Here is an 84,619-nt window from a genome sequence, read left to right on the forward strand (position 1 = left end):
GGGGTGGGCGACGCCGGTGGCGTCGCCCACCCCTCGCGGGTGAGACTTCCCGGAATATCACCCCCGGGAGGGCCGGATCAGCTGCCGACAGGCGCCAGCTTGTCCTCCAGGCCCGGATTGGCGTCGAGCCACTTGCGGGCCGACTGCTTCTCCTTGCCCGCGCCGCCGTCCTGGATGGCGACCTCCAGGGAGTTGAGCTTGTCCTCGCTGAGCTTGAACTTCTTCAGCCAGCCGTTCAGCTCGGGCAGGTCCTTGCCGAAGTCCTTGCGGGCGACGGTGTGGATCGAGTCGCTCTTGCCCCAGGCACCCTTCGGGTCCTTGAGCTTCGTCAGGTCGTACTTGCCGTACGCCCAGTGCGGCGACCACAGCACCACCACGACCGGCTCCTTCTTCTGAATGGAGCGGTTCAGCTGAGCCAGCATCGACGACGTACTCGACGACACCACCTTGTACTCACCCTGCAGCCCGTAAGCCTTCAGGACCTTCTTGTTCAGCAGACCCATCTCACCGGCACTCGACTCAATACCGATGATCTTCCCGTTGAACTCCTTGCCCTTGCCCTTCAGATCCGCCAGGGACTTCACACCCTTGACATACGAAGGCACGGAGAGTTCGAGCGACGTCGGGCCGTACCAGGAGCCCACATCGGTGAGCTGGTTCTTGTATCTGTCCCAGTACTGCTTGTGCGTCGTCGGCAGCCAGGAGTCGAACTGCACATCCTCCTGGCCCTGGGCGAGCGCGGTGTACAGCGGCCCCGGGTCGAGCTGCTTGACGTTGGGCTTGTAGCCGCGGTCCTCCAGGATGTTCTGCCAGAGGTACGTCGAGGCGATGGCCTCGTCCCACGGGAAGAAGCCCAGGTTGACGCTCTTGCCCGCGTCCTTGCCCTTCTGCGGGGCGCCGGCGCCCTTCGGGACCGGCGCGAGCTTCGCGGCGATGCCCGGGTTCTTCTTCAGCCAGGCGCGCACACCGTCCTGCTCATGGCCCTCACCGGCGCCCTGGACGGAGTTCTCCAGGCTGGTCAGCTGGTCCTCGGAGAGCTTGAAGTCCTTGAGCCACTTCGCGACCGTCGGGTCCTTCTTGTCGAAGCCCTTGTGCGCGACGGTGTGGATCGAGTCGCTCTTGCCCCAGGCACCCTTCGGGTCCTTGAGCTTCGTCAGGTCGTACTTGCCGTACGCCCAGTGCGGCGACCACAGCACCACCACGACCGGCTCCTTCTTCTGAATGGAGCGGTTCAGCTGAGCCAGCATCGACGACGTACTCGACGACACCACCTTGTACTCACCCTGCAGCCCGTAAGCCTTCAGGACCTTCTTGTTCAGCAGACCCATCTCACCGGCACTCGACTCAATACCGATGATCTTCCCGTTGAACTCCTTGCCCTTGCCCTTCAGATCCGCCAGGGACTTCACACCCTTGACATACGAAGGCACGGTCAGTTCGAGCGACGTCGGGCCGTACCACGTGCCCATGTCCTCAAGCTGGGACTTGTACTTGTCCCAGTAGTCCTTGTGGGTCGTCGGCAGCCAGGAGTCGGTCTGGAAGTCGATGTCACCGCGGGCCACACCGGAGTAGAGGGGGCCGGCGTCGAGCTGCTTGACGTCCGGCTTGTAGCCGCGCTCCTCCAGGAGCTCCTTCCACAGGTACGTGGAGGCGATGCCCTCGTCCCAGGGGATGTACCCCATGTTGATCTGCTTGCCGTGGCCGACGTCCGAGCCCGCCTGCGACGAGCCGCTGCTGTCGGAGGCCGAGCCGAGGTTCATACCGCCCGCGACGAGCCCGAGGATCACGACGCCGATCACGGCGACGGTGGTGCCCGGACGGTAGTGCGTGAAGCTCCACTTCTGGGCCAGGGCTGCCGCCTTCGCGGCGGCGCGGCGGCCGAGCGGGGAGACCCGCTGGTTGAGGGCGCCGGTCATCCGGTCCAGATAGATGGCGAGGATGACCACGGCCACACCGCTCTCGGCGGCGAGACCGACCTGGAGCTGGGTGATGGCCGCGTAGACCTTCTCACCGAGGCCACCCGCACCGGCCATACCGCCGATGACGACCATGGAGAGCGCGAGCATGATGACCTGGTTGACACCGGCCATGATCGTCGGCAGTGCCAGGGGCAGCTGCACCCGGCGCAGGATGTTGCGCGGCGAGGTGCCGAACGCCTCCGCGGCCTCGACCAGTTCGCTGTCCACCTGCCGGATGCCGAGCTCGGTCATACGGACGCCCGGGGGCATCGCGAAGACGATCGTGGCGATCACACCGGGGGTCACCCCGACGCCGAAGAACATGACGCCCGGGATCAGGTAGACGAAGGCGGGCATCGTCTGCATGACGTCGAGCACCGGGCGCACCGCGGCGCCGACCTTGGCGCTGCGCGCCGCCCAGATGCCCAGCGGCACCGCGATCACGATGGTGATGGCGGCGGCGACGATCACCAGCGACAGCGTGTCCATTCCCTCGTCCCAGAGGGCGAGGGAGTCGATCAGGGCGAAGCCGACGAAGGTCAGTACCGCCGGTACGAGTCCGCGCAGCCAGAAGGCGAGGACAGCGAAGATGCCCGCCATCAGCAGCGGCTCACCGCCGCCGAGGACGGCGTCGACACCGTTGTACATGTGCGTGAGAACGCTGTTGATCGCGTCGAAGAGCCAGCCGACGTGGTTCTGCAACCACTTGACTATGTCTTCGACCCAGTCGCCGAAATGGAACCTAGGCACTGGCGACCGCCTTGTTCTTGGGCGCAGCGTCGCAGGCCAGCGGGGCCTCGGCGTACTCGCCGAGGAATCCTATGAGCCGGGACTGCGGGACGACACCGACCACCTTGCCCTGGGCGTTCTTCACGGCCACGGGGTGCGGGACACGCGCGCTCACGCCGCACAGGTCGGCGAAGGTGGTGTCGGGGGTGACGGTCTCGCAGCCGCAGTCGCCCGCGTCGGGGCGGTGGACGTCGGTCATCAGCGCCGCAGCGGTGAGGACGCGGGTACGGTCCACGTCCTTGGTGAAGGAGGCGACGTAGTCGTTGGCCGGCGTGATGAGGATGTCCTCGGCGGTGCCGAGCTGGACTATCTCACCGTCGCGCATGACCGCGATGCTGTCGCCGAGGCGCATGGCCTCGTTGAGGTCGTGGGTGATGAAGACGATGGTCTTCTTCAGACGCTTCTGCAGTTCCAGCAGTTGGTCCTGCATGTCGCGGCGGATCAGCGGGTCGAGCGCGCTGAAGGACTCGTCCATCAGCAGCAGGTCCGCGTCGGTGGCGAGCGCGCGGGCCAGGCCCACCCGCTGCTGCATACCGCCGGACAGCTCGTCGGGCCAGGACTTCTCCCAGCCCTTGAGACCCGTCAGCTCCAGGGCCTCGGCCGCCCGCTTCTCGCGCTCCGCGCGGGGCACGCCCTGGACCTCCAGGCCGTAGGCCGCGTTCTCCAGGACGCTGCGGTGGGGGAAGAGCGCGAAGTGCTGGAAGACCATGCTGATCTTCTTCGAGCGGACCTCGCGGAGCTCGGTGTCGCTGAGAGCGGTCAGATCCTGCCCGTCGAAGAGCACCCGGCCCGACGTCGGGTCGAGGAGCCCGTTGAGCATGCGCAGCAGCGTGGACTTGCCGGATCCCGAGAGACCCATGACCACGAAGATGTTGCCCGGCTCGACGGTGAAGGATGCGTCGATGACCGCAGCAGTCGTCCCCTCACCGCGCAGCTCATCGCGGCCGGTGCCGTTCTCGAGTTTCTGCACGGCTTCATCGGGTCGTCTGCCGAACACTTTGTACAAGCGGTCGGCTTGCAGCCTGGACACATACACCTCACGCGTTGAAACGAAAACGACCCGTCACCCCCGTGTCGACGGGTCGTGGAGCGGCGCGGGATCGGTCCGCTTCACCCTCGCAATACTTGAATCTGCTACTGGTTCCGCTCCGTGGCGGCGCCTGCCCGCGTTTACAGAACCCAAACAGAAGAGTGACCCAGGTCACTTTGTTCGGCTGTCAGTGGCGTACGGCATGATCGGTGTGTGACGCGACGCCTGATGCTCCTCGACACCGCTTCCCTCTACTACCGGGCCTATTTCGGGGTCCCCGACACGGTACGGGCTCCGGACGGCACCCCGGTCAACGCGGTGCGCGGACTGCTCGACTTCATCGCCAGGCTGGTGCAGGACCACCGCCCGGACTCCCTGGTCGCCTGTATGGACGCCGACTGGCGCCCCCAGTGGCGGGTCGATCTGATCCCCTCGTACAAGGCGCACCGGGTGGCGGTGGAGACGGAGCAGGGGCCCGACGAGGAGGAGACCCCCGACACACTGGCCCCGCAGGTGCCGATGATCGAGCAGGTGCTCGACGCCCTGGGCATCGCCCGGGTCGGCGTCGAGGGGTACGAGGCGGACGACGTGATCGGGACGCTCACCGGACGGGCCACCGGGCCGGTCGACATCGTCACCGGGGACCGCGACCTCTATCAGCTGGTGGACGACGCGCGGGGCGTGCGGGTGCTGTATCCGCTGAAGGGCGTGGGGAACCTCCAGCTCACCGATGAGGCGCTGCTGCGCGAGAAGTACGGGGTGACCGGCCAGGGATATGTGGACCTGGCACTGCTGCGGGGGGACCCGAGCGACGGTCTGCCCGGGGTCCCGGGGATCGGCGAGAAGACCGCGGCGAAGCTGCTGGACGCGTTCGGTGATCTGGCCGGGATCATGGCCGCGGTCGACGACCCGGCATCCGGGCTCACCCCGTCGCAGCGCAGGAAGCTGGACGAGGCGCGCGCCTATGTGGCGGTGGCGCCGAAGGTGGTGCGGGTCGCGTCGGATGTGCCGCTGCCGTCGTTCGACCCGGCCCTCCCCGCCGAGCCGCGCGACCCGGCGACCCTGGAGCAGCAGAGCGCCCTCTGGGGGCTGGGCGGATCGCTCCAGCGGCTGCTCTCCACTCTTCAGGGCTGAGATGCTAACTTAGGCGAGCCTAACCATATTGACCGAGCCATATCGACCGAGCCATATCGTTCAGGGGAGCCGTCCGTGGCGGAAGCACCGGCCCGTAAAGCACCGCAGGCCCACGAGGCACAGGTGATCCGTACCGAGCGGATCACCCCGCACATGGTCCGTCTTGTCCTCGGCGGTGAGGGGCTGGACGCGTTCGACGCATCGGAGTTCACCGACCACTACATCAAGGTCCTCTTCGCACCCGATGGCGTGAGCTATCCGGAGCCGTTCGACATGGCCCGGATCCGCGAGGAGTTTCCGCGCGAACAGTGGCCGGTCACCCGGACGTACACGGTGCGGTCCTGGGATCCGGCGCTGCGTGAGCTGGCCGTCGACTTCGTCGTGCACGGCACCGAAGGTCTGGCCGGCCCGTGGGCGGCGGGCGCCCGCCCCGGCGACACCATGCGCTTCCTCGGCCCCGGCGGCGGGTACGCACCGGACCCGGCGGCCGGCTGGCACCTGCTGGCGGGCGACGAGAGCGCGCTGCCCGCGATCGCGGCCGCGGTCGAGGCGATGCCCGCGGGCGCCGTGGTCCACGCCTTCGTCGAGGTCTCGGGACCGGACGAGGAGCAGAAGATCGAGGCGCCGGACGGCGTCGCGGTGCAGTGGCTGCACCGCGGCGCACGCCCGGCGGGCGAGGCGCTGACCGAGGCGGTGCAGGCACTCGACTTCCCGGCGGGCGAGGTCAGCGCCTTCGTGCACGGCGAGGCGGGCTGCGTGAAGGAGCTGCGGCGCCATCTGCGGCTGGACCGGGGCATCCCCCGCGAGCAGCTGTCCATCTCGGGCTACTGGCGGCTGGGACAGGACGACGAGTCCTGGCGCGCGGTGAAGCGCGAGTGGAACGCCCAGGTGGAGGCCGAACAGGAGCAGGCACAGCCGCAGGCGGGCTGACCTCCTCCGGTACGGCTTGCGCTTAGCGCCTGCCGTAATGCCTCTCCGTAACGCCCGGGAAGCCCCCGGCAGCGAGCACCCGCTCGCCGCCGGGGGCTTCCCGCTGCGCGGCCCGGCAGCTGAGGCCGCGGGCGGCGGCAGGAGCGGGGCGAGAACCCGTGGAACCATGCCCACGTCCGACCAATCCACCGCCGCACCCGCTCCGAATGTCCAGCGAGAAGCCGTACATTCCCTGCCCGCCCTGCGAAGGAACGCCGCGTGAAAGAAGCCGTACACATCAGCGGAGCCGCCTCGGCGGGACCTGATCTGCAGCAATTGCTCGCCCTGGTCGCCCGCGGCGACCAAGACGCCTTCTCGCGTCTGTACGACTCCGTGTGCGGCCCCGTTCTCGGACTGGTGCGCGCGGTGCTGCGCGATCCCGCACAGTCGGAGGAGGTGGCCCAGGAGGTGCTCCTTGAGGTGTGGCGCAGTGCGGCACGCTTCCAGCCCGACCGCGGATCGGCGATGAACTGGGTCCTGATGCTCGCCCACCGCCGGGCGGTGGACCGGGTCCGCTCGGCCCAGGCCGCATCCGACCGTGAGCAGCGGGCCGCCCTGCTCGACCGGACACCGGCCTTCGACGAGGTCGTCGAGCAGGTCGAGTCCCGGCTCGAACGCGAACAGGTGCGCCGCTGTCTGGGTTCTCTGACAGAGGTGCAACGCGAGTCGGTGACGCTCGCGTACTACCGGGGCCTCGCCTACCGGGAAGTGGCCGAGCTGCTCTCCGTACCGCTCGGCACCATCAAGACTCGACTGCGCGACGGACTCATCCGGATGCGCGACTGCCTGGGGGTCAGCGCATGATGACAGCGGATCTGCACACACTGACCGGCGCCTACGCACTGCACGCCCTGGAGCCGGACGAGCGCGCCGAGTTCGAACAGCACCTCCAGGCGTGCCCCGCCTGTGCCCAGGAGGTCCGTGAGCTGGTGGCGACCGCGGGGCGGCTGGCGCTCGCTGTCGCCGTGACCCCGCCCCCCGCCCTCAAGCAGGAGGTCCTGCGGCGGATCGCCACCGAGCGCCAGGAGGCACCGCTGCTGCCGCAGCAGCACCGCGGCGGTGGCACCGTACGCGGAGGCCGCGCCCTCTCCCGCTTCGCGCTGGCGGCCTGTCTGGCCGCGGCCGTCGGACTCGGCGGGGTCGCGGTGTGGCAGCACCAGGAGGCGGGGGACGCCCGGAACTCCGCCGCCCAGGCGCAGCAGCACGCACGTGCGCTGGCCTCGGTGCTCGCCGCGCCGGACGCCAAGGTCACGACGGGCAGGCTGAAGGGCGGGGCGACCGGCACGGTGGTCGTCTCGCACACCAGGGACAAGGCGGCCTTCCTCGCCTCCGGACTGGCGAAACCGCCGAGAGGCAAGGTCTACGAGCTCTGGTACGACGACAATGGGACGATGCGCCCCGCGGGTCTGCTGAATCCTTCATCCTCGTCGGAGAGCGTGCTCATGGAGGGCTCGGTGAACGGTGCGGCCGCCATGGGGATCACGGTCGAGCCGGCCGGCGGGTCCAAGGCGCCGACGAGCGGTCCGCTCGCCCTGATGCGCTTCGCGACCTGACGCGGGCGGCGGCGGAGCGTACGTGAGAGGGGGCCCGGACATCCGGGCCCCCTTCCACGTTTCGCGCTCCGCCGCTCCGGGTGGCCCGGGTCAGCTCCGCTTCGGTGGCAGCGGGAAGAACCCACTGGTCCGCCGGGCGTAATCGGCGAAGCCCGGCCGGTCGGCCATATGCCGCTCCAGCAGCCGCTTCCCGCTCCCGCCGATCAGCAGGAAGCTCATCACCAGCGGGCTGACGACGGTGGCAGCGGCGACGACCGGATCGTCGCAGACGAGCAGGAAGAGCCCCCACCAGACGCAGAAGTCACCGAAGTAGTTCGGGTGCCTGGTCCAGGACCAGAGGCCGCGGTCCATGATCTGCCCCCGGTGGGCCGGGTCCGCCTTGAAACGCGCCAGCTGCCGGTCCCCCACCGCCTCGAAGACCAGACCGACCAGCCAGACCGCACAGCCCACGTACCCGGCGGGCCCCATCGTCCCGGGCAGATACTGCGCCGCCTGGACGGGCAGCGAGATGAGCACCACCAGCACGCCCTGCAGCAGATAGACCATGCGCAGCGCATACAGATTCCGGTTGCCCGGCGCCTTGGCGAGCATCGACTCGTAGCGGGCGTCCTCGCCGTGGCCACGCCCGCGCAGCGCGATGTGGATGCCGAGCCGCAGCCCCCAGACGACGGTCAGCGCGGTGATCACGAGCCGCCGCACCCCGTCGCCCCCCTCCCCCGCCGCGACGGCGTACGAGACGAGCGCGACCACGCCGAACGCCGGCCCCCAGGCGATGTCGACGATCCGGTGCAGCCCCCTGGCGACGGCGACGGCGAAGGTGAGGAGCATGACGGCGAGCGCCGCGACGGCCGCCGCACCGACGCCCTGTCCGAACGCGCCCCATGGGTAGCCGCTCACCTGACGGCGTCCGCGGCGTACCAGTCGTGCGGGGTGGCGGGCATCGCGCTGTCTCCCGTGTCGTCGGGCCTTACGGCCAGGATCTGGTCCACGCCCATCCGCCGCTCCTCGAACGCGAGCCGCCCGCCCGCCAGATAGAGCCGCCAGACCCGTGCGGTCTCCTCACCGGCCAGCGCGCAGAACTCCTCCCACCGTTCCTCAAGGGTCCGCTCCCAGGCGGCGACCGTCCAGCCGTAGTGCTCCCGCAGTGACTCCACGGCCCGCACCTCAAGACCCGCGCCCTCCAGGAGCGAGACCGTCTCGCCCAGGGGACGCATATGCATGTCGGGTGCGATGTACGCCTCGATGAAGGCCCCGCCGCCCGGGGCGACGGCGCCACGGGACATCTGCTGGACCAGTACCCGCCCGGCCGGGCGGACCATCCCGTGCAGCAGGGCGGTGAAGCCGGGGTACTGCGCGTCGCCGACGTGCTCGCCCATCTCGATGGTGGAGACCGCGTCGTAGTCGCCGCCCGTGAGGTCGCGGTAGTCCGAGAGCCGGACCTCCACCAGACCGGTCAGTCCGCGCTCCACCACCTGGCGCCGCACGTAATCCGCCTGCTCGGCCGCGAGGGTGACCGCAGTGACCTTCGCCTTGTACTCCTGGGCCGCGTACAGGGTGAGCGATCCCCAGCCGCAGCCGATGTCGAGCAGCCGGGCGCCGGGGGTCAGTGCGAGCTTGCGGCAGATCAGTTCCAGCTTGTCGCGCTGGGCGTCGGCCACCCCGTACTCCGGCTTGTCGCTGGTCCAGTAGCCGCAGGAGTACGCCATGGTCTCGTCGAGCAGCAGGGCGTAGAAGTCGTTGGAGAGGTCGTAGTGGTGGCTGATCGCGGCCCGATCCCTGGCCCTGCTGTGCAGGGCGCCGCGCAGCCTGGCCTGGGAGGCCGGCGGAGCGGGGCGGGGGCCGACCGCGCCGAGGCGCAGCGCGGTGCGCGCCGCGCGGGCCCGGTCGGCGACGGTGAGCCGCGGCGGGCGCAGGGCCCGGCCCCGGACGGCGCTCCACACCGTACGCAGTCCTTCCGCGAGGTCGCCCTCCACGTCCAGTTCGCCGGTGATGTACGCCTGGGCCAGGCCGAGTTCGTCGGGCTGCCAGAGCAGTCTGCGCAGGGCGCGGCGTGAGCGCAGGACCACGACGGGCGCGCCTTCCGGGCCTGCGACGGAGCCGTCCCAGGCCCGCAGGCGCAGCGGAAGACGGCCGCCGATGAACTGTTCGACCAGCGGGAACAGCTGTGGGGCGGCGCCCGTACGGGGCTGAGGGCGCGTCATCGGTGGGTCTCCTCCTTGGAGAGCAGCAGTTGCTGCACATCGAGGTAGCCGGAGCGGAATCCCGCCTCGGAGTAGGCCAGATAGAAGGTCCATAGCCGCCGGAAGGTCCGGTCGAAGCCGAGTGCGGCGACCTGGTCGGCCCGCTCCTCGAAGCGTTCGCGCCAGAGCCTGAGGGTCTCGGCGTAGTGCGGTCCGAACTCCTCGCGCCGCCGGACCCGCAGCGCCGTGTGCTCGGTGGTGATCTGCTCGATCGCCTCGGTCGAGGGCAGCAGCCCGCCGGGGAAGATGTACTTCTGGATCCAGGTGAAGGTGTCCTTGCTGGCCAGCATCCGCTCGTGCGGCATGGTGATCGCCTGGAGCGCGATCCTCCCGCCGGGCTCCAGGAGCCGGTCGAGGGTCGTGAAGTACTCGGGCCAGAACTCCGCGCCGACCGCCTCGATCATCTCGACGCTCACGATGGCGTCGTAACGGCCCTCCACCCGGCGGTAGTCGAGGATCTCCACCGAGACGCTGTCCTGGTACCCCGCGGCACGGATGCGCTCGACGGCCAGCTCACGCTGTTCCCTGGAGAGCGTCACCGTGCGCACCCGGGCGCCGCGCGCCGCGGCCCGGACGGCCAGTTCGCCCCAGCCGGTGCCGATTTCGAGGAGCCGGGTGCCGGGGCCGACGCCGGCCTCGTCGAGCAGCCGGTCGATCTTGCGGTGCTGGGCCGCGGCCAGCAGCGACCGGTCGGCGGGGAAGCCGCGGAAGAGCGCCGACGAGTACGAGAGCGTCTCGTCCAGGAAGAGCGCGAACAGATCGTTGGAGAGGTCGTAGTGGTGGCTGATGTTCTCGCGTGAGCCCTCGGGCGTGTTGCGCTGGGCCGTCGGCTGCTTGCCGGCCCACAACGCCCGCAGCCGCTGCAGCGGCGCGGGGATCAGGCTCGCGGCGCGCTCGGCCAGCACGGTCAGGACGGCGACCAGGTCGGGGGCCTCCCATTCGCCCGCCATCCAGGACTCACCGAAGCCGATCAGGCCGCCCGCGCCGATCCGGCGGAAGAACGCCCCCGGGTCGCGCACATCGAGCAGCGGCCCCCCGACCCCGAGCGTCTCGGTGCCGGCGAGCCGGACCCGTAGCGGAAGTCCGGCGAGCGCCCGGCGGACGATGCGCTCCGCGATGGCGGTACGCAGCCAGGACGCGTCCGGCAGCCGGGCCACGTCCGGCCAGCGCTCGGCGTCGACCCCGGTACGGGGCAAAGCTGTTGAGGGGGTGGCGGGCCCGGGGGATCCTGCGGATCCGGGAGACGCCGGGGACACGGACGACACACTCACTTGACGCCCTCCTGGGGCAGATGGCGGGGACGGGGCTGGACGGGCAGCCCGCGCAGATACAGCCAGATCCCATGTACCCGGATCCCGAGGGAGACGGCCATGGTCGACCACGGATGGCGCAGCGCCGACCGCAGCAGGACGGCCGGGGTGGCGGCCCGGCGCTCCCCCCGTACGGTCGCGGTGAACGGACGCGCGCCGCCGCGCTCCAGATGCACCGCAAGATTCAGCCGCTCGCCCGGTTCGGGCAGCCGCATCCGGTAGTCGCCGTCCACGGGGAAGAACGGCGATACGTAGAACTCCTTCCGCACCACGTCCCGGCCCGCCGGGTCGGGGCGCAGCAGATAGCAGTGCCGCTCGCCGTAGGTGTTGTGCACCTCGGCGACGGCACACAGCGGGCTCCCCTGCGCGTCGCGGCACCAGTAGACGGTCAGCGGGTTGAAGACATGGCCGAACACCCGGGCGTGGGTGAGCATCTGTACGGTGCCGGCGCCCAGGTCGATACCCCGGGCGGTCAGGAACCTCTCCAGGCCCTCGCGGACGGTCGTGCTCTCCCCGCCGAAGTGGTCGCGGCCGTCGAACCGGGCGAGCGGGCGCAGCGCGCGCGGCAGCCGGGGCGGACTGTCGGGGTCGATCAGCCACATATACGTGTGGTGGTGCAGGGTGTGCCGCTTCGGTGCGGTCCGCACATGCGTGATCGTGCACGGGTAGACGGCGTTCACCAGGTCACCCCCAGCGCCTGGGCCGCCGCGACCCCCGAACGGCAGCCGTCCTCGTGGAAACCCGAGCCGTGGTAGGCGCCCGCGTAGGCGGTGACCGGGCCGCTGAGACCGGGCAGCCGGCGCTGGGCCGCCATCGACTCCACGCTGAACACCGGGTGTTCGTACACCATGCGGTCGAGCACCCGGTCGTCGTCGATCCGGTCCGCGCCGTTCAGGGTGACGACGTAGGTCTCCGGCGCGTCGAGGCGCTGGAGGCGGTTCATGTCATAGCTGACCCGGACGCTGCCGGCCCCGGCGGCGCACCCCGGCATCAGGTAGTTCCAGGAGGCGCGGGCGCGCGGGCTGCGCGGCAGGATCGTGGTGTCCGTGTGCAGCACGGTGGGGTTGCGGGTGTAGCGGAAGGCGCCGAGGACGCTGCTCTCCTGCTCGGTCGGGTCGGCCAGCAGGGCGAGCGCCTGGTCGGGGTGGACGGCGATGACCACCGAGTCGTACCGCTCGCTCGCGCCGTCGTCCGTGGTGATCTCGACACCGCCGGAGGTACGCCGGACAGCGCGGACCGGGGTCGAGGTGTGCAGCGCGGTGAGCTGTTTGCCGACCCGTTCGACGTACGTACGTGAACCGCCGGTCACCGTGCGCCAGGTCGGGGAGCCGGTCACCGAGAGCAGACCGTGGTGTTCCAGGAAGCGGAAGAGCGGCCCGGCGGGGTGGCCGAGGGCGGTCACCGGGTCGCAGGACCACACCGCCGAGACCAGCGGAGTCATGAAGTGCGCGGTGAAGTACGGCGAGAAGCCGCCGCGGCCGAGGAACTCGCCCAGGGTCAGCGCCTGCACGCCCGGCCCTGCCGCCAGCATTTTCCGGGCGAGGCGGTGGAAGCGGGGCACCTCGGCGAGCATCCGCAGATAGCGGCCGCGGAAGGCGTTGCCCGGCTGGGCGAGGAGTCCGGACAGGCCGCGCGCACCGGCGTATTCGAGACCGCACCCCTCGCACCGCACCGACATGCTCATCTCCGACTCCTGTGTCTCCACGCCCAGTTCGGCGAAGAGCCGCAGCAGCTGCGGGTAGGTGCGCCGGTTGTGGACGATGAACCCGGAGTCGACGGCGTGCACCCGGCCGTCGGCGGACGGTATGTCATGGGTGTGGGCATGGCCGCCGAGCCGGTCGTCCGCCTCGTACAGCGAGACCTCATGCGCGCGCTGGAGGACATGCGCGGCGGTGAGCCCCGCGATCCCGCTCCCCACCACTGCCGTCCGACGCCTCTGGTCCGCCATGCCGCTCCCTCCGGTAAGTCATGCGGGCACCGCCGCTCACCAGGCATTCGCAGCCGGAGTCCACTCGGATTGGTCCATCACACGATCGGATGACAGACCGATCCGGACCAATCCGCGGCCGTCCTGGGCCCGAATAGCCGACGTGAGTGCACTTCGGAGAGGTACGGCCGCACCGGGTTCCGGACGGAACACCCGCTGCGCGACGCGCTGTGCGGCGGCGCCTCACTCCGCATGTGCCCCATCCCTTACAGACGTTCCGCGAATCCCCTTCCCCTAGGAGAACCCCATGCGCACCACCCGCTTCCCCCGTGTCACCCTCGCCGTCGTCGGCGCGGTCGCTCTTCCGCTGGCGCTCTCCGCCTGCTCGTCGAACGACTCGAAGGGCGACTCGAAGGCCTCGGACAAGAAGCCTTCGGCCGCGGCCACCAAGTCGGACACCATGGACACCAGCAAGCCGTTCGGCCCCGGCTGTGCCACGGTCCCGAAGAACGGTGCGGGCAGCTTCAACGGCATGGCGAAGGACCCGGTCGCCACCGCCGCTTCGAACAACCCGGCGCTGTCCACCCTGGTGACCGCGGTGAAGAAGGCCGGCCTGGTCGACACCCTGAACAACGCCAAGAACATCACCGTGTTCGCCCCGACCAACGACGCCTTCAACAAGATCCCGAAGGCCCAGCTGGACAAGGTCCTCAACGACAAGGCGATGCTCACCAAGATCCTCACGTACCACGTCGTCGGCCAGAAGCTCACGCCGAAGATGCTGGAGAACGGCAGCTACCCGACGCTGGAGAAGAGCAAGCTCACCACCTCGGGTTCCGGCGTCTCGTACAAGGTCAACGACGCCTCGAACGTGGTCTGCGGCAACGTCCCGACGGCCAACGCCACGGTGTACATCGTCGACTCCGTGCTGATGCCGAAGTAATCGCACCGCTGTAGTCACCCCGTCGTAGTGACACGGTCGTAGTGACACGGTCGTCCTCGCACGGCCGCGGTCACATCGGCGCTGTTGCACCGGCGTCGTCACACGGTCTCCGTCACGGTCGCGGCCGCATCGGCGCAGTCGCGTCGGCGCCGGTACGCGTACCGCTTCAAGCGTCCCACGGCGCGGGCCGCCGCACATCCGCTGTGCGGCGGCCCGCGCCGTTCCGCGGGAGACGGCGGACCCCCGCCCCGCTCCGGCCCCGGACGGTTCGCCCTGCGGGCCGTCGCTCGTACCCTTGAGCCACGATGAGACGCAAGACCGCCCGGCTCCCGGGCCCCCTGCCCCAGCGCGAAGGCATCGACGCGGTGCGACTGCGCCTTCCCGTGGACGGCTCGTGGGCCACGATCGGGGAGCACCTTGCGGAGCGGCTGCCGGGTGGCGCCGCCGAGGTCGACGCCATGCTGCGCAGGGGCGCGTTCGTCGGCGTGGACGGGCCGGTCCTGGCCGACACCCCTTATCTGCCCGGGGGTTCGGTCTGGTTCCACCGGGACTTCCCCGCCGAGGTGCGCGTGCCGTTCGCCATCGGTGTGCGCTACCGCGACGAGCACATCGTCGTCGCCGACAAACCGCACTTCCTGGCCACCACCCCGCGGGGCCGGCACATCACCCAGACCGCGCTGGCCCGGCTGCGCACCGAGCTGGAGCTGCCCGCGCTGAGCCCCGCCCACCGGCTGGACCGGCTGACCGCGGGTCTGGTGCTCTTCTCCGTACGGCCCGGGGAGCGCGGCGCGTACCAGACGCTGTTCCGGGACCGGAAGGTGCACAAGGAGTACGAGGCCGTCGCCCCCTACCGGTCCGGCCTCGGCCTGCCGCGCGTCTCCCGTAGCCGCATCGAGAAGGTGCCGGGGATCGTCGCCGCTTTCGAGACACCCGGTGAGCCGAACAGCGAGACCCGCATCGAGCGGACCGGCCGCAAGGGGGATCTCGCCCGCTACCGGCTCACCCCCGTCACCGGCCGCACGCACCAGCTGCGGGTCCATATGAACGCGCTGGGCGTACCGCTGCTCGGCGACCCGTTCTTCCCTGTCGTCACCGACCCGGCCCCGGACGACTTCCGCAGGCCGCTGCAACTGCTGGCCCGCGTCCTGGAGTTCACCGACCCGGTCACCGGCGCCGAGCACCGCTTCGAGAGCGGCCGCTCGCTCCTGGCCTGGACGTCGTACGACACCTGGGCGGCGGACGGCTGAGCGCGTACGTACGGGCCCCCGCCCGTCCCCGCCGGAGCAGTCCGGCGGAGGCCCCTACCGCGCTTCGCGCGCCCGGTCAGCCGACTGAGCTGTACGCCACCACGCCGCGCCGCACCGCGTCGACCGCCTTGCGGGCGTTGCGCGAGACCGTGCTGTTCTCGCCGGGGGCCGCCGCCGCGATCTGGCCCAGTACGTCGATGACCTGCTTGCACCAGCGCACGAAGTCACCGGCCGGCATCTCGGCGTCGCGCAGCACCTCGTCCAGGCCCCGTCCGGAGGCCCACTGGTACGCCGCCCAGGCGAAGCCGAGATCGGGCTCGCGCTGGCCGACGCCCTCCGTCTGGTTGATCTTGAAGTCCTCCTCCAGGGCGTCCAGCCTGCCCCAGATCCGGACCATCTCGCCCAGCGCGGTCTTCGCCGCACCCGAGGGGACCTTGGGTGTGACCGCGTCGTCGGCCTGTCGTGCCTCGAAGACCAGCGCGGAGACGCACGCCGCCAGTTCGGCCGGGTTGAGCCCCTCCCAGACGCCCTCGCGCAGACACTCCGACGCCAGCAGGTCCAGCTCGCCGTAGAGCCGGGCGAGCCGCTTGCCGTGCACGGTCGACTCGTCGCCCCGCAGATAGTCCAGCTCGGTCAGCAGGGCGTAGATCCGGTCGAAGGTGCGGGCGATGGTGTTGGTCCGGCCCTCGATCCGGCGCTCCAGCTGGCGGGTGTCACGCTGCAGCCGGTAGTAGCGCTCGGCCCAGCGGGCGTGGTCCTCGCGCTCGTCGCAGCCGTGGCAGGGGTGGGCGCGCAGCTCGGTGCGCAGCCGGGCGATCTCCCGGTCGTCGGCGGCGGCCGCACGGGGCTTGCGGTGCCGTTCGGGCACGATGTGCCCGGCCTTGCTCCGCAGCGCTGAGGCCAGATCACGCCGGGACTGCGGCGACTTCGCGTTGAACGACTTCGGGATCCGCATCCGGTCCAGCGCCTCGACAGGCACCGGGAAGTCGATCGAGGCGAGCCGCTTGACCTGCCGCTCGGCGGTGAGCACCAGCGGCCGGGGGCCGTCGTACGCCTCGAAACCCCGGTGCCCGTTGGCCCGGCCCGCGGGCAGCCCCGGGTCGATGACCAGGGCCAGACCCGCGAACTTGCCGGTCGGCACATGGATGACATCGCCGGGCCTGAGCTTCTCCAGGGCGTCGGCGGCAGCGGCCCGCCGCTGCACGGCCCCCTGCTTGGCCAGCTCGGTCTCACGGTCCTTGAGGTCGCGGCGCAGCCGCGCGTACTCCTCGAAGTCCCCGAGGTGACAGGTCATCCCCTCGCGGTAACCGGCGATGCCCTCCTCGTTCTTCTGCACCTGCTTGGAGATCCCGACGACCGACTTGTCCGCCTGGAACTGCGCGAAGGACGTTTCGAGCAGCTCACGTGAGCGGTGCCGGCCGAACTGCTGCACCAGGTTCACGGCCATGTTGTACGAGGGCCGGAAGCTGGAGCGCAGCGGATAGGTACGGGTACCGGCGAGACCGGCGAGCGCGCCCGGGTCCATGGCACGCTGCCAGAGCACCACGGCGTGGCCCTCGACGTCGATACCGCGCCGCCCGGCCCGGCCGGTCAGCTGGGTGTACTCGCCGGGGGTGATGTCGGCGTGCTGCTCGCCGTTCCACTTGACGAGCTTCTCCAGGACCACCGAGCGGGCGGGCATGTTGATGCCGAGTGCCAGGGTCTCGGTCGCGAACACGGCCTTCACGAGGCCGCGTACGAAGAGCTCCTCGACGACCTCCTTGAAGGTCGGCAGCATCCCCGCGTGGTGCGCGGCGATACCGCGCTCCAGACCTTCCAGCCACTCGTAGTAACCGAGGACGTGCAGATCCTCGCGCGGGATGGACGCGGTGCGCTCCTCGACGATCTCGCGCACCGTCTGACGGGCCTCTTCGGAGTTGAGCCGCAGCCCCGCGTAGAGACACTGCTGGACCGCGGCCTCGCAGCCGGCCCTGCTGAAGATGAAGGTGATGGCGGGCAGCAGCCCCTCGGCGTCGAGCCGGGCGATGACCTCGGCCCTGCTGGGCGTCCAGATCCGGCTGCGGGAGCGCCGCTCGCGCTCGCGGTCCGCCTCGCGCACCATCCTGCCGCGGCGGCGGTCGCGCGGGTTGTACGTGCGCTGGTTCTCCTGGCGGGCCATCCGCAGCAGGTCGGGGTTGACCTCGCGCTTGGCGCCGCCGCGGCCGCCGTGGTCCGTCGACTCCTCGAAGAGGTCGTACATCCGGCGCCCGGCGAGCACGTGCTGCCAGAGCGGGACGGGCCGGTGCTCGGAGACGATCACCTCGGTGTCGCCGCGGACGGTGTCCAGCCAGTCACCGAACTCCTCCGCGTTGGACACGGTCGCCGAGAGCGACACCAGGGTCACCGATTCCGGCAGATGGATGATCACCTCCTCCCACACGGCGCCGCGGAAGCGGTCGGAGAGGTAGTGCACCTCGTCCATGACCACATAGCCGAGCCCGAGGAGCGCCTGCGAGCCCGCGTACAGCATGTTCCGCAGGACCTCGGTGGTCATGACGACCACCGGGGCGTCCGCGTTCACACTGTTGTCGCCGGTGAGCAGGCCGACCTTGTCCGCCCCGTAACGCTTGGCGAGATCGGCGTACTTCTGGTTCGAGAGCGCCTTGATCGGGGTGGTGTAGAAGCATTTGCGGCCCTGCGCCAGGGCCAGGTGCACGGCGAACTCGCCGACGATCGTCTTGCCCGAGCCGGTGGGCGCCGCGACGAGCACACCCTTGCCCGCCTCCAGGGCCCGGCACGCCTCGATCTGGAACGGATCGAGAGCGAAGTCGTACATGCGGCGGAAGGGGGCCAGCGCGGTGGCCTCTTCGACAGCGCGGGTGCGGGCGGCTGCATAACGCTCAGCGGGCGAAAGGTCCTCGGTCATCTTGTCTTCGAGCCTACCCGCCGCCTCCGACAGTCAGCGCGATCTTTATTTCAGCATTTCAACAGCCGATGACCCGGACCGCGCGCTCCACGCACTCGGCGGTCAGCGGCAGCGGGCCCAGCGGTTCGCCGTCCGCGTACCCCGTGACCCCGGCGGCCGTCAGCTCGACCCGGCGCGCCCGGTACGAGGTGACGGCGGGGTGGCCGAGGTGGGTGCCCCGGTAGACCTTGGGGAAGACCCTGACCAGGGTGGTACGGGAGCAGGCGCCGACCACCGTGATGTCGAGGAGGCCGTCGTCCAGCTCGGCGTCCGCGCAGATCCGCATGCCCCCGCCGTACGACGGCCCGTTGCCGACGGCGACGAGTGTCGCCTCGATCTCGCGCGCCGGTCCCCCGTCCAGCGCCAGCCGGTACGGGACCGGACGGAAGGCGGCCAGTTCGGCGACCATCGCCAGGTCGTACTTCAGCCGGCCGGACGGCCAGCGCATCCGGTTGCCGCGGTCATTGACCCGCGAGTCGAATCCGGCGGCGAGCACGCTCCCGAACCAGCGTTCCGCGGGCCGCACGGGTGCGGCGCCGCCCGGGTCCGCGCCGCCGGGCGCGTGCGCCCCGCCGGCCGTTCCGGCACCCGGCCCCGGCACGACCCGGCCCAGGTCGATCTCCCTGATGTCCCCGCTCTTGAGCGCTCCGGCCACCGAGCGGCCCGCGGCGGCCGGGTCCCGTACCGGCAGCCCCAGCCCGCGCGCGAAGTCGTTGCCGGTGCCGACGGCCACCACCCCCAGCGGGGTGGGCGTACCGGCGACAGCCTGGAGGGCGAGGCTGATCATGCCGTCCCCGCCGACGGCTATGAGCGCGCCCGTCCCGCCCCGGACGGCATCCCGGGCCCGGCGCAGCGCGTCGGGCGCGTCGCTGCCGAGCACCGTGCGTACGGAGAAACCTGCGTCCCGCAACGCGGAGGCGGCCGGCTGCGCGGCGTGCGCGCCCCGGCCGCGTCCGGCGGTGGGATTGACGAAGAGGGTGATCTCGCTGGTCACCCGCCGGACCCTACCGGTCAGGTCACATCGTCGTAACCGCCGAGACCACTGGGCCTCGACCCGTCCGTCTCGCCGCCCGTCTGCTCCGGAACCCTGGACGCGGGCACGGTCTCGACCTCCCCTATGGCCTCCGGGGTGAGGTCGATGTCGGACGCCTCGTCGTCGTCCGGGCCGGCTGCGGCGCGCTGCGCCTTGCGGCGGTCGTTCATCAGCGAGATGACGGTGGCGAAGCCGTACAGCACCCAGATCGGTCCGGCGAGGGCCAGCATGCTCAGCGGGTCGGTGCTGGGCGTGGCGACCGCGGCGAAGACCGTGATGCCCATGATCATGCCGCGCCACCAGCCGGCCATCCGCTTGCCGGTGATGATCCCGACGAAGTTCAGCATGACGAGCAGCAGCGGCAGCTCGAAGGAGAGCCCGAAGACGACCACCATCCGGGTGATCAGATCGAGCAGGTCGTCGAGAGGCAGCTGGTTGTCGATGTGGCTCGGGGAGAGCTGGAGCAGAACCTTCGCCATCGTGGGGAGCGTCTCGTACGCGAAGAAGGCGCCCGCCAGGAAGAGCGGGAAGCCCGCAGCCACGAAGCCGACGGTGTACTTGCGCTCGTGCTTGTGCAGCCCCGGCGCGATGAAGGCCCACAGCTGGTAGAGCCAGATCGGCGAGGAGAGCACCACACCGGCCATCAGGGAGACCTTGAGGGCGAGGGTGAACGGCGTGAGCAGACCGTTCAGAACGATCCGGGCGCAGGTCCCGTCCCGCTGGTGGGCGAGTTCCGCGAAGCTCGTCTCGCACCCCACCGCGTGCAGCACCGGGTTGGTGAAGAATTCAATGATGTCTCGGTAGAAGAAGGCAGCCGCGATCGTGACGACGACGATCCCCAGCAGCCCTTTCGCCAGCCGGTTGCGCAGCTCACGCAGATGCTCCACGAGGGGCATGCGCCCGTCGGGATCCTTCTCCACTTTGCGGGCAGACACGAGCAACCCACGTCCTCATCTGTGCGGCGGGCAGCCGCTCACCGCGGTGCCCGCTCCGGCCCGGTTGTCAGCGCTTGGTCGAGTCCGAAGGCTCGGTCACGGGACGGGCGCTGGTCACGTCTCCCGGAGCGGCCTGGATCGTGCGCGGGACGTCGGCCTGGGGGTCCTGCGGCGGGTCTGCCGGAGCGGTCTGCTGACCCTCCGACTTCATCGCCTTGGCCTCGCTCTTGAGGATGCGGGCGGACTTGCCCAGCGAACGGGCCATGTCCGGAAGCTTCTTCGCGCCGAACAGCAGGACGATGACGACGAGGATCAGGATGATCTCGGGGGCGCCGAGCCTTCCGAACATAAGCTGTACCTTCTCACCGAGGCGGCTGGGGTGGGGCTGCCCGAGCGATCGGACAGGCGTCCGGTCGTCGTGCTGGCAGCGATCGTAACCCGCGGGGGTAAACGCAGGGCAATGCCTGTGCAGACTCACGCTTGCGGCCCGCGCCTCGCTCCCGGGCCCGCGATCAGCAGCGTACCGCCCGAAACGGCCCGGCAGCAGAGCCGAGCGCCTCTAGCGCAAACTTTCACCGCTCCGTGCGAGCCCGGTGGCCGCGCGCTCCAAGCCCTCCGCGGCCTGGCCGATCTGCTGTGTGGCGCGCGCCACTTGGCTGCCGAGGCGCTGCGCCTCGACAAAAACCCTGAGGGCGAGCACACCGAGTACGACGATTCCGATGAACCCCAGAACGATCGCGGTCATCGGCCAGAACATGGGGACCCCTGGACGGTGGAGTGGAGGCGCAGCGTCCGGACGCCGCCGCCGGTGAGGAGTTCGACAATCCGCTCACCGGCCGGTTTGCGGACCGGCACACCGCAGTCGGGGCAGGTGAAGGAGTAGAAGGTGGTACGCCGACTGGCCCCTATCGCCAGCCGGAGCGCACCGGCGGCCAGCTCGAACCGGCTGCGGCAGTCCGGGCACGCGGCCCGGAAGACGACCGGGCCCATATGCGCCGAGAATCCGGACATCACCGACATACCACTCAACCCCTCTCCTCCTGTACGTCGTAGGCGGCGAGCGCCTCCCGGGCCGCGAGCCGTGCGCTGTCCGCCAGATCGTCCGGCGAGACGATCCGCCCGTCCCGGCCGAGCCGCAGGGCGAGCCTGCGCAGCGAGGCCGGGTCGGGGGTGCGCAGCGTGATGCGCAGCCCGCCATCGGCCAGTTCCTCCGCGCTGTCGTGCGGGTAGTACTCGGCGACCCAGCGGCCACCGGGACCGACCTCCACCACCACCTCCGGGTCCTCGGCCGCCGGCTGGACGAGCCCCGCCGACAGGTCACGCAGCTCCAGCTCCGGCGGCGCGGACGGCTCGTCCAGCAGCCGGATCTCGGCGACCCGGTCCAGCCGGAAGGTGCGCCGGGCCTCGGAGAGGTAGCACCAGGCCTCCATGTACGTGTGACCGACCGCGAACAGCCGGATCGGGTCGACCTCACGCTCGGTCAGCTCGTCGCGCGCCGGTGAGTAGTACCGCAGCCAGAGCCTGCGCCGCTCCGAGATGGCCCGGTCGGCGTCGGCGAAGACCCCGCCCTCGGACTCGAAGGTCACCGAGAGCCGGGAGCTGGCTCCCGCCGCCTCACCGGCCGCGGCCTCCAGCTTCGCGGTGGCCCGCAGCAGCGCCTGCCGGTCGCCCTCACGGAGCCCCGGCAGGGTCGCCACGGCGCGCGCGGCCACCAGCAGGGCCGTGGCCTCGTCGGCGGCGAGCCGCAGCGGCGCTGCGACGTCATCGGCGTTGTGCCACCAGATGGACTCGCCGTCGGTGTCGATGTCCAGCAGGTCGCCGCCGCGGAAGCTCGTCCCGCACATGGGCAGCACATCCAGGTCCGAGATCAGCTCGTCCTCGGTGATACCGAAGGCGCGCGCCACATCCCCGACACGGGCGCCGGGACGCTCGCGGAGATACGTCACGAGGGACAGCATCCGGCGGGTCTGGTCGATCGCGTTCGTCGCCACGTGCTCCTCAGTCCTTGGCCACGGCGCGCAGCCGGTCCACCACATCGGCCCGCAGGTCCGCGGGGTCCAGCACGATCACGTCGGGGCCGAACTCCACCAGCCAGGCGTCCAGCCCGTGTCCGTACGGAATCTCCAACTCGTCCCACCCGTCGCCGAGTTCCCGTACGGCGGTGGCGCGTGAGCGCAGCGGGTATCCGGCGCCCGAGCGCAGCCGGATCCGGGCGCTGCGGGTCGCGGTCTCACCGGCCCAGGTCTCCACGGTCTCGCGTACGGTCACCACGTCCGGCACCGGGGCCGTGAACGCACCGGTCCTGGAACGGACCCGGCCGGTGATGCGGGAGAGCCGGAACACCCGCTCGGCGCCGCGCTCACGGTCCCAGCCCGCGAGGTACCAGTGGCCGTGCCAGCACTCCAGCGTCCAGGGCTCGACCTGACGGGCCTCCGGGCGGGCCGCGTTGGCCTTGCGGTAGTCGAAGACGACGGGCCTGCGGTCACGGCAGGCCAGCATCAGCGGCTCGAAGGCGGCCTCGTGCACCGGGATGCGCGGTTCCAGCGCGCCGTACGGCTCCTCGGCCTCGGGCATGCCGGCGGCCCGCAGCTTCTGCAGCGCACCACTGGCGGCGCCTGCCAGCCGGGCCTGCTGCCAGACCTTGGCGGCCAGCCCGAGCGCCGCTGCCTCCTCGGCGTCGAGAGCGACCGGCGGAAGCCTGTTGCTGTCTCGGCGGGCGAGATATCCGGCGTCCCCGTCGAGGCTCTCGACCGTCTCGATGACCAGGCCGAGTTCCCGCAGATCGTCCTTGTCCCGCTCGAACATCCGGTTGAAGGACTCGTCCGAACCCGCTTCCAGATACGCCTCGATGGACCCCCGCAGTTCTCGCTTGCTCAGGGGCCGCCTGGTTCCGAGCAGGCACAGTGCCAGATTCATGAGCCGCTCGGCCTTGGCAATCGCCATCGACGCCCTCTCTGGAGTCCGGGAGTGTCCGCCGGGGGCGGTCCCCCGGGAAGAACACAGCACGGGGAACGCGGGACGTTCCACGACCGCCGACCGTACCGCTCCGCGGTCCCGGGTCAAAAGCCGAGGGTCCATGCCGGCTGGCATGGACCCTCGGAAACGATCACTTCCGGTCAGACAGCGACCAGGTCACAGACGAAGATCAGCGTCTCGCCCGGCTTGATACGGCCACCGGCGCCGCGGTCGCCGTACGCGAGGTGCGCCGGGATGGTCAGCTGGCGGCGTCCGCCGACCTTCATGCCCTGGACACCCTGGTCCCAGCCGGAAATAACCTGGCCGACGCCGAGCTGGAACTCCAGCGGGGTGCCGCGGTTCCAGCTCGCGTCGAACTCCTCACCGGTGGAGAAGGCCACACCCACGTAGTGGACCTTGACCTTGTCCCCGGCCTTGGCGACGGCGCCGTCGCCCTCCCAGATCTCCTTGATCTCCAGGTCGGCCGGCGGCTCGCCGCCCGGGAAGTCGATCTCGGGCTTGTCGATGCTCACGTAACTGCTCCTACTTCTTGGTGCTGGGCAACCGGGACAGTCTTACATTGCCGCCAGAATGTCGACGACGAAGACCAGGGTCGACTTGGCCGGCAGGGTGGCGCCCTGGGCCTTGTCGCCGTACGCCAGCTCCGGCGGGATCACCAGCATGACCCGGCTGCCGACCTTCTTGCCGACGAGTCCCTGGTCCCAGCCCTTGATGACCGCGCCCTGGCCGATGGCCGTCTGGAACGGCGTGCCGGTCTTCCATGACGAGTCGAACAGAGTCGCGGACGCCTTGCCCTCATTGGGCTTCCAGGCGGCACCGCTGTACTGCATGTAGACGGTCTGGCCCTTCTTGACCGTGGCGCCCTTGCCCTGGATCAGCACCTTGTCGACCAGCTTCTTCGGCGGGTCGCTCTTCGGTACGGAGATGGTGGCCGGCGCTTCCTTGTCCGCCTTGATCTGCGGCAGGTCGGACGAGGTGGGGGCCTGGGTGCCCTCGACCTTCTTCGGGATCACCTTCTTGATGTCGAGGGCGAAGATCAGGGTGTCCTTGCCGGTGACGCCGAGCTGCTGCTGGCCCTGGCTGCCGAAGGCCGCGTTGGGCGGGGCGACGACCAGGACGCGGCTGCCGATCTTCTTGCCGGTGACGGCGTCGGCGAAGGCCGGGATGATCGTCTTGGAGCCGGCGGTGATGAGCTGCGGGGCGCCGCCCTTGTCGAACGAGCTGCCGATGTCCTTGCCGCTCTTCCAGACCTTGCCGGTGAAGTCGGCCATCACCAGGTCGTTCTTCTTGACCACGGGGCCGCTGCCATCGGAGAGGGTGTGGATGACGAACTTGCCGCTCGGATCCTTCTTGGGGACCGTGATGGACGCCTTCTTGCCGGTGCCGCCCGCGACCGTCGGCATGGGGGACGCCGAATCGACGGGCTTGGGCACGGCCGTCGACGCGGCCTTGTCGGGCGATGATGAGGACGAGGCGTCCGACTTCTTGGAATCCTCACCTCCGCAGGCGGTCAGCACCAGGGCCGGCACGATGAGCAAGGCAGCAAAACGGCGTCGCACAGTGGTCCTCGGGGTAGTGGGGGTGTCAGTGGCCGCCACTCTAGACTCCTCGTCCCCCATGTGGGCCTACGGCATGCGCGAGGGCCCCGCGCGCTGCTGTGCGCGGGGCCCTCGTGCGACCGGGGTGAGGACCGGTCACATCCCGGCGATCAGCTTCTCCACCCGGTCGTCGACCGACCGGAAGGGGTCCTTGCAGAGCACGGTGCGCTGCGCCTGGTCGTTGAGCTTGAGATGGACCCAGTCGACGGTGAAGTCCCTGCGCTGTTCCTGCGCGCGGCGGATGAAGTCGCCGCGCAGCCGCGCCCTGGTGGTCTGCGGGGGCACCGACTTGCCCTCGAAGATCCGCAGGTCGTCGCAGACGCGTGCGGCCTGTCCGCGCTTCTCCAGCAGGTAGTAGAGACCGCGCCTGCGGTGGATGTCGTGGTAGGCGAGGTCTATCTGGGCGACCCGCGGATTCGACATGGTCATGTTGTGCTTGTCCCGGTACCGCTCGATGAGCTTGTACTTCATCACCCAGTCGATCTCGGTGTCGATCCTGTCGAGGTCCTCCTCCTCGATGGCGTCGAGGGTGCGGCCCCAGAGCTCCAGAACCCTTTCGACCTGGCCGGTACGGATACCGCGGCGGTCCACGAAGTCCACGGCCTTCTCGTAGTACTCGCGCTGTACTTCGAGCGCCGAAGCCTCCCGCCCGCTGGCGAGACGCACCTTGCGCTGGCCCGTCGTGTCGTGGCTGACCTCGCGGATGGCCCTGATCGGGTTCTCCAGCGTCAGATCACGCATCACCGTGCCCGCTTCGATCATGCGCAGGACGAGGTCGGTCGCGCCGACCTTGAGCAGCATGGTCGTCTCGGACATGTTCGAGTCACCGACGATGACATGCAGTCTGCGGTAGCGCTCGGCGTCCGCGTGCGGCTCGTCGCGGGTGTTGATGATGGGACGGGAACGGGTGGTCGCGGAGCTGACGCCCTCCCAGATGTGCTCGGCCCGCTGGCTCACGCAGAAGACCGCTCCGCGCGGGGTCTGCAGCACCTTTCCGGCGCCACAGAGCAATTGGCGGGTGACGAGGAAGGGGATGAGAATGTCCGCGAGCCGCGAGAACTCCCCGTGGCGGGCGACGAGATAGTTCTCGTGGCAGCCGTAGGAGTTTCCCGCCGAATCGGTGTTGTTCTTGAAGAGATAGACGTCGCCCGCGATTCCCTCCTCGTGCAGGCGGCGTTCGGCGTCGACGAGCAGGCCTTCGAGAATGCGCTCGCCCGCCTTGTCGTGCGTGACCAGTTCGGTCACGTTGTCGCACTCGGGGGTTGCGTATTCCGGATGCGATCCCACGTCGAGGTAGAGGCGGGCGCCGTTCCGCAGGAAGACGTTGCTGCTGCGGCCCCATGACACAACACGGCGGAAGAGGTAGCGCGCCACTTCGTCAGGGGACAGACGGCGCTGTCCTCTGAATGTGCACGTGACGCCGTACTCGTTCTCCAGCCCGAAAATGCGGCGGTCCATGACTGAACATTACGCCTGATGGCCTGTCCTGAAACCGGGTTCGACGGCCCCGTTCCGATCATTTTCGGAACCGGCCACGACGGAACCGGTACCGCCGGGAGCTGCGAGGACCCGCTGAGTGGCCAGCAGGACGAGCAGCGCGGCGATCCCCCCGCCCGCCGCGGCGGCGAACCCGGCGGGTGCGCCGCCCGCCTCGACGGCCGGTCCCGCGACGGCGGTGCCCAGCGCCGCGCCGACACCGAAGGTCGTCACCAGCCAGGAGAACGCCTCGGTGACCGTGCCGCGCGGGGCGTGCCGGTCGACGACGATGAAGGCGCAGGCGATGGCCGGGGCGAGGAAGACACCGGCCACCGTCGTCAGCACGGACATCGCGGCCACGCCCGGCACCAGCATCAGCGGCAGATAACAGAGGGCCAGGGCGCCGACGATGACGCGCAGCCGCCGCTCGGCGGCGCCCTGCCACTGCCGTGCGCCGTAGACCAGCCCGCCGACCAGCGCGCCGAGGCCGATCGCCGCCATCAGTACGCCGTACGTCGGGTCGCCGCCGTGCCCGTCGGAGTAGGCGATCGCGGCGACGGTGATCGAGCCGAGCGCCAGGCCGACGAAGAAGAAGGCCCCGAGGAGGGCGAGCAGTCCGGGCGAGCGCAGCGCGCCCAGCCAGTGGGCCTCCCGGGGCGCGGACCGCCAGCTGCGCGAGGGCTCCGACACGGCGACGGAGAGGGCCCCGAGCACCCCGAGGGCGTTGACGGCCACCAGCGCGGTCGCCGCCGACCACAGCGAGACCGCCAGGGTGACGAGCAGCGGGCCGACCGTGAACATGACCTCCTGGGCCACCGCATCCATCGCGTACGCGGCGTGCACCCGGTCCTCGCGCTCCAGGACGCTGGGCCACAGGGCGCGCAGCCCGCCCTCCAGGGGCGGTGTGAAGAGGCCGGCGACGAGCATCGCGATGACGGCGAGAGCGAGCGGACCGGTGCCGACGACGGCGAAGAGCACCATGCCGAGGGCCGACACCAGGGCCGAAGGCAGCATCACCCTGGGCTGTCCGTACAGGTCGACGGCGCGGCCGAGCAGCGGCTGGCCGACCGCGGTGGCCAGTCCGTAGACGGCGGAGAGCGCCCCGGCGAGTGAGTAGCTGCCGCCTTCGGCGCGGACGAAGAGCACGACGGCGATGGCGGCTGTCGCGTTCGGCAGCCGGCCCACCAGTGTGCCGGTGAGCAGCCGCTTCACATGCCTGGTGCCGAAGAGTTCCGCGTATCCCGCGGCCATGTCCGCCCCTTGTCTTCCGGTCCCGGGCCTTCCGGCCCCGGCCCGAGTGTTACGTATAACGTGCCGGGTCATACGTACCATGTGCGCAGACCGCGAGTCCAGATGGCCGCGGCCGGGAGCAGGCCGGACGGAGGCCCGAGTGGACACCCGAGCGACGAGCCAGGAACCAGCGGTTCCGGCCCGCCCCACCAGCCGTGATGTGGCGCGCGCGGCAGGTGTCTCGCAGGCCACCGTGTCGCTGGTGCTCGGCGAAAAGTGGCGCGGGCGGGTCTCCGAGCGCACCGCCGGTCTGGTCCGCGAGGCGGCCCGCCGGCTCGGCTACCGGCCGAACCTCGCCGCCCGCGATCTGCGGCTGGGCAGGACCAGGACCGTGCTGCTGGTCGTGCCCGCGCTGACCACCGAGTTCTTCGCCCGCGTCTACACGGGCGCCGCGGCGGAGGCCGCCGAGCACGGTTTCGGGGTGGTGCTCTACCCCTCCCCCGAAGGCGTGGGGCCGGCCCGCGATCCCTTCGGGTCCGCGCGGACCGCGCTGGACGGGGTCATCGCCTCATCGATGGCTGTCGGGGCGCTCGCCGCGATCCAGGAGTCCGGTCTGCCGCTGGTGATGCTGGACAGCGATCCGGACCAGCCGGGGGCGGCGGCCCATGTGAACCTGGACATCGCGGACGGGATGCGTCAGGTGACGGGCCATCTGCTGGCGCTGGGCCACCGCAGCTTCGTCCATCTCGCACCGGCGGTCGACTCCTGGACCTTCGACGTCCGGGCCGCCGCCCTCCGCTCCGCCCTGCACGGGGCGGAGGTGCGCACGGTCACCGCCCCGCTCGCGGTGGACGCCGCACGGCGGGCGGCGGAAGAGGCGCTCAGCGGTCCCGGTCCCCGGCCGACCGCGGTGATCTGCGACGACGACATCCTGGCCGCGGGGGCCTGCAAGGCGGCCCGGCGGCTCGGACTGCGGGTGCCCGAGGACCTCTCGGTCACCGGCTTCGACGATCTGGCCCTCGCGACCGCGATCGAACCCGAGCTGACGACCGTGGCCCTGCCGGCCGAGCAGATCGGGCAGCGCGGTATGGCGGCCCTGCTCGCCGTCCTCGACGGCCGCCGCCCGGAGGGCGGTGATCTGCCGGTGAACCTGCTCGTACGCGGCTCGACGGGCCGGGCGGCAGACCCGGCCTGACTGCTCCGGGCTGACCGGACCGGGCTGACACGACCCGGACTGACGGCTCTGGATCGACCGGACCCGCCCGCCCAACCCCACCCTGCGCCACGCGGCTCCCCGCATGTGTGCCCCGGGCCGCACAGACGGCGGTCCGGGGCACGGACGGAACGGGTGGCGGGCGGGGTTACTCGTCCTCGTCCGACGGTGCGTCGTCCGTCTCGGCGGCCGATGCGCCGTCCTCGTCGAGCAGCCTGGCGAGCCGGCGGCCGACGATGCGCTTGAACTTGCGCTGCTGCGGCCGGGTCCGGTCAAGGACCGCCACCTCAAGACGTTCGGCGGGGATCTCCCGCTCGCCGCCGTTGGTGTCGCGGGAGAGCGCCTGCACGGCCAGCTTCAGCGCTTCGGCGAGTGTCATCCCCTCGCGGTGCTGCTGGTCCAGGAAGGTGCTGATCGTCTCGGCGTTTCCGCCGACCGCGACCGAACCGTGCTCGTCGACGATCGATCCGTCGTGCGGCAGCCGGTAGATCTGGTCGCCGTCCGGCTCGGTCCCGACCTCGGCGACGACCAGCTCCACCTCGTACGGCTTCTCGGCCGCACTGGAGAAGATCGTGCCAAGCGTCTGCGCGTAGACATTCGCCAGACCACGGGCCGTCACATCGTCACGGTCGTAGGTGTAGCCGCGCAGATCCGCGTAGCGCACACCGCCGATCCGCAGATTCTCGTATTCGTTGTACTTGCCGGCGGCCGCGAAGCCGATCCGGTCGTAGATCTCGCTGAACTTGTGCAGCGCGCGGGACGGGTTCTCGCCGACGAAGACGATGCCGTCGGCGTATTGCAGCACGACCAGGCTGCGACCACGGGCGATGCCCTTCCGGGCGTACTCCGCCCGGTCGGCCATCGCCTGCTGGGGTGAGACATAGAACGGGGTCGACACCGGCTATCCGTCCCTTTCTGTCAGTGACGAGTGCATCGGAAGGGCCTCAGAGCAGCTCGGCGCGCGGGCCGTCGGGCTGTTCGAGACGCCGCGCCAGAATCGAACGGGCGAGCTCGGAGCCCTCCTCATCGGTCAGCCTGCGGCAGCCCTCGTCCGTGATGACGGTGACGATCGGATAGATCCGGCGGCCCACGTCGGGTCCGCCGGTGGCCGAGTCGTCGTCGGCCGCGTCGTACAGGGCCTGTACGACCAGGGTGGTGGCCTGCTGCTCCGTCAGGTCGTCGCGGTAGAGCTTCTTCATCGAGCCCCGGGCGAAGATCGAGCCGGAGCCCGTGGAGGCGTACCCCTGCTCCTCGGAGCGGCCGCCCGTGACGTCGTAGGAGAAGATGCGGCCCTTCTCGCGGTCGACGTCGTAGCCGGCGAAGAGCGGGACCACGGCGAGGCCCTGCATGGCCATGGAGAGATTGCCGCGGATCATCGTGGAGAGCCGGTTGGCCTTGCCCTCCAGGGAGAGGGTGGTGCCCTCGACCTTCTCGAAGTGCTCCAGTTCGAGCTGGAACAGCTTCACCATCTCGACGGCGAGGCCGGCCGTCCCGGCGATCCCGACCGCCGAGTACTCATCGGCAGGGAAGACCTTTTCGATGTCGCGCTGGGCGATCATGTTCCCCATGGTCGCGCGCCGGTCCCCGGCGAGCACGACCCCGCCGGGGAAGGTCACGGCGACGATGGTCGTCCCGTGCGGCGCCTCGACCGGCCCCTGGGTGGGCGGCAGCGACCGCCTGCCCGGCAGGATTTCCGGCGAGTGGTCGGACAGGAAGTCCATGAACGAGGAGGATCCCGGCGTCAGGAAAGCGGCCGGCAGACGCCCGGTGCTACGAGGGTTGGCTTCCACGCGTTTCCTTCCGGATGGGCGGCGGCCCGCCTTCTGGAGGCCGGGCCGATCTTGCGGACTGTGAACGGACCTTACCCGTGCCCGCGCCGGTCATCCGTCCCGGTGCGGACGGCTTCCGCCGACCGCACCGATCACGGACAACAGGGGCTACTCGCCGCCCTTTTGGACGAATGACCGAACGAAGTCCTCGGCGTTCTCCTCCAGTACGTCGTCGATCTCGTCCAGAACGGAGTCGACGTCGTCCGAGAGCTTCTCCTGGCGCTCCTTGAGGTCCTCGGATTCCTGCGCCTCGGGCGCCTGCTCCTCGGTCTCCTCGGTGGAGCGCGTCGCCTTCTGCTGCCCGCCGCCGGTGTCCTTGGTCGCCATCTACCTCACCCCGCTCGGTTCGATGTTGCTGAGGTTGAAACGTTGAAACAGAAACAGCTGTGCCGACCGGAACGGACTGGATCGGACCGGTCCGGTCCGGTCAGAAGCGGATCGGACCCGCTTGATCAGACACTACAAGCGGGGTCCGACATTGGCCCCGCACTTTCCTCAACGTCCGGGACCTACTCCGATGATTCCCACCAGCGGGGCTTTTCAGCCGCCCTGCAACACCCGGACCAGGTCTTCCGCCGTACGGCACCGGTCGAGCAGTTCCTTGACGTGGTCACGGGTCCCGCGCAGCGGCTCAAGTGTGGGCACCCGCTGCAGTGAGTCGTGGCCCGGCAGGTCGAAGATCACGGAGTCCCAGGAGGCCGCGGCGACGTCGTCCGCGTACTGTTCGAGACAGCGGCCGCGGAAATAGGCCCTGGTGTCCTCCGGCGGGTTCCCCGCGGCCCGTACGACATCGGCCTCGTCCAGCAGCCGCTTCATCTTCCCGCGGGCCGCCAGACGGTTGTACAGCCCCTTGTCGGGCCGTACGTCCGCGTACTGCAGATCCACCAGATGGAGCCTGGCCGCGTCCCAGTCGACGCCGTCCCGGCGGCGGTAGCCCTCCAGGATCTCCTTCTTCGTGATCCAGTCGAGCTCCCCCGACAGGCTCATCGGGTTGTTCTCCAGCCGGTTCAGCACATCCTCCCAGCGGCCCAGGACATCCCTGGTCTGCTCGTCGGCATCGACGCCGTACCGCTCCTCCACATATTTGCGGGCCAGCTCGAAGTACTCCATCTGGAGCTGTACGGCCGTGAGGGTGCGGCCGCTGCGCAGCGTGATCAGCTGCTGGAGCCCCGGGTCGTGCGAGACCTGGTGGAGCGTGCGCACCGGCTGGTCGACGGCGAGGTCCACATTGATGAACCCGTCCTCGATCATCGCGAGCACCAGGGATGTCGTACCCAGCTTGAGGTAGGTCGAGATCTCCGAGAGGTTGGCATCGCCGATGATCACATGCAGGCGGCGGTACTTCTCGGCGTCCGAGTGGGGTTCGTCCCGGGTGTTGATGATCGGGCGCTTGAGCGTGGTCTCCAGGCCGACCTCGACCTCGAAGTAGTCCGCGCGCTGGCTGATCTGGAAGCCGTGCTCATGGCCGTCCTGGCCGATCCCGACCCGGCCGGCCCCGGTCACCACCTGGCGGGAGACGAAGAAGGGGGTCAGATGGCGCACGATGTCCGCGAAGGGGGTCTCCCGCTTCATCAGGTAGTTCTCGTGCGTCCCGTACGAGGCGCCCTTGTTGTCGGTGTTGTTCTTGTACAGGAGGATCGGCTGCGCGCCCGGGATCTCGGCCGCCCGCTCGGCGGCCTCCGCCATGATCCGCTCGCCCGCCTTGTCCCAGAGGACGGCATCGCGCGGACTGGTGATCTCCGGGGAGCTGTACTCGGGGTGGGCGTGGTCGACGTAGAGGCGTGCCCCGTTGGTGAGGATCACATTGGCCAGGCCGATGTCCTCGTCGGTCAGCTGGCTGGTGTCCGCGGTCTCCCGGGCGAGGTCGAAGCCTCGCGCGTCCCGCAGCGGGTTCTCCTCCTCGAAGTCCCAGCGGGCGCGGCGCGCCCGGTGCATCGCCGCCGCGTAGGCGTTGACGATCTGGGACGAGGTGAGCATGGCATTGGCGTTCGGGTGGCCCGGGACGGAGATGCCGTACTCCGTCTCGATGCCCATTACCCGCCGTACGGTCATGCGGCCCTCCTTGCCCGGCAGCGCCCCTCGGGGGAACGCCGCTCAAGTACCGCTGCTTCTCCGGCGCGAGCGCGGTCGCCCTTCCCGGCACTGCGCGAATCGGTGATACCGAAGAGCCTAGAACGCCGTGGCGCCGCTGGGGAGATCATTACAGGCATTGCTGTCCTTGCGGCCGAAGGCCGGAAAACACGGCGGCTGCGGGTGCCCGCCGGGGGACCCGCAGCCGCCCTGTCCTTTACAGGTACTGACCGGTGTTCGCCACCGTGTCGATCGACCGCCCGGTGTCCGCGCCCTGCTTTCCGGTGACGAGGGTGCGGATGAACACGATCCGCTCGCCCTTCTTGCCGGAGATACGGGCCCAGTCGTCCGGGTTGGTGGTGTTCGGCAGGTCCTCGTTCTCCTTGAACTCGTCCACGCACGCCTGGAGGAGGTGGGAGACCCGCAGACCCTTCTGTCCCTGGTCGAGGAAGGCCTTGATGGCCATCTTCTTGGCCCGGTCGACGATGTTCTGGATCATCGCGCCGGAGTTGAAGTCCTTGAAGTACAGGACTTCCTTGTCACCGTTGGCGTACGTGACTTCGAGGAAGCGGTTCTCCTCGGACTCGGTGTACATCCGCTCCACGACGGACTGGATCATGGCACTGACCGCGGCGTCGGGGTTCTCCCGGTGCTCGGCCAGGTCGTCCGTGTGCAGCGGCAGCGACGACCGCAGGTACTTGGCGAAGATGTCCTTCGCCGCCTCCGCGTCCGGACGCTCGATCTTGATCTTGACGTCGAGCCGGCCCGGCCGCAGGATCGCCGGGTCGATCATGTCCTCGCGGTTGGAGGCACCAATGACGATGACGTTCTCCAGGCCCTCCACACCGTCGATCTCGGCGAGCAACTGCGGGACGATGGTGTTCTCCACGTCCGAGCTGACGCCCGATCCACGGGTGCGGAAGAGGGATTCCATCTCGTCGAAGAAGACGATGACGGGGGTGCCCTCGCTCGCCTTCTCCCGGGCGCGCTGGAAGACCAGACGGATGTGCCGCTCGGTCTCACCGACGTACTTGTTGAGGAGCTCGGGACCCTTGATGTTGAGGAAGTAGCTCTTCCCCGCGGGCCGGCCGGTGACCTCGGCGACCTTCTTGGCAAGGGAGTTGGCTACCGCCTTGGCAATGAGGGTCTTGCCGCAGCCGGGCGGGCCGTAGAGCAGGATGCCCTTCGGCGGCCGCAGCTCGTGCTCCTTGAAGAGGTCGGGGTGGAGGTACGGGAGCTCGACCGCGTCGCGGATCAGCTCGATCTGGTCGCCCAGGCCGCCGATCTTGTCGTAGTCGATGTCCGGGACCTCTTCGAGGACGAGCTCCTCGACCTCGCTCTTCGGCACCACTTCATAGACGTAACCGGACCGGGAGTCGAGCAGCAGGGCGTCGCCGGGGCGGATGGTGATGTCCAGGAGAGGCTCGGCGAGCCGCACCACCCGCTCCTCGTCGGTGTGCCCGATCACCAGGGCGCGCTCGCCGTCCTCAAGGATCTCCTTGAGGGTGACGATGTCCCCGGCGCGCTCGAATTCCATGGCCTCGACCACGTTCAGCGCTTCGTTGAGCATGACTTCCTGGCCGCGCCTGAGCTCTTCGAGCTCGACGCTGGGACTCACGTTCACCCGGAGCTTGCGGCCCCCGGTGAAGATGTCGCAGGTCCCGTCCTCGTTGGCCTGCAGGAAGACGCCGAAGCCGGCCGGCGGCTGTGCGAGCCGGTCGACCTCCTCCTTGAGAGCCACGATCTGGTCGCGGGCCTCACGGAGTGTGTTGGCGAGCCGCTCGTTCTGCGCGGACACGCCTGCCAGGTTGGTCTGCAGCTCGACGATCCGCTCTTCGAGAATCCTCGTATGACGCGGAGAGTCGGCGAGCTTGCGGCGCAGGACGGCGATCTCCTGCTCAAGATAGGCAACCTGGCCGGCGGGGTCCTCTGACCCTCGCGCGGGCCGGGTGCCGCGGTTGATGTCGTCGTCGTGGGCTGCCACGGTCCTCACCTCCTCCAAGGGGAGCTGGACGCTTCCTGACCCTACCTGGGCGGCTGGTGATTGAAACCCCTAGATCACAAAGACCGTCGGGGTGTGTCTGATCTTCACCCTTGCGTACTCCCTCACGGCTTGGGAATACCCACCCAACAACATCGGAAAGCAGCCGGTTGTATCGTCGAAGTGTTCAACACCCGTCAGGGCTGGCTTCAATTGGTTCAACCGCGCAGGATCGGCAGGAGAAATGACCGTGCAGGACGAGGCTCCCACCAGCGACGGCGCACAGGCGCTGGAGGTCTGGATCGACCAGGATCTCTGCACCGGGGACGGCATCTGCGCCCAGTACGCGCCCGAGGTCTTCGAGCTGGACATCGACGGGCTGGCGTATGTGAAGAGCGCCGACGACGAACTGCTCCAGTCGGTCGGCGCCACAACGCCCGTGCCGCTGCCGCTCCTCCAGGACGTGGTGGACTCGGCGAAGGAGTGCCCGGGCGACTGCATCCACGTACGGCGTGTCTCGGACAGCGTCGAGGTCTACGGCCCGGACGCCGAGTAACACGTCACTCCCCCGGGCGTCCGCGGCCGGAATCCGCCGTCATACGCTCCGCGCCTGGGACGGCACCGAGCGTATGAACTTGCCGCCCTGCCAGCGCCACTTGGCCTGCTGGCGCACATCCGGCTGCCAGCGCGGTACATCGGGCGACGAGTACCCGAGGAGGGTCGCGGTCACCGCGCCGTCCCGTACGGCGAGGGCGTCCACGCTCTGCTGGCGCGCCGGGTCGACCAGGGTCGCGACAACCCGGGGCCTGCCGTTACCGCTGCCGGCCCGGGTGAGTACGTAGATCCCGCTGGGCGGCGTGCCCGACCCGGCGTCGCACCGCACCGCGGCCACTGTTTCGGGGCTGCCGTCCCCGTCGAGATCGCCGGACGCCTTCCTCGTGACCGTGGTCCCGGTCCCTCCGCACTTCAGCGGGAAGGTGACGGCGGCCGGGTCGGGGGCGGCCACCCGGGTGCGGGCCGGTGCGCCGCCGGGCTGGGACGCCGTGGCCGGACCGGGCGTGAGGAGGCCCGCCAGGGCGACGACGCCGGCCATCGCGGTGGCCGTGGCCAGCCAGTGGACCGGGTTGGTCCTGGTGTGCGCGAGGTCCGGGAGTACGAGGTCCGGGAGCGCGGAGGGCTGCACGCGAGAGGTCTCCTGTGGGGCTGTGCCGACGAAGGGGTGGCCAGAATAGTGCCATACGTCACAGGGGATCGGAACGCCGGGGTCCGTAAGTTCAACGTAAAGACGCCACCGCGGAGTTCCCCGATGTGCTGGGGGAACTCCGCGGTGGCGCCGGTGCGTTGAGGGGTCAGACGGTCTCGTCGGGCCCGGTGGAGGGGTCGGAGGCGGCTCCGGCGGAGTCGGTCTCGGTCGCGGCCTTCGGCTGGGCGCTCTTCCCGGGACCGCTGTAGTCCTCGCCGTACGCGCCCTTGGAGGGACGGCGGCGGCGCATCGGGGCCTCCACACCGTCGGCGAGGCGGCGGGCGGTGACGAGGAAGCCGGTGTGGCCGATCATCCGGTGGTCGGGGCGGACGGCCAGGCCCTCGACGTGCCAGTTGCGCACCATGGACTCCCAGGGCTGCGGCTCGGCGAAGCAGCCGATCTCCCTGATCGACTCGACGGTGCGCGAGAGCTGGGTGGTGGTGGCCACGTAGCAGCAGAGGATCCCGCCGGGGACGAGTGCCTTGGAGACGGCGTCCAGGCACTCCCAGGGAGCGAGCATGTCCAGCACCACACGGTCGACGTCCGTGTCGGAGAGGTTGTCCTGGAGGTCGCCGACGGTGAGCTGCCAGGCGGGGTGCGGTCCGCCGAAGTAGCGCTCCACGTTCTGTGTGGCGATCTCCGCGAAGTCCTCACGGCGCTCGTACGAGTGCAGCATCCCCTGCTCGCCGATGGCGCGCAGCAGGAAGCTGCTGAGCGCGCCGGACCCCACACCTGCCTCGACGACGCGGGCGCCGGGGAAGATGTCCCCGAAGGCCAGGATCTGACCCGCGTCCTTGGGGTAGACCACGGCTGCGCCGCGGGGCATGGACAGGACGAAGTCGGGGAGCAGGGGGCGCAGCGCGAGGTAGGCGACGTTCCCCGTGGTACGGACAACACTGCCCTCGGGGGCACCGATCAGCTCGTCGTGCGGGAAAGAACCCTTGTGGGTGTGGAAGTTCTTCCCTGCTTCGAGCGTGAAGGTGTGGTGGCGTCCCTTGGGGTCGGTGAGCTGGACCTGGTCCCCGACTTTGAAGGGCCCACGTCGGCGGGCGGCACCGGTCGGTTCGGACATACGAGCAGACTACCGGCCTCAGGAACCGGGTCGCGCCATGGCCTGGACGAATGCCCGTTCGACGTCGGCGGTGGAGAGGACTCCGTAGATCGCGCCGCTCTCCTCGACCACCAGGTACTCGGTGGCCGGGCTGGCCCGCAGCTTGTCGAGGAGCGCCTCGCCCGCCAGCTCGGCGGGGACCCGCATCCCCTCGGTGAGGTCCTGGGCGAGGCCGCTCACCGCGACCCAGGGGCGCCGGTGCTCCGGAACCCCGACGATGGCGGCCTCCCTGACCAGGGCGGTCGGGTCGCCCTGGCTGTCCACGACGACCAGGGCGCGGGCGCCGGCGTCGTTGGCCCTGCGCAGCGCCTCGGAGAGCGGTGTCGTGGTCTCCACGGGGACGGCCCGCCGGGTGAGCGTACGGGCCCTCAGCTCCGGGAGGTGTTCGCGCAGTCTGGCCATCCGCAGGCTGTTGCCCGCGCCGGTCCAGATGATCGCGGCGAGGATCGCGGCGAGCAGGGCGTCCATGACCGTCTCCATGCCGCCCACGTCGGCGTCGGAGCCGGTGTGGGTGAGCAGCGGGAGCCCGATCAGGACCGAGACGGCGAGCGCCCGGCCGAACCAGGCAGCGGCGACGGTGCCGCTCATCGGGCTGCCGGTGATCTTCCAGACGACCGCGCGGAGCATCCGGCCGCCGTCCAGCGGCAGGCCGGGCAGCAGGTTGAAGACCGCCACGATCAGGTTGGAGATCATCAGTCCGGCCAGCAGGACTCCGGGGACCGTCCCGGGCTCCACGGCCTTCATCCCGAGGTAGAAGACGCCGGCGAGGACCAGCGAGAGCAGCGGGCCGACGAAGGCCAGGACGAACTCGCGCCCCGGGGTCTCGGACTCCTTCTCGATCTCCGAGACACCGCCGAAGAACTGGAGCTGGATACGGCGCACCGGGAGCTTGAACCGCAGCGCGGCCACCGTGTGGGCCAGCTCGTGCACGAGTACGGAGGCGTAGAAGGCGACCGCGAAGAAGAGGGAGACCAGATACCGGGCGTTGCCCAGCTCGGGGAGGATCCGGTCGAGCTGGCCGCCGAAGACCCAGGTGATGAGCGCTGCCACCAGGAACCAGCTGGGGGCGACATACACCGGCACACCGAAGGGGCGGCCCATCAGGATGCCGCCGCCCGGTGCGTCCCGGCGCCGCGGCTTGCCGCCATCGGGCGGGGGGCCGGAGTCCGGCCCGTCCGCGCCGGGCTGCGGGCGCCCGCTGTCGCCGCTCTTGTCCACGGTGTCCCTTCGTATCGTCTCGTATCGTCCGGAAGCCTGACGTCCGGAAGTCCGACGTCCGGACGCGTGCCGTTCGGGTGCGCGTCCCGCACCGCTGGTCTTCACCGCTTTCGGCGATGTCCTGATCATGCAGTGTGAGGTGGTCTGCCGTCGATGGTATGCGGCTCGGTGTCAGTGGCGGGCCGTAGGGTCTGGGACATGACTACCGCCCAGCAGCCCACTTCACTCTCTCCCTCGCGGGCGAGCGACTTCATGCAGTGTCCGCTGCTGTACAGGTTCCGGGTGATCGACAAGCTGCCGGAGAAGCCGAGCCCGGCGGCGACGCGCGGCACCCTGGTCCATGCGGTGCTTGAGCGGATGTTCGACGACCCGGCTGCGGAGCGGACGGTTCCGCGTGCCCGTGCGATGGTTCCCGGCCAGTGGGACAGGCTGCTCTCGTCCAGGCCGGAGCTGGGTGAGCTGTTCGCGGACGACCCGGGGGGCGAGCAGCTGGCGCAGTGGCTCTCGGAGGCCGAGTCGTTGGTGGAGCGGTGGTTCACGCTGGAGGATCCGACCCGTCTCGAACCGGCCGAGAGGGAGCTGTTCATCGAGACGGAGCTGGCGTCGGGGCTGCGGCTGCGCGGGATCATCGACCGGGTGGACGTGGCGCCGACGGGCGAGGTCAGGATCGTCGACTACAAGACCGGCAAGGCGCCCCGCCCGCAGTTCGCCGAAGGCGCCCTCTTCCAGATGAAGTTCTACGCGCTGGTCGTGTGGCGGCTGAAGGGCATCGTGCCGCGCCGGCTCCAGCTGGTGTATCTGGGCAGCGGCGAGGTCGTGACGTACGACCCGGTCGAGGGTGACCTGGAGCGGGTCGAGCGCAAGCTGCTCGCGCTGTGGGACGCGATCAGGAAGGCCACCGAGAGCGGTGACTGGCAGCCGCGGCCGACGAAGCTCTGCGGCTGGTGCGACCATCAGGCGGTCTGCCCCGAGTTCGGGGGCACCCCGCCGGTGTATCCCCTGGAGGTGGTGCGCGCGCCCGGGGCCGGAGTGTCCGGCGGGGCCGTGCTGGGGTGAGATCCGGCCGGTCCGGGGCTCGCCGCGCCTGATCCGTCCCGGACTCCCCCGGTACGCCCCACGACGTCCCGGTGGGCCGGTCAGGGCAGAATGGGGCCGGTCTAGCAAAGGAGTTCCCGTGGCGATCCGCGTCCTACTGGTCGACGACCAGCCGCTGCTGCGCACCGGTTTCCGGATGATTCTGGAGGCCGAGCAGGACCTCGCGGTGGTCGGTGAGGCCGGGGACGGCCTCCAGGCCCTCGACCAGGTCCGGGCGCTGCAGCCCGATGTGGTGCTGATGGACATCCGGATGCCCCGGATGGACGGCGTCGAGGCGACCCGCCAGATCACCGGTCCTGGCCGGGACGGTCCGGCGAAGGTCCTGGTGCTGACCACCTTCGACCTGGACGAGTACGTCGTGGAGGCCCTGCGGGCCGGCGCGAGCGGCTTCCTGCTCAAGGACGCGCCCGCCAATGAGCTGGTCCAGGCGATCCGGGTGGTGGCGGGCGGCGAGGCGATGCTGGCGCCGAGCATCACGCGCCGGCTGCTCGACAAGTACGCGGACCATCTGCCGTCCGGCGAGGAACCGGTCCCCGACACGCTGCACACGCTGACCGAGCGTGAGGTGGAGGTCCTCAAGCTGGTCGCACGGGGCCTGTCGAACGCGGAGATCGCCGCCGACCTGTTCGTCAGCGAGACCACGGTCAAGACGCATGTGGGCCACGTACTGACCAAGCTGGGGCTGCGCGACCGGGTGCAGGCCGCGGTCTACGCGTACGAGAGCGGCCTGGTACGTCCGGGGGCCCAGCCTTAGTTCCCGGGGGCCGGCCTCCGGGCCTGCCGGGGCCTCCGGGGCGCGGAGGTTCCGGACCGCGGAAGTTCCGGACCGCCGCCGATTCCGGACCGCGGAGGTTCCGGACCGCCGCCGGTTCCCGTGTCCCGGCGTCCGCCGGGGCGACTCCGGGCGGCAGCACAGCCGCCCGGCGCCGGGGCGCCCGCCGTGCGCTGCCGCCGGCCGGTCAGCTGACGCCGCGTCCGAGCTCCCAGATCTGCAGGGCTGACGAGTTGCTGAGCGCCCACTCCACGCCCGTCAGGTCGTCCCGGGCCGCCACATACTGCTTGCCCTGCCAGAGCGGCAGCACGGGGACGTCGTCCGCGACGATGTCCTGGATCTTCTGCAGCGGGACCATCGCCGTGGTGCGGTCGGCCGCACGCCGGGAGTCCGGGATGTACTTGTCGCGGATGGTGCTGTTCGCGTAAGGCAGGTCGAGGAAGTTGCCCTTGCTGAGGAACGGCGAGATGAAGTTGTCCGCGTCGGGGAAGTCCGGGAACCAGCCCATGCCGTAGACCGCGTAGTCGCCCTTCAGCTCCTGGGGGCGGAACTGCGCCCACTCGTGGCCCTTGACCGACACGTCGAAGAGCCCGGAGGCGTTCAGCTGCTGCTTGAGCAGCGCGAACTCCTTTGCTGTGTTCGGCCCGTAGTGGTCGTTCGTGTAATGCAGCGTCAGCCGGATCTTGTCGTTGATCCCGGCCGAGTGCAGGATCTGGGCGGCTTCGCTCTTGCTCGGGTCGCCGTACTTGTTGAAGAACGAATTCGTGTGTCCGCCGATGCCGGTGGGGATCAGCGAGTAGAGCGGCTCGGAGGTCGCGCCGTACACCTTGCTGGCGATCTGGCCCCGGTCGACAAGTGCGGCGATCGCCTGGCGGACCGCCTTGTTCTTCACCGACGGGTCATTGGTGTTGAAGCCGAGGTAGCGGATCTCCAGGCCGGGGCTCTCGACGAAGTTGATGTTCTGCGACGCTCCGCTGGAGAACTTGGAGATCTGCTGCGGCGACATGGTGCGGCCCATCATGTCGATCTTCCCGGACTTCAGCGCGGCGCCCATGGCGTCGGCGTCGGGGAAGGAATCGATCTCGACCTTGTCGTTCTCCAGCTTCAGCGCCCCCTTGTAGTGGGGGTTCTTGGTGAAGACCGCCTTCTGCAGGCGGTCGTTGCTGACCTCCGCCTTGAAGGTGTACGGGCCGGAGCCGTCGACCACGAAGCCCTTGCGCAGCTTGTTCGGCGCGTACGTGCTCTTCTCCACGATGCCCGCGGCCGGGGTGGCCAGCTTGTACGGGAAGGTGGCGTCGGGCGTCTTGAGGTGGAAGACCAGCTCGTGACTGCTCACGGGCTCGATGGTGTCGATGTTCTCCAGCAGACCGGCCGGCCCGTTCGGGTCGTGGATGCGGGTGACCCGGTCGATGGAGTACTTCACGTCGGCCGCCGTCAGGGGGTGGCCGTTGGCGAACTCCAGCCCGCTGCGGAGCTTGCAGCGGTAGCTCTCGTTCTCGGTGTCCGTGAAGCGGCAGTCGCTGGCGGCGTCGGGCACCGGCAGGCCGCCACCACGCGGCATCTGCATCAGGGACTGGAGGGTGGGGCGCAGGAAGTTCCAGATACCGGTGTCGTAGGTGTAGGCGGGGTCCAGAGGAGCCGGCGCCTTGCTGCCGCCCTCGATGAAGTCCGTCGTACCCACGACGATGGGCTTGCCGCCGCCGTCGCCGCTGTCTGTGCCGCCGCACGCGGCGAGTACCGGAGTGAGCAGGCACGCTATCGCCGGCAGCACCAGAGTCTTGCGGTTCATTCGGGACGTTCTCCTCATCCGGCACTGGGATACAGCGATGTACAGACACTCCGCCGCTGCCGCCCGATCGGGGCGGGGCGATCGGGCCGGGTACAGAGCGATCAGTCCAGTGATCCCGGCCGCCTGGTGGGCACCGGAGGCACAGAAGTGTACGGCGAAGTTCTCGTCATGAGATTAGTGGGGAACGTCAGGAAACCTGGACCGGGGGCGACTTGGGCGGGATCCACATCATCTTCACGAATAGCGGAGCGTCAATATCCGACCACCGAAGAGATTCGTACACCGCTTCACCAATCGGGACACATGGGCATGTGCGGAACAGTGGCGGGCCGTTCGCAGCACGCACCGGGGTTCCTGTCGATGATTCACCAGGTGATGAACGTCACTCCTGGCTCATCTTTCGGGTAATGCGCGAAGCCCACTCTTCATGCTCACGTAAATACATACGGATGACGCGCACCGATTCCTTTCAAATCGAAAGGAACACGTTCCGTATCCGGCTCAGTGCATTCCGTTGACCAGGGCTCTGAGAAAGCCCAGATCGACTTCTTCCAGGGATCCGACGACCACCCGGCCGTCCCCGGCGGCGATCGGTGCCACCGAGGGCACGGCCACCACCCGGCAGCCCGCCGCCTCCGCCGCGGCCACTCCGGTCGCGGTGTCCTCGATGACCGCGCAGCGCGCAGGGTCGGCTTCGAGGCCCGCCGCTGCGGCGAGATAGGGCTCAGGATGCGGCTTCGTCCGCGCCACCTCGTCGCCCGCGACCGTCAGGGCGAAGTTGGCCGCGCCGAGCGAGGTGAGGACCCGGTCGATGATCCGCCGGTGGGAGGCGGAGACCAGGGCCGTGGGCACCCCGTGGGCAGCCAGTTCGGTGAGCAGCCGCAGCGCTCCGGGCATCAGCGGCACCCCGCCCGAGATCCGCGCCTCGAACCGGTCGTTGAGCAGCGTGGTCACCTCGGGGAGCGTGATGTCGGCGCCGGTGACCTCGATGAGATATCCGGCGCTGCGGGTCATGGGCCCGCCCACCACGGTGTCCCGCCAGCGTTCGTCGAGCCGGTGGCCGAGTGCGCCGAAGACGTCCACCTCGGCCTCCCACCAGATGCCCTCGGTGTCCACCAGCGTGCCGTCCATGTCGAGCAGGACGGCCTGCAGGGCTGCACCTTCGGCCATACGGGTGTTGAGCGCGGCGACCGTACTGGTCATACGGGGACACCTCCTGGAGGGACACGAAGGCCGGTCACCCTCCCTGCTGGGAAGGCAACCGGCCTGCACCGGACCGACCAGTGTACGTCGGTGCGGTCCGGTGCGCGCTGTGATGCGCCGCATGCGCATCCGGGGGCGGTGTCGGGCTGTCGGGCTACCGGGCGTTGAAGTACTTGGCCTCGGGGTGGTGGATGACGATCGCGTCGGTGGACTGCTCGGGGTGGAGCTGGAACTCCTCCGAGAGCTGGACCCCGATCCGCTCCGGCTGGAGCAGCTCGGCGATCTTCGCCCGGTCCTCCAGATCGGGGCAGGCGCCGTAGCCCAGGGAGAAGCGCGCGCCGCGGTACTTGAGCGCGAACATGTCCTGGACCTCGGTGGGGTCCTCGCCCGCGTAACCGAGCTCGGAGCGGACCCGGGCGTGCCAGTACTCCGCGAGGGCCTCGGCCAACTGGACGGAAAGCCCGTGCAGTTCGAGGTAGTCCCGGTAGGAGTTCGCCTCGAAGAGCTCGGCGGTGGCCTCACCGATCTTCGAGCCGACGGTGACGACCTGGAGGCCGAGCACATCCGTCTCGCCCGAGTCCTCGGGGCGGAAGAAGTCCGCCAGGCACAGCCGGCGGCCGCGGCGCTGGCGGGGGAAGGTGAAGCGGGTGCGCTCGCTGCCGTCGTCGTTGAGGACGATCAGGTCCTCGCCCTTGGAGACGCAGGGGAAGTAGCCGTAGACGACGGCGGCTTCCAGCATGTTCTTGGTGTGCAGCTGGTCCAGCCAGCCGCGCAGGTGCGGGCGGCCCTCGGTCTCGACCAGCTCCTCGTAGGTGGGCCCTTCGCCCTTGCGGGACTCCTTGAGCCCCCACTGGCCCTTGAAGAGGGCCCCCTCGTCCAGCCAGGACGCGTACTCCTTGAGCTGGACGCCCTTGACCACGCGGGTGCCCCAGAAGGGCGGCTCGGGCACCGGATTGTCCACGGCCACGTCCGAGCGTACGGAACCCTCGGGCTCGTCCGTCTCCGGGACCGCGGCCGTGTCCCGCTTGGGCACCCGGCGCTGTTTCAGCTCGGGCAGTACGGCACCCGGGACACCCCGCTTGACGCCGATCAGGGCATCCATCAGGCGCAGGCCCTCGAACGCGTCCCGGGCGTAGCGGACTTCGCCCTCGTAGATCTCGTGCAGGTCCTGCTCGACATAGGCCCGGGTGAGGGCCGCGCCGCCGAGGATGACGGGGAAGTCCGCCGCCATCTCGCGCTGGTTGAGCTCCTGCAGGTTCTCCTTCATGATCACGGTGGACTTGACGAGGAGGCCGGACATGCCGATGACGTCGGCCTTGTGCTCCTCGGCTGCTTCCAGGATCGCGGAGACGGGCTGCTTGATCCCGAGGTTGACGACGTTGTAGCCGTTGTTGGTGAGGATGATGTCGACGAGGTTCTTGCCGATGTCGTGGACGTCGCCGCGGACGGTGGCGAGCACGATGGTGCCCTTGCCGTCGTCGTCGGTCTTCTCCATGTGCGGCTCCAGATGGGCCACCGCGCTCTTCATGACCTCGGCGGACTGGAGCACGAACGGCAGCTGCATCTGGCCGGAGCCGAAGAGCTCTCCGACGACCTTCATGCCTTCCAGGAGGGTGGCGTTGACGATGTCCAGGGCGGGGCGCTCCTGGAGAGCTTCGTCGAGGTCGGCCTCCAGGCCGTTCCGCTCGCCGTCGATGATGCGGCGCTGCAGGCGCTCGTCCAGCGGGAGCGCCATGAGCTCCTCGGCCCTGCCCTGCTTCATCGACTTCATGTTGACGCCCTCGAAGAGCTCCATGAGCTTCTGCAGGGGGTCGTAGCCCTCGGACCGGCGGTCGTGGATCAGGTCGAGCGCGACCTTGACCTGCTCCTCCTCAAGCCGGGCGATCGGCAGGATCTTCGAGGCGTGCACGATCGCCGAGTCGAGCCCGGCCTTGACGCACTCGTCGAGGAAGACCGAGTTCAGCACCACCCGGGCGGCCGGATTCAGGCCGAAGGAGATGTTGGACAGGCCCAGGGTGGTCTGGACGTCCGGATGACGGCGCTTCAGCTCGCGGATCGCCTCGATGGTGGCGATACCGTCGCCCCGTGACTCCTCCTGGCCGGTGCAGATGGTGAAGGTCAGGGTGTCGATGAGGAGGTCCTGCTCGCGCATGCCCCAGTTGCCGGTCAGGTCCTCGATCAGCCGCTCGGCGACGGCGACCTTGTGCTCGGCGGTACGGGCCTGGCCCTCTTCGTCGATGGTCAGCGCGATCAGCGCGGCGCCGTGCTCGACGGCCAGTTCGGTGACCTTGGCGAAGCGGGACTCGGGGCCGTCGCCGTCCTCGTAGTTGACCGAGTTCAGTACGGCACGGCCGCCCAGCTTCTCCAGTCCGGCGCGCAGGACGGGCAGTTCGGTGGAGTCGAGGACGATCGGCAGGGTGGAGGCGGTGGCGAAGCGGCCGGCCAGCTCGGTCATGTCGGCCACGCCGTCACGGCCGACGTAGTCGACGCAGAGGTCGAGCATGTGGGCGCCCTCGCGGATCTGGTCGCGGGCCATCTCCACACAGTCGTCCCAGCGCGCCTCCAGCATCGCCTCACGGAACTTCTTCGACCCGTTCGCGTTCGTCCGCTCACCGATCGCCATGTACGCCGTGTCCTGGCGGAACGGCACACTCTGGTAGAGGGACGCGGCGCCGGGCTCGGGTCGCGGGTCGCGGGTGGCGGGGGTGAGGGTACGGGCCCGCTCGACGACCTGCCGCAGATGCTCGGGTGTCGTACCGCAGCAGCCGCCGATCAGGGACAGGCCGTAGTCGCTGACGAACGTCTCCTGCGCGTCCGCGAGGCCCTCGGGGCCGAGCGGGAAGTGCGCGCCGTCCTTGGTCAGGACGGGCAGGCCGGCGTTGGGCATGCACATCAGCGGCGTACGCGAGTGGCGTGCGAGATAACGCAGGTGCTCGCTCATCTCGGCGGGGCCGGTGGAGCAGTTCAGCCCGATCAGGTCGATACCCAGCGGCTCCAGAGCGGTCAGCGCGGCGCCGATCTCGGAGCCCAGCAGCATGACGCCGGTCGTCTCGAAGGCGAGCGAGCAGATCAGCGGGACCTGGAAGCCCAGGGCGTCCATCGCACGGCGGGCGCCGATGAGGCTCGACTTGGTCTGCAGCAGGTCCTGTGTGGTCTCCACGATCAGGGCGTCGGCGCCGCCGGCGAGCAGGCCCTCGGCGTTCTGCTGGTAGCCGTCGCGGATCACGTCGTACGTGGTGTGCCCCAGCGACGGCAGCTTGGTGCCGGGGCCGATCGAGCCGAGGACCCAGCGCTGGCGGCCGTCCTTGGCGCCGAACTCGTCGGCGACCTCGCGGGCGATACGGGCGCCCGCCTCCGACAGCTCGCCGATCCGGCCGGCGATCTCGTACTCGTTCGCCGCCGAGTGGTTCGCGCCGAAGGTGTTCGTCTCCACGCAGTCCACGCCGACAGCGAAGTACTCCTCGTGCACCGAGCGGACGATGTCCGGCCTGGTCACGTTCAGGATCTCGTTGCAGCCTTCGAGCTGCTGGAAGTCGTCGAGGGTGGGATCCTGCGCCTGCAGCATCGTGCCCATGGCACCGTCGGCCACCACCACTCGGGTGGCCAGTGCCTCACGGAGGGCGTCAGCTCGGGTCCGGCTGTCAGCGGAAGGGGTAGGCGACGAGGCCATGGAATGTGCTCCCTGGGATGCGACGGCTGTCGGCTTTGCGCCTTCCGGCAGGATGGCGCACCTGGCCAGGGTAACGGGGACGGCGCCGGTCGGGGTCGGCGTTCCAGGGGGCGGACGCTCCCGGAAGCGCGGCGGCGCGGCTGGTTCCGGTACCACCCGGCCGCACTCCGCGTGACACTGAGTCGACATGGACCGATAGTGTTCAGCATTGCCGAACAGTGTGGAGGGTGGCCCAGCGATGGCGAAGAACATTCAGTCCCTGGAGCGGGCGGCTGCGATGCTGAGGCTCCTCGCGGGCGGCGAGCGACGGCTCGGCCTCTCCGACATCGCCTCCTCCCTCGACCTGGCCAAGGGCACCGCCCACGGCATTCTGCGCACCCTCCAGCAGGAGGGGTTCGTGGAACAGGACCCGGCGTCCGGGCGCTATCAGCTGGGGGCCGAGCTGCTGCGCCTGGGCAACAGCTATCTGGATGTGCACGAGCTGCGGGCGCGCGCCCTCGTCTGGACCGACGACCTGGCACGCTCCAGCGGTGAGAGCGTCTATCTGGGCGTGCTGCACCAGCGGGGCGTCCTCATCGTCCACCATGTCTTCCGCCCCGACGACAGCCGGCAGGTGCTGGAGGTCGGAGCCATGCAGCCGCTGCACTCCAGCGCCCTCGGCAAGGTGCTGTCGGCCTACGACCCGGTGGCGCACAGCGAGGCGCTGGAGACCGAGCGGGAGAGTTTCACCCCCCGCACGGTCACCGGCCCCGGGCAGTTCGAGTCCGTACTGGATCTCACCAGGGCGCGGGGCTGGGGCTCCGACATCGAGGAGACCTGGGAGGGCGTGGCATCGGTGGCCGCCCCCATCCACGACCGGCGGCGGATGCCGCTGGGCGCCATCGCGGTGACCGGCGCGGTCGAGCGGGTCTGCGTGGACGGGGAGCTGCGCCCCGAGCTGGTGGCCTCGGTGCGCGACTGCGCCCGCTCGGTCTCGCGCGACCTGGGGGCCGGCCGCTTCTGAGGCGGCCGGCGAGGGGGCGGGGCGGACGCGTTTCCGGGCGGTTTCCGACCACGCCTCCGAGGTTACCGGGGGTGCGCGGCGTATTCCTGGTCGAGTTTCACGTCACAGCCTCTTGACGTTTACCAACCACAGGACAAAACTGCCGTTCATCGGTCGGCATTGTCGAACACTTACCGGAAATACGCGTTAAGGTGTGACAGTGCCAAAGGGCCGGCAACGCCCTCACCTGAGGGCGCGGACGACCGGAGGAAACCGGTGTCCGGCTTCCCCTGGACGAAGGACAAAGGAGTCGCGGGTGTCCAGCTCCGACATCTTCATCGGCGAGACCATCGGGACCGCCGTACTCGTACTGCTCGGCGCCGGCGTGTGCGCCGCCGTCACCCTCAAGCGCTCCAAGGCCAAGGACGCGGGCTGGCTGGCCGTCACGTTCGGCTGGGGCTTCGCCGTACTGACCGCCGCCTATATCTCCACCGGCGTATCGGGCGCACATCTGAACCCCGCGGTGACCATAGGTCTGGCCGTCAAGGGCGACACCCCGTGGAGCGACGTACCGCTGTACCTCGGCTCGCAGTTGCTCGGCGCCATGATCGGCGCCGCGCTCGTCTGGGTCGCGTACTACGGCCACTTCCAGGCCCATCTCAGGGACCCGGAGATCGCCGCCCTGGAGAAGACCACCCCGAAGGACGAGCCCGGCCCCGGCCCGGTGGGCGGTGTCTTCTTCACCGCGCCCGAGATCCGCAACGTCGCGCAGAACCTGGCCACCGAGATCATCGGCACCCTGGTCCTCGTCCTGGCGATCCTGACGCAGGGGCTCAGCGCCGACGGCAAGGGCCTGAGCATCCTCGGCGCGCTGATCACCTCCCTGGTCGTCGTCTCCATCGGACTCTCGCTCGGCGGCCCGACCGGTTACGCCATCAACCCGGTCCGCGACCTCGGCCCGCGTATCGTCCACTCCCTGCTGCGGCTCCCCCACAAGGGCAGCTCGGACTGGAGCTACGCGTGGATACCCGTGGCGGGCCCCCTGATAGGCGGCGCTCTCGCAGGCGGTCTGTACAACCTCGCCTTCGCGTGAGCACCCGGCACCGTCGACCAATCCTTCAGACTTTCGGAGCACACCGTGACCACTGACGCTCACACCACCGGGCCGTTCATCGCGGCCATCGACCAGGGCACCACCTCCAGCCGCTGCATCGTCTTCGACCGGGACGGACGGATCGTCGCCGTCGACCAGAAGGAGCACGAGCAGATCTTCCCCAAGCCGGGCTGGGTCGAGCACGACGCCGCGGAGATCTGGACCAACGTCCAGGACGTCGTGGCGGGCGCGGTCGAGAAGGCCGGCATCACGGCCGACGACGTCAAGGCCATCGGCATCACCAACCAGCGCGAGACCACGCTGCTCTGGGACAAGAACACCGGTGAGCCCGTCCACAACGCCATCGTCTGGCAGGACACCCGCACCGACGCGGTCTGCCGCGAGCTCGGCCGCAATGTCGGCCAGGACCGCTTCCGCCGTGAGACCGGACTCCCGCTGGCCTCGTACTTCGCAGGACCGAAGATCCGCTGGCTGCTCGACAACGTCGAGGGGCTGCGCGAGCGCGCCGAGGCCGGCGACATCCTCTTCGGCACCATGGACTCCTGGGTCATCTGGAACCTGACGGGCGGGGTGAACGGCGGTGTCCACGTCACGGACGTCACCAACGCGTCCCGCACGCTGCTGATGAACCTCCACACGATGAAGTGGGACCCGAAGATCCTCGGCTCCATCGAGATCCCGGCGGCCGTGCTGCCGGAGATCCGCTCGTCGTCCGAGGTGTACGGCACGGCCGCGTCCGGCGTCCTGGCAGGTGTCCCGGTGGCTTCCGCGCTCGGCGACCAGCAGGCGGCCCTGTTCGGCCAGACCTGTTTCGCCGAGGGCGAGGCCAAGTCGACGTACGGCACCGGCACCTTCATGCTGATCAACACCGGTGGCACGCCGGTCAACTCGTACAACGGCCTGCTGACGACCGTCGGCTACCAGATCGGCGACCAGAAGCCGGTGTACGCCCTGGAGGGGTCGATCGCCGTCACGGGGTCGCTCGTCCAGTGGCTGCGCGACCAGATGGGCATGATCAACAGTGCCGCCGAGGTCGAGACGCTGGCCTCTTCGGTCGACGACAACGGCGGCGCGTACTTCGTGCCGGCCTTCTCCGGCCTGTTCGCCCCGTACTGGCGTCCCGACGCGCGCGGTGTGATCGCCGGTCTGACCCGCTACGTCACCAAGGCGCACATCGCCCGTGCCGTGCTCGAAGCCACCGCCTGGCAGACGCGTGAGATCAGCGACGCCATGACCAAGGACTCCGGCGTCGAGCTGACCTCGCTCAAGGTCGACGGCGGTATGACCTCCAACAACCTGCTGATGCAGACGCTCTCCGACTTCCTGGACGCACCGGTCGTGCGCCCGATGGTGGCCGAGACGACCTGCCTCGGCGCTGCCTATGCCGCCGGTCTCGCCGTCGGCTTCTGGCCGGACACCGACGCGCTGCGCGCCAACTGGCGCCGGGCCGCCGAGTGGACACCCCGGATGGACGCGGCCGTCCGTGACCGCGAGTACAAGAACTGGCTCAAGGCCGTACAGCGGACCATGGGCTGGCTCGAAAACGAGGAGTAACCAATATGACCACCCTGCAGAGCGTCCCGGCCCTCGGGACGCACCCGGCCTCCGGCTCCCTTCCGAGCCGCGCCGAGACTCGGGAGCAGCTTTCCAAGGCGACGTACGACCTCCTGGTGATCGGCGGCGGAATCCTGGGCATCTCCACCGCCTGGCACGCCGCGCAGTCCGGGCTGCGGGTGGCCCTGGTGGACGCCGGCGACTTCGCCGGCGCCACCTCGTCCGCATCCTCCAAGCTTCTGCACGGCGGCCTCCGCTACCTCCAGACGGGGGCCGTGAAGCTGGTCGCGGAGAACCACTTCGAGCGCCGCGCCGTCTCCCGTGACGTGGCCCCGCACCTGGCCAACCCGCTGACGTTCTATCTGCCGGTGTACAAGGGCGGCCCGCACGGCGCGGCCAAGCTCGGTGCGGGCGTCTTCGCCTACTCCGCGCTCTCCGCCTTCGGCGACGGTGTCGGCCATGTCATCTCCCCGGCGAAGGCGCAGCGCGATGTGCCGGAGCTGCGGACGGACAACCTCAAGGCCGTCGCGGTCTACGGCGACGACCAGATGAACGACTCCCGTATGGCCCTGATGACCGTGCGCGCCGCCGTCGAGTCCGGGGCCACCGTGCTCAACCACGCGGAGGTCACCGGGCTGCGCTTCACGCAGGGCCGGGTGACCGGCGCGGAGCTCAAGGACCGGCTCGACGGCAGCGAGTTCGGCGTCAGCGCCCGGCTCGTCCTGAACGCGACCGGACCCTGGGTCGACCACCTGCGCAAGCTGGAGGACCCGAACGCGGCGCCCTCCATCCGGCTCTCCAAGGGCGCACACCTGGTCCTGAAGCGCACCGCGCCCTGGCGTGCCGCGCTGGCGACGCCGATCGACAAGTACCGGATCACCTTCGCCCTCCCCTGGGAGGACCAGTTGCTGCTCGGGACCACCGACGAGGAGTACGAGGGCGACCCGGCCGATGTCTCGGTCAACGAGAAGGACATCGCCCAGATCCTGGACGAGGCCGCCTTCTCGGTTCGGGACCAGCAGCTCTCGCGCGATCTGATCACGTACTCCTTCGCCGGCCTCCGGGTGCTGCCCGGCGGCCCCGGTGACACCTCGAAGGCCAAGCGCGAGACGGTCGTCACCGAGGGACGCGGCGGGATGCTGTCGGTGGCGGGCGGCAAGTGGACGACCTTCCGGCACATAGGCCGTACGGTCATGAACAAGCTGGCCGCACTGCCCGGCCACCCGCTCGGCGACGACATGGAGCCGATCTCGCACCTGCCGAAGAAGCAGCCCCTGCCCGGCATCGCCAATCCGCACGCCGTCGCGCACCGGCTCCTTGTGGACGGCGGGACGCCGGGGCCGCGCATGGCGGCGGACACGGCCCGCCATCTGGCCACGCACTACGGCTCGCTCGCGTTCGACATCGCCCGGCTCGCGAACGAGGACCCGGCGCTGGGCGAGCGGGTCCACCCCGACGCCCCGGAGATCTGGGCGCAGGTCGTCTACGCACGCGACCACGAGTGGGCCGAGACGGCGGACGACGTGCTGCGCCGCCGTACGACGCTGACCATACGGGGCCTGGCCACGGACGAGGTCCGGGCGAAGGTCGAGGACGTACTCGGCAAGAAGTAGGCACCAGGAAGTAGGCACAGTGTGGTGAGGGGCGGTCCTGCGGGGCCGCCCCTCACCTGTGTCCGGCGGCGGGGGCGCCGGTCCGGCCGCCCGTCACCCGTGTCCGCGGCAGGGCGGCGGTGCCGGTCCGCGGTCGTGCCACACGGCTGCCACAGTGCCGCAATATGCGGCACTCAGAGTGGCACCATGAAGTTTCAGGTGCTCTCCCTCATCAGCCACGCTCCGCATCCGCTGACCGGTGAACTGCCTTCCGCCGCCGACCGGTTGGCCGAGGTCGTCGATGCCGGGGCGGCGGTGGAGCGGCTCGGGTTCGACGCGTTCGCCGTCGGCGAGCGGCACGCCGGCCCCTTCCTGTCGTCGAGCCCGACCGTGGTGCTGGGCGCCCTCGCCGCGCGTACCTCCCGGATCAGACTGCTCACCGGCGTCACGGTGCTGGCGATCCTCGATCCGGTCCGGGTCGCGGAGGACTACGCGACCCTGGACCAGCTGTCGCGCGGCCGTGTCGAGCTGGTCGTCGGCAAGGGCGCCGAGGCCGGGCACTTCTCGCTCTTCGGGCTCGAAGAGGAGCGGCAGTGGGACCTGCAGAAGGAGAAGTACGAGCTGCTGCGCAGGCTCTGGAGCGAGGAGGAGGTCGACTGGGAGGGCGAGTTCAGGCCCGCGCTGCACGGGGTGACGACCCTTCCGCGCCCCTACGGCGGGCCCCCGCGCGTCTGGCACGGGTCGGCGACCAGCCTCAACTCCCCCGAACTGGCGGCACGTCACGGCGATCCCCTCTTCACGGCCAACGCCATCCAGCCGCGTGAGGCGTACGCGGAGCTGATCGCCCACTACCGCGAGAAGTTCGAGGAGTACGGCCACGACCCGGCGCGGGCCCATGTCGCCGCCGGGTCGGGCGGTCTGCTGATCGCCGACAGCTCACAGCAGGCGGTGGAGCGCTTCAAGGGGCTGTACGAGGCGAAGGTGGCCCAGACCTTCAAGCCGCAACTGGCGGGCCGGGCCGGATACAACACCCCGTTCCGCACCATCGAGGACGCCATGGGGAGCGGGCCGCAGCTCATCGGGTCACCGCAGCAGATCATCGACAAGATCCTCGGATACCACGAGGTCTACCGGCACGATCTCCAGTCCGTCAGTGTCGACGGATTCGGCCTGGCGCGCGGCGAACAGCTGGAGACGCTCCAGCGGTTCGCCGAGGAGATCGCCCCGGTGGTCCGCAAGGAGGCGCCTTCGGCACTCTGGGAGTGACACCGGGGCGGACGGGCCGGCCGGGAGCGGAACCACCGGGCGGGCAACCTGGGCGGGTCGGCCGGGAGCGGAACCTCGTGGATGGGCCGGCCTGGAGCGGATCCACCGGGGCGGACCGGCCAGGACGGATCCGCACGGTCGCTCAGGCGCAGCGCCGCCCGCCCGGCTCAGGACGAGATCAGGGCGCGATCAGGGCGAGACCTCCTCCAGGCGCCGCCCCGCCGTCTCCTCGGCGCCGAGCACCGCGACCACGGCGCCCGCCAGGGCCACCGCTCCCAGCACCACGAAGACCGGGGAGACATGTCCTCCGGCGTACACCATGCCGACGGCGATGGGCCCGAGGATCACACCGAGCCGGTTCATCGCTCCGCCCACACTGCTGCCCAGCGCCCGCATCCGGGTCGGGAAGAGCTCGGGTGTGTAGAGGTAGAGGCAGATGTTGGAGCCGAAGAAGAAGACGGCGGCGAGCGAGGTCCACACCAGCACCTGGAGCGGGGTCCGGGCGCCGAGGTGGGCGAGGACGAAGAGCAGTACGGCGGCTCCCGCGAGGCAGACCGTGATGACGCGCCTGCGGCCGGCACGGTCCACGGTGAGCGCGGCGGCGAGACAGCCCACGAGTCCGGCGCAGGCCGTCACGGTCGAGTAGAGCAGGGCGTCGGAGAGCGAGAGCCCGTAGCGGTTCTGGTAGATCGTCGGCAGCCATGAGGTGATGCCGTAGTTGACGAAGTAGCCGGTGAACCAGAGGGCGCCGATCACCAGGGTGCGGCGGCGGTAGCGGCCGGTGAACAGCCCGCGCAGACCGCTGGCCCCGGACTCCGGAGCCGCCCCGGACTCCGGAACCGGTCCGGACTCCGGAACCGGTCCGGGCGCTGTCACCTCCTCGTCCGGCGCCGGGTCGGTGACGGGCGGCAGCGGCTTCCCAGTGGCGCGGGCGACCTCGGCCTCGATCCGGGCCATCACATCGGACGCCTCCTGGACCCTGCCGTGTTCCGCGAGCCAGCGCGGGGACTCCGGTACGGCGCGCTGCACCAGGACGCAGAGCACCCCCGGCACCGCGGCCAGCACATACATCCAGCGCCAGCCGAGCAGCGGCACCACCCAGGCGGCGACCAGGGCGCCCACGGTGAGTCCGGCCGGGAAGACCAGCTCGTAGAGGAGTACGAAGCGCCCGCGCCGGTGGCTGCGGGTGATCTCGGCGATGAAGGTGGCCGCCACCGGGACCTCGCCGCCGATGGCCAGCCCCTGGATGAAGCGCACCACCATGAAGGAGCCGGGGGACGGGGTCGCGGCCAGGACGAGGTTGGCGGCGCTGGAGACGGCCACGCACAGGGCGATGACCCTGACCCGGCCGATCCGGTCGGCGAGCCGGCCGGAGAGCACCGCGCCGATGAGCATCCCGACGGAGCCGACGGTGAGCAGCCAGGTGGCGGCGGAGTCGGCCAGATGCCACTCACCGCGCAGTTGGGGCATCGCGTAGGCGATCAGGAGCTGGTCGAATGCCTCGAAGAAGGTGACGGCGCCCACGATGAGCCGGACGGTGACATGCCAGCGGCTCATCGGGAGCCGTTCGAAACGGGCGGCGACGGCCGCCCGGACGGCTCGGTCCGCTGAAGCGTCGATCGTCATATGCGGGGTCCTCCGACTCCACGGCTGAGGGGCGAGGGCGAGGCGAGGCGCGAGGGCGGAAGAAACGCGGTGTCCCAAGGGGGTTGTCCGCAACCCGGGCCGCGAAGCGCGTTAGGTCAAAGTTTCTTAGCGCTTAAGTTGTATCGCCCGCACACCGGACGACGTCAAGGGTCTGCACAGGTAAATCACCAAGTAATTGGGGGTTGCGTCGAAATATTTAAGCCCTTAGATTTCTAGCCCTCAGCCAACCAAGCTCCCCATCAACCCCGTTCAGCCAGGAGGCTCCCGTATGCCCCGGTCCCCTGCTGCCGACGTACCCGACGAAGCGCTCGTGGCCGGTGTGTGGCGCCGCGGCGCCGGTGCCCCGGCCGAGACCACCGACCCGGCCACCGGCCGGGTGCTCGCCACCGTGCACGCCGTGACCCCGGCGGAGGTCGACGAGGCCGCCGAAGGCGCGGCCCGCGCCGCCGCCGACCCGGTCTGGCGTGCGCTCCTTCCCCACCAGCGGGCCCGGCTGCTGCACCGGATCGCCGAGCTGACCGAGGACGCGGCGGAACACCTCGCCGCGCTCCAGACCGCCGACACCGGCAAGGCCCTCACCGAGACCCGCGCCCTGGTGGCCAGTGCGGCCGGGACCTTCCGGTACACGGCCGCCGCCCTGGAGACCGCCGAGGAGGCGGTCACCCCGGCGCGCGGCGACTACCTCACGATGAGCACCTACGAACCCATCGGCGTGGTGGGCGCGATCAACCCCTGGAACTCCCCGGTGGCCAGTGACGCGCAGAAGCTCGCGCCCGCGCTGGCCGGCGGCAACGCGGTCCTGCTGAAGCCGGCCGAGTGGACCCCGCTGGTCTCCCTCGCGCTGGGCCGGCTGATCACCCGTGCCCTCGGTGAACTCGCGCTGCCTGCCGGGCTGTTGTCGGTGCTCCCCGGGCGCGGCAGCGTCGTGGGCGACGCTATCGTGCGCCATCCCCGTACCGGGAAGGTCAGCTTCACCGGCGGTACGGAGACCGGGCGGAGCATCGCGCACGCCGCGGCCGAGAAGATCATGCCGGTCTCACTGGAGCTGGGCGGCAAGTCACCGACGATCGTCCTTGCCGACGCCGACATCGAACAGGCCCTGGCCGGGGTCATGTTCGGGGTCTTCTCCTCCAGCGGCCAGTCGTGTATCGCCGGTTCGCGGCTCTTCGTGGCGCGGGAGATCTACGACGCGTTCGTCGGGGAACTCGTCGCGCGCACCGGGAGACTGCGGGTCGGACCCGGCACCGCGCCGGACACCCAGGTCGGCCCACTGGTGCACCACAGCCACCGGGACTCCGTCGCGGCCCGCGTCGATCTGGCGCGCGCCGAGGGGGCCCGGGTGCTCTGCGGCGGGTCGGTGCCGCCGGGCGACGGCTACCGGGACGGGGCCTACTACCTGCCGACCGTCCTGGACGGCCTGGACAACTCCTCGCGCACCTGCCAGGAGGAGATCTTCGGACCGGTCGTCGCCGCACTGCCCTTCGACGACGAGGGCGACCTGGTCAGGCGGGCCAACACCTCGGTGTACGGGCTTGCCTGCGGCATCTGGACCCGGGACCACCGGGCCGCCTGGCGGATCGCCCGCCGGATCGAGGCCGGCACCGTCTGGATCAACACCTACAAGCAGTTCAGCATCGCCACCCCCTTCGGCGGCCTCAAGGACAGCGGGCTCGGGCGGGAGAAGGGCCGCGACTCCATCCGCGCCTACCAGCGTCAGAAGTCCCTGTACTGGGGCACATCGGACGCCCCTCTGCCCTGGGCCGCTCTGTAGTCCTGTCCGGCTGGGCCCCGTCCGGCCGCTCGTCACAGCCCGTCTGGAGACAGTCATGCCCCTACCCCCCATCGCCCGGCTGCGGTCACTGCGCAGTGTCGAGCTGTTCACCCCCGCCTTCACCGAGACCGCCGACTTCTACCAGGAGGTCTGGGGCCTGGAGAGCGTCGAGTCCGGCCCCGGTGCGCGCTGGCTGCGCGGCACCGGCGCCGAGCACCATGTGCTGCACCTCACCCGCGCCGACCGCACGGGCCTCGGCAGGATCGCCTTCGCCGTGGCCGCACCGGCCGATGTGGACGAGGCCGCCCGACGGCTGCTCGCCCGCGGCATCACACCGGTCGCGGGCCCCGGGCCGCTCGACCAGGTGGGCGGCGGCTACGGGCTGCGCTTCACCGACCCCGAGCACCGGCTCATCGAGATCAGCGCCGAGGTCGAGGCGGTCGCGCCGCGCGGCCGGGACGGCTCGGTGCCGGTCGGCGTCACCCACACCGTGCTCAACACGGCCGACATCGACGCCTCGGTCGCCTTCTACCGCGACGTACTCGGCCTGCGGGTCTCCGACTGGTCCGAGCACCAGATGGCGTTCCTGCGTTGCAACACCGACCACCACTGCATCGCCTTCAACCAGGCCGAGTGGGCCTCGCTGAACCACGTGGCCTACGAGATGAGTTCGGTCGACCACTTCATGCGCGGGCTCGGCCGGCTGCGCCACCACGGCATCGTCCCGCAGTGGGGACCCGGCCGGCACGGTCCCGGCAACAACACCTTCTCGTACTTCACCGACCCGGCCGGGCTCGTCTGCGAGTACACGTCCGATGTCGCGCAGATCGTGGAGGACACCTGGATCGCCCGGGTCTGGCGGCGGACCCCCGAACTGTCCGATCTCTGGGGGACGGCGGGTCCGCCGTCGACGGAGATCCGCACCCGGATGGCGGGCACCCCCGACCCCGGCCCACTCGCCGCCACCGCCCCGGCGACAACCGGCACCGACACCGACACCGACACCGACACCGACACCGACACCGAGGAGGTTCCGGTATGACCCGCAGCGTGGGACTCGTCGGCTGGGGCGCCATCGGCCGCACCGTGGGCACCGCTCTCGCCGCAGGCGCCGTCGAAGGGGCCGAACTGGTCTGCGTGGTCGACAACCGCGCGATCGGCGAGGCCCCCGCCCCGCAGCTGACCTTCGAGGAGGCCCTGGAGCGCTGCGATCTGATCGTGGAGGCGGCGGGCCAGGGCGTCGTACGGGAGTGGGCCGAGCGCATCCTGCGGTCCGGAACCGATCTGCTGGTCGCGTCGACCGGGGCGCTCACCGACGAGGAACTGGCGAAGCGGCTGCTGGACGCGGGGCCGGGCCGGGTGTACTTCACATCGGGCGCCGTGGGGGGCCTGGACCTGCTCCAGGCAGCCCGGGGCCTCGGGCCGCTGCACGACGTACGGCTGACCACCACCAAACTGCCCTCGACGCTTGAACAGCCCTGGATGGACGGGGAGTTGCTGGCCCGGATGCGCGCGGCGACCGGTCCGGTCGAGGTCATGTCGGGCACCGCACGCGACATCCCGGTGAAGTTCCCCAAGTCGACCAATGTGGCCGCTTCGGTGGCCCTCGCCGTGGGAGACCTGGACGCGGTTCGGGTCCGGGTGATCGCCGACCCGGGCGCCGACCGTACCCGCCATCTGATCGAGGCGGAGGGGCCGCAGGGTTCGTACCGCTTCGAAGTGGCACATCTGCCGGATCCGGGCAACCCGGCCACCAGCCGGATCGTGCCGTACGCGGTGCTGCGCAGCATCGCGGCCGTCGCCGGGCGGACAGGGCAGCTGCTGTGACCGCCGCACCGGTCGCCGCACCGCATGTGACGGAGGCGGGCACCGAGGGGCCGCTGCTGCTCTGTCTGCACGGCATCGGCTCGTCGTCCGCCGCCTTCGCCCCGCAATTCGGTGAACTCTCCGCCTACGTACGGGTGGTGGCCTGGGACGCGCCGGGCTACGCGGCCTCTCCCGACCCGGCGGGGCCGCTGACGCTCGACGACTACGCGGACGCGGCCGCGGCCCTCATCGAGGAGCGCGGCGGCAGCGCCCATGTGCTGGGCGTCTCCTGGGGCGGGGTCATCGCGCTGCGGCTGGCCGCCCGTCATCCCGGGCTCGTGGAGTCGCTGATCGTCGCCGATTCCAGCGCCGGTTCGGGCGCCGATCCGGCGAAGGCGGCGGCGATGCGCGAGCGGGCCGCCGAGCTCGCGGCCGCCGGGCCCCGGGCCTTCGCCGAACGGCGCGGCCCCCGGCTCGTCTCCGGAGCGGCGCCCCCCGCCCTGGTGCGCAAGGTCGTCGACACCATGGCCGCAGCTGTCCGGCTGCCCGGCTACGGCTACGCGGCGGAGGCGATGGCGGCGGCCGACCTCCGTACCGAACTCGCCGGAGTCACCGCGCCCGCCCTGGTCATCTGCGGCGACCAGGACCGGGTCACCGGCGCCGAGGCGAGCCAGCTGATCGCGGGCTCACTCCACAAGTCCGCCTACGTGATCGTCAAGGACGCCGGTCACCTGGCCAACCAGGAGCAGCCCCGGGCCTTCAACGCCTGGGTCCTCTCCCACCTCCGTATCACCGCACAGATCCCGGAATGACCCACCCGCGCGGTACCGCGCAGAAGGAGCACGTCATGCCCGTCACCACCACCGCGTACGACAACGGCGGCGACCTCGCCCGCTACACCGACTCGCTGATCGCGTCGAAGGACTCCCGCGAGCCCGACTGGGACACCCTGGCCTTCCAGGCCAAGGCCGGTGAGCAGTACCGGCGCGCGCAGATCCGCTACGTCGGTTCCGGCGCGACCGGCAACCACGAGGGAGACAACAGGATCCTGCCGTCCGGCGGCTTCACCTTCTCCAACATGCTGCTGCCGCCCGGCGCCGAGGGGCCCGAGCACACCCACCACGACGTCGAGGAGGCGTTCTTCGTCCTGGAGGGCGAGGTCCGCGTCGGCATCCACCGCGGCGACAGCGAGGCGGAGTTCCGCACCCTCGGCTACCGCGACATGATCGTGGTCCCGGCGGGTGTGGCGCGTTCGCTGAAGAACGAGGGCGAAACCGACGCACTGTTCTGCGTCGTCATCGGCACCCAGAAGCCGCAGGTCCCGACCTACCCCGAGCACTCGCCGATGCACGGCGTGACCCGCGACTGATGCGCACGGTCGTCATCACCGGCGCCGGCCGTGGCCTGGGACTGGCCATGGCCCGCCGGGCCGCCCGGGACGGCTTCCGCACCGTGGTCGCCGAAGTGGACCCGGAGCGCGGCGGCACGGCGGTACGGGCGCTGCGCGACGAGGGGCTCGACGCCCACTTCGTACGGTGCGACGTGGCGGACCCCGGATCGGTCGACGCGCTCGCGTCCGCGGTCGCGGACCTCGGGCCGCTGCACGGTCTCGTCAACAACGCGGCGCTCGCCAACGGCGTGGGCGGCAAGGAGTTCCAGGACATCACCGTCGCGGAGTGGGACCGGCTGATGGCCGTCAACGCCCGCTCCCCCTGGCTGGTCTCCCGCGCCCTGCTGCCCCAGCTCCTCGCGCACGGCGACGGCGGACGCATCGTCCATCTGGCGTCCGACGCCGCACTTTACGGCTCGGTACGGCTCGCCCACTACGTCACGTCCAAGGGCGCCGTGATCGCGCTCACCCGGGCGATGGCCCGTGAACTCGGCGACCGGGGCATCACCGTGAACGCGGTGGCCCCCGGCATCACCGAGGGCGAGGCCACCGAGTCCGTACCGGCCGAGCGCCATGAGCTGTACCGCGCCAACCGGGCCATCTCACGCCCGCAGCGCGCCGACGACCTGCTGGGACTCGTCTCGTTCCTGCTGGGCGCCGAGTCCCGCTATCTCACCGGACAGGTGATCGCCGTCAACGGCGGCTTCACCATGAACTGACCCTCGGAGCAACTGCTATGGATCTGGGCCTCGCCGACCGCACCGTACTGGTCACCGGCGGCAGCTCGGGCGTCGGCCTGGCCACGGTCCGCGCCCTGCTCGACGAAGGCGCCTGCGTCGCCGCCTGCGGGCGCGACGCGGGCCGGCTCGCCGCCGCGGCGGCCGGTCTCGGCGCCGGCGAAGACCGGCTGCTCACCGGAGTCTGCGACGTACGGGACGCCGGAGCGGTCCGCCGCTTCACCGAACGCACCGCCGAGCACTTCAGCGGGCTGGACGGCCTCGTCAACAACGCGGGGCAGTCGCGGATGAAGAGCTTCGCCGAGAGCACGGCCGACGACTGGCGGGACGAGCTGGAGCTGAAGTTCGCCGGCATTCTCAACCCGGTGCACGCGGGGCTCGACCTGCTGCGCGCCTCGCCCGTCGCATCCGTCGTCAACATCAACGCGGTCCTGGCCAAGCAGCCCGAACCGCGGCTCATCACCACCAGTGCCGCCCGCGCCGGGATCCTCAACCTCTCCAAATCCCTCTCGCAGGAGCTGGCCCCGGACGGCATCCGGGTCAACTCGGTCTGCCTGGGCCTGGTCGACACCGGCCAGTGGACCCGCCGCCACGCGGCATCCGGCACCCCGCTGCCGTACGAGCAGTGGCAGGCGGAGCTGGCCGCCGACCGCGGGGTCGCACTCGGCAGGCTCGGCCGCGCCGAAGAGGTCGCCTACGCGGTGGTGGCCCTGCTCTCACCCCGCGCCTCGTACATCACTGGCACCGGCATCGACGTCTGCGGCGGCGTCGGCCGCTCCATCCTCTGAGGAGACCACCATGCGTCACACCACCGGGGGCGATCTCCTCGTCGCCGTCCTGCGCGAACTCGGCATCGACACGGTCTTCGGCATCGTCAGCGTGCACAATCTGCCGCTGGTCGAGGCCGTCGACCGGGAGCTGCGCTTCGTACCCGTACGGCACGAGGCCACCGCCGTCAGCGCGGCCGACGCCTACGGCAGGGCGCGCGGCTCGATCGGCTGCGCGCTCACCTCCACGGGCACCGGCGCGGGCAACGCGGCAGGATCGCTCGTCGAGTCGCTCAGCGCCGGCACCGCCGTCCTGCATGTCACCGGGCAGATCGACAGCGCCTATCTGGGCGGCGGGCGCGGCTTCATCCACGAGACCAAGGACCAGCTCGCGATGTTGCGCGCGGTCTCCGCCTACGCGGCGACGGTCACATCGGCCGCTGACGCGGGGCGTCTGCTGCGCGAGGCGGCCCGCGCCGCGCTCGCCTCCGCGGGCGGTCCCGGCAGCGTCGAATGGCCGGTGGATCTGCAGTACGCGGCGCAGACGGACGACGGGTCGGCGCCCGCCGAAGCACCGCACCCGGTGCCGGACGCGGCCGAACTCGCCGCGGCCGCGGCGCTGCTGGGGTCCGCCAGGCGCCCGCTGGTCTGGGCCGGCGGCGGCGCGACCGGGGCGGGGCCGCAGCTCACAGCGCTGCTCGCGGCGACCGGCGCGGGCCTGCTGACGTCCAACTCGGGGCGCGGGGCGGTGCCCGAGGACCACCCGGCGGTCATCGGCAACTTCGCCACCACCCCGGCCGCGCGCGCCCTGCTCGCCGATGCGGATGTGCTGCTCAGCATCGGCACCCACTTCCGGTCCAACGAGACCGCCGACTACACGCTCGAACTGCCCGCGGCCCATATCCAGCTAGACACCGACCCGGCGGCGCCCGGCCGTGTCTACCCGGCGCGCCACGCCCTGCACGGACGTGCGGCCGATGTACTGGAATCGCTGCTGCCGCACGCGCGCGCCGCCGAGCCGGAGTGGACGGCCCGGATCACCTCCGTACGCGAGGAGGTACGGGCCCGGCTGCACGACTCGATCGGCCCGCAGGCGGCGGTCTGCGACGCGCTGCGGGCGGTGCTGCCGCGCGATGCGGTCGTCGCCCGCGATGTCACCATCGCCTCCAGCAGCTGGGGCAACCGGCTGCTCGACATGTACGACCCCCGGTCCAATGTCTTCCCGCGCGGCGGTGGCATCGGACAGGGCCTCGGCATGGGCATCGGGGCCGCGCTCGCCCGGCCGGACACCCCGACCGTGGTGCTGGCGGGCGACGGCGGCCTCGTCGTCCACCTCGGCGAACTGCTCACGCTCGCCCAGGAACGCCCGGCCCTGACCCTCGTCGTGTTCAACGACGGCGGCTACGGCGTGCTCCGCAATATGCAGGACCGCTACAGCGACCGGCGCTCCGGAGTGGATCTGACCACCCCGGACTTCGAGCGGCTGGCCGGTGCCTGTGGCCTCCCGTACGCCCGGATAGCGGCCACCGAGCACGCGCACCCGGTGCTCGAACACGCCGTCGCCTCCGGCGGTCCGGTGCTCGTCGAGGTCGATCTGGCCGCGCTCGGCCCGATGAAGAACCCGTTCACCCCGCCCGTCACCATCCCCACCGCTTAGGGAGGCCACCATGGAAGCGACCGGCGAACACCGGCTCGGGCTCCTGGTCCGCACGATGACCCTGGAGGCCGATGGGGTCCTCTCGGTCGGTCTCGCCCATCCGGACGACAAGCCGCTGCCGGCCTGGGAGCCCGGCGCCCATCTCGATCTGGAGATCGGCGGACTGACCCGGCAGTACTCGCTCTGCGGCGACCCGCACGACCTCTCCGGGTACCGCATCGGCGTACTCGACGAGCCGTCGTCACGCGGCGGTTCACGGTATGTGCACACCCGGCTGCGCCCGGGCCAGCGGGTCGACGCCACCGGGCCGCGGAACCACTTCGCGCTGGAGGCGGCCGAGCGTTACGTCTTCATCGCGGGCGGAATCGGCATCACCCCGATCCTCCCGATGGCCCGGGATGCGGAGCGGCGGTCCGTTCCGTACACCCTGGTGCACGGCGGCCGGACCCGGGCATCCATGGCGTTCGGCGCCGAACTGGCGGCGCTCGGCGGGGACGTGCTCCGGCATCCGCAGGACGAGCTGGGGCATATCGATCTGGCGGCGGCGCTGGACGGCGTGGGGCCGGGCACGCTGGTGTACTGCTGCGGGCCCGAGCCGCTGCTCGCCGCCGTGGAGGCGGCCTGCCCCGCCGGACTGCTGCGGGTGGAGCGGTTCGCCGCGCCGGCCGTGGAGCCGGCCGGCGACGACACGGCCTTCGATGTGGAGTGCCGCGCGTCCGGTGTCACCGTCCCGGTCGGCAGCGGCACCTCCGTCCTGGCGGCCGTCGAAGCCGCGGGCATCCCGGTCGGCAGCTCCTGCCGGGACGGCATCTGCGGGACCTGTGAGACCCGGGTGCTCGAAGGCACCCCGGACCACCGGGACTTCGTCCTCAGCGAGACCGAGCACGCGTCGAACGCGACCATGATGATCTGTGTGTCGCGCTGCGCCTCGGGTCCTCTCGTCCTCGACCTCTGATGACCATCGAACCCCTCCTGGAGGCACTGTGACCACCGACTGGCCCTACCTGGACGTACATCAGTCGCGCACCCATGAGCCCACCCCCTACGAGTACCGGCTCGCCTCGGCGCTCGAAGAGGTCTTCACCCGTGAGGGCCATGAACTGGCCGACGTCGTACGGGGACTCAACGCCCGTCAGGTGCACTCCCCCGACGGCACCCCGTGGACCGAGCAGTCCTTCCGCGACGAGATCAACCGACTGGGAGCCTGACATGACCACCCTGACCGCCGATCACATGACCGCCGATCACATCTACGCCACCGGACTGCGCAACCAGTGGCACCCCGTCGTGCCCTCCCGCTTCGTGGCACCGGGCGCCATGCGCAAGGTCACGGTGCTCGGTGAGCAGTGGCTGCTGTTCCGCCGCTCGGACTCGACGCTGAGCATGCTCGCCGACCGCTGTCCGCACCGCGGCGCGCCGCTCTCGCTCGGCAAACACCTGGGCGACCGGGTGGCCTGCTGGTACCACGGTCTGGAGATCGAGACCGACGGCACCGTCTCGTCGGTGCCGGGACTGCCCGGCTGCAATCTGGAGGGCAAGAAGCTCGTCAGGAGTCTGCCGGTGCGCGAGGTGGGCGGCGCTGTGCTCGCCTACTTCGGCGACGACGAGCACCCCGAACCGGCGCCGCTGACCCTCCCGGAGCCGCTCACCGACCCGGGCACCGACTCGTTCCTCTGCTACGCGGAGTGGAACGGCCCGTGGCGGTACGCGGTGGAGAACCTGCTCGACCCGATGCACGGCGCGTTCCTGCACCATGAGTCGCACACGATGTTCGACGGGGACACCACCGCCAAGTTCCGCATCCGGGAGACCGGGCGCGGCTACTTCTTCGAGAAGACCGACCAGCGCGGGGTCAACTTCGACTGGGTCGAGCTGTGCAGGACCGGCGTCGACTGGGTGGATCTGTCGATTCCCTATCCGCCGTCGGCCGGCCCCGGCGGCCCGTTCGGCATCGTCGGAATGGTCTGCCCGGTGGACGAGAACCGTACGGGTGTCTTCTTCTGGCGCTACCGCAAGGTCGAGGGCTGGCAGCGGGACAGCTGGCGCTTCCTCTACCGGACGCTGATCGAGAAGCGCCACTGGGAAGTGCTGGAACAGGACCGGGAGATGCTGGAGGCCATGCCCGCCGACGCCGACCAGCGCGAGAACCTGTACCAGCACGATCTGGGCGTGGTCAGGCTCCGCCGGATGTACCGGGCGGAGGCCGAGGCACAGGCCGCGGGCCGCACCGCGGCGGCGGCACAGGCACCCGCAGCGGCACCGGCACCCGCACCCGCTCACTGACCTCCGGAGCCGCCCCGCGCACCGGCCGGGCCGGGATCCGGCCCGGCGTCCGGGAGGGATTCCAGGCCGGAACCCGGTTCGGAGCCGGAGCCGGAGCCGGAGCCGGAATCCGAGTCCGAGTCCGAGTCCGAGTCGATGATGGACCGCTCAAGACGCGGGAGCAGCCGTGCCAGCTGGCGGCACTCCGCGGGGGTGAGACCGCCGAGCATCCGGCGTTCGTTGTCGAGATGCTCGGCGAACACCTCGTCCACCTTGGCGAGCCCGGCCCCGGTGAGCCGCGAGTAGACGACACGGCGGTCTTCGGCGTCGCGCTCCCGGACGATCAGACCGTCCTTCTCCAGCCGGTCGATCCGCAGTGTCACCCCCGCCGACGACACCAGGCCCGAGTCGGCGAGCTGGCCGGCCGTCAGCCGGTAGGGGGCCCCGGCCCTGCGCAGCGCGGTCAGGACGTCGAAGCCCGCGACCGAGAGGCCGTGCCGGTCGATCGCGGCCGTGAGCCGGGTGCTGTACCGGAGAAACGTACGGTGCAGCCTCGCCAGGACCTCCAGGGGCGCGGTGTCCAGCTCGGGGCGCTCCCTCGCCCAGTCCGCCACAATGGACGCGACGGCATCCTGCTGTGCCCCTGCCGCCTTCTTCCCGGCCATGTGCCGCAGCCTCCCTGTCACCGCTCACAACGTCATACAAGGATGAAATCTTAGCCCTGAAATATGTCCGCGCGCACAGCCGTACCGGGGACCGGTCCGGCCGGTTCACCGGACCCGCGTGCGCGGGCACCCCTGGAGGAGCCATAATCAGCAGATACATCGGATGTCTGTTGAGGCGAGGTTCCCATGGCTGTGACCGACGAGGCCATCGAGAAGATCAAGGCGATGATCGTCTCAGGCGCACTGCGGCCGGGCGACCGGCTGCCCAAGGAGAGCGAACTCGCCGCTGATCTCGGCCTTTCGCGCAACTCGCTGCGCGAGGCGGTCCGCGCGCTGTCGCTGATCCGCATCCTCGATGTACGCCAGGGCGACGGCACCTATGTCACGAGTCTCGATCCCCAGCTGCTGCTCGAAGCGATGAGCTTCGTCGTGGACTTCCACCGGGACGACACCGTACTGGAGTTCCTGGCCGTCCGGCGGATCCTGGAGCCGGCCGCGACGGCGATGGCCGCGCACCGGATCGGCGACGAGGAGCTGGCGGCGCTCGGCGCCCAGCTGGACGCGCTCGGCCCGCAGCCGTCCGTGGAGGAACTGGTCGCCAGCGACCTGGAGTTCCACCGGGGCATCGTGCAGAGCTCGGGAAACTCCGTGCTCTGCTCGCTCCTCGACAGCCTCTCCGGACCCACCACCCGCGCCCGGGTGTGGCGGGGGCTGACCCAGGAGGACGCGGTGAGCCGTACGCTCCACGAGCACCGCGCCATTCTGACCGCGCTCAGGGACCGGGACGCCGAAGCGGCCCGGTCCTGGGCCACGGTGCACATCGCCAGCGTCGAGCAGTGGCTGCGCTCGACGCTGTGACGCCCGGCCCCGTGCGTACGGGACCGGGCCTGACCAGGAATCCAGGACGGACCAGGACGGACCGTGCCCCCACGGCACGGCCGTCGCGGCACGGCGGCCGGGCCGGGCGGCGTGGCCCGGTCCGCGGCGCGGCCGTCAGTCCTGCTCCTCACCGCTCGCGAAGCGGGAGGCGATCAGCGCGATGATGATGATCGCGCCGTTGAGGAAGGTCTCCCACTGGCCCGGCACCCCGGCGAGCGTCATCACATTGACCACCAGCTGGAGGGCGAGCACACCGGTGAGCGCACCGAAGATGGTGCCACGGCCGCCCTTCAGCCCGATGCCGCCGATGACCGCGGCCGCCATGACCTGGAAGATCATGTCCTTGCCCTGGGCGGCGCCGACCGAACCGTAGTGGCCGGTGTAGAGGATTCCGGCGAAGGCCGCGAGCAGCCCGCCGATCGCCAGCACGATCCAGGTGACCCGGTCCACCCGGATTCCGGCCGCGCGGGCCGCCTCCGGGTTGCCGCCGATCGCGTAGAGCGACCGGCCGTGCCGGGTCCAGGCCAGCGCGGCCCCGCCGATGGCGAAGAGCACGAGGCAGATCCAGACCGCGGCCGGGGCACCGAGCCAGGAGGCCCTGCCCAGGTAGCTGAACGAGGCCGGGACCTCGATGATCGACTTCCCCTCGGTGATCCCGATGTGCAGCCCGCGGAGCATCATCAGCATGCCGAGGGTCGCGATGAAGCCGTTGACGCGCAGCTTGAGCATCAGGAAGCCGTTGAACGCGCCGATCGCGAGCCCCGCCAGGAGGCAGAGCGGGATCGCCGTCCAGGCGGGCAGCAGCCCGAGGCCGGTGAACCGGTCGCCCGACGACGGCAGGACCAGCCACAGCGCGATGACCGGCGCGATACCGATCGTCGACTCCAGTGACAGGTCCATCCGGCCGCAGATCAGGATGAAGGCCTGGGCGAGCACCAGGAGGCTGAGTTCGGACGACTGCTGGATGACGTTGATCAGGTTCTGGGACGTCAGGAACACCGGCGAGACGATGAATCCGATGACCATCAGCACCAGGATCACCGGTACGAGCGAGAAGTCGCTCCAGCGGATGAGCGCCAGCCTGGCGCGTACCGGGCTCACCCTGTCCGTGGTCTCATCGGCCGCTGCCGGCCGGATCGTGTCGGTCATGCCCGCTCCCCCACACCTTCCATGGCGGCGACCAGTTCCCCGTCCGTCCACCCGCTGTCGTATTCGGCGACCACCCGCCCGTGGAAGAGCGCGACCACCCGGTCGCACACCCGCAGGTCGTCGAGTTCGTCGGAGATGATCACGGCGGCGTTGCCCTCGTCGGCGACCCGCCTCACCACGCCCAGGAGCGAGTCCTTGGACTTGATGTCCACACCGGCCGTCGGCCGTACCGCCACCAGCGTGCTGGGGTTGCGCGCCAGCGCGCGGGCGACCACCACCTTCTGCTGGTTGCCTCCGGAGAGCCCCGACACCTTCTGGTCGGGTCCGGTGGTCTTGATGTCCAGCGAGGAGATCATGGTGCTCGCGAACTCCCTGGTACGGGACGGCAGTACGGTCCCCCACGGCCCCAGCTGGTCGGCGACGGTCAGGGTGGCGTTCTCGGCCACGCTGCGTTCGAGGACCAGACCCTGGCGGTGCCGGTCCTCCGGGATGTAGCCGATCCCCGCGTTGAGGGCGTGCGGCACGCTTCCCGGTCTGACAGCGCGGCCCCGGACCGAGACCCGCCCCGCCGTGGCCTTGCGCATGCCGACGAGGGTCTCGCCGAGGGCGGTGTTGCCGCTGGCCGCCGCGCCCGCGATGCCGAGGACCTCACCGGCCCGCACCTCGATGTCCAGCGGCTCGAACTCGCCGTCGACGGCGAGCCCTTCGGTGCGCAGGACGGGCCCGGCCGCCGCGGTCCCGGCGGCCGGCCTCGCACCGGATGCCGCGTGCCAGGCCACCGGCCCGGCCGCGGACTCCCCGGTCATCGCGGCGACCAGATCGGCCTTGCCCAGGTCGGCGACGGGCGCCGTCAGGACATGCCGGGCGTCGCGGTAGACCGTGACGGCGGTGCACAGCTCGTACACCTCCTGGAGGTGGTGCGAGATGAAGAGGAACGCCACCCCCTGGCTCTGGAGCTCCCTCAGCTTGGTGAAGAGGCTCTGGATCCCCCGCGCGTCGAGCTGCGCGGTGGGTTCGTCGAGGATGATCAGCCGGGCGCCGAAGGACAGCGCGCGGGCGATCTCCACGAACTGCACCTGCTCGACGGAGAGGTCCTTCGCGCGGGCGTTGGGGTCGACGTCAACGCCGTAATCGGCGAGCAGCGCGGCGGCCCGTCTGCGCAGCCCGGACCAGCTGATCCAGCGGCCGCCCGCCGCACCGCGGCCCAGACCGAAGTTGTTCAGGAAGAGGTTCTCGGCCACCGTGAGATCGGGGACGGCCATGGACTTCTGGTAGACACAGGCGACCTTCGACTGCCAGGCCATGGTGTCCCCGAAGGCGGGCGCGGGCTCACCGCTGAAGGTGACCGTCCCGGCGTCCGGCCGGTGGAGTCCGGTGATGACGCTGACGAGGGTGGACTTTCCGGCGCCGTTGCGCCCGACCAGGGCGTGCGACTCACCGGGCTTGACTGTCAGGCGGACATCGTCGAGCGCGACGGTGGGACCGAAGCGCTTGACGATGCCCTGGGCATGAACCGCGGGTGCATCGGGCATGGTCAGTTCTTCTTCCCCAGCTGATTGGCCCACAGCTTCGGGTCGTTCACATTGGCCTTGGTGACGAGCGGCGCGGGGAGCTGGTCCTCAAGGCCGTTCGGGATCTTGATGATGTGGGAGCCGTGGTCGGTCGCGCCCGTCTTGAACTTCTTGCCGTCGACGGCCGCCTTGGCGTAGTACAGCGCGTACTTGGCGTAGAGGTCGGCGGGCTGCGAGATGGTCGCGTCGATCTTCCCGGCCTTGATCGCGTCGAACTCCTCCGGGATGCCGTCGTTGGAGATGATCGTGATGTGGCCCTTGGTGCCGGCCGGCTTCAGCAGCTTCTTCTGTTCCAGGAGCGCCAGGGTGGGCTGCAGGAAGACTCCGCCCGCCTGCATGTAGATCCCGTTGATGTCGGGGTGGGCGGCCAGGGTGGACTGGAGCTTGGCGGACGCCACATCGCCCTTCCAGTCGGTGGCCAGCTCGAAGACCTTGATGCTGGGGAAGTTCTTGGTCATGCACGACTTGAAGGCCACGGAGCGGTCCCGGCCGTTGATCGACGACAGATCGCCCTGGAACTCGACGACCTTGCCCTTGCCCTTCAGCTGCTTGCCGAGGTACTTGCAGGCGTTCTCGCCGTACGCGCGGTTGTCCGCGCGCACCACCATGTAGACATCGCCCTTGTCCGGGCGGGTGTCGACGCTGATGACGGGGATCTTCTTCTTGTTGAGGTTCTGCAGCGTGGAGGCGATGGCCCCGGTGTCCTGCGGCGCCATCACGACGGCCTTGGCGCCCTGGTCGCTGAAGGTCTGGACGTTGGCGACGAGCTTGCCGATGTCGTTCTGCGAGTTGGTGAGCGGGAGCGCCTTGACCTCGCCGTCCGCGACGCCCTTCTTGACGTACTGCTGGTAGGAGTTCCAGAAGTCGCTGTCGCTGCGCGGCAGGTCGATGCCGACCTTCTTGTCCTCGGAGCCGCTGCCGGAGTCGCGGTTGCAGCCCGCGAGCGCGGTGACGGCCAGCAGTACGGCGCAGGCCGCCGCACTCGTTGTACGCACTCTCATTGGTGTCCCGTCCTTGATAGTGGCGCTTGATGCTCTGTCGGCCGTGCGGCCCGGTGTGCAGGGACCGGGCGTCCGGTCCGTGCGGTGCGTCTTGTCGGGTGCGTCTTCCCGGGGGCGGTGCGTCCGCTCAGCCGGCGGCCGGGCGCAGGCGCAGCCCCTGCATTCCGCCGTCGACGGCGAGAGCCGTACCGGTGACGGCCGCGGCCGCGGGGCTCGCGAGGTAGAGGACGGCCGCCGCCACCTCGTCGGCGGTGACCAGCCGGCCGGTGGGCTGACGGGCGTTGAGCGCGGCACGCTCGGCGGCCGGGTCGCCGGCCTGGTCGAGCAGCCGCCCGACCCACGGGGTGTCCGCGGTACCGGGGTTGACGCAGTTGACCCGGATGCCCTCCCGGACGTGGTCGGCCGCCATGGCCAGGGTCAGGGAGAGGACGGCGCCCTTGCTGGCGCTGTAGAGGGCGCGCTGCGGGAGTCCGGCGGTCGCCGCGATCGAGCAGGTGTGGGTGAGGGAGACACACCCCGGCCGGTCTGCGGCCGAGCGGCGCAGGTGCGGCAGCGCATGGCGGGCGGTGCGGACCATGCCGAGGACATTGATGTCCAGGACCCGCTGCCACTCCTCGTCGGAGTTGTCGGCGACCGTACCGACGGCGCCGATCCCCGCGTTGGACACCACCGTGTGCAGCGCGCCGAATCGGGCCGCGGCCGCGTCCACCGCATCCCGTACCGCGGCGTCGTCGGTGACGTCCGCCTTGAGTGCGAGAGTGCCGTCCGGTGCGCCCTCGGTCTCACGGTCGAGTACGGCGACCCTGGCGCCCCGGGCGAGCAGCCCGGCGGCGATGGCGGCTCCGATCCCGGAAGCCCCGCCGGTGACCAGGGCGCCGAGCCCCTCGAAGTCGCGTGCAGTGGTCACGAGTTGACCTCCTCGGTGGTGCGGCGGGCCTGCCATACGGGCCCGTCGGGGTAGCGGTGCGCGGCGAGCGAGGCGGGGTGCATACGGGCCGAGAAGCCCGGCGCGCTGGGCGCCAGATAGCGTCCGCCCTCGATCACCGCGGGGTCGGTGAAGTGTTCGTGCAGATGGTCCACGTACTCGATGACGCGGTCGTCCCGGCTGCCCGATACGGCGACGTAGTCGAACATCGCCAGATGCTGGACCAGTTCGCACAGTCCGACACCGCCCGCGTGGGGGCAGACCGGAACGCCGAACTTGGCGGCGAGCAGCAGGATCGCGAGGTTCTCGTTGACCCCGGCGACCCGGGCCGCGTCGATCTGGACGAAGTCGACCGCACCGGCCTGGAGCAGCTGCTTGAAGACGACCCGGTTGGCGACATGCTCACCGGTGGCGACCTTCACGGGCTGCCCGGATCTCACCGCCGCGTGTCCGAGGATGTCGTCGGGGCTGGTCGGTTCCTCGATCCAGTGCGGGTCGTACGGGGCGAGGGCCTCCATCCACCGCAGCGCGTCCGCGACGTCCCAGCGCTGGTTGGCGTCGACGGCGACCCGCACACCGGAGCCGACGGCCGCGCGGGCCAGCTTCATCCTGCGGACGTCGTCGGCCAGATCGGCGCCGACCTTCAGCTTGATCTGCCCGAACCCGGCCGCGACCGCCTCTTGAGCGAGCCGCACCAGCTTCTCGTCCGAGTAGCCGAGCCAGCCGGGCGACGTGGTGTACGCGGGATAGCCCTCGGCGCGCAGCAGGGCGGCCCGTTCGGCCCGGCCGGGCTCGGCGGCGCGCAGCAGGGCGAGGGCCTCGTCCGGGGTGAGGGCGTCGGTCAGATAGCGGAAGTCGACGAGGGAGACCAGCTCCTCCGGCGTCATACCGGCCAGGAACTCCCAGACCGGCTTCCCCGCTGCGGTGGCCGCGAGGTCCCAGGCGGCGTTGACGACCGCGCCCGCGGCCATGTGCATCACCCCCTTCTCGGGGCCCAGCCAGCGCAGCTGCGAGTCATGGGTGAGGTCGTGGTGGAGCGCCGCGAGCCCGGCGGCGGTGAGCGGTGCGGGCCGCCCCTCCACATAGGGGCGCAGCGCCTCGATGGCGGCGGCGATGACGTCGTTGCCGCGCCCGATGGTGAAACAGAAGCCGTGTCCCGTGACACCGCCCGGGGCGTCGGTGCTGAGCACCACATAGGCCGCGGAGTAGTCGGGGTCCGGGTTCATGGCGTCCGAGCCGTCGAGCTGTTCCGAGGTGGGGAATCGGATGTCGTGGACCTCGAACCCCGTGACGGTCGGACTCATCCACACTCCCTTGGTGAGAACATCGTTAAGAACATCGGACCTTTAATTTGTCATCCGATGTATAGCCCCGCAGATACCGCACCGTCCAGGGGTGGGACGAAATTTGCCGGTACAGCTCGGATGAATCGCCTCGATAGGGGCAGACTGCCGGAACGGCCTGTCCAGGCTGCCGGGAGCGGAGCGGGTATGAACAGGGGGCGTGCACAAGGGCTGCGTCCGGGTACGGGGGAAGCCGTAAGGTTGGTGCGTAAGAGAAGAACTTCGGAGGGAGGCACTGGGTGATCGAGCTCGAGGGGGTTCCCGAGCTGATCGACCCGGTCATGGTGGCCGCGTTCGAGGGCTGGAACGACGCCGGCGACGCAGCCTCCACCGCGGTCGCCCACCTGGACCGGGAGTGGAAGGGCGAGGTGTTCGCGGCGCTCGACGCCGAGGACTACTACGACTTCCAGGTCAACCGGCCCACGGTGTGGCTGGACGGCGGGGTACGCAAGGTCACCTGGCCGACGACCCGGCTCTCCGTGATCCGGGTGACCGGCGACAAGCCACGCGATCTGGTACTGGTCCGCGGAATCGAACCGTCCATGCGCTGGCGCTCGTTCTGCAACGAGATCCTGGGCTTCGCCCATGAGCTGGGCGTCGAGATGGTGGTGATCCTGGGGGCGCTGCTCGGCGACACCCCGCACACCAGGCCGGTGCCGGTCAGCGGCGTCACGTCGGACGCGGATCTGGCCAGGACGATGGACCTGGAGGAGACGCGGTACGAGGGCCCGACCGGCATCGTCGGCATCCTCCAGGAGGCGTGCACCCACGCGGGTGTGCCCGCCGTCAGCCTCTGGGCGGCCGTCCCGCACTACGTGTCACAGCCGCCCAACCCGAAGGCGACGCTCGCCCTGCTGAACCGGCTTGAGGACCTGATCGACCTGCGGATCCCGCTGGGCGAACTGCCCGAGGACGCACGGGCCTGGCAGGTCGGCGTGGACCAACTGGCCGCCGAGGACAGCGAAGTGGCCGAGTACGTCCAGACGCTGGAGGAGGCGCGCGACACCGCGGAGCTCCCCGAGGCGTCCGGCGAGGCCATCGCCCGCGAGTTCGAGCGGTATCTGCGCCGCCGCGACCCGGGCCAGTCCGGCGGCGGCCACGCCACGGACGGCGGCGAGGGCAGCGGCTACCGGCGGGACAGCTCGGGCCCCAGCAGCCGCTCCCGGCCACCGAAGCCACAGCGGCCAGACCCCGGGAGCACCGGCAGCAAGCCCCCGGACGACGAGAACGGCCCGGAGGACTCCCCCGAGGAGTGACGCGGCCGTACACCGGCTGCCGATCACAGGTACGGAAACCGCACTGCGGTACGGAGACGGCCTGGCCTTACGGGGGCGTCTCCCCGGCACGGAACCGCCCCCGGACTCCTCGACGGAATCCGGGGGCGGACAGGCGCCAGGGGGGCGCAGCGCGGACGTCCTACAGCGCCACTCCGAGCAGGGCGTCGACGGCGCGTGACACCAGGCCGGGCGCCCCCTCGTCCGTACCGCCGCCGGACTCCTGCAGAGCGGCCCAGCGGTCCACGGCGCGCAGCGCGGCGGGTGCGTCCAGGTCGTCGGCGAGCGCCTGCCTGATCTCCGCGATCAGGGCGTCGGCGGACGGTCCGTCGGGCCGGGAGACGGCGGCGCGCCAGCGGCCGAGCCGCTCCACTGCGTCCTGCAGCACCTGGTCCGTCCACTCCCAGTCCGAGCGGTAGTGGTGGGCCAGCAGGGTCAGCCGGATCGCGGCCGGGTCCACCCCGTCGTGGCGCAGCTTCGACACGAAGACCAGATTGCCCTTGGACTTGGACATCTTCTCGCCGTCCAGGCCGACCATGCCGGCGTGCACATAGGCCTGGGCGAACGGGTGCTCGCCGGTCAGGACCTGGGCGTGCGACGCGCCCATCTCGTGGTGCGGGAAGGCGAGGTCGGAGCCGCCGCCCTGGACGTCGAAGCCCATCCCGAGGTGGTCGAGCGCGATGGCCACACACTCGATGTGCCAGCCGGGCCTTCCGCGGCCCAGGGAGCCGCCGTCCCAGCTCGGCTCGCCCTCACGGGCGCCCATCCAGAGCATCGGGTCGAGCGGGTTCTTCTTGCCGGGCCGCTCCGGGTCACCGCCGCGCTCGGCGGAGAGCAGCCGCATCGCCTCCGCGTCCAGGTTCGAGACCTCGCCGAAGTGCGCGTCGCTCTCCACGGAGAAGTAGACGTCGCCGTCGAGGTCGTAGGCCGCCCCGCAGTCCCGCAGCCGCTCGACGAGCGGCACGATGCCCGGTATGGCCTCGACCGCTCCGATGTAGTGCTTCGGCGGGAGCATCCGCAGCGCGGTCATGTCCTCGCGGAAGAGTGCCGTCTCGCGCTCCGCGAGCTCGGTCCAGTCCTCACCGTCGCGTGCGGCCCGCTCAAGGAGCGGATCGTCCACGTCGGTCACGTTCTGCACGTAGTGGACCTGCCGCTTGGTGTCGAGCCACACGCGCTGCACGAGGTCGAACGCGTTGTAGGTCGCCGCATGACCGATGTGGGTCGCGTCGTACGGCGTGATGCCGCAGACGTAGATGCGGGCGACGGGGCCGGGGTCGAGGGTGACTCGTCCGCCGGTCGCGGTGGAGTGGATCTGGAGGTCGGCGCCCTTGCCGGGCAGGGCGGGAACCTCAGAAGCGGGCCAGGCATACATGTAGACGAGCGTAACCGGACGTCAGTTCCGGGCACGAACCGGAGTAGTGGCATTGGCCGAATCGGCACTCTTGCGCGAACGGGAAGCGTCTGTGCCAGGAAGTGCCGGAATACCCGGGGAGCACCGGAATCCCCGGGGAGCGCCGGGATACCCGGGGATCAGACGGGCGGCCAGGGGATGGCCGGCCACTCACCGCTCGGTACGGGATGCCGCCCGGCCTCCCGCAGTCCCTGTACGCGCCCCCGTACCGCTTCCAGCTCCGCCGCGGTGATGAGCCCCGCCAGCCGCTCCGCGAGCCCCGCACCGGGCGCCAGTTCCCCGGCGAGTGTGTCCAGTACCGCGACCGTCCCGGGCGTCAGCGGCTCGCCCGCCCACCCCCACAGCAGGGTCCGCAGTTTGTCCTCGGCGTTGAAGGTGACCCCGTGGTCGATGCCGTAGATCCGCCCCTCGTCCGTCGGCAGCAGGTGGCCGCCCTTGCGGTCGCCGTTGTTGATCACAGCGTCGAGCACCGAGAGCCGCCGCAGCCGCTCGTCGTCGGCGTGCACGAGCAGCGCCGTCCGGCCCTCGTCCACCTCGGCGAAGCCGATGGCCTTCCAGCCGTCGGCGGGCTCGTCGTCCTCGACCAGGGCCAGCAGTGACGATTCGGCCGCGGACTCGATCCACAGCTGGCACATGCCCTCGCCGTACGGACCGTCGCGCAGCACCGTCGGCGGGACGAACCCCCAGCCGGTCGCCTCGGAGACCTCGTACGCCGCCACCTCACGCTGGGCGAGCGTCCCGTCGGGGAAGTCCCACAGCGGCCGTTCACCGGCGACCGGCTTGTACACACAGGCCGCTTCCCGGCCCTCGTACGAGACCGAGCAGTACAGCACCGCGTTGGATGCCTCGCGCACCCGGCCGCGTACCGTCAGCTCCCCCTCCCGGAGGAGCTGGGTGGCCGTCACGCCCCCCTGCGGTATCCGTTCTGGCGCGGACATACGTGTCCCTCCGGGTCGAGCGGCAGGCTGCACAGGGGGCACGGCGGCCGTCCCGCGTTCACGACGTCGAGCGCGCGCTTGGCGAAGGCCCTGGCCTGGGCACCGGTCAGCCGGACGCGGAGCATCGGCGGGCCGTTCTCGTCGTCCTGGAGGAGACGTTCCTCCGCCTCCGCGAGGTCCTCGTCGTTGTCCGCTTCCAGCTCGACGAGCGCCTGGGCCTCGATGATCATGCGCTGTTCGTCGCCGTCCCAGGCCAGCGCCATGGTGCCGACGCGGAACTCCTCCTCGACCGGCGCGTCCAGCGGGGCGGTGTCACCGGCATCGGGGGCGACGGCGGGCACCGGTGAGTTCCCCCCGGTCCTGCGCACGACTTCGTCGAGCAGCTCGTCGATGCGTTCCGCGAGCGCGGCCACCTGGGTCTTCTCCAGCGCCACGCTGGTGGTGCGGGAGCCGGCCGACGCCTGAAGAAAGAACGTACGGCGCCCCGGCAGCCCGACCGTACCCGCGACGAAGCGGTCCGGCGGGTCGTAGAAGTACACCTGACGGGACACGTCCTGATCTCCATGGGGTTCGGCTGCGGGGTGGTCCGGTTGACGGCCCGCCCACCCTACTGCCCGGAGCGATCACGGCGCGCCCGCGCCACCACCGACAGCCGCGTCCGATCCCGAACCGCTCTCGCGGGGCGCCAGCGAGCCGAACTCACCGGTGTCGCCGAGCCGCAGGACGAACGGCCGCACCGCGGTGTAGCGGACGGCCGTGAGGGAACACGGATCGACGTGGATCCGCTGGAAGAGGTCGAGATGCATACCGAGGGCGTCGGCGACCACCGACTTGATGATGTCGCCGTGCGAACACATCGCGTACACCGCGTCCTCGCCGTGTTCGGCGTCGATCCGGGCGTTCCACTCCCGTACGGCCTCCACGGCGCGCGCCTGCATCGCGCGCATCGACTCGCCACCGGGGAACGCGGCGGCCGACGGGTGCTGCTGCACGGTCCTCATCAGCGGCTCGTCACCGAGTTCGGCGAGTTTGCGCCCCGACCAGTCGCCGTAGTCGCACTCGCTGATCCGGTCCTCGGTGTACGGAGTCAGCTCCGGCCTGGCGGCCAGCAGCGGGGCGATGGTCTCCCGGCAGCGCTGCAGCGGGCTGGTGACGACGGCGGCCAGCGGCAGCCCGGCCAGCCGGTCCGGCAGCGCGGCGGCCTGCGAGGCGCCCCGCTCGTCGAGGGAGACTCCCGGCATCCGGCCCGCGAGCACCCCGGAGGTGTTGGCGGTGGAGCGTCCGTGCCGTACAAGAATCAGCGTGGCCATGGCGGCCAGCCTACGACAGGCCCCGGAGCCGGCCGCCGGGCTCTCGGAGGCCGGTACGGAAGGGACGGCGGCGGGGTTACCGCCCCCCGGGCGTGCACGGGCCGCCCCGACGGAGGAGAATGCGCGCCGTGATTGTCGATTGCGCCATCTACCGGGACGGACGCCGTATAGAGGGGCCCACGGACCTCTCCGATGCCCTCGCCGAGGCACGCGCGGACGGGAACGCCTTCCTCTGGGTCGGGCTGCACGAGCCGACACCGAAGGAATTCGACCTGGTCAGAAGCGAGTTCAAGCTGCATGAGCTGGCCGTGGAGGACGCTCTGCGGGCCCATCAGCGCCCCAAGCTGGAGGTCTACGACGAGACGCTCTTCCTGGTCCTGAAGCCGGTCATGTACGACGCGGAGAGCGACACCGTGACCACGGACGAGCTGATGGTCTTCCTCGGTGACTCCTTCGTGGTGACCGTGCGGCACGGCGAGGGCGCCCCGCTCGCCGCCGTACGCAAGCGGCTGGAGCAGGAGCACGAGGTGCTCAAGCACGGCCCCACCGCCATCATGTACGCGGTGAGCGACACGGTCGTCGACCACTACATCGATGTGGCGGCGGAGCTCCAGACCGACCTGGAGGAGCTGGAGGCCGAGGTCTTCGCACCCAACGGAGGCGACTCGAAGAACGTCGCGTCGCGGATCTACACCTTCAAGCGGCAGGTGCTCGAATTCCGCCGCGCCTCCGGACCGCTGGCGGCTCCCATGGCCAGGCTCGCCGGGGCGGGTGTGCCGTTCGTGCATGAGCACTCGCAGCCGTTCTTCCGGGATGTGGGCGACCATCTGACGCGCGCCAACGAGCAGGTGGAGGGGCTGGACCGGCTGCTGTCCGACATCCTCTCCGCACATCTGGCACAGATGGGCGTGCGGCAGAACGACGACATGCGGAAGATCTCGGCCTGGGCGGCGATGGCGGCGGTGCCGACCATGGTCGCCGGTATCTACGGCATGAACTTCGAGCACATGCCGGAGCTGAAGTGGACCTGGGCCTATCCGGCGGTGATCGGGCTGATGGCCGCGATCGTCGTCGGCCTGCACCGGCAGTTCAAACGGCGCGGCTGGCTCTGAGCGCGGCCGGCTCTGCGGCACCACGGCTGCGACGGGACGGCGACTACGGGGCGACGGTACGGGGCCGGTACGGCGGCGGGCTCCGCCGCCGTACCGGGGCTGCGTAGGGGCCTGGGCTCGTCCGGCGGGCCTGGGCGGCGTAAGGGCCTGGGCTCGTCCGGCGGGTCTGGGTGGCGCGTGGGGGCTCGCCCTCGCCATCGGCTCAGGCGAACTCCGCCGCCTGCGGTGCGGCCGGTCCGCCGAGCGCGTCACGCCGCTCCGGCATGACCAGCCTCACCGACCGGCGCCAGCCGCCCGCCCGCTCGAACCCGTACAGCCCCTGGATGCCTGCGGCCAGCAGCGCCGACTTGGCCCCCGGCCAGCCGAGGATGGCACCCATCCGCTCCATCACGGCGAGACCCACCTCCCGGTAGACGCGGATCTCCTCCAGCGCGCTCTCCCGCAGTACGGCGTGGATGGTGCGGGCGTGCCCCCGGGCGGCCAGGCGCAGCAGCTCCTCGTGGCAGTAGGCGAGGTGGTTGTCCTCGTCCCGGCAGATCATGCGCACGGCCCGGCCGATGTCCGGCTGGTCGCCGAGGTACCTGACCAGGGTGGTCATCTGCTCGGACGCACGCTGTTCGGTGACCCGGCTGTGCGCGAGGTAGACGACGATGTCCCGCTCGGTCAGCCGCTCGCCGCCGCGCAGCGTCCGGTGGCTGAGACCGACGCCACGGCGTTCAAGGAGCATCGTGTAGTCGGCGTCGGCGGGCACCTCGACCGGGTCGAGGCCGCGCTTCTTGAGCAGGGCGCGGAAGATCCGGCCGTGTTTGTCCTCGTCGGCGCCGTGCCGGGCGATCTTCGGCGCGAGGGCGCTCATACTCTCCGGGGCGAGGGCGGCGATCCGGCCGTTCTCCCAGCCGCCCTGCGCCTCCCCGCCGGCCGCGATGGAGCAGAAGAGCCGGAAGGCTTCGTCGCTCTCGACGATCTCCTGGAAAATGCTCCGCGCCGAAAGCATCACTGCCACCTCCATGCCGACATCTGACGTTATGAGTCAAATGCGATATCGGGTGACCGGCAATGCGTGCCCCTGCCAGGTTCGGCCGAAAGGTGGTAGGGCCGCCCGCTGTCCGCAGGCGTAACCGAGCGGCCCCTGGGGCGTTGTTCAGCGCGACGGCCGTGGCGGGGAAGACCCCCGAGCCCCCACCACGGCCGCAGAACTCGCCGGAATCGCCGGAATCGCCGGAATCGCCGGAGACTTCTCCAGGACGCCGCCGTGGCCGGGCTACGCGAGCCCGGCCCGCTCCAGTGCCTCCGTACCGGCCCGCAGCCCTGCCACCCGCTCGTCGAGCGTGAACCCGGCGGGGGCCAGCGTCAGCGTGGTGACCCCGGCGGCGGCGTAGGCCTGCATCCGGTCGGCGATCCGCTCGACGGAGCCGAGAAGGGTCGTACGGTCGATCAGCTCATGCGGTACGGCCGCCGCGGCGCCGTCCCTGTCACCGCCCAGATACTTGTCCTGGATCTCGGCGGCCTCCTTCTCGTACCCCATGCGCTGCGCGAGCCTGTTGTAGAAGTTCTGCTTCCGGCTGCCCATACCGCCCACGTACAGCGCGGTGTACGGGCGGAACGTGTCGGCCAGCGACCGCACGTCGTCGCCCACCGCCAGCGGCAGGGTCGGGCAGACGTCGAAGCCCTCCATCGTGAGCCCGGCCTTCTCGCGGCCCGCGCGCAGCGGGGCGATCGCGGTGGACTCCAGGTGCTCGGCCGAGGGGAAGATCAGCAGGGCGCCGTCGGCGATCTCACCGGTCTGCTCCAGGTTCTTGGGGCCGATCGCCGCGATGTAGAGCGGGATGTGCTCGCGCTCCGGGTGGACGGTGAGTTTGATGGGCTTGCCGGGGCCGCCGGGGAGCGGCAGCGTCCAGTGCTCGCCCTCGTACGACAGGCGCTCACGTGACATCGCCTTGCGGACGATCTCCACGTACTCACGGGTGCGTGAGAGCGGCTTGTCGAACTTGACGCCGTACCAGCCCTCGGAGACCTGCGGCCCGGATACACCGAGGCCGAGCCGGAAGCGGCCGCCGGAGAGCGAGTCGAGGGTGGCCGCGGTCATCGCGGTCATCGCGGGCGCCCTGGCCGGGATCTGGAAGATCGCGGAGCCCACGTCGATCCGCTCCGTCCGGGCGGCGACCCAGGAGAGCACGGTCGGCCCGTCCGAGCCGTACGCCTCGGCCGCCCAGCAGACGTCGTAGCCGAGCCGGTCGGCCTCCTGCGCCACGGCGAGGTTGTCGCCGTCCATCCCGGCGCCCCAGTAGCCGAGGTTGATTCCGAGCCGCATGACCGCTCCCTTACCGATGAGTAACGTCTCTGTTCCGGGGACTCTAGCGCGCACCGGCCCCATCCGTCAGGGGGCCGGTTGTCCACAGGCCTCCACCGGGCGGCCCCGCGGCCAGTACTCTCTGCGCCCATGGAGCAGAGGCATCTCGGCCGCACGGGCCTGCGCGTATCCCGGATCGGGCTCGGCACCCTCACCTGGGGGCGGAGCACCGACGAGCATGACGCCGCCGACCTGTTGAAGGCGTTCTGGGAGGCCGGCGGCACCCTCGTCGACACGGCCGACGTGTACGGCGACGGGGACGCCGAGTATCTGCTCGGGCAGCTCTGCGAGCGGCTGGTGCCCCGGCGGGATCTCGTGATCGCCACCAAGGCGGGCAGTGTGCCCGACCCCTACCGCAGGTTCGACGGCTCGCGCGGGCATCTGCTGTCGGCGCTGGACGCCTCGCTTGAGCGCCTGGGCACCGACTACGTGGATCTGTGGCAGGTGCACGCCTTCGACCCGGAGACTCCGCTCGACGAGACGCTCCAGGCCCTGGACATCGCCGTCGCCAGCGGGCGGGCACGGTATGCGGGGCTGTCCAACTTCTCCGGCTGGCAGCTGGCCAAGGCCGCCACCTGGCAGCTCGCGGCGCCCGGGGTCAGGACCCGGCTCGCCAGTACGCAGATGGAGTACTCGCTGCTCCAGCGCGGGGTCGAGCGCGAGGTGCTGCCTGCCGCGGTGGACCTCGGCGTCGGGCTGCTGCCGTCGTCACCGCTCGGGCGCGGGGTGCTCACGGGAAAGTACCGCCATGCGACTCCGGCGGACTCGCGCGGGGCGTCGGAGCAGCTGGCGCCCTTCGTCGCGCCGTATCTGGACGACGCCGCGAGCAGGATCGTGGACGCCGTCGCGACGGCGGCCGACGGGCTCGCGACGACGCCGACGGAGGTCGCGCTGGCCTGGGTACGCGACCGGCCGGGAGTGGTCGCCCCGATCGTCGGCGCGCGCAACGCGCAGCAGCTCGCGGCGGCATTGTCGGTGGAGACGCTTAGTCTTCCTGACGAGATCTGCCGGGCGCTCGACGATGTGTCGGAGCCCGTCCACCGTTATCCCGACCAGGACTGGACCGAGCTGTGAGTACGGATCGCCTCGACACCGAGGCCAGCACCGAGGCCGACACCGCTCCCGGAGCCGCCGCCGCACCGGAGACGGAACCGGATGCGGAACCGGAGACGGAGGCGGGACCGGAGACGGCGGCCGAGCCGGGGAGGGCGGCCGAGGACGGGGCCGAGACGGAGGCCGAGCGGGGAGGGGCTGCCGAGGCCGGAGCCGGTTCCCCGGAGAGCGGTGCCGGGGGTGCCGGGGCCACGGAGGCCGCCGGGACGGCCTCAGAGCCGGCGGCGGAGGAGGCCGCCGTGCCGGCGGAGGCCACCGGGGCGGGCGGCGAGCCCGAGAGCGCCGGGGCCGGGACGGACGGCGAAGAAGGCGCCGCCGAGGCCGGAAAGTCCGCCGACGGAACCGAGGCGGCAGCCGAATCCGGAGCAGCCGACGGCACCGAGGCAACCGCCGGAGCCGGGACCGAGACAGCCGCCGAAGCCGGGACCGCCGACGGCACCGAGGAGGCAGCCGGGGCAGCCGATGCGCCCGTCCTGTCGGAGGCCGAGGCCGAACTGGCCGCCCAGCGCGAACTGCGGGCCAGAATCGAGCAGCGCAAGGCCGAGAAGGACGGCCCCATCCAGGCCGGCACCAAGCTGAGCGGCCGGGCAGCCGATCTGCTCGCCGCGGTCAGGGCGGTGGAGGGCGGCGAGCAGCCGTCCACGCACTTCCCGCCGCCGCCACCCGAGCCACGCCGCCCCGAGCCCGCCGCTCCGGCGGAGCAGCGCCCGGCGGCCCGCCCGACGCCCGCGCCCGCCGCCGCCGCGCCCGGGACCGTGTCATCCGTGCGGGCCGTCCTGGCCGCGGGCGGCGCCCCCGAGTCCCTGGCGGTCCTGGCCGCCGGGACGCTCGGTGAGCAGGCGGCCGAGGCGCTGCGTGCGGACCCCTGGCAGTTGCTCTCGGTTCCCGGAGTGCGACCGGAGCAGGCGGACGGCTTCGCCCGTGCGCTGCTCGGCGCGGAGTGCGGCCCCGGCGACGAGCGGCGGGCAGCCGCCCTGGTCGGCTGGCTGCTGGAGCGGGCCGCGCTCCAGGGCCATACCGCCCTGGAGTCGGACGCGGTCCGCGCGGCGCTCGCGGAGCGCTCCGTGCCGGACCCCGACAAGGCGCTGCAGAGCGCGGTGGCGGACGGCACCGTGCTGGTCTTCCAGGACGCCCTGGACACCGCCCCCGGCGCACCCCCTGCCCAGCAGGAAGCCCGGCGGGACGAGGAAGGGGCGAGTGCCGACGACGAGGACGGCGAAGCGGCGCCGCAGCCCGTGCGGGTGCTGCTCGGTCTCGACCGGTACGCGCTGGCGGAAGAGAGCCTGGCGGACGGACTCTCCCGGCTGGTGAACGCGGGCACACTCGCCCCGGGCGGCGAGCAGGCCGACTGGGAGCGGGCCGCGGCCGACGCCCCCTCCCCGTCCGCGGCCGAACTGATCCGGACGGTCGCGGAGAACGGCCTGGTCGCCCACACCGGCGGCGAGGCCGCCCGCGGCGAACCGGCCGCCGTGGTCACAGCGGCGCGCGCCCTGGGTCTGCGGGCATACGCCGCCGCCCACACCCCCGACGGAAGGCGGCGGCTCGCAGCGGCCCTGGACGACCCGGCGGTGGCTGTCACGGTCGCCGGACTGCTCATGGGTACGGAGGGTCCGGGACGGGACGGTGAGGGCGCTCTGGCGCTCGATCTGCTGGCCGTCGTGGACGCCCCGCAGCTGGATGTCGAGAGCGCGGCCGTACTGGTCGAATCGCTGCCCGACGGCAGCCGCCTGATCCTCAGCGGGGACCCCGGGGTGCTCGGCTCCGCCGGTGCGGGGCAGGTCTTCGCCGATGTACTCGCCGCGCGCGCCTGCCCGCAGCTGGCCTCCCGCACCCCCGACCCCGGCCCCATCGGCGAGCTGGTCTCGGGGATCGGGATCGGCGAGCTGAACCAGGTGGCGGCGCCCGGCAAGGAAGTCGTCATCGTCCCCGTCCGGGACCCGGGCGAGGCGGTGCACCGCACCGTGCAACTCGTCGCCGACTCCGTACCCCGGGCCATCGGCGTACCGGCCTCCGACACCCAGGTCATCACCCCCGGGCACGGCGGTCCCGCCGGCACCCGCGCGCTGAACGCCGCGCTGAAGGAGCGCCTCAACCCGGGCCCGGGCCGCTTCGGCGGCTTCGATCCGGGTGACCGGGCCGTCTACACCCCGGCGCCGGGCAGGACCGTACCGGGGACGGTCGTATCGGCCGACGCCGACGGTCTGCATCTGGACTGTGCCGGTACGTCCGTCGTCGTACCCAAGGACCGGGTGGAGACCTCGGTGCGGCACGGCTGGGCACTCACCGCGCACCAGGCGGCCGCGCTGCGGTGGCCGGCGGTGGTCGTGGTACTGCCGGGCGACGCCGCGGGCGGGCTGAGCAGGCCGTGGATCTACACCGCGTTCGGCCGCGGTGAACGGCATCTCTCGGTGGTCCACGGGGCCGACCAGGCGCTGCCGCGCGCGGTGGCCGAAGTCCCCGGCAAACCGCGCACCACCCGGCTGCGCACACTGCTGCGGCCGGCCGCGGTCTGAGGCTCCGGTACGGCCGGTGGCCGGGGCCGAAGCC

The 84,619-nt window shown here is 70.6% G+C and carries 73 protein-coding genes and 1 pseudogene; 31 read left to right on the forward strand and 43 right to left on the reverse strand.

Features of this window, described 5'->3' with window-relative positions; genetic code table 11:
- Positions 1-77: 77 nt before the first annotated feature.
- Positions 78-2,708: an ABC transporter permease/substrate binding protein gene (locus ACWGKJ_RS28195; protein WP_453315851.1), complete on the reverse strand. Its 2,631-nt coding sequence runs from the start codon at positions 2,706-2,708 to the stop codon at positions 78-80.
- Positions 2,701-3,783: a quaternary amine ABC transporter ATP-binding protein gene (locus ACWGKJ_RS28200; protein ID WP_385033912.1), complete on the reverse strand. Its 1,083-nt coding sequence runs from the start codon at positions 3,781-3,783 to the stop codon at positions 2,701-2,703. The genes ACWGKJ_RS28195 and ACWGKJ_RS28200 overlap by 8 nt, the downstream gene beginning before the upstream one ends.
- Positions 3,784-4,005: 222 nt before the next feature.
- Here ACWGKJ_RS28200 and ACWGKJ_RS28205 point away from each other — a divergent pair, with 222 nt between their 5' ends.
- From ACWGKJ_RS28205 to ACWGKJ_RS28220, 4 genes are all read left to right on the forward strand, one after another.
- Positions 4,006-4,911, forward strand: coding sequence for a 5'-3' exonuclease (locus tag ACWGKJ_RS28205; RefSeq protein WP_385033918.1), 906 nt, complete (start codon positions 4,006-4,008; stop codon positions 4,909-4,911).
- Positions 4,912-4,986: 75 nt separating this feature from the next.
- Entirely contained in the window at positions 4,987-5,841 is an 855-nt protein-coding gene (locus ACWGKJ_RS28210; protein WP_453315852.1) for a siderophore-interacting protein, read from the forward strand.
- 258 nt (positions 5,842-6,099) lie between these two features.
- Positions 6,100-6,684, forward strand: coding sequence for a sigma-70 family RNA polymerase sigma factor (locus tag ACWGKJ_RS28215; protein ID WP_385033721.1), 585 nt, complete (start codon positions 6,100-6,102; stop codon positions 6,682-6,684).
- The gene (locus ACWGKJ_RS28220; protein ID WP_385033724.1) at positions 6,681-7,433 is read left to right on the forward strand and encodes an anti-sigma factor; all 753 of its coding nucleotides are present in this window, start codon (positions 6,681-6,683) and stop codon (positions 7,431-7,433) included. The genes ACWGKJ_RS28215 and ACWGKJ_RS28220 overlap by 4 nt, the downstream gene beginning before the upstream one ends.
- 90 nt (positions 7,434-7,523) lie before the next feature.
- Here the strand turns inward: ACWGKJ_RS28220 and ACWGKJ_RS28225 are convergent, their stop codons facing one another.
- From ACWGKJ_RS28225 to ACWGKJ_RS28245, 5 genes are all read right to left on the reverse strand, one after another.
- Positions 7,524-8,330 (reverse strand): DUF1295 domain-containing protein, encoded by an 807-nt coding sequence (locus ACWGKJ_RS28225; protein ID WP_385033727.1) that lies wholly within the window; start codon positions 8,328-8,330, stop codon positions 7,524-7,526.
- A complete protein-coding gene (locus ACWGKJ_RS28230) occupies positions 8,327-9,634 on the reverse strand; it encodes a class I SAM-dependent methyltransferase (protein WP_385033730.1) in 1,308 nt (435 codons plus the stop codon). The genes ACWGKJ_RS28225 and ACWGKJ_RS28230 overlap by 4 nt, the downstream gene beginning before the upstream one ends.
- The gene (locus tag ACWGKJ_RS28235; RefSeq protein ID WP_385033733.1) at positions 9,631-10,869 is read right to left on the reverse strand and encodes a class I SAM-dependent methyltransferase; all 1,239 of its coding nucleotides are present in this window, start codon (positions 10,867-10,869) and stop codon (positions 9,631-9,633) included. The genes ACWGKJ_RS28230 and ACWGKJ_RS28235 overlap by 4 nt, the downstream gene beginning before the upstream one ends.
- 71 nt (positions 10,870-10,940) lie before the next feature.
- Positions 10,941-11,663: a DUF1365 domain-containing protein gene (locus tag ACWGKJ_RS28240; protein ID WP_385033736.1), complete on the reverse strand. Its 723-nt coding sequence runs from the start codon at positions 11,661-11,663 to the stop codon at positions 10,941-10,943.
- The gene (locus ACWGKJ_RS28245; RefSeq protein ID WP_385033739.1) at positions 11,660-12,931 is read right to left on the reverse strand and encodes an NAD(P)/FAD-dependent oxidoreductase; all 1,272 of its coding nucleotides are present in this window, start codon (positions 12,929-12,931) and stop codon (positions 11,660-11,662) included. Before ACWGKJ_RS28245 ends, ACWGKJ_RS28240 begins: the two co-directional genes overlap by 4 nt.
- A gap of 286 nt (positions 12,932-13,217) precedes the next feature.
- Here ACWGKJ_RS28245 and ACWGKJ_RS28250 point away from each other — a divergent pair, with 286 nt between their 5' ends.
- Complete coding sequence (locus tag ACWGKJ_RS28250) at positions 13,218-13,853, forward strand: fasciclin domain-containing protein (protein WP_385033742.1); 636 nt, start codon at positions 13,218-13,220, stop codon at positions 13,851-13,853.
- A gap of 305 nt (positions 13,854-14,158) precedes the next feature.
- A complete protein-coding gene (locus ACWGKJ_RS28255) occupies positions 14,159-15,100 on the forward strand; it encodes an RluA family pseudouridine synthase (RefSeq protein ID WP_385022938.1) in 942 nt (313 codons plus the stop codon).
- 76 nt (positions 15,101-15,176) lie between these two features.
- On the opposite strand, the gene ACWGKJ_RS28260 is transcribed toward ACWGKJ_RS28255, so the two are convergent.
- The 12 genes from ACWGKJ_RS28260 to ACWGKJ_RS28315 form a co-directional block, all read right to left on the reverse strand.
- Entirely contained in the window at positions 15,177-18,005 is a 2,829-nt protein-coding gene (locus tag ACWGKJ_RS28260; RefSeq protein WP_385022940.1) for a DEAD/DEAH box helicase, read from the reverse strand.
- Between the two features lie 58 nt (positions 18,006-18,063).
- The gene (locus ACWGKJ_RS28265; RefSeq protein WP_385022942.1) at positions 18,064-19,038 is read right to left on the reverse strand and encodes a diacylglycerol kinase; all 975 of its coding nucleotides are present in this window, start codon (positions 19,036-19,038) and stop codon (positions 18,064-18,066) included.
- Between the two features lie 17 nt (positions 19,039-19,055).
- Entirely contained in the window at positions 19,056-20,018 is a 963-nt protein-coding gene (gene tatC, locus ACWGKJ_RS28270; RefSeq protein WP_385022944.1) for a twin-arginine translocase subunit TatC, read from the reverse strand.
- A 61-nt stretch (positions 20,019-20,079) separates the two neighbouring features.
- The gene (gene tatA, locus ACWGKJ_RS28275; protein WP_164263878.1) at positions 20,080-20,361 is read right to left on the reverse strand and encodes a Sec-independent protein translocase subunit TatA; all 282 of its coding nucleotides are present in this window, start codon (positions 20,359-20,361) and stop codon (positions 20,080-20,082) included.
- A 210-nt stretch (positions 20,362-20,571) separates the two neighbouring features.
- On the reverse strand, positions 20,572-20,769 hold the full coding sequence (locus tag ACWGKJ_RS28280; RefSeq protein ID WP_385022946.1) for a hypothetical protein: 198 nt from the start codon (positions 20,767-20,769) through the stop codon (positions 20,572-20,574).
- Positions 20,754-21,032 carry a hypothetical protein gene (locus ACWGKJ_RS28285; protein WP_385023051.1) on the reverse strand — a complete coding sequence of 93 codons (279 nt, stop codon included), beginning with the start codon at positions 21,030-21,032 and terminating at the stop codon, positions 20,754-20,756. The genes ACWGKJ_RS28280 and ACWGKJ_RS28285 overlap by 16 nt, the downstream gene beginning before the upstream one ends.
- A 5-nt stretch (positions 21,033-21,037) precedes the next feature.
- Positions 21,038-22,003, reverse strand: a complete 966-nt coding sequence (locus ACWGKJ_RS28290) for a helix-turn-helix transcriptional regulator (protein ID WP_385022948.1) — start codon at positions 22,001-22,003, stop codon at positions 21,038-21,040.
- 7 nt (positions 22,004-22,010) lie between these two features.
- Positions 22,011-22,955: a helix-turn-helix transcriptional regulator gene (locus tag ACWGKJ_RS28295; RefSeq protein WP_385022950.1), complete on the reverse strand. Its 945-nt coding sequence runs from the start codon at positions 22,953-22,955 to the stop codon at positions 22,011-22,013.
- A gap of 173 nt (positions 22,956-23,128) precedes the next feature.
- Entirely contained in the window at positions 23,129-23,500 is a 372-nt protein-coding gene (locus ACWGKJ_RS28300; protein ID WP_385022952.1) for an FKBP-type peptidyl-prolyl cis-trans isomerase, read from the reverse strand.
- Positions 23,501-23,542: 42 nt separating this feature from the next.
- Complete coding sequence (locus ACWGKJ_RS28305) at positions 23,543-24,547, reverse strand: FKBP-type peptidyl-prolyl cis-trans isomerase (protein WP_385022954.1); 1,005 nt, start codon at positions 24,545-24,547, stop codon at positions 23,543-23,545.
- A 135-nt stretch (positions 24,548-24,682) separates the two neighbouring features.
- A complete protein-coding gene (gene pafA, locus ACWGKJ_RS28310) occupies positions 24,683-26,044 on the reverse strand; it encodes a Pup--protein ligase (protein WP_385022956.1) in 1,362 nt (453 codons plus the stop codon).
- Positions 26,045-26,053: 9 nt separating this feature from the next.
- Positions 26,054-27,313 carry an MFS transporter gene (locus ACWGKJ_RS28315; protein ID WP_385022958.1) on the reverse strand — a complete coding sequence of 420 codons (1,260 nt, stop codon included), beginning with the start codon at positions 27,311-27,313 and terminating at the stop codon, positions 26,054-26,056.
- A gap of 79 nt (positions 27,314-27,392) precedes the next feature.
- On the opposite strand from ACWGKJ_RS28315, the gene ACWGKJ_RS28320 reads away from it, so the two are divergent.
- The gene (locus ACWGKJ_RS28320) at positions 27,393-28,487 is read left to right on the forward strand and encodes a LacI family DNA-binding transcriptional regulator (RefSeq protein ID WP_385022960.1); all 1,095 of its coding nucleotides are present in this window, start codon (positions 27,393-27,395) and stop codon (positions 28,485-28,487) included.
- A gap of 166 nt (positions 28,488-28,653) precedes the next feature.
- Here ACWGKJ_RS28320 and prcA read toward each other — a convergent pair whose 3' ends face one another.
- From prcA to arc, 5 genes are all read right to left on the reverse strand, one after another.
- Positions 28,654-29,403: a proteasome subunit alpha gene (prcA, locus tag ACWGKJ_RS28325; RefSeq protein WP_385022962.1), complete on the reverse strand. Its 750-nt coding sequence runs from the start codon at positions 29,401-29,403 to the stop codon at positions 28,654-28,656.
- A 46-nt stretch (positions 29,404-29,449) separates the two neighbouring features.
- Positions 29,450-30,295 (reverse strand): proteasome subunit beta, encoded by an 846-nt coding sequence (gene prcB, locus ACWGKJ_RS28330; protein WP_385022964.1) that lies wholly within the window; start codon positions 30,293-30,295, stop codon positions 29,450-29,452.
- Positions 30,296-30,442: 147 nt separating this feature from the next.
- Positions 30,443-30,661 (reverse strand): ubiquitin-like protein Pup, encoded by a 219-nt coding sequence (locus tag ACWGKJ_RS28335; RefSeq protein WP_385022966.1) that lies wholly within the window; start codon positions 30,659-30,661, stop codon positions 30,443-30,445.
- Between the two features lie 213 nt (positions 30,662-30,874).
- The gene (gene dop / locus ACWGKJ_RS28340) at positions 30,875-32,386 is read right to left on the reverse strand and encodes a depupylase/deamidase Dop (RefSeq protein WP_385022968.1); all 1,512 of its coding nucleotides are present in this window, start codon (positions 32,384-32,386) and stop codon (positions 30,875-30,877) included.
- 235 nt (positions 32,387-32,621) lie between these two features.
- Positions 32,622-34,388 (reverse strand): proteasome ATPase, encoded by a 1,767-nt coding sequence (gene arc / locus ACWGKJ_RS28345; RefSeq protein ID WP_385022970.1) that lies wholly within the window; start codon positions 34,386-34,388, stop codon positions 32,622-32,624.
- A 241-nt stretch (positions 34,389-34,629) separates the two neighbouring features.
- Here arc and ACWGKJ_RS28350 point away from each other — a divergent pair, with 241 nt between their 5' ends.
- The gene (locus ACWGKJ_RS28350) at positions 34,630-34,941 is read left to right on the forward strand and encodes a ferredoxin (protein WP_385022972.1); all 312 of its coding nucleotides are present in this window, start codon (positions 34,630-34,632) and stop codon (positions 34,939-34,941) included.
- 39 nt (positions 34,942-34,980) lie between these two features.
- Here the strand turns inward: ACWGKJ_RS28350 and ACWGKJ_RS28355 are convergent, their stop codons facing one another.
- From ACWGKJ_RS28355 to ACWGKJ_RS28365, 3 genes are all read right to left on the reverse strand, one after another.
- On the reverse strand, positions 34,981-35,568 hold the full coding sequence (locus ACWGKJ_RS28355; protein ID WP_385022974.1) for a hypothetical protein: 588 nt from the start codon (positions 35,566-35,568) through the stop codon (positions 34,981-34,983).
- 166 nt (positions 35,569-35,734) lie between these two features.
- Positions 35,735-36,700: a tRNA (adenine-N1)-methyltransferase gene (locus tag ACWGKJ_RS28360; protein ID WP_385022976.1), complete on the reverse strand. Its 966-nt coding sequence runs from the start codon at positions 36,698-36,700 to the stop codon at positions 35,735-35,737.
- Between the two features lie 18 nt (positions 36,701-36,718).
- Entirely contained in the window at positions 36,719-37,957 is a 1,239-nt protein-coding gene (locus tag ACWGKJ_RS28365; RefSeq protein ID WP_385022978.1) for a site-2 protease family protein, read from the reverse strand.
- A 153-nt stretch (positions 37,958-38,110) separates the two neighbouring features.
- On the opposite strand from ACWGKJ_RS28365, the gene ACWGKJ_RS28370 reads away from it, so the two are divergent.
- Both ACWGKJ_RS28370 and ACWGKJ_RS28375 read left to right on the forward strand, forming a co-directional pair.
- Complete coding sequence (locus ACWGKJ_RS28370) at positions 38,111-39,013, forward strand: RecB family exonuclease (RefSeq protein ID WP_385022980.1); 903 nt, start codon at positions 38,111-38,113, stop codon at positions 39,011-39,013.
- Positions 39,014-39,131: 118 nt separating this feature from the next.
- A complete protein-coding gene (locus tag ACWGKJ_RS28375) occupies positions 39,132-39,806 on the forward strand; it encodes a response regulator (protein WP_385022982.1) in 675 nt (224 codons plus the stop codon).
- A 205-nt stretch (positions 39,807-40,011) separates the two neighbouring features.
- Here the strand turns inward: ACWGKJ_RS28375 and ACWGKJ_RS28380 are convergent, their stop codons facing one another.
- The 3 genes from ACWGKJ_RS28380 to metH form a co-directional block, all read right to left on the reverse strand.
- Entirely contained in the window at positions 40,012-41,613 is a 1,602-nt protein-coding gene (locus ACWGKJ_RS28380; RefSeq protein WP_385022984.1) for an ABC transporter substrate-binding protein, read from the reverse strand.
- A 501-nt stretch (positions 41,614-42,114) separates the two neighbouring features.
- On the reverse strand, positions 42,115-42,816 hold the full coding sequence (locus tag ACWGKJ_RS28385) for an HAD family hydrolase (RefSeq protein WP_385022986.1): 702 nt from the start codon (positions 42,814-42,816) through the stop codon (positions 42,115-42,117).
- A gap of 154 nt (positions 42,817-42,970) precedes the next feature.
- Positions 42,971-46,486 carry a methionine synthase gene (gene metH / locus ACWGKJ_RS28390; protein WP_385022988.1) on the reverse strand — a complete coding sequence of 1,172 codons (3,516 nt, stop codon included), beginning with the start codon at positions 46,484-46,486 and terminating at the stop codon, positions 42,971-42,973.
- A gap of 238 nt (positions 46,487-46,724) precedes the next feature.
- Here metH and ACWGKJ_RS28395 point away from each other — a divergent pair, with 238 nt between their 5' ends.
- The 5 genes from ACWGKJ_RS28395 to ACWGKJ_RS28415 all read left to right on the forward strand — a co-directional run bounded on the left by ACWGKJ_RS28395 (position 46,725) and on the right by ACWGKJ_RS28415 (position 52,994).
- Positions 46,725-47,489, forward strand: a complete 765-nt coding sequence (locus tag ACWGKJ_RS28395) for an IclR family transcriptional regulator (RefSeq protein ID WP_453315853.1) — start codon at positions 46,725-46,727, stop codon at positions 47,487-47,489.
- Between the two features lie 295 nt (positions 47,490-47,784).
- The gene (locus ACWGKJ_RS28400; protein ID WP_385022992.1) at positions 47,785-48,561 is read left to right on the forward strand and encodes an MIP/aquaporin family protein; all 777 of its coding nucleotides are present in this window, start codon (positions 47,785-47,787) and stop codon (positions 48,559-48,561) included.
- Positions 48,562-48,606: 45 nt separating this feature from the next.
- Entirely contained in the window at positions 48,607-50,136 is a 1,530-nt protein-coding gene (gene glpK, locus ACWGKJ_RS28405) for a glycerol kinase GlpK (RefSeq protein WP_385022994.1), read from the forward strand.
- A gap of 5 nt (positions 50,137-50,141) precedes the next feature.
- Positions 50,142-51,749, forward strand: coding sequence for a glycerol-3-phosphate dehydrogenase/oxidase (locus ACWGKJ_RS28410; protein ID WP_385022996.1), 1,608 nt, complete (start codon positions 50,142-50,144; stop codon positions 51,747-51,749).
- A gap of 186 nt (positions 51,750-51,935) precedes the next feature.
- Positions 51,936-52,994 carry an LLM class flavin-dependent oxidoreductase gene (locus ACWGKJ_RS28415; RefSeq protein WP_385022998.1) on the forward strand — a complete coding sequence of 353 codons (1,059 nt, stop codon included), beginning with the start codon at positions 51,936-51,938 and terminating at the stop codon, positions 52,992-52,994.
- A gap of 189 nt (positions 52,995-53,183) precedes the next feature.
- On the opposite strand, the gene ACWGKJ_RS28420 is transcribed toward ACWGKJ_RS28415, so the two are convergent.
- Positions 53,184-54,620, reverse strand: a complete 1,437-nt coding sequence (locus ACWGKJ_RS28420) for an MFS transporter (protein ID WP_385022999.1) — start codon at positions 54,618-54,620, stop codon at positions 53,184-53,186.
- A 289-nt stretch (positions 54,621-54,909) separates the two neighbouring features.
- Here ACWGKJ_RS28420 and ACWGKJ_RS28425 point away from each other — a divergent pair, with 289 nt between their 5' ends.
- The 11 genes from ACWGKJ_RS28425 to ACWGKJ_RS28475 are packed head-to-tail and all read left to right on the forward strand — an operon-like array spanning position 54,910 to position 65,052.
- Complete coding sequence (locus tag ACWGKJ_RS28425; protein ID WP_385023001.1) at positions 54,910-56,412, forward strand: aldehyde dehydrogenase; 1,503 nt, start codon at positions 54,910-54,912, stop codon at positions 56,410-56,412.
- Positions 56,413-56,467: 55 nt separating this feature from the next.
- Positions 56,468-57,454 carry a VOC family protein gene (locus ACWGKJ_RS28430; protein ID WP_385023003.1) on the forward strand — a complete coding sequence of 329 codons (987 nt, stop codon included), beginning with the start codon at positions 56,468-56,470 and terminating at the stop codon, positions 57,452-57,454.
- A complete protein-coding gene (locus ACWGKJ_RS28435; RefSeq protein ID WP_385023005.1) occupies positions 57,451-58,239 on the forward strand; it encodes an aspartate dehydrogenase domain-containing protein in 789 nt (262 codons plus the stop codon). Before ACWGKJ_RS28430 ends, ACWGKJ_RS28435 begins: the two co-directional genes overlap by 4 nt.
- A complete protein-coding gene (locus ACWGKJ_RS28440; protein WP_385023007.1) occupies positions 58,236-59,030 on the forward strand; it encodes an alpha/beta fold hydrolase in 795 nt (264 codons plus the stop codon). Before ACWGKJ_RS28435 ends, ACWGKJ_RS28440 begins: the two co-directional genes overlap by 4 nt.
- Before the next feature lie 35 nt (positions 59,031-59,065).
- Positions 59,066-59,587, forward strand: coding sequence for a cupin domain-containing protein (locus ACWGKJ_RS28445; RefSeq protein WP_385023009.1), 522 nt, complete (start codon positions 59,066-59,068; stop codon positions 59,585-59,587).
- A complete protein-coding gene (locus ACWGKJ_RS28450; protein ID WP_385023011.1) occupies positions 59,587-60,327 on the forward strand; it encodes an SDR family oxidoreductase in 741 nt (246 codons plus the stop codon). The genes ACWGKJ_RS28445 and ACWGKJ_RS28450 overlap by 1 nt, the downstream gene beginning before the upstream one ends.
- A 17-nt stretch (positions 60,328-60,344) precedes the next feature.
- Positions 60,345-61,133: an SDR family oxidoreductase gene (locus ACWGKJ_RS28455; protein WP_385023013.1), complete on the forward strand. Its 789-nt coding sequence runs from the start codon at positions 60,345-60,347 to the stop codon at positions 61,131-61,133.
- Between the two features lie 10 nt (positions 61,134-61,143).
- Positions 61,144-62,769 (forward strand): thiamine pyrophosphate-binding protein, encoded by a 1,626-nt coding sequence (locus ACWGKJ_RS28460; RefSeq protein WP_385023015.1) that lies wholly within the window; start codon positions 61,144-61,146, stop codon positions 62,767-62,769.
- A 10-nt stretch (positions 62,770-62,779) separates the two neighbouring features.
- Positions 62,780-63,724, forward strand: coding sequence for a PDR/VanB family oxidoreductase (locus tag ACWGKJ_RS28465; RefSeq protein WP_385023017.1), 945 nt, complete (start codon positions 62,780-62,782; stop codon positions 63,722-63,724).
- 28 nt (positions 63,725-63,752) lie between these two features.
- Complete coding sequence (locus ACWGKJ_RS28470) at positions 63,753-63,977, forward strand: recombinase-like helix-turn-helix domain-containing protein (RefSeq protein WP_385023019.1); 225 nt, start codon at positions 63,753-63,755, stop codon at positions 63,975-63,977.
- 1 nt (position 63,978) lies between these two features.
- Positions 63,979-65,052: a Rieske 2Fe-2S domain-containing protein gene (locus tag ACWGKJ_RS28475; RefSeq protein ID WP_385023021.1), complete on the forward strand. Its 1,074-nt coding sequence runs from the start codon at positions 63,979-63,981 to the stop codon at positions 65,050-65,052.
- A 125-nt stretch (positions 65,053-65,177) separates the two neighbouring features.
- Here the strand turns inward: ACWGKJ_RS28475 and ACWGKJ_RS28480 are convergent.
- A pseudogene (locus tag ACWGKJ_RS28480) lies at positions 65,178-65,696 on the reverse strand (MarR family winged helix-turn-helix transcriptional regulator); the annotation flags it as partial.
- A gap of 186 nt (positions 65,697-65,882) precedes the next feature.
- Here ACWGKJ_RS28480 and ACWGKJ_RS28485 point away from each other — a divergent pair.
- Complete coding sequence (locus tag ACWGKJ_RS28485; protein ID WP_385023023.1) at positions 65,883-66,554, forward strand: FadR/GntR family transcriptional regulator; 672 nt, start codon at positions 65,883-65,885, stop codon at positions 66,552-66,554.
- A 135-nt stretch (positions 66,555-66,689) separates the two neighbouring features.
- On the opposite strand, the gene ACWGKJ_RS28490 is transcribed toward ACWGKJ_RS28485, so the two are convergent.
- From ACWGKJ_RS28490 to ACWGKJ_RS28510, 5 genes are all read right to left on the reverse strand, one after another.
- Positions 66,690-67,724 (reverse strand): ABC transporter permease, encoded by a 1,035-nt coding sequence (locus ACWGKJ_RS28490; protein ID WP_385023025.1) that lies wholly within the window; start codon positions 67,722-67,724, stop codon positions 66,690-66,692.
- The gene (locus tag ACWGKJ_RS28495) at positions 67,721-69,256 is read right to left on the reverse strand and encodes a sugar ABC transporter ATP-binding protein (protein ID WP_385023027.1); all 1,536 of its coding nucleotides are present in this window, start codon (positions 69,254-69,256) and stop codon (positions 67,721-67,723) included. The genes ACWGKJ_RS28490 and ACWGKJ_RS28495 overlap by 4 nt, the downstream gene beginning before the upstream one ends.
- A 2-nt stretch (positions 69,257-69,258) precedes the next feature.
- Entirely contained in the window at positions 69,259-70,296 is a 1,038-nt protein-coding gene (locus tag ACWGKJ_RS28500; protein ID WP_385023029.1) for a sugar ABC transporter substrate-binding protein, read from the reverse strand.
- Between the two features lie 127 nt (positions 70,297-70,423).
- The gene (locus ACWGKJ_RS28505; RefSeq protein ID WP_385023031.1) at positions 70,424-71,203 is read right to left on the reverse strand and encodes an SDR family NAD(P)-dependent oxidoreductase; all 780 of its coding nucleotides are present in this window, start codon (positions 71,201-71,203) and stop codon (positions 70,424-70,426) included.
- Complete coding sequence (locus ACWGKJ_RS28510; protein WP_385023033.1) at positions 71,200-72,525, reverse strand: enolase C-terminal domain-like protein; 1,326 nt, start codon at positions 72,523-72,525, stop codon at positions 71,200-71,202. The genes ACWGKJ_RS28505 and ACWGKJ_RS28510 overlap by 4 nt, the downstream gene beginning before the upstream one ends.
- A 278-nt stretch (positions 72,526-72,803) precedes the next feature.
- Here ACWGKJ_RS28510 and ACWGKJ_RS28515 point away from each other — a divergent pair, with 278 nt between their 5' ends.
- Positions 72,804-73,820 (forward strand): PAC2 family protein, encoded by a 1,017-nt coding sequence (locus ACWGKJ_RS28515; RefSeq protein ID WP_385023035.1) that lies wholly within the window; start codon positions 72,804-72,806, stop codon positions 73,818-73,820.
- Positions 73,821-73,980: 160 nt separating this feature from the next.
- On the opposite strand, the gene mshC is transcribed toward ACWGKJ_RS28515, so the two are convergent.
- The 4 genes from mshC to ACWGKJ_RS28535 form a co-directional block, all read right to left on the reverse strand.
- Positions 73,981-75,210: a cysteine--1-D-myo-inosityl 2-amino-2-deoxy-alpha-D-glucopyranoside ligase gene (mshC, locus tag ACWGKJ_RS28520; RefSeq protein WP_385023037.1), complete on the reverse strand. Its 1,230-nt coding sequence runs from the start codon at positions 75,208-75,210 to the stop codon at positions 73,981-73,983.
- A 158-nt stretch (positions 75,211-75,368) separates the two neighbouring features.
- Positions 75,369-76,187 (reverse strand): SCO1664 family protein, encoded by an 819-nt coding sequence (locus tag ACWGKJ_RS28525; protein WP_385023039.1) that lies wholly within the window; start codon positions 76,185-76,187, stop codon positions 75,369-75,371.
- On the reverse strand, positions 76,151-76,738 hold the full coding sequence (locus ACWGKJ_RS28530; protein ID WP_385023041.1) for a DUF3090 domain-containing protein: 588 nt from the start codon (positions 76,736-76,738) through the stop codon (positions 76,151-76,153). The genes ACWGKJ_RS28525 and ACWGKJ_RS28530 overlap by 37 nt, the downstream gene beginning before the upstream one ends.
- A 72-nt stretch (positions 76,739-76,810) precedes the next feature.
- On the reverse strand, positions 76,811-77,497 hold the full coding sequence (locus ACWGKJ_RS28535) for a histidine phosphatase family protein (RefSeq protein ID WP_385023043.1): 687 nt from the start codon (positions 77,495-77,497) through the stop codon (positions 76,811-76,813).
- 119 nt (positions 77,498-77,616) lie between these two features.
- Between ACWGKJ_RS28535 and corA the strand changes: the two genes are divergently transcribed.
- Positions 77,617-78,609 (forward strand): magnesium/cobalt transporter CorA, encoded by a 993-nt coding sequence (gene corA, locus ACWGKJ_RS28540; RefSeq protein ID WP_385023045.1) that lies wholly within the window; start codon positions 77,617-77,619, stop codon positions 78,607-78,609.
- A 202-nt stretch (positions 78,610-78,811) separates the two neighbouring features.
- On the opposite strand, the gene ACWGKJ_RS28545 is transcribed toward corA, so the two are convergent.
- Complete coding sequence (locus ACWGKJ_RS28545; protein ID WP_385023053.1) at positions 78,812-79,603, reverse strand: ferritin-like domain-containing protein; 792 nt, start codon at positions 79,601-79,603, stop codon at positions 78,812-78,814.
- Positions 79,604-79,870: 267 nt separating this feature from the next.
- Positions 79,871-80,920, reverse strand: coding sequence for an LLM class F420-dependent oxidoreductase (locus ACWGKJ_RS28550; protein ID WP_385023047.1), 1,050 nt, complete (start codon positions 80,918-80,920; stop codon positions 79,871-79,873).
- A gap of 129 nt (positions 80,921-81,049) precedes the next feature.
- Between ACWGKJ_RS28550 and ACWGKJ_RS28555 the strand changes: the two genes are divergently transcribed.
- Both ACWGKJ_RS28555 and ACWGKJ_RS28560 read left to right on the forward strand, forming a co-directional pair.
- Positions 81,050-82,033, forward strand: a complete 984-nt coding sequence (locus ACWGKJ_RS28555) for an aldo/keto reductase (RefSeq protein ID WP_385023049.1) — start codon at positions 81,050-81,052, stop codon at positions 82,031-82,033.
- A gap of 278 nt (positions 82,034-82,311) precedes the next feature.
- Positions 82,312-84,585 carry a helix-hairpin-helix domain-containing protein gene (locus tag ACWGKJ_RS28560; protein ID WP_385023055.1) on the forward strand — a complete coding sequence of 758 codons (2,274 nt, stop codon included), beginning with the start codon at positions 82,312-82,314 and terminating at the stop codon, positions 84,583-84,585.
- Positions 84,586-84,619 lie beyond the last annotated feature (34 nt).

It is taken from the genome of Streptomyces sp. NPDC054757 (assembly GCF_053612185.1).

Bases quoted from the DNA above. Each gene is read 5' to 3' on its own strand.
- ACWGKJ_RS28205 (WP_385033918.1), top strand. From the start codon at position 4,006: ATGCTCCTCGACACCGCTTCCCTCTACTACCGGGCCTATTTCGGGGTC.
- ACWGKJ_RS28220 (WP_385033724.1), top strand. From the start codon at position 6,681: ATGATGACAGCGGATCTGCACACACTGACCGGCGCCTACGCACTGCAC.
- ACWGKJ_RS28230 (WP_385033730.1), bottom strand. From the start codon at position 9,634: ATGACGCGCCCTCAGCCCCGTACGGGCGCCGCCCCACAGCTGTTCCCG.
- ACWGKJ_RS28245 (WP_385033739.1), bottom strand. From the start codon at position 12,931: ATGGCGGACCAGAGGCGTCGGACGGCAGTGGTGGGGAGCGGGATCGCG.
- ACWGKJ_RS28250 (WP_385033742.1), top strand. From the start codon at position 13,218: ATGCGCACCACCCGCTTCCCCCGTGTCACCCTCGCCGTCGTCGGCGCG.
- ACWGKJ_RS28255 (WP_385022938.1), top strand. From the start codon at position 14,159: ATGAGACGCAAGACCGCCCGGCTCCCGGGCCCCCTGCCCCAGCGCGAA.
- ACWGKJ_RS28260 (WP_385022940.1), bottom strand. From the start codon at position 18,005: ATGACCGAGGACCTTTCGCCCGCTGAGCGTTATGCAGCCGCCCGCACC.
- tatA (WP_164263878.1), bottom strand. From the start codon at position 20,361: ATGTTCGGAAGGCTCGGCGCCCCCGAGATCATCCTGATCCTCGTCGTC.
- ACWGKJ_RS28280 (WP_385022946.1), bottom strand. From the start codon at position 20,769: ATGTTCTGGCCGATGACCGCGATCGTTCTGGGGTTCATCGGAATCGTC.
- ACWGKJ_RS28285 (WP_385023051.1), bottom strand. From the start codon at position 21,032: ATGTCGGTGATGTCCGGATTCTCGGCGCATATGGGCCCGGTCGTCTTC.
- ACWGKJ_RS28295 (WP_385022950.1), bottom strand. From the start codon at position 22,955: ATGGCGATTGCCAAGGCCGAGCGGCTCATGAATCTGGCACTGTGCCTG.
- pafA (WP_385022956.1), bottom strand. From the start codon at position 26,044: ATGGACCGCCGCATTTTCGGGCTGGAGAACGAGTACGGCGTCACGTGC.
- ACWGKJ_RS28315 (WP_385022958.1), bottom strand. From the start codon at position 27,313: ATGGCCGCGGGATACGCGGAACTCTTCGGCACCAGGCATGTGAAGCGG.
- ACWGKJ_RS28320 (WP_385022960.1), top strand. From the start codon at position 27,393: ATGTGCGCAGACCGCGAGTCCAGATGGCCGCGGCCGGGAGCAGGCCGG.
- ACWGKJ_RS28335 (WP_385022966.1), bottom strand. From the start codon at position 30,661: ATGGCGACCAAGGACACCGGCGGCGGGCAGCAGAAGGCGACGCGCTCC.
- dop (WP_385022968.1), bottom strand. From the start codon at position 32,386: ATGACCGTACGGCGGGTAATGGGCATCGAGACGGAGTACGGCATCTCC.
- ACWGKJ_RS28350 (WP_385022972.1), top strand. From the start codon at position 34,630: ATGACCGTGCAGGACGAGGCTCCCACCAGCGACGGCGCACAGGCGCTG.
- ACWGKJ_RS28360 (WP_385022976.1), bottom strand. From the start codon at position 36,700: ATGTCCGAACCGACCGGTGCCGCCCGCCGACGTGGGCCCTTCAAAGTC.
- ACWGKJ_RS28370 (WP_385022980.1), top strand. From the start codon at position 38,111: ATGGTATGCGGCTCGGTGTCAGTGGCGGGCCGTAGGGTCTGGGACATG.
- ACWGKJ_RS28380 (WP_385022984.1), bottom strand. From the start codon at position 41,613: ATGAACCGCAAGACTCTGGTGCTGCCGGCGATAGCGTGCCTGCTCACT.
- ACWGKJ_RS28385 (WP_385022986.1), bottom strand. From the start codon at position 42,816: ATGACCAGTACGGTCGCCGCGCTCAACACCCGTATGGCCGAAGGTGCA.
- metH (WP_385022988.1), bottom strand. From the start codon at position 46,486: ATGGCCTCGTCGCCTACCCCTTCCGCTGACAGCCGGACCCGAGCTGAC.
- ACWGKJ_RS28395 (WP_453315853.1), top strand. From the start codon at position 46,725: ATGGCGAAGAACATTCAGTCCCTGGAGCGGGCGGCTGCGATGCTGAGG.
- ACWGKJ_RS28410 (WP_385022996.1), top strand. From the start codon at position 50,142: ATGACCACCCTGCAGAGCGTCCCGGCCCTCGGGACGCACCCGGCCTCC.
- ACWGKJ_RS28415 (WP_385022998.1), top strand. From the start codon at position 51,936: ATGAAGTTTCAGGTGCTCTCCCTCATCAGCCACGCTCCGCATCCGCTG.
- ACWGKJ_RS28420 (WP_385022999.1), bottom strand. From the start codon at position 54,620: ATGACGATCGACGCTTCAGCGGACCGAGCCGTCCGGGCGGCCGTCGCC.
- ACWGKJ_RS28425 (WP_385023001.1), top strand. From the start codon at position 54,910: ATGCCCCGGTCCCCTGCTGCCGACGTACCCGACGAAGCGCTCGTGGCC.
- ACWGKJ_RS28430 (WP_385023003.1), top strand. From the start codon at position 56,468: ATGCCCCTACCCCCCATCGCCCGGCTGCGGTCACTGCGCAGTGTCGAG.
- ACWGKJ_RS28435 (WP_385023005.1), top strand. From the start codon at position 57,451: ATGACCCGCAGCGTGGGACTCGTCGGCTGGGGCGCCATCGGCCGCACC.
- ACWGKJ_RS28445 (WP_385023009.1), top strand. From the start codon at position 59,066: ATGCCCGTCACCACCACCGCGTACGACAACGGCGGCGACCTCGCCCGC.
- ACWGKJ_RS28450 (WP_385023011.1), top strand. From the start codon at position 59,587: ATGCGCACGGTCGTCATCACCGGCGCCGGCCGTGGCCTGGGACTGGCC.
- ACWGKJ_RS28455 (WP_385023013.1), top strand. From the start codon at position 60,345: ATGGATCTGGGCCTCGCCGACCGCACCGTACTGGTCACCGGCGGCAGC.
- ACWGKJ_RS28460 (WP_385023015.1), top strand. From the start codon at position 61,144: ATGCGTCACACCACCGGGGGCGATCTCCTCGTCGCCGTCCTGCGCGAA.
- ACWGKJ_RS28465 (WP_385023017.1), top strand. From the start codon at position 62,780: ATGGAAGCGACCGGCGAACACCGGCTCGGGCTCCTGGTCCGCACGATG.
- ACWGKJ_RS28475 (WP_385023021.1), top strand. From the start codon at position 63,979: ATGACCACCCTGACCGCCGATCACATGACCGCCGATCACATCTACGCC.
- ACWGKJ_RS28485 (WP_385023023.1), top strand. From the start codon at position 65,883: ATGGCTGTGACCGACGAGGCCATCGAGAAGATCAAGGCGATGATCGTC.
- ACWGKJ_RS28490 (WP_385023025.1), bottom strand. From the start codon at position 67,724: ATGACCGACACGATCCGGCCGGCAGCGGCCGATGAGACCACGGACAGG.
- ACWGKJ_RS28495 (WP_385023027.1), bottom strand. From the start codon at position 69,256: ATGCCCGATGCACCCGCGGTTCATGCCCAGGGCATCGTCAAGCGCTTC.
- ACWGKJ_RS28500 (WP_385023029.1), bottom strand. From the start codon at position 70,296: ATGAGAGTGCGTACAACGAGTGCGGCGGCCTGCGCCGTACTGCTGGCC.
- ACWGKJ_RS28510 (WP_385023033.1), bottom strand. From the start codon at position 72,525: ATGAGTCCGACCGTCACGGGGTTCGAGGTCCACGACATCCGATTCCCC.
- mshC (WP_385023037.1), bottom strand. From the start codon at position 75,210: ATGTATGCCTGGCCCGCTTCTGAGGTTCCCGCCCTGCCCGGCAAGGGC.
- ACWGKJ_RS28525 (WP_385023039.1), bottom strand. From the start codon at position 76,187: ATGTCCGCGCCAGAACGGATACCGCAGGGGGGCGTGACGGCCACCCAG.
- ACWGKJ_RS28535 (WP_385023043.1), bottom strand. From the start codon at position 77,497: ATGGCCACGCTGATTCTTGTACGGCACGGACGCTCCACCGCCAACACC.
- corA (WP_385023045.1), top strand. From the start codon at position 77,617: ATGCGCGCCGTGATTGTCGATTGCGCCATCTACCGGGACGGACGCCGT.
- ACWGKJ_RS28545 (WP_385023053.1), bottom strand. From the start codon at position 79,603: ATGCTTTCGGCGCGGAGCATTTTCCAGGAGATCGTCGAGAGCGACGAA.
- ACWGKJ_RS28550 (WP_385023047.1), bottom strand. From the start codon at position 80,920: ATGCGGCTCGGAATCAACCTCGGCTACTGGGGCGCCGGGATGGACGGC.
- ACWGKJ_RS28555 (WP_385023049.1), top strand. From the start codon at position 81,050: ATGGAGCAGAGGCATCTCGGCCGCACGGGCCTGCGCGTATCCCGGATC.